Annotated in this window: 109 protein-coding genes, 1 pseudogene and 1 riboswitch (1 of these 111 running past the window's edge); of the genes and pseudogenes, 60 read left to right on the top strand and 50 right to left on the bottom strand. The window is 65.0% G+C overall.

The window, feature by feature from the left end; genetic code table 11:
* The 6 genes from CH295_RS00610 to CH295_RS00585 form a co-directional block, all read left to right on the top strand.
* Window positions 1-1,043: the 3' portion of a sensor histidine kinase gene (locus CH295_RS00610; RefSeq protein WP_094739597.1), read on the top strand. The gene continues 238 nt to the left of window position 1, outside the view; only the last 1,043 of its 1,281 coding nucleotides appear in the window; its start codon lies off the left edge, out of view; its stop codon occupies window positions 1,041-1,043.
* On the top strand, window positions 1,040-1,687 hold the full coding sequence (locus tag CH295_RS00605; protein WP_094739476.1) for a response regulator: 648 nt from the start codon (window positions 1,040-1,042) through the stop codon (window positions 1,685-1,687). The genes CH295_RS00610 and CH295_RS00605 overlap by 4 nt, the downstream gene beginning before the upstream one ends.
* 52 nt (window positions 1,688-1,739) lie before the next feature.
* Window positions 1,740-2,747, top strand: a complete 1,008-nt coding sequence (locus CH295_RS00600) for a DNA polymerase III subunit beta family protein (protein ID WP_094739475.1) — start codon at window positions 1,740-1,742, stop codon at window positions 2,745-2,747.
* Between the two features lie 88 nt (window positions 2,748-2,835).
* Window positions 2,836-3,537, top strand: coding sequence for a YqeB family protein (locus CH295_RS00595; protein WP_252341843.1), 702 nt, complete (start codon window positions 2,836-2,838; stop codon window positions 3,535-3,537).
* A 10-nt stretch (window positions 3,538-3,547) separates the two neighbouring features.
* Entirely contained in the window at window positions 3,548-4,681 is a 1,134-nt protein-coding gene (locus tag CH295_RS00590; protein ID WP_094633721.1) for a sensor histidine kinase, read from the top strand.
* Window positions 4,669-5,349 carry a response regulator gene (locus CH295_RS00585; protein ID WP_252341842.1) on the top strand — a complete coding sequence of 227 codons (681 nt, stop codon included), beginning with the start codon at window positions 4,669-4,671 and terminating at the stop codon, window positions 5,347-5,349. The genes CH295_RS00590 and CH295_RS00585 overlap by 13 nt, the downstream gene beginning before the upstream one ends.
* Before the next feature lie 8 nt (window positions 5,350-5,357).
* Here the strand turns inward: CH295_RS00585 and CH295_RS00580 are convergent, their stop codons facing one another.
* Window positions 5,358-6,581 (bottom strand): serine/threonine-protein kinase, encoded by a 1,224-nt coding sequence (locus CH295_RS00580; protein ID WP_252341841.1) that lies wholly within the window; start codon window positions 6,579-6,581, stop codon window positions 5,358-5,360.
* A gap of 205 nt (window positions 6,582-6,786) precedes the next feature.
* Here CH295_RS00580 and imuA' point away from each other — a divergent pair, with 205 nt between their 5' ends.
* Genes imuA' through CH295_RS00560 form a run of 4 tightly spaced genes read left to right on the top strand, consistent with a single transcriptional unit; the run spans window position 6,787 to window position 10,477 of the window.
* On the top strand, window positions 6,787-7,599 hold the full coding sequence (gene imuA' / locus CH295_RS00575; protein WP_170945693.1) for a DnaE2-dependent mutagenesis accessory factor ImuA': 813 nt from the start codon (window positions 6,787-6,789) through the stop codon (window positions 7,597-7,599).
* Window positions 7,596-9,170 (top strand): DNA polymerase Y family protein, encoded by a 1,575-nt coding sequence (locus CH295_RS00570; RefSeq protein ID WP_094739473.1) that lies wholly within the window; start codon window positions 7,596-7,598, stop codon window positions 9,168-9,170. The genes imuA' and CH295_RS00570 overlap by 4 nt, the downstream gene beginning before the upstream one ends.
* Window positions 9,171-9,192: 22 nt before the next feature.
* Window positions 9,193-9,957: an alpha/beta fold hydrolase gene (locus CH295_RS00565; RefSeq protein ID WP_373453611.1), complete on the top strand. Its 765-nt coding sequence runs from the start codon at window positions 9,193-9,195 to the stop codon at window positions 9,955-9,957.
* Window positions 9,958-9,967: 10 nt separating this feature from the next.
* Entirely contained in the window at window positions 9,968-10,477 is a 510-nt protein-coding gene (locus tag CH295_RS00560; protein WP_037188216.1) for a hypothetical protein, read from the top strand.
* A gap of 10 nt (window positions 10,478-10,487) precedes the next feature.
* Here the strand turns inward: CH295_RS00560 and CH295_RS00555 are convergent, their stop codons facing one another.
* Window positions 10,488-12,488, bottom strand: a complete 2,001-nt coding sequence (locus tag CH295_RS00555; protein WP_094739472.1) for an SDR family oxidoreductase — start codon at window positions 12,486-12,488, stop codon at window positions 10,488-10,490.
* Window positions 12,489-12,522: 34 nt separating this feature from the next.
* Window positions 12,523-14,652: an MMPL family transporter gene (locus CH295_RS00550; protein ID WP_037188211.1), complete on the bottom strand. Its 2,130-nt coding sequence runs from the start codon at window positions 14,650-14,652 to the stop codon at window positions 12,523-12,525.
* 139 nt (window positions 14,653-14,791) lie between these two features.
* Here CH295_RS00550 and CH295_RS00545 point away from each other — a divergent pair, with 139 nt between their 5' ends.
* Both CH295_RS00545 and CH295_RS00540 read left to right on the top strand, forming a co-directional pair.
* On the top strand, window positions 14,792-18,070 hold the full coding sequence (locus CH295_RS00545) for an error-prone DNA polymerase (RefSeq protein WP_094739471.1): 3,279 nt from the start codon (window positions 14,792-14,794) through the stop codon (window positions 18,068-18,070).
* Window positions 18,071-18,093: 23 nt separating this feature from the next.
* Window positions 18,094-18,594 (top strand): metallophosphoesterase family protein, encoded by a 501-nt coding sequence (locus CH295_RS00540; RefSeq protein WP_094739470.1) that lies wholly within the window; start codon window positions 18,094-18,096, stop codon window positions 18,592-18,594.
* A gap of 15 nt (window positions 18,595-18,609) precedes the next feature.
* Here CH295_RS00540 and CH295_RS00535 read toward each other — a convergent pair whose 3' ends face one another.
* Window positions 18,610-19,335, bottom strand: coding sequence for an SDR family NAD(P)-dependent oxidoreductase (locus tag CH295_RS00535; protein WP_037188205.1), 726 nt, complete (start codon window positions 19,333-19,335; stop codon window positions 18,610-18,612).
* Window positions 19,336-19,412: 77 nt separating this feature from the next.
* On the opposite strand from CH295_RS00535, the gene CH295_RS00530 reads away from it, so the two are divergent.
* Window positions 19,413-20,252: a helix-turn-helix transcriptional regulator gene (locus CH295_RS00530; protein WP_094633726.1), complete on the top strand. Its 840-nt coding sequence runs from the start codon at window positions 19,413-19,415 to the stop codon at window positions 20,250-20,252.
* A gap of 120 nt (window positions 20,253-20,372) precedes the next feature.
* The gene (locus CH295_RS00525) at window positions 20,373-21,302 is read left to right on the top strand and encodes an SDR family oxidoreductase (protein WP_094739469.1); all 930 of its coding nucleotides are present in this window, start codon (window positions 20,373-20,375) and stop codon (window positions 21,300-21,302) included.
* A gap of 46 nt (window positions 21,303-21,348) precedes the next feature.
* Here the strand turns inward: CH295_RS00525 and CH295_RS00520 are convergent, their stop codons facing one another.
* The 3 genes from CH295_RS00520 to CH295_RS00510 all read right to left on the bottom strand — a co-directional run bounded on the left by CH295_RS00520 (window position 21,349) and on the right by CH295_RS00510 (window position 25,532).
* Window positions 21,349-22,302 (bottom strand): HAMP domain-containing protein, encoded by a 954-nt coding sequence (locus CH295_RS00520; RefSeq protein ID WP_037188198.1) that lies wholly within the window; start codon window positions 22,300-22,302, stop codon window positions 21,349-21,351.
* Between the two features lie 168 nt (window positions 22,303-22,470).
* Window positions 22,471-24,588: an HNH endonuclease gene (locus CH295_RS00515; RefSeq protein ID WP_094739468.1), complete on the bottom strand. Its 2,118-nt coding sequence runs from the start codon at window positions 24,586-24,588 to the stop codon at window positions 22,471-22,473.
* Between the two features lie 389 nt (window positions 24,589-24,977).
* Window positions 24,978-25,532: a DUF6764 family protein gene (locus CH295_RS00510; RefSeq protein ID WP_037188193.1), complete on the bottom strand. Its 555-nt coding sequence runs from the start codon at window positions 25,530-25,532 to the stop codon at window positions 24,978-24,980.
* 406 nt (window positions 25,533-25,938) lie between these two features.
* Between CH295_RS00510 and CH295_RS28580 the strand changes: the two are divergent.
* Window positions 25,939-26,094 (top strand): annotated as a pseudogene (locus CH295_RS28580) (DUF4349 domain-containing protein); the annotation flags it as partial.
* A 68-nt stretch (window positions 26,095-26,162) separates the two neighbouring features.
* On the opposite strand, the gene CH295_RS00505 reads toward CH295_RS28580, so the two are convergent.
* The 3 genes from CH295_RS00505 to CH295_RS00495 are packed head-to-tail and all read right to left on the bottom strand — an operon-like array spanning window position 26,163 to window position 28,043.
* Window positions 26,163-26,630, bottom strand: a complete 468-nt coding sequence (locus CH295_RS00505) for a MerR family transcriptional regulator (protein ID WP_094739467.1) — start codon at window positions 26,628-26,630, stop codon at window positions 26,163-26,165.
* Between the two features lie 29 nt (window positions 26,631-26,659).
* On the bottom strand, window positions 26,660-27,535 hold the full coding sequence (locus CH295_RS00500) for an SDR family NAD(P)-dependent oxidoreductase (RefSeq protein ID WP_094739466.1): 876 nt from the start codon (window positions 27,533-27,535) through the stop codon (window positions 26,660-26,662).
* 43 nt (window positions 27,536-27,578) lie between these two features.
* Window positions 27,579-28,043: a tRNA (cytidine(34)-2'-O)-methyltransferase gene (locus CH295_RS00495; RefSeq protein WP_170945692.1), complete on the bottom strand. Its 465-nt coding sequence runs from the start codon at window positions 28,041-28,043 to the stop codon at window positions 27,579-27,581.
* A 33-nt stretch (window positions 28,044-28,076) separates the two neighbouring features.
* On the opposite strand from CH295_RS00495, the gene CH295_RS00490 reads away from it, so the two are divergent.
* Genes CH295_RS00490 through CH295_RS00480 form a run of 3 tightly spaced genes read left to right on the top strand, consistent with a single transcriptional unit; the run spans window position 28,077 to window position 29,927 of the window.
* Window positions 28,077-28,685, top strand: a complete 609-nt coding sequence (locus tag CH295_RS00490; RefSeq protein WP_094633732.1) for a pentapeptide repeat-containing protein — start codon at window positions 28,077-28,079, stop codon at window positions 28,683-28,685.
* A gap of 56 nt (window positions 28,686-28,741) precedes the next feature.
* Window positions 28,742-29,599: a bifunctional methylenetetrahydrofolate dehydrogenase/methenyltetrahydrofolate cyclohydrolase gene (locus CH295_RS00485; RefSeq protein ID WP_094739464.1), complete on the top strand. Its 858-nt coding sequence runs from the start codon at window positions 28,742-28,744 to the stop codon at window positions 29,597-29,599.
* Between the two features lie 10 nt (window positions 29,600-29,609).
* Window positions 29,610-29,927 carry a DUF3017 domain-containing protein gene (locus CH295_RS00480; RefSeq protein WP_052047433.1) on the top strand — a complete coding sequence of 106 codons (318 nt, stop codon included), beginning with the start codon at window positions 29,610-29,612 and terminating at the stop codon, window positions 29,925-29,927.
* Window positions 29,928-29,963: 36 nt separating this feature from the next.
* Here CH295_RS00480 and metX read toward each other — a convergent pair whose 3' ends face one another.
* Window positions 29,964-31,112, bottom strand: coding sequence for a homoserine O-acetyltransferase MetX (gene metX / locus CH295_RS00475; protein WP_371828423.1), 1,149 nt, complete (start codon window positions 31,110-31,112; stop codon window positions 29,964-29,966).
* Window positions 31,106-32,455 carry a bifunctional o-acetylhomoserine/o-acetylserine sulfhydrylase gene (locus tag CH295_RS00470; RefSeq protein ID WP_082323496.1) on the bottom strand — a complete coding sequence of 450 codons (1,350 nt, stop codon included), beginning with the start codon at window positions 32,453-32,455 and terminating at the stop codon, window positions 31,106-31,108. The genes metX and CH295_RS00470 overlap by 7 nt, the downstream gene beginning before the upstream one ends.
* Before the next feature lie 171 nt (window positions 32,456-32,626).
* Window positions 32,627-32,749, bottom strand: a riboswitch (SAM riboswitch).
* 356 nt (window positions 32,750-33,105) lie between these two features.
* On the opposite strand from CH295_RS00470, the gene CH295_RS00465 reads away from it, so the two are divergent.
* The gene (locus tag CH295_RS00465) at window positions 33,106-34,245 is read left to right on the top strand and encodes an MFS transporter (RefSeq protein WP_037188972.1); all 1,140 of its coding nucleotides are present in this window, start codon (window positions 33,106-33,108) and stop codon (window positions 34,243-34,245) included.
* 12 nt (window positions 34,246-34,257) lie between these two features.
* On the opposite strand, the gene CH295_RS00460 is transcribed toward CH295_RS00465, so the two are convergent.
* Window positions 34,258-35,301 (bottom strand): ABC transporter substrate-binding protein, encoded by a 1,044-nt coding sequence (locus CH295_RS00460; RefSeq protein WP_094739463.1) that lies wholly within the window; start codon window positions 35,299-35,301, stop codon window positions 34,258-34,260.
* A gap of 171 nt (window positions 35,302-35,472) precedes the next feature.
* Here CH295_RS00460 and CH295_RS00455 point away from each other — a divergent pair, with 171 nt between their 5' ends.
* From CH295_RS00455 to yhjD, 9 genes are all read left to right on the top strand, one after another.
* Entirely contained in the window at window positions 35,473-36,147 is a 675-nt protein-coding gene (locus CH295_RS00455) for a response regulator transcription factor (protein ID WP_094633735.1), read from the top strand.
* A complete protein-coding gene (locus CH295_RS00450) occupies window positions 36,144-37,118 on the top strand; it encodes a HAMP domain-containing sensor histidine kinase (protein WP_094633736.1) in 975 nt (324 codons plus the stop codon). Before CH295_RS00455 ends, CH295_RS00450 begins: the two co-directional genes overlap by 4 nt.
* Window positions 37,119-37,206: 88 nt before the next feature.
* Complete coding sequence (locus tag CH295_RS00445; protein WP_094739462.1) at window positions 37,207-38,637, top strand: DUF4153 domain-containing protein; 1,431 nt, start codon at window positions 37,207-37,209, stop codon at window positions 38,635-38,637.
* A 47-nt stretch (window positions 38,638-38,684) separates the two neighbouring features.
* Window positions 38,685-38,969 carry a DUF6412 domain-containing protein gene (locus CH295_RS00440; RefSeq protein ID WP_094739461.1) on the top strand — a complete coding sequence of 95 codons (285 nt, stop codon included), beginning with the start codon at window positions 38,685-38,687 and terminating at the stop codon, window positions 38,967-38,969.
* Window positions 38,970-39,031: 62 nt separating this feature from the next.
* Window positions 39,032-39,370 carry a DUF6412 domain-containing protein gene (locus CH295_RS00435; protein WP_094739460.1) on the top strand — a complete coding sequence of 113 codons (339 nt, stop codon included), beginning with the start codon at window positions 39,032-39,034 and terminating at the stop codon, window positions 39,368-39,370.
* A 63-nt stretch (window positions 39,371-39,433) separates the two neighbouring features.
* Window positions 39,434-40,336 carry a membrane protein insertase YidC gene (gene yidC / locus CH295_RS00430; RefSeq protein ID WP_094739459.1) on the top strand — a complete coding sequence of 301 codons (903 nt, stop codon included), beginning with the start codon at window positions 39,434-39,436 and terminating at the stop codon, window positions 40,334-40,336.
* A 74-nt stretch (window positions 40,337-40,410) separates the two neighbouring features.
* A complete protein-coding gene (locus CH295_RS00425) occupies window positions 40,411-41,217 on the top strand; it encodes an exodeoxyribonuclease III (RefSeq protein ID WP_094739594.1) in 807 nt (268 codons plus the stop codon).
* 94 nt (window positions 41,218-41,311) lie between these two features.
* On the top strand, window positions 41,312-42,352 hold the full coding sequence (gene trpS, locus CH295_RS00420; protein ID WP_032397468.1) for a tryptophan--tRNA ligase: 1,041 nt from the start codon (window positions 41,312-41,314) through the stop codon (window positions 42,350-42,352).
* Between the two features lie 114 nt (window positions 42,353-42,466).
* Window positions 42,467-43,486, top strand: a complete 1,020-nt coding sequence (gene yhjD / locus CH295_RS00415; protein WP_037188162.1) for an inner membrane protein YhjD — start codon at window positions 42,467-42,469, stop codon at window positions 43,484-43,486.
* Here yhjD and CH295_RS00410 read toward each other — a convergent pair whose 3' ends face one another.
* Entirely contained in the window at window positions 43,487-44,797 is a 1,311-nt protein-coding gene (locus CH295_RS00410; protein ID WP_094739458.1) for a D-alanyl-D-alanine carboxypeptidase family protein, read from the bottom strand.
* A gap of 254 nt (window positions 44,798-45,051) precedes the next feature.
* On the opposite strand from CH295_RS00410, the gene CH295_RS00405 reads away from it, so the two are divergent.
* Window positions 45,052-45,450: a hypothetical protein gene (locus CH295_RS00405; RefSeq protein WP_094739457.1), complete on the top strand. Its 399-nt coding sequence runs from the start codon at window positions 45,052-45,054 to the stop codon at window positions 45,448-45,450.
* Between the two features lie 36 nt (window positions 45,451-45,486).
* Here the strand turns inward: CH295_RS00405 and CH295_RS00400 are convergent, their stop codons facing one another.
* Genes CH295_RS00400 through CH295_RS00390 form a run of 3 tightly spaced genes read right to left on the bottom strand, consistent with a single transcriptional unit; the run spans window position 45,487 to window position 47,936 of the window.
* On the bottom strand, window positions 45,487-46,149 hold the full coding sequence (locus tag CH295_RS00400; RefSeq protein WP_094739456.1) for a response regulator transcription factor: 663 nt from the start codon (window positions 46,147-46,149) through the stop codon (window positions 45,487-45,489).
* Complete coding sequence (locus CH295_RS00395) at window positions 46,134-47,603, bottom strand: sensor histidine kinase (RefSeq protein ID WP_082323492.1); 1,470 nt, start codon at window positions 47,601-47,603, stop codon at window positions 46,134-46,136. Before CH295_RS00395 ends, CH295_RS00400 begins: the two co-directional genes overlap by 16 nt.
* Before the next feature lie 24 nt (window positions 47,604-47,627).
* Window positions 47,628-47,936: a hypothetical protein gene (locus CH295_RS00390; RefSeq protein ID WP_094739455.1), complete on the bottom strand. Its 309-nt coding sequence runs from the start codon at window positions 47,934-47,936 to the stop codon at window positions 47,628-47,630.
* Window positions 47,937-48,151: 215 nt separating this feature from the next.
* Here CH295_RS00390 and CH295_RS00385 point away from each other — a divergent pair, with 215 nt between their 5' ends.
* The 4 genes from CH295_RS00385 (at window position 48,152) to CH295_RS00370 (ending at window position 52,331) form a co-directional block, all read left to right on the top strand.
* Window positions 48,152-49,156, top strand: a complete 1,005-nt coding sequence (locus CH295_RS00385) for a substrate-binding domain-containing protein (protein ID WP_094633746.1) — start codon at window positions 48,152-48,154, stop codon at window positions 49,154-49,156.
* A gap of 29 nt (window positions 49,157-49,185) precedes the next feature.
* On the top strand, window positions 49,186-50,244 hold the full coding sequence (locus CH295_RS00380; protein ID WP_037188152.1) for an ABC transporter permease: 1,059 nt from the start codon (window positions 49,186-49,188) through the stop codon (window positions 50,242-50,244).
* 2 nt (window positions 50,245-50,246) lie between these two features.
* Window positions 50,247-51,029, top strand: a complete 783-nt coding sequence (locus tag CH295_RS00375) for an ATP-binding cassette domain-containing protein (RefSeq protein ID WP_037188966.1) — start codon at window positions 50,247-50,249, stop codon at window positions 51,027-51,029.
* Between the two features lie 96 nt (window positions 51,030-51,125).
* Window positions 51,126-52,331 carry an acyl-CoA dehydrogenase family protein gene (locus CH295_RS00370; RefSeq protein WP_094739454.1) on the top strand — a complete coding sequence of 402 codons (1,206 nt, stop codon included), beginning with the start codon at window positions 51,126-51,128 and terminating at the stop codon, window positions 52,329-52,331.
* Between the two features lie 64 nt (window positions 52,332-52,395).
* On the opposite strand, the gene CH295_RS00365 is transcribed toward CH295_RS00370, so the two are convergent.
* The 4 genes from CH295_RS00365 to sdhC are packed head-to-tail and all read right to left on the bottom strand — an operon-like array spanning window position 52,396 to window position 55,810.
* On the bottom strand, window positions 52,396-53,178 hold the full coding sequence (locus CH295_RS00365; protein ID WP_037188150.1) for a succinate dehydrogenase iron-sulfur subunit: 783 nt from the start codon (window positions 53,176-53,178) through the stop codon (window positions 52,396-52,398).
* A 1-nt stretch (window position 53,179) separates the two neighbouring features.
* Window positions 53,180-54,931, bottom strand: coding sequence for a succinate dehydrogenase flavoprotein subunit (gene sdhA, locus CH295_RS00360; RefSeq protein ID WP_037188148.1), 1,752 nt, complete (start codon window positions 54,929-54,931; stop codon window positions 53,180-53,182).
* Between the two features lie 16 nt (window positions 54,932-54,947).
* On the bottom strand, window positions 54,948-55,400 hold the full coding sequence (locus CH295_RS00355) for a succinate dehydrogenase hydrophobic membrane anchor subunit (protein WP_032397462.1): 453 nt from the start codon (window positions 55,398-55,400) through the stop codon (window positions 54,948-54,950).
* Window positions 55,400-55,810, bottom strand: coding sequence for a succinate dehydrogenase, cytochrome b556 subunit (sdhC, locus tag CH295_RS00350; RefSeq protein WP_082073728.1), 411 nt, complete (start codon window positions 55,808-55,810; stop codon window positions 55,400-55,402). The genes CH295_RS00355 and sdhC overlap by 1 nt, the downstream gene beginning before the upstream one ends.
* 265 nt (window positions 55,811-56,075) lie before the next feature.
* Here sdhC and CH295_RS00345 point away from each other — a divergent pair, with 265 nt between their 5' ends.
* Together CH295_RS00345 and CH295_RS00340 are read left to right on the top strand one after the other, a co-directional pair.
* Entirely contained in the window at window positions 56,076-56,489 is a 414-nt protein-coding gene (locus CH295_RS00345; protein ID WP_094739593.1) for a cytidine deaminase, read from the top strand.
* Entirely contained in the window at window positions 56,482-57,765 is a 1,284-nt protein-coding gene (locus CH295_RS00340; RefSeq protein WP_094633747.1) for a thymidine phosphorylase, read from the top strand. The genes CH295_RS00345 and CH295_RS00340 overlap by 8 nt, the downstream gene beginning before the upstream one ends.
* A 9-nt stretch (window positions 57,766-57,774) precedes the next feature.
* On the opposite strand, the gene CH295_RS00335 is transcribed toward CH295_RS00340, so the two are convergent.
* Window positions 57,775-59,142 (bottom strand): aspartate aminotransferase family protein, encoded by a 1,368-nt coding sequence (locus CH295_RS00335; protein WP_037188144.1) that lies wholly within the window; start codon window positions 59,140-59,142, stop codon window positions 57,775-57,777.
* Window positions 59,139-59,603: an Lrp/AsnC family transcriptional regulator gene (locus tag CH295_RS00330; RefSeq protein WP_037188142.1), complete on the bottom strand. Its 465-nt coding sequence runs from the start codon at window positions 59,601-59,603 to the stop codon at window positions 59,139-59,141. The genes CH295_RS00335 and CH295_RS00330 overlap by 4 nt, the downstream gene beginning before the upstream one ends.
* A gap of 143 nt (window positions 59,604-59,746) precedes the next feature.
* Here CH295_RS00330 and CH295_RS00325 point away from each other — a divergent pair, with 143 nt between their 5' ends.
* Both CH295_RS00325 and CH295_RS00320 read left to right on the top strand, forming a co-directional pair.
* Complete coding sequence (locus CH295_RS00325; RefSeq protein WP_094739453.1) at window positions 59,747-61,252, top strand: gamma-aminobutyraldehyde dehydrogenase; 1,506 nt, start codon at window positions 59,747-59,749, stop codon at window positions 61,250-61,252.
* Window positions 61,249-62,670, top strand: coding sequence for an NAD(P)/FAD-dependent oxidoreductase (locus CH295_RS00320; RefSeq protein ID WP_094633749.1), 1,422 nt, complete (start codon window positions 61,249-61,251; stop codon window positions 62,668-62,670). Before CH295_RS00325 ends, CH295_RS00320 begins: the two co-directional genes overlap by 4 nt.
* 65 nt (window positions 62,671-62,735) lie before the next feature.
* On the opposite strand, the gene CH295_RS00315 is transcribed toward CH295_RS00320, so the two are convergent.
* Window positions 62,736-63,590, bottom strand: coding sequence for a universal stress protein (locus tag CH295_RS00315; protein WP_094739452.1), 855 nt, complete (start codon window positions 63,588-63,590; stop codon window positions 62,736-62,738).
* Window positions 63,591-63,609: 19 nt separating this feature from the next.
* Window positions 63,610-65,112, bottom strand: coding sequence for an APC family permease (locus CH295_RS00310; protein ID WP_094739451.1), 1,503 nt, complete (start codon window positions 65,110-65,112; stop codon window positions 63,610-63,612).
* 244 nt (window positions 65,113-65,356) lie between these two features.
* Here CH295_RS00310 and CH295_RS00305 point away from each other — a divergent pair, with 244 nt between their 5' ends.
* Window positions 65,357-66,481, top strand: a complete 1,125-nt coding sequence (locus tag CH295_RS00305) for an adenosine deaminase (RefSeq protein WP_094739450.1) — start codon at window positions 65,357-65,359, stop codon at window positions 66,479-66,481.
* Window positions 66,482-66,502: 21 nt separating this feature from the next.
* Here the strand turns inward: CH295_RS00305 and CH295_RS00300 are convergent, their stop codons facing one another.
* The 5 genes from CH295_RS00300 to CH295_RS00285 are packed head-to-tail and all read right to left on the bottom strand — an operon-like array spanning window position 66,503 to window position 69,935.
* The gene (locus CH295_RS00300) at window positions 66,503-67,771 is read right to left on the bottom strand and encodes a SatS C-terminal domain-containing protein (protein WP_212556131.1); all 1,269 of its coding nucleotides are present in this window, start codon (window positions 67,769-67,771) and stop codon (window positions 66,503-66,505) included.
* A 15-nt stretch (window positions 67,772-67,786) separates the two neighbouring features.
* Entirely contained in the window at window positions 67,787-68,101 is a 315-nt protein-coding gene (locus CH295_RS28050) for a YbaB/EbfC family nucleoid-associated protein (protein ID WP_212556130.1), read from the bottom strand.
* Window positions 68,098-68,451, bottom strand: coding sequence for a hypothetical protein (locus tag CH295_RS00295; protein ID WP_094739449.1), 354 nt, complete (start codon window positions 68,449-68,451; stop codon window positions 68,098-68,100). Before CH295_RS00295 ends, CH295_RS28050 begins: the two co-directional genes overlap by 4 nt.
* On the bottom strand, window positions 68,448-69,572 hold the full coding sequence (locus CH295_RS00290; protein WP_094739448.1) for a C40 family peptidase: 1,125 nt from the start codon (window positions 69,570-69,572) through the stop codon (window positions 68,448-68,450). The genes CH295_RS00295 and CH295_RS00290 overlap by 4 nt, the downstream gene beginning before the upstream one ends.
* 6 nt (window positions 69,573-69,578) lie before the next feature.
* On the bottom strand, window positions 69,579-69,935 hold the full coding sequence (locus CH295_RS00285) for a type VII secretion target (RefSeq protein ID WP_141216920.1): 357 nt from the start codon (window positions 69,933-69,935) through the stop codon (window positions 69,579-69,581).
* Window positions 69,936-70,068: 133 nt separating this feature from the next.
* Between CH295_RS00285 and upp the strand changes: the two genes are divergently transcribed.
* From upp to CH295_RS00270, 3 genes are all read left to right on the top strand, one after another.
* Entirely contained in the window at window positions 70,069-70,692 is a 624-nt protein-coding gene (upp, locus tag CH295_RS00280) for a uracil phosphoribosyltransferase (RefSeq protein WP_037188128.1), read from the top strand.
* 80 nt (window positions 70,693-70,772) lie between these two features.
* Window positions 70,773-71,621, top strand: coding sequence for a DUF2797 domain-containing protein (locus tag CH295_RS00275; RefSeq protein ID WP_252341840.1), 849 nt, complete (start codon window positions 70,773-70,775; stop codon window positions 71,619-71,621).
* A 120-nt stretch (window positions 71,622-71,741) separates the two neighbouring features.
* A complete protein-coding gene (locus CH295_RS00270; protein ID WP_170945691.1) occupies window positions 71,742-72,032 on the top strand; it encodes a transposase in 291 nt (96 codons plus the stop codon).
* Window positions 72,033-72,260: 228 nt separating this feature from the next.
* On the opposite strand, the gene CH295_RS00260 is transcribed toward CH295_RS00270, so the two are convergent.
* Both CH295_RS00260 and CH295_RS00255 read right to left on the bottom strand, forming a co-directional pair.
* Entirely contained in the window at window positions 72,261-73,862 is a 1,602-nt protein-coding gene (locus CH295_RS00260; RefSeq protein WP_094739446.1) for a phospho-sugar mutase, read from the bottom strand.
* A complete protein-coding gene (locus CH295_RS00255) occupies window positions 73,859-74,761 on the bottom strand; it encodes a purine-nucleoside phosphorylase (protein WP_502694454.1) in 903 nt (300 codons plus the stop codon). The genes CH295_RS00260 and CH295_RS00255 overlap by 4 nt, the downstream gene beginning before the upstream one ends.
* Between CH295_RS00255 and CH295_RS00250 the strand changes: the two genes are divergently transcribed.
* From CH295_RS00250 to CH295_RS00235, 4 genes are all read left to right on the top strand, one after another.
* On the top strand, window positions 74,760-75,464 hold the full coding sequence (locus tag CH295_RS00250; protein WP_094739445.1) for an enoyl-CoA hydratase/isomerase family protein: 705 nt from the start codon (window positions 74,760-74,762) through the stop codon (window positions 75,462-75,464). The genes CH295_RS00255 and CH295_RS00250 overlap by 2 nt on opposite strands.
* Window positions 75,465-75,576: 112 nt before the next feature.
* Window positions 75,577-76,740 (top strand): M20 family metallopeptidase, encoded by a 1,164-nt coding sequence (locus CH295_RS00245; protein ID WP_094739589.1) that lies wholly within the window; start codon window positions 75,577-75,579, stop codon window positions 76,738-76,740.
* On the top strand, window positions 76,737-77,900 hold the full coding sequence (locus CH295_RS00240) for a M20 family metallopeptidase (protein ID WP_094633755.1): 1,164 nt from the start codon (window positions 76,737-76,739) through the stop codon (window positions 77,898-77,900). The genes CH295_RS00245 and CH295_RS00240 overlap by 4 nt, the downstream gene beginning before the upstream one ends.
* Before the next feature lie 14 nt (window positions 77,901-77,914).
* Window positions 77,915-78,379: an SAM-dependent methyltransferase gene (locus CH295_RS00235; protein WP_094739444.1), complete on the top strand. Its 465-nt coding sequence runs from the start codon at window positions 77,915-77,917 to the stop codon at window positions 78,377-78,379.
* 13 nt (window positions 78,380-78,392) lie between these two features.
* On the opposite strand, the gene CH295_RS00230 is transcribed toward CH295_RS00235, so the two are convergent.
* Window positions 78,393-78,857 (bottom strand): gamma-glutamylcyclotransferase family protein, encoded by a 465-nt coding sequence (locus CH295_RS00230; protein ID WP_037188123.1) that lies wholly within the window; start codon window positions 78,855-78,857, stop codon window positions 78,393-78,395.
* 181 nt (window positions 78,858-79,038) lie between these two features.
* Here CH295_RS00230 and CH295_RS00225 point away from each other — a divergent pair, with 181 nt between their 5' ends.
* From CH295_RS00225 to glpD, 3 genes are all read left to right on the top strand, one after another.
* Window positions 79,039-80,442: an NAD(P)H-quinone dehydrogenase gene (locus CH295_RS00225; RefSeq protein WP_037188122.1), complete on the top strand. Its 1,404-nt coding sequence runs from the start codon at window positions 79,039-79,041 to the stop codon at window positions 80,440-80,442.
* A gap of 140 nt (window positions 80,443-80,582) precedes the next feature.
* The gene (locus CH295_RS00220) at window positions 80,583-81,800 is read left to right on the top strand and encodes an aminotransferase-like domain-containing protein (protein WP_094739443.1); all 1,218 of its coding nucleotides are present in this window, start codon (window positions 80,583-80,585) and stop codon (window positions 81,798-81,800) included.
* Window positions 81,801-81,903: 103 nt separating this feature from the next.
* Window positions 81,904-83,634 carry a glycerol-3-phosphate dehydrogenase gene (gene glpD, locus CH295_RS00215; protein WP_037188117.1) on the top strand — a complete coding sequence of 577 codons (1,731 nt, stop codon included), beginning with the start codon at window positions 81,904-81,906 and terminating at the stop codon, window positions 83,632-83,634.
* 148 nt (window positions 83,635-83,782) lie between these two features.
* On the opposite strand, the gene CH295_RS00210 is transcribed toward glpD, so the two are convergent.
* The 4 genes from CH295_RS00210 to CH295_RS00195 all read right to left on the bottom strand — a co-directional run bounded on the left by CH295_RS00210 (window position 83,783) and on the right by CH295_RS00195 (window position 90,890).
* Entirely contained in the window at window positions 83,783-85,039 is a 1,257-nt protein-coding gene (locus CH295_RS00210) for an RNA polymerase sigma factor (RefSeq protein ID WP_094739442.1), read from the bottom strand.
* Window positions 85,036-85,386, bottom strand: coding sequence for a YciI family protein (locus CH295_RS00205; protein WP_037188115.1), 351 nt, complete (start codon window positions 85,384-85,386; stop codon window positions 85,036-85,038). Before CH295_RS00205 ends, CH295_RS00210 begins: the two co-directional genes overlap by 4 nt.
* A 108-nt stretch (window positions 85,387-85,494) precedes the next feature.
* Window positions 85,495-86,268 (bottom strand): DNA-formamidopyrimidine glycosylase family protein, encoded by a 774-nt coding sequence (locus tag CH295_RS00200; protein WP_094739441.1) that lies wholly within the window; start codon window positions 86,266-86,268, stop codon window positions 85,495-85,497.
* Window positions 86,269-86,312: 44 nt separating this feature from the next.
* A complete protein-coding gene (locus CH295_RS00195; RefSeq protein WP_502694453.1) occupies window positions 86,313-90,890 on the bottom strand; it encodes an ATP-dependent helicase in 4,578 nt (1,525 codons plus the stop codon).
* Between the two features lie 96 nt (window positions 90,891-90,986).
* Between CH295_RS00195 and CH295_RS00190 the strand changes: the two genes are divergently transcribed.
* Window positions 90,987-91,238: a hypothetical protein gene (locus tag CH295_RS00190; protein WP_037188110.1), complete on the top strand. Its 252-nt coding sequence runs from the start codon at window positions 90,987-90,989 to the stop codon at window positions 91,236-91,238.
* 186 nt (window positions 91,239-91,424) lie between these two features.
* A complete protein-coding gene (locus tag CH295_RS00185; RefSeq protein WP_037188109.1) occupies window positions 91,425-91,946 on the top strand; it encodes a DnaJ family domain-containing protein in 522 nt (173 codons plus the stop codon).
* On the opposite strand, the gene CH295_RS00180 is transcribed toward CH295_RS00185, so the two are convergent.
* Both CH295_RS00180 and CH295_RS00175 read right to left on the bottom strand, forming a co-directional pair.
* A complete protein-coding gene (locus CH295_RS00180; protein WP_094739440.1) occupies window positions 91,930-93,495 on the bottom strand; it encodes an NAD-dependent epimerase/dehydratase family protein in 1,566 nt (521 codons plus the stop codon). The genes CH295_RS00185 and CH295_RS00180 overlap by 17 nt on opposite strands.
* Window positions 93,492-94,721: an aminotransferase class I/II-fold pyridoxal phosphate-dependent enzyme gene (locus tag CH295_RS00175; RefSeq protein WP_094739439.1), complete on the bottom strand. Its 1,230-nt coding sequence runs from the start codon at window positions 94,719-94,721 to the stop codon at window positions 93,492-93,494. The genes CH295_RS00180 and CH295_RS00175 overlap by 4 nt, the downstream gene beginning before the upstream one ends.
* A gap of 365 nt (window positions 94,722-95,086) precedes the next feature.
* Here CH295_RS00175 and CH295_RS00170 point away from each other — a divergent pair, with 365 nt between their 5' ends.
* Window positions 95,087-96,205 carry an acyl-CoA dehydrogenase family protein gene (locus CH295_RS00170; RefSeq protein WP_037188101.1) on the top strand — a complete coding sequence of 373 codons (1,119 nt, stop codon included), beginning with the start codon at window positions 95,087-95,089 and terminating at the stop codon, window positions 96,203-96,205.
* 3 nt (window positions 96,206-96,208) lie between these two features.
* Here the strand turns inward: CH295_RS00170 and CH295_RS00165 are convergent, their stop codons facing one another.
* A complete protein-coding gene (locus CH295_RS00165; protein WP_037188097.1) occupies window positions 96,209-96,814 on the bottom strand; it encodes a hypothetical protein in 606 nt (201 codons plus the stop codon).
* Between the two features lie 54 nt (window positions 96,815-96,868).
* Here CH295_RS00165 and CH295_RS00160 point away from each other — a divergent pair, with 54 nt between their 5' ends.
* From CH295_RS00160 to CH295_RS00150, 3 genes are all read left to right on the top strand, one after another.
* On the top strand, window positions 96,869-98,053 hold the full coding sequence (locus CH295_RS00160; protein ID WP_094633765.1) for an NAD(P)H-binding protein: 1,185 nt from the start codon (window positions 96,869-96,871) through the stop codon (window positions 98,051-98,053).
* Window positions 98,053-98,763: a CPBP family intramembrane glutamic endopeptidase gene (locus tag CH295_RS00155; protein ID WP_037188095.1), complete on the top strand. Its 711-nt coding sequence runs from the start codon at window positions 98,053-98,055 to the stop codon at window positions 98,761-98,763. The genes CH295_RS00160 and CH295_RS00155 overlap by 1 nt, the downstream gene beginning before the upstream one ends.
* Window positions 98,764-98,861: 98 nt before the next feature.
* Window positions 98,862-99,299 (top strand): Lrp/AsnC family transcriptional regulator, encoded by a 438-nt coding sequence (locus CH295_RS00150; RefSeq protein ID WP_032376860.1) that lies wholly within the window; start codon window positions 98,862-98,864, stop codon window positions 99,297-99,299.
* Here the strand turns inward: CH295_RS00150 and CH295_RS00145 are convergent.
* Together CH295_RS00145 and CH295_RS00140 are read right to left on the bottom strand one after the other, a co-directional pair.
* The gene (locus tag CH295_RS00145) at window positions 99,271-101,985 is read right to left on the bottom strand and encodes a molybdopterin-dependent oxidoreductase (RefSeq protein WP_094739438.1); all 2,715 of its coding nucleotides are present in this window, start codon (window positions 101,983-101,985) and stop codon (window positions 99,271-99,273) included. The genes CH295_RS00150 and CH295_RS00145 overlap by 29 nt on opposite strands.
* Window positions 101,982-102,794, bottom strand: coding sequence for an FAD binding domain-containing protein (locus CH295_RS00140; RefSeq protein WP_094633767.1), 813 nt, complete (start codon window positions 102,792-102,794; stop codon window positions 101,982-101,984). The genes CH295_RS00145 and CH295_RS00140 overlap by 4 nt, the downstream gene beginning before the upstream one ends.
* Window positions 102,795-103,016: 222 nt before the next feature.
* On the opposite strand from CH295_RS00140, the gene CH295_RS00135 reads away from it, so the two are divergent.
* Both CH295_RS00135 and CH295_RS00130 read left to right on the top strand, forming a co-directional pair.
* Window positions 103,017-104,585 carry a PucR family transcriptional regulator gene (locus tag CH295_RS00135; RefSeq protein WP_094739437.1) on the top strand — a complete coding sequence of 523 codons (1,569 nt, stop codon included), beginning with the start codon at window positions 103,017-103,019 and terminating at the stop codon, window positions 104,583-104,585.
* Between the two features lie 9 nt (window positions 104,586-104,594).
* A complete protein-coding gene (locus CH295_RS00130) occupies window positions 104,595-105,227 on the top strand; it encodes a DUF2461 domain-containing protein (protein WP_094739436.1) in 633 nt (210 codons plus the stop codon).
* A gap of 10 nt (window positions 105,228-105,237) precedes the next feature.
* On the opposite strand, the gene pucL is transcribed toward CH295_RS00130, so the two are convergent.
* The 4 genes from pucL to uraD (CH295_RS00110) are packed head-to-tail and all read right to left on the bottom strand — an operon-like array spanning window position 105,238 to window position 108,901.
* Window positions 105,238-106,158, bottom strand: coding sequence for a factor-independent urate hydroxylase (pucL, locus tag CH295_RS00125; protein WP_037188086.1), 921 nt, complete (start codon window positions 106,156-106,158; stop codon window positions 105,238-105,240).
* Between the two features lies 1 nt (window position 106,159).
* A complete protein-coding gene (uraH, locus tag CH295_RS00120; protein WP_094739435.1) occupies window positions 106,160-106,486 on the bottom strand; it encodes a hydroxyisourate hydrolase in 327 nt (108 codons plus the stop codon).
* Window positions 106,483-106,986, bottom strand: coding sequence for a 2-oxo-4-hydroxy-4-carboxy-5-ureidoimidazoline decarboxylase (uraD, locus tag CH295_RS00115; protein ID WP_037188083.1), 504 nt, complete (start codon window positions 106,984-106,986; stop codon window positions 106,483-106,485). Before uraD (CH295_RS00115) ends, uraH begins: the two co-directional genes overlap by 4 nt.
* A gap of 10 nt (window positions 106,987-106,996) precedes the next feature.
* Complete coding sequence (gene uraD / locus CH295_RS00110) at window positions 106,997-108,901, bottom strand: 2-oxo-4-hydroxy-4-carboxy-5-ureidoimidazoline decarboxylase (RefSeq protein ID WP_094739434.1); 1,905 nt, start codon at window positions 108,899-108,901, stop codon at window positions 106,997-106,999.
* 178 nt (window positions 108,902-109,079) lie between these two features.
* On the opposite strand from uraD (CH295_RS00110), the gene CH295_RS00105 reads away from it, so the two are divergent.
* Entirely contained in the window at window positions 109,080-109,613 is a 534-nt protein-coding gene (locus tag CH295_RS00105) for a nucleotidyltransferase family protein (protein ID WP_094739587.1), read from the top strand.
* On the opposite strand, the gene CH295_RS00100 is transcribed toward CH295_RS00105, so the two are convergent.
* A complete protein-coding gene (locus CH295_RS00100; protein ID WP_094739433.1) occupies window positions 109,604-110,128 on the bottom strand; it encodes an alpha/beta fold hydrolase in 525 nt (174 codons plus the stop codon). The genes CH295_RS00105 and CH295_RS00100 overlap by 10 nt on opposite strands.
* Window positions 110,129-110,296: 168 nt before the next feature.
* On the opposite strand from CH295_RS00100, the gene CH295_RS00095 reads away from it, so the two are divergent.
* The 3 genes from CH295_RS00095 to CH295_RS00085 are packed head-to-tail and all read left to right on the top strand — an operon-like array spanning window position 110,297 to window position 111,867.
* Entirely contained in the window at window positions 110,297-110,698 is a 402-nt protein-coding gene (locus CH295_RS00095; protein WP_094739432.1) for a VOC family protein, read from the top strand.
* Between the two features lie 29 nt (window positions 110,699-110,727).
* Window positions 110,728-111,363, top strand: coding sequence for a class I SAM-dependent DNA methyltransferase (locus CH295_RS00090; protein WP_094739586.1), 636 nt, complete (start codon window positions 110,728-110,730; stop codon window positions 111,361-111,363).
* A 27-nt stretch (window positions 111,364-111,390) separates the two neighbouring features.
* Window positions 111,391-111,867, top strand: coding sequence for a DUF2306 domain-containing protein (locus tag CH295_RS00085; RefSeq protein ID WP_094739431.1), 477 nt, complete (start codon window positions 111,391-111,393; stop codon window positions 111,865-111,867).
* A 346-nt stretch (window positions 111,868-112,213) separates the two neighbouring features.
* On the opposite strand, the gene CH295_RS00075 is transcribed toward CH295_RS00085, so the two are convergent.
* The 3 genes from CH295_RS00075 to CH295_RS27410 form a co-directional block, all read right to left on the bottom strand.
* Entirely contained in the window at window positions 112,214-112,900 is a 687-nt protein-coding gene (locus CH295_RS00075; RefSeq protein ID WP_094739430.1) for a haloacid dehalogenase type II, read from the bottom strand.
* Complete coding sequence (locus tag CH295_RS00070) at window positions 112,897-113,319, bottom strand: DUF1707 SHOCT-like domain-containing protein (protein ID WP_094739429.1); 423 nt, start codon at window positions 113,317-113,319, stop codon at window positions 112,897-112,899. Before CH295_RS00070 ends, CH295_RS00075 begins: the two co-directional genes overlap by 4 nt.
* A gap of 7 nt (window positions 113,320-113,326) precedes the next feature.
* Window positions 113,327-113,429: biotin/lipoyl-containing protein (locus tag CH295_RS27410; RefSeq protein ID WP_141215328.1), on the bottom strand; the 103-nt coding region annotated here is incomplete at its 5' end.

Raw genomic sequence — 113,429 nt, 5'->3', positions numbered from 1 at the left:
CGAGTGCCGCCGAACGCCAGCGTGCGCTCGGGTTGGCTGCTATCGGTCTCGGCCTCGCCGTCGGGCTCGCTTGGCTGCTCAGCGGTACCGCTGCATCGGTCATCGTGCCGGTCATCGTCGTGGTGATCGGGGCGGCCCTGGTATGGCGCGAATTCGACTCCGAGGGACCGCGAACAGCTCTCGGTCTGCCCAAGCATCCGACCATGTTGAGCTGGGCGAGGGTCGTCGGCGGAGCGACGTTGATCGTGCTCGGCCTCGCCGTGGTGGTGCTCGCCCGCGTCGATCTGGCCGCGCTGCGCTCGTCCCTGCTGGCGGTGGTGGTCACTCTCGTCGGCGTCGGCCTGTTGACGGTACCCATCTGGTTGCGCACCTGGCGCGCGCTCGGTGCCGAGCGGTCCGCGCGTATCCGCAACGACGAACGCGAGGAAATCGCGTCGCACCTGCACGATTCGGTGCTCCAGACACTGGCCCTGATCCAGAAGCAGTCCGATCAGCCGCAGGAGGTGATGAGGTTGGCGCGCGGTCAGGAGCGGGAATTACGCAAATGGCTGTTCGACGGCGGAGACACCGACAACTCCAGCTTGGCCGACGCGCTCAAGACCATCTCCGGTGAGGTCGAGGATCAGCACGGCGTGACGGTTCGACCCATCACTGTCGGCGACGTGCACCTACTGCCCGACGACGTCGAGTCCGGCCTGTCCCGTGAGAGTTTCACCGCGCTGCTGGGTGCCACACGAGAGGCTCTCGTCAACGCGGCCAAGCATTCCGGTGAGACCAATATCGATCTGTTCGCCGAGACCGAACCGGAACAGGTCAGCGTTTTCGTCCGCGATCGCGGTACCGGGTTCGACGAATCCGAGGTACCCGAGGATCGACAGGGCCTGGCGAAGTCCATTCGGGGACGCATCGAGCGCCGCGGTGGCACTGTGCAGGTACGGTCGACCGTCGGCAAGGGAACCGAAGTGCGAATCTTCATGCCCCGCAACGGCACCGCCATGACCACCGAACCATCCGAATCCAGCCAGCAGGAGCAGCCGACGTGACCGAACCTTTCCGCGTTTTCCTGGTCGACGACCACGCGGTGTTCCGTTCCGGTGTGCGAGCCGAACTCGCTCGCGAGGCGGACATCGACGTCGTCGGGGAAGCCGGAGGCGTCGCCGAGGCGGTCTCGGGCATCGAATCGACGAAGCCGGACGTGGTGTTGCTCGACGTGCACATGCCCGACGGCGGCGGTGTGGCCGTGTTGAACCGCATCTCCGAGGGGCCGGTATGTCTCGCCCTGAGTGTGTCCGACGCCGCCGAGGACGTCATCGCCGTCATCCGTGCCGGGGCGAGGGGGTACGTCACCAAGACGATTTCCGGCTCGGAACTCGCCGACGGTGTTCGACGCGTCGCCGGTGGAGACGCGGTGTTCAGCCCCCGTCTGGCCGGATTCGTCCTCGATTCGTTCACCGGTCGCAGTGCCGGCCCGGAGCCCCCGTTGGATCCGGAACTCGATTCACTGACGCCCCGTGAACTCGAGGTGTTGCGGTTGCTTGCGCGCGGCTACACCTATCGCGAGATCGCCGAGGATCTGTTCATCTCGGTCAAGACCGTCGAGACGCATGCCTCGAATGTTCTCCGAAAGACTCAGCAGTCCAACCGGAATGCGCTCACCCGATGGGCGCACAAGCGTCGAATCGATTAGTCGTCGGGATCACGCTTGACCTTCGACCTACCCGAAGCCTCAGGATTTCACCATGACTGATTCGGACGAAGAATTCCTGACCATCGGTGCGTTCGCTCGCTTGAGCGGGCTGACCCCCAGCGCCCTACGGTTCTACGACGACTGTGCATTGCTGGTCCCGGCCCTCATCGACGCCAAGTCCGGCTATCGCTACTACACCCGAGCACAGGCGAAGCGGGCGAACATCATTCGCCAACTGCGCGAGATCGGCATGCCGCTCGACAAGGTGGCCTCCGCCCTCGACGGCGCCGGAGCTGCAGCGGTCGAGATCGTGGATCGGCACGTCGACGAGCTCGCCGCACGCGCACGGGCAGCAGTCGAGGCCGCAGTCTCCATCCGCCGGTTGTTCGACGAAAAGTACTGCACAGCAACGGTATCTGCCGCCGAGTTCGCGTCGGCGGTGAGACAGGTCGCGTCTGCGGCCGGAACGAGCGAGGAGTTTCCGGTGCTGCGGGGCGTGCTGATCGAGGTCGACGGCGGCACTGTCACCCTCACCGCAACGGATCGGTACCGACTCTCCACTCGCAGCCTCGTCGCACAGAGCTCGTCCGGTGCATCCTGGTCGCGTATTGCAGCGGTCGACTCGCTCGGGGCTCTACCTACGTCGGGGAACTGTGTGCTGACGGCAACCGACGACGCGATGATGCTCGAGTCCGAAGGCGTACAGCACACTGTGGATCTCGTCGACGGCGACTATCCCGACTGGCGGACGATCATCGACGGTCTGGCTCCGACCGCGACGAGGGTTGTGGTGCAACGAGATTTCGTTCCCCTCGACAGCGGCACGCTGCGGATCGATGCAGGCCCGGACGGCCTGACGGTCGAGGGTGTCGCCGTTCCCGCACGGGTCACCGGTTCCGAGACGACGGTGTTCTTCGACGCGGCCGTCCTGCAGGCTGCCGTCGCGTCGGCCGTCGGACCGGATCTGATGCTCGATATCGCCGCGCCGGACCAACCGATGCTGGTGCGGTCGGCAGTCGACGGCGCGCTGACGACACTGGTGATGCCCGTTCTCGGCTGATCGATGGTCGACGGCACCCGAAAGTCGGTGGAGAAGTGTCGACTTTCGATGACTGGGTACTTGCTTCCACACTCGATACCGTGGGGGTATGGACGACAAGATGCTCGGGGAGATCTCGCCGGCGGTGCTGTGGTTCTCCCGAGGCGACCGGTTCTTCCTGGTTGTCGGTGCCGTGATCGTCGGGGGCCTGCTGGGGTTCGCGCTGCCCTATGTGGCGTCCTGGGGAGCGTCGCTCACCTGGATACCGTTTCAGGGTCCGCTGGAGTTGATCGCCTCGTGGTCGCAGTGGTGGGTGAGGTACGTGTGTATCGGGGTGGGAGTACTGCTCGGGCTGGCTCTGGTGGCGGCCGCGTTCTACGACTCTGCACGGGTGGCGGTGTCGGAGGTGCAGGTACGCATCACCGAGAAGGGCGAAACCCTCACGGTGTCCAGGTCGCAGGTCGGGACGGTCTTCGTCGACGGCAAGGAACTGGTTCTGCTCGACGGTGCCTCGCGTCAGTTGGTGCGGGTGCCGATCGAGGAGAAGCGTGATGCCATCGAGGCGGCGTTCGTGGAGCGAGGTTACTCGGTCGCGACCGGCGATCCGTACGACGATCTGTATCACCTGTGGGTGCCCGAAACTCCTGGTTTGGCACCGGAAGTGAACGCGGTGCTCAAAGCTCGGGATATGGCGCTGAAGAAGAAAGCGGGTTCCGACGCACGCGAATTGCGTTCGGAGCTGGACAGACTCGGCGTGGTGGTGCGCGACAGAAAGACCAGCCAGTACTGGCGCCCCCTGGTTCGATCATGACGGCGCAGTCATGACGCTGCTGCGACGGCATCGAGAACGCGTATGGGATGTCGCCGCCATCGCGTTCGCACTGGTGTTGGTGTTGTCTGTGGCCGCAGGCACCGAGGGGATGACCACGACGCGCACGGTCGTGTCGATCGTCGTCGGTGTTCTCGGCTCTGTGTTGCTGTGGTGGCGGCGTCGATGGCCGATCGAGATCGCCGTAGCGCTGGCGGTGTGCACGATCCTGACCGATGCAGTGGGTGGTGCCGAGCTGGTCGCCATCTTCACGGTTGCGTCTCGACAGTCGTGGCGGGTCACCACCGCGGTGGTGGTTCTGCATCTCGCGGCGTCGATGATCTGGACGACTGTGTGGGCCGAACAGTCCGTCCTGTACATCGGGATCCTCAGTGTGGCTCTTCTCAGCATTCCCGCCGCGTGGGGCTCGGTCGTCAAGGCCCGCCGCGAGGTGATCGATTCTCTGCGTGAGCGGGCCGAGCGAGCGGAATCCGAATCGAATCTGCGTGCCGAGACCGTCCGGGGACTCGAACGGGAGCGGATCGCGCGAGAGATGCACGACGCTCTTGCACATCGGATTTCGTTGGTCAGCCTCCATGCCGGAGCGCTCGAGGTCCGGCCGGACGTCGGTGCAAAGGAAGTCGAGGCAATCGCGTCGACCATCAGACTCAATGCACACGGTGCCCTCGAGGATCTGCGGGAGATATTGGGAGTGCTTCGATCGGGTGTCGCGGCCTCGGCGCGTCCACAACCGGGTGTGGTGGACATCGGCGAACTGATCGAGGATTCGGAGAAGGCCGGTACTCGGGTGACGTTCGTCGACGAGATGCCCTCGGACACAACGCTGACGCCCTCTGTTTCCCGCACCGTTCATCGGGTGATTCAGGAAGGTCTGACCAACGCCAGAAAGCACGCGCCCGGCCTGCCGGTGCGCTGCGGAATTGCGCTGGTGGGTGGTGAGCTTAGAGTGTGGCTCGAAAACGGTCTCGCTACAGAGAGTTTCGCGGCAGTACCCGGTTCGCGGTCGGGAATGATCGGTCTGAGCGAACGTATCGAGTTGGCCGGTGGACGAATCGAGTACGGAATCGCGCGTCGCGGCGACGGAGTGGTCTACCGTCTGGAAGCGTGGTTGCCGTGCCCGAAATAACCGATGGTCCCGATGCGCTCACAGTGGTGCTGGTCGACGACGACGCGTTGGTCCGCGCAGGCCTGTCGCTGATCCTGAGCTCGGATCCCGGAATCAGGGTGATCGGTGAGGCGTCCGACGGTCGCAGTGGCATCGAGGTAGTGCGTGCGTCGACTCCCGACGTGGTTCTGATGGACGTGCGGATGCCGGTCATGGATGGGCTCGCGGCCACCGAAATGCTTCGCGCAGAGGGGTTCACGGCAGCCATCGTGGTGTTGACCACCTTCGATACCGACGAGTATCTGCTGCGGGCACTGCGGGTGGGCGCAAACGGATTCCTGCTCAAGGACACACCGCCGCGGGACATCGTCGACGCGGTGCATCGCGTCGGAACCGGGGAATCGATGTTGTCGCCGACGGCGGTCGGACGCTTGGTTGCCCACTGGCGTGAGCAGGACGCTCGATCGCACGACTCCACCACGGCGCGGGCACGAGCCCTGCTCGATTCTCTGACCGATCGCGAACGCGAGGTTGCGGGTGCCGTCGGGTCGGGGAAGTCCAATGCGGAGATCAGTGCCGAGTTGTACATGAGTGTGGCGACCGTGAAGACCTACGTCTCGCGAATCCTCACGAAACTGGAGTGCAGCAACAGAGTTCAGATCGCGATCATCGTGCACGAGTCGCGTTGAGGGCGCGACTACAGTAGAAGGGCGATCACCAGAACCAGAACGATCACGACGACGAGAACGAGGGCGGCGAGAATCGCGGTCGACGGAATCGACGTGCGGTCACCGATGACGTCCTCGATCCGCATCAGGACGTCGTCGATCGGGTTCTTCTTCTTTTTCGGCAGGTCGAACGGCGGTGGCGAGTACGTCGAAGGAACCGGATTGGCTTGGCTCTCACCGGGTTGCACGGCCGGTAGGCCCGCGATGGTTCTGCCGAACTCCCGCGACGGACGGCGAGATTCGGAGACCGGTGTCGAGCGCCTCGCCCATGCCGGGACCACGCCGTCCGCAGACGTCAGAGGCACCCCGCGCAGCTGAGCGATGGTGCCGCGCTTGCTGATCGCGGCGACGATGATCTCGTCGCGGGCCTGCGCCATGGTGGGGCGTCGGGCAGGATCGGGCTCGAGCATGTGCAGCAACGGGCCCGTGAGATCGCCGCTACGGGTGGGAGCGATGATCTGCCCCTTGGCAACTCGGTGCAGAAGTGCAATCGAATCGTGATCGATGTCGAACGGCGGTTTGCCTTCGATGGCCGTGTACAGCGTTGCGCCGAGGGAGAACACGTCGCTGGCTGCGGTGGGATCCTGTCCGCGCGCGACCTCGGGTGCGAAATATGCCGGGGTGCCGGTGATCACGCTGTCGTCGGCTTCTTCGACGTCTCCCTTGGCGCGGGAGATGCCGAAGTCGCTGATCTTGACGATGCCCAGGTCCTTGCCGCGATCGGCGATCAGAATGTTGCCCGGCTTGATGTCTCGGTGCACGATTCCGGCCTCGTGCGCCTCGGTCAGTGCGTCGGCGATCTGTGCGCCGATCTGAGCGACCTCGAACGGTGGTAGCGAGTCGGTGGTGCCGAGTGCCTGCGCGAGACTGCGCGAGGACAGGTATTCCATGACCAACCACGGCTCACCGTCGACGAGGGCGACGTCGTGCATCGCGATGGCGTGGGGGCTGGAGAGTCGGGCAGCGATCCGGCCCTCGCGCATGGCCCGGTTGCGTACTTCCACGGCCTGCTGTGGGCTCAACCGAGTGGTGGACGTGACCTGCTTGACGGCCACCTGACGGTGCAGAAGCGTGTCGGTGGCGAGCCATACCGCGCCCATGCCTCCACCGCCGAGTTTGCCGGCGAGGCGGTATCTGCCTGCCAAGAGGTAGTCGGGCCCGACGCCCCGTCCAACACGCTGCTGATCCGTCACGTCCACAGGTTAGTTGACGATGACGGGACGTGCCTGCAGCCGAGGAACGGAGGCATCTACCAGGGACTTCGCCATCACCTTGACGAGTTGCCGTCCGAGCGGCTTTACTGAGTGCAGATCGAAATTGTGTTCGAATACGCCACTTCCCGCGTTCGTCGAACACCGATGTTTCGGCTCGATTTTCTACGCCGCGAAGGGGAGTGACATGACTGTATCGGGAGCTTCCGTCACGCCGGATGCGCTCGACGGGTTGTCGCTGCCGGAGCGCGTGGCGTTGCTGCGTAGCCGGATGGCTGCCGTGCCTTCCCGGGGCGAAACGGCGTCGGTGCGCATCGAGAATTCCGACCCCGTCGAGCCCGTGCACCCGGAACCGTCGACGCAGCGTCCAACACGTCAGCGGCCCGTTCTTCCGGTGCCGTCTGCGCTGATCGAGGTGCTACCGCACGGTGGGCTGGTGCGTGGAACGGTGGCCTCGGTGTCCGGCGCAGGCTCGCTCCTGATCGGGTTGGTCGCTGCGGTGACCGGTGCCGGTGGCCATGTGGCCGTCATCGGGCAGCCTCGTTTCGGCATTCTGGCCGCGGTGGAGATGGGCGCACAGTTGAGCAAGCTGGCCCTGATTCCCGATCCTGGTCCCGACCCGGTGGAAGTGGCGGCCATTCTGCTCGACGGTGTCGACCTCGTCGTGCTCGGTCTCGGCGGTCTGTCGGTATCGCCCACTCGGGCCAGGGCCGTGGTGGCCAGAGCGCGTAGCAAGGGGTCGACGCTGCTGGTGACCGATGGGCACTGGGACGGCGCAGAGCTACGACTGGACGCATCGGTGCACGGATACGACGGCCTCGGCACGGGCCGGGAGCTCGGCCGCGGCCGACTGCGCGGCGTCCGGTTGTCGGTGTGCGCGCGCGGCAAGGCGATGCGGCCCCGCACCGTTCGACTCGACCTGCGTTCGGAGAACGGTCGCATCGAATGGCATGCCGAGAAGCTCGAACAGAATCCATTGTCGATCGCGGTCTCCACATGAGCATCGACCGTCCCAGCCGAGTTCTGGCGCTGTGGTGCCCCGATTGGCCTGCCGTTGCAGCCGCTGCCCAGGCCGATCTTCCTGCGACGCATCCGGTGGTCGTCACCTCCGCCAATCGGGTCGTCGCGTGCTCGGCGACGGCACGGGCATCGGGCATCAAGCGCGGCCTGCGCCGTCGGGAAGCGCAGGCGCGGTGCCCGGATGTGCATGTCGCTCTGGCCGATACCGATCGTGATGCGCGACTGTTCGAGCCCGTGGTCTCGGCCGTCGCCGCCATTGCACCGGGAGTCGAAGTGCTGCGACCTGGCCTGCTGGTTCTCTCTGCCCGCGGCGTCGGACGGTATTTCGGTACCGAGCATCGGGCCGCGGAACGGTTGATCGACGAAGCGTCGGCTGCCGGTGTGGAATGTCAGATCGGTATCGCCGACGAGCTGTCCACTGCGGTCGTCGCCGCGCGGTATACACAGGTGGTGCCGCGCGGCGGGGGTGCAGGATTTCTCGCGCCGTTGCCGGTGGCAGAACTCTCGGCTGAACCGAGCATGTCCGCTGCCGATCGCGGTGAGCTGGTGGATCTGTTGCGCCGCTTGGGTTTACGAACCATCGGCGATTTCGCTGCACTGTCTCCGGGTGATGTCGCCTCGCGGTTCGGTACCGATGCGGTGTTGGCGCATCGCAGTGCCAGGGGCGAGCCCGAACGTCCGCCGTCGGCCAGGGCTCTGCCGCCGGATCTGGATGTGGAGTACCTGTGCGATCCGCCGATCGATCGGGTCGACGCAGCTGCGTTCGCCGGGCGCGGGTTGGCCGAGCAGTTGCACACCAAGCTCGCTGCCGCTGCCGTTGCGTGCACTCGTCTGTTGGTGCATGCCAGTACCGGTAACGGCGAGAATCTGTCGAGGATCTGGCGGTGCGCGGAGCCGTTGACTCCGGAGGGGACAGCCGACCGCGTGCGGTGGCAACTGGACGGCTGGATCACCGGGCGCAGCGAGAACAAGCCGACGTCCGCGATCACCGTTCTGCGGCTCGAACCGATCGAAGTGGTGGCCGCAGGTGAGCTGCAACTTGGTTTGTGGGGCAGTGTCGGGGACGAGGACGAGAGGGCGCGTCGGGCGTTGGTGCGCGTGCAGGGTCTGCTCGGTGGGGAATCGGTGCTCGGTGGTGTGCTCAGCGGCGGCCGCGGGCCGGCCGAGCGGATTACGCTGCGTCCGCTGGGCGACGAGTTGGTGCCGATGTCCGATCCGTCGGATCCCTGGCCGGGACGTCTACCGGAGCCTGCTCCGGCGGCAGTGATCGAGACACGTCCGACGGTGACGCTGATGAATCGGGCGGGAACCGGAATCGGCGTCACCGATCGTGGGGTGTTCGATGCTCCGCCGTCGCGATTGCGCTGGGGAACCAAGGAATGGGGACTGACGGGTCTGGCCGGACCGTGGCCGGTGGACGAGCGATGGTGGGACAGTGGCCACGCGTCGACGGGTCCGACGGCGCGAGCCCAGGTGGTGCTCGACGACGAAAGGGCCTTGCTGCTGGTCTTCGACGAGGGTCGGTGGCGGGTGGAAGGAATCTACGAATAGCGGCACCGCTACCGTCGAAGGAATGCAGATGATGTCGGAGACGGTCGACCTCGATGGCGTCGATATCGCGTATCGCTCGTTCACCCCGCTGGGGCACGCGAACTCGAATGCGGCACCGGTGATGCTGGTGCACGGCATGGGCGGTGACAGCACAACCTGGGATCGGTTCACCCGTGCACTCACCGCGCAGGGCAGCCGGGTGATCACCGTCGATCTGCGCGGACACGGCAAGAGCGCGCACACGTCCACGTACGAGTTCGATTCCTTCGGGGCAGACCTGCTGGCGCTGATCGACCACCTCGGGCTGAACGAAGTCGATCTCGTCGGACATTCCCTCGGCGGATACGCGGTCTCGCTCGTTGCGCAACGTCGCCCGCAGCTCGTTCGTCGTCTGGTACTCGAAGAGCTGCCGATACCGATTCGGCCGGGGGACGCTCCGCCGACCCTGACCGGCAAGATGCCGTCGGTCACCGAACTCTGGCACGCAGCGACCAGCGTCGTTCTGCATCCCCGCGCGGTACTCGCCTTCGATCGCTCGATGACCTCCACTGCTCTCGAACAGTTCCGTCGTCCGAATCCGCAGTGGTGGGCGTCGTTGGCCGACATCACTGCTCCGACGCTGGTGCTTCGGGGAGGTCCGGGCGGCATGGTCGATCCGGTTCGGCTCGACGCGATGGTCTCCGAGATTTCGACCTGTCGCGTCGAGGCGTTTCGCACCGGACACAGCATCCATCGCGACGGATACTCGGCGTTCGAGGCCGCCGTTCTCCCGTTCCTGACGCATTAGGGTTTCGGACATGACTATCGGTGCGCTCGATCGCAGAATGCTGGGCTGGTCGGCACTGTTCGTCGTATCCCAGGCCAACATTGCCCGACTTCTCGGCCCCGCAGCTCCGAAAGTGCTTGCCGTGCAGACGGCGTGGTCCGCCGAGCGTTATCGACAGATCCTGGCGAGCATGGACGAGACCGAGATCGCCAGGTTCCGCAGCCACTATCTGCCCGACTTCGTGCATCCGGCGATCTACGCCGTCGCACTGCGTGCAGGCGCACGCAGCCTGGCAGCGAAAACCCCGCTGAGCCCTGCGGCGACGACGGCATTGGCCGTCGCACCGGTGGCCTCCGCTGCCGGTGACTACATCGAGAACATCGTCGGATTGATACTGGTCGACAACCGCGAACAGATCACCGACACCGTCGTCCGCGCCACCACCGTGGTCAGCACCGTCAAATGGGTTCTGGCGATCGGCACCCTGACATACCTGAGTCAGGGATTCCTGCGCGTGTGGGGGAGAGCTCTGCTGCGGTGAATTCTGCCGGTCACCAGCTCGTGCCGGGTACCAATCTTCCGACGCGTCGGATTACTTTGCCGATGCGTGCGCTCGGAGTCCTCGGATCGTATCGGCGAACTCGGTAGGGCACTTTCCCGTCTTCGATCGTGATCGGTGTTTCACCCTTGGCTGCAGCGGATTCGGGGAATTTGCGGTAGTGCTGGTGCATCGTGCGGTCTTTGCCCTTGGGGGCGAACATGGCACCGAACTGCCCGAGTGTTCCCAGCGGAGTATCGATTCGCTTCGGCTTGTCGCTCAGTGCACGAATCACGATCGCGGCGGCCTTCTCCGGTGAGAAGACCGGGCCGACGTTCTTGTCGCCCGTCGGGGTGATCATCGGGGTGTCCACCAGGGGCATGTGGATGGTGGTGTAGGTGATTCCGTCCGAGAGTGTCTCTGCGGCAGCCACATCGGTGAAGCCGTCCAGCGCCGCCTTGCTGGCCACATAGGCGGAGAAACGGGGAGGGTGGCCCAGAACGGCAGCGCTGGAGAGGTTGACGACGTGTCCGAAGCTGCGTTCGCGCATGTGTGGCAACAGTGCGAGCACCAGTCGTATGGCCCCGAAGTAGTTGACGGCCATGGTGCGCTCGTAGTCGTGCAACCGATCGGTGGATCGATAGAGTGCGCGGCGGATGGATCGACCGGCACTGTTGACCAGCATGTCGACGTGATCGTGTTCGCTCAGAACGGTTTTCACTGTCTGGTCGACCGATTCGCTGTCGGTGACGTCGCACGAGTAACCGTAGGCGGTGCCGCCCGACTCGCGGATGTGCTCGACCACCTCGTCGAGTTGGTCCTGACCGCGCGCGAGCAGAATGACCACCGCGCCCTTGCGGGCAGCTGCTTCTGCGCTGGCTCGGCCGATTCCGGACGAACCACCGGTGATGACGATGTGACGGCCGAACAGCGGACCGCGTGGGTCGTTTCGGCGGTTGCGCTTGGGATCGAAGTTCTCCCGCCAGTGCATCCACACGCGATCGGCGTAGGTCCGCAGTGGTGGCGGTGTGATCGAGCTGCCCTGCAACGCTTTCTGCGTCGATGCCGACTCGAACACGGTGGGCAGAGTCAGGTGTTCGAGCATCACCGGTGGCACACCGAAATCGCGGAGGGCGGCATCGCGCTGCTTGCGTACGGCTCTGGACTTGGGGGAGACGACCGGAGCGACCAGTGCCCCTGGCACGTCGACGATTCTGGCGCGAGATCCGGCCGCCGACGAGAATGCGGCGTAGACCTCTGCCATCGACTGCGGCTCCGGATTGACCAGATGGAACACGCTGCCGGGAGAGGTGTCTCTATGCACGAGCTCGACGATGGCGTCGGCGACGTAGTCGACCGGAACGAGGTTGGTAGCGCCCATCTTCGGCACCGTGATCGGTAAGACGGACGGCAGCTTGGCAAGTTCCGCGAAGAACGGGAAGAAGTAGTACGGGCCGTCCACTTTGTCGATGGCACCGGTCTCCGAGTGGCCGATGATCGCGGCGGGCCGGTAGACCCGCCAGTCCGCAGCGCTGTCGCGCACCAGCTTCTCGGACTCGAATTTGGTGCGGTGGTAGGCAGTCGGAAAACCTTGTCCGAGGTCGAAGTCGTTCTCGGAGAACGTTCCTCGATAGTCGCCCGCAACGGCGATCGACGAGATGTGGTGCAGGCGGGCGCCGGTCTTCTCGGCGAGGCCGATCACCGAGGCGGTTCCGGCGACGTTGGTCGGGGTCTGCTCGTCACCTGCGGTCAGGTCGTAGACGGCTCCGAGGTGGAGGATGTGATCGACGTCGGCAGGCACCTCCCGGAGTCCGAGCTCCGGCTCGGTGAGGTCGCCGACCAGCGGGTGAATTCGGTCGCCGCCGTCGAGGTGCTGTGCGAGTCGCTCGAGGCGGGCCACCGAATGCGGACGCACCAGCACGTGGATCGCAGCGAGCGCATCACGTTCGAGCAATCGGGGCAGGACGTTCTTCCCGAGAAACCCGGTACCGCCGGTTACGATGTAGTTCGCCATGCGAGCCGACCTTACTCCGAAGTAAGTTCCGGTGCTAGTGCCCGATACCGGCTTTTTCGTGCACTTTCTTCATCCAGGCAGGTGCCCACCAATTGGCCTCGCCCATGAGTTTGATCAAGGACGGAACCAGCAACATACGGATGATCGTCGCGTCGATGATCAGAGCCAGAATGACTCCGACGCCGAGGAACTTCATGATCGACAGACCCGAGATCGTGAAGGCTCCGGTGACGACGATCAGAATCAACGCCGCCGCAGTGACGATGCGTCCGGTGCGTTGAGCGCCGAAGATCACCGCTTCCTCGGTGCTCGCTCCAGCCGCGCGAGCCTCGACCATGCGCGACATCAGGAACACCTCGTAATCGGTCGACAAACCGAAGATGACCGCGAGAATGAGCACCACGAACGTCGACTCGAGCGGTCCGGGGGTGACGCCGAGCAGGTCGGCTCCGTGGCCTTCCTGGAACACCCACGTGAGTGCGCCGAAGGTGGCAGCCAAGCTCAGTCCGGCCATCAGGACCGCCTTGATCGGCAGCACGATCGATCCGAACGCGAGGAACAGCAACACCAGCGTCGAGACGACCATGATGGCGATCATCACCGGTAGCCACTTCGCGATCGCCGCATTGCCGTCGTCGACATTGGCTCGTCCGCCGCCCACGAGGATCTCGGTGCCGTCCGGGGGAGCGATCGAGCGCAGCGCCGCTACTGCGTCGGATTGGGATTCGGCCTCGCTCAGCCCATCGGTCGGTTCGCTGTAGGACGCCCGCAACGTCACGAAATCGTCCTTGGAGCCCAGGAATTCGGCTCGGGCGATACCGGGCGTGGATTCCACAGCGGAGGTGAGCGCTGCAATCGGTGCGCCCTGAGGCTTGACGCCGTCCAGGCCGCGCAGCACCACGGTTGCGCCCTCGCCGGTGGATTCGAAGTCGGAACCGAGAGTTTCGAATGCCATGCGCGCAGGGTTGTCCTTCGGCAGCGCCGTGTAGTCGACCTCTCCGAGTGAGACCTTCAGGATCGGGGTGGCGATGATCAGCAACCCGGCGACGATGACGGCAGCGACGATGCCCGGATGCTTCATGACGCGGGTGACGACGCCGCCCCAGAACTTGTGTGCGCGTGCATCACTGCGATCGGATGCAGTTCGTGACCATGTCCAGGAGTTGATGCGGGTGCCGAGAATGGCGAGCAGTGCCGGGACAGCGGTCAGTGACAGGACGGCCGCGCTCGCCACCGCCGCCATGGCTCCGAACCCGAGGGACCTGATCACCGCCTGCGGAAAGACGAGCATGCCGGCGAATGCGCAGATCAGGAGTAGTCCGGAGAAGACGACGGTCTTGCCCGCGGTGGATACCGTGCGGATGGTCGCGTCGATCGGCGTCAGTCCACCGCGCAATTCTTCGCGGAACCTACTGACGATGAACAGTCCGTAGTCGATGGCCAGGCCGAGTCCCAGCAACGACGCGACGTTGATGGAGAACGAGCTGACTTCGGTGAACTCGGTGAGCACCCGCAGGATCGCGAGCGAACTGAGCACGCTCAGAATGCCGACGAACACCGGAACCGCTGCAGCGACCACGCCGCCGAAGATGAAGATCAGTAGCAGCAACGTGATGGGAACAGCGATGATCTCGGAGCGGATCAGGTCGCGTTCGAGGGTTTCGCTGAGCGAGACTCCCACCACCGACGCGCCGGCGAACTGCGATTCGATTCCGGGCACTTCGAGCTGTGGAGGAAGTTCGCCGAAAGTATTGAACGTGACGCCCGAGTTCGCGCCGAGAGACACCGTGGCCAACGCCTTGGTTCGGTCCTTGGAGACCAGGAATTCCTTGCTGACCGGGTCTGCGCTCCAGTACGAACTGACGTTGCCGAGGGTGTATCGACTGCTGAACTCGTCGAGCGTCGCCTGCACCTGCGGTCCGATGTCGTCGATCGTCCTGCCCTCGGGGGCGGTGTAGATCGCGACGATGTCGGGGGTCGGTTGGCCGATGCCCTGCACCAGTCGCGCGACCTCGGACGATTCACTGCCTGCGTCGGCGTAACCGCCCTCGCTCAGTTTCGAGAAGACGCCGAGTCCGAAGATCCCGCCGACGGCGACGACGGCGACGACAACAGCGAGTGCCCATCGTTTGTGCGATACGACGAACGATGCCCAACGCGTCACGTCTGTGCTCCGGCTCTGTGAAAGGGATTCGGTGAAAAGGGTCGATGGCGATTCGACTCTAGTTGATCCGTGTCGGACCCTCGTGTTCTCATTAGAACAAGTGTTCGATGAGACGGCAGTGTGAAGGTGGGTGGGCTCGATGGGATGGAACGACGGACCACCCACGTGGTCGGAGATGGAACGAGTTCTGTCCGGGCGTCCCAAGCCTGCGGCCGAGGGTGATGGTGGCGACAGCCCGGCCTGGTCCCGGAAACGAGAAGCCTACGAGGGGCCTCGCCACCGCGAGCCGGTGCGCCCGGCAACGCCGTACGCGGAATTGCATGCGCACTCGGCGTTCAGCTTTCTCGACGGTGCCTCGCAGCCCGAGGAGATGGTCGAGGAGGCGGTACGCCTTGGCCTCGAGTCCATCGCCATCACCGATCACGACGGTTTCTACGGAGTCGTGCGCTTTGCCGAGGCGGCCAGAGCTCTCGGCATCGGAACCGTGTTCGGTGCCGAACTCTCGCTGGACACACATCGATCCCGAGCCGGGGAGACCGATCCCGACGGCACTCATCTACTGGTGCTCGCTCGCGGCCAGGAGGGGTATCGCCGGCTCTCACGTCGGATCGCAGCTGCACACCTGGCAGGTGGGGTCAAAGGTAAGCCGCAGTACGACATCGACGAACTCACCGAATCGGCGGGCGGTCACTGGCAGATTCTCACCGGTTGCCGAAAGGGACATGTCCGGCAGGCGCTCTCGCGTGGTGGTCCGGAGGCGGCAGAGGCCGCGCTGCGCGCTCTCGTCGACCGGTTCGGATCCGATCGTGTCACCGTCGAACTCACCCGGCACGGCGTCGCGGACGACGACGAGCGCAACGACGCTCTCGCGACGCTGGCTCGGCGGTACGGCCTTCCGACGATCGCCACCACGGCCGCGCACTACGCCAGTCCTCGCAGCAGGAGATTGGCCATGGCGATGGCCGCTGTGCGCGCACGGAGCAGCTTGGACGAGGCTGCCGGTTGGTTGGCACCGACCGGCGGCGGACATCTACGTTCCGGGGCGGAGATGTCGGAGCTGTTCCAGCACTATCCGGGCGCGGTGCGCGGTGCCGTCGAGCTCGGTCGTGAGTGTTCGTTCGATCTGACGTTGATCGCGCCGCGCCTGCCGCCGTTCGATGTGCCCGACGGATACACCGAGATCAGCTATCTTCGTCGACTCACGTTCGAGGGGGCCGCACGCCGGTACGGCTCGCAGTCGGCGAACCCGGCGGCCTATTCGCAGCTCGAGTACGAGCTCGACATCATCGAGAGGCTCGAATTCCCCGGCTACTTCCTGGTGGTCCACGACATCGTCCACTTCTGCAAGACACACGACATCCTCTGTCAGGGAAGAGGTTCGGCGGCAAACTCGGCTGTCTGTTTCGCGATCGGCATCACCAACGTCGATCCGGTGGCGAACAAGCTGCTGTTCGAGCGGTTCCTCGCACCCGAGCGTGATGGACCCCCCGACATCGACATCGACATCGAATCCGATCGACGCGAAGAAGCGATCCAGCACGTCTACGCCAAGTACGGCCGCACTCATGCCGCTCAGGTGGCCAACGTCATCACCTATCGCGGCAAGTCCTCGGTGCGAGACATGGCCCGTGCGCTCGGCTTTTCGCAGGGGCAGCAGGACGCATGGAGCAAGCAGATCACCCGTTGGTCGGGAATCGGAGATCAGGAGGGCGACGGTATCCCCGAGTCCGTTCTCGAACTCGCGCGGCAGATCGAGGGCTTCCCTCGCCACCTCGGTATTCACTCCGGTGGCATGGTGATCTGCGATCGGCCGATCGCCGACGTCTGCCCGGTGGAATGGGCGACGATGGAGAACCGCAGTGTGCTTCAGTGGGACAAGGACGATTGTGCCGCAGTGGGTTTGGTGAAGTTCGACATGCTCGGGCTCGGCATGCTCTCGGCGCTGCACTACATGATGGACCTGATCGCCGAGCACAAGAGCATCGATATCGAACTCGCCTCGATCGACCTGTCCGAGCCCGAGGTGTACGAGATGCTGCAGCGAGCCGATTCGGTGGGGGTGTTCCAGGTCGAGTCCCGCGCGCAGATGGCCACTCTGCCGCGGCTCAAGCCGCGGAACTTCTACGATCTGGTGGTCGAGGTGGCGCTGATCCGTCCCGGTCCGATCCAGGGTGGTTCGGTGCACCCGTACATCAAGCGCCGCAACGGACTCGAGCCGGTGATCTTCGAGCATCCGTCGCTCAAGAAGGCGCTCGATCGAACTCTGGGCGTTCCGCTGTTCCAGGAACAGCTGATGCAGATGGCGATCGACGTCGCCGGTTTCAGTGCCGCCGACGCCGATCAACTGCGCCGCGCCATGGGATCGAAACGGTCACCGGAGAAGATGGAACTGCTGCGGGGGCGGTTCTACGACGGGATGCGCGATCTTCACGGCATCACCGGCGCGGCGGCGGACCGAATCTACGAAAAGCTGTCGGCTTTCGCCAATTTCGGCTTCCCCGAGAGCCATTCGCAGAGCTTCGCCTCACTGGTGTTCTACTCGTCGTGGTTCAAGTTGCACCATCCGGCGGCGTTTTGTGCAGGTTTGCTGCGCGCCCAACCGATGGGTTTCTACTCACCGCAATCTTTGGTCGCCGATGCCAGGCGGCACGGTGTGCTCGTCCACGGTGCAGACGTGAACGCCAGTCTCGGCCATGCGAATCTCGAGGGAGACGGCCTCGAGATTCGTATGGGGTTGGCGGATGTGAAGTTCATCGGGACCGCAGTGGCCCAGAAGATCGTCGACGCGCGAGAGACACACGGGCCGTACACCTCGTTCCTGGACCTGACGGGACGCGTCGAACTGTCGGTTGCACAGGCGGAAGCACTGGCCACGGCAGGCGCACTCGGGTGCTTCGGCATCACACGTCGAGAGGCGCTGTGGGCTGCGGGCGCGGCAGCGGGGGAGCGTCCGGGCCTGCTTCCTGGCATCGGAGCATCGACGAAAGCGCCTGCGCTACCGGGAATGTCGGATCTCGATCTGGCCTCGGCCGACGTCTGGGCAACCGGTGTGTCACCGGATTCCTATCCCACGCAGTTCTTTCGCGATCGGCTCGATTCATTCGGCGTGATTCCCGCGAACCGGCTGCTGCAGATTCCGGATGGCGACCGAGTGCTCGTCGGCGGAGCGGTGACGCATCGCCAACGGCCGGCCACTGCCGGAGGCGTCACGTTCATCAACCTCGAGGACGAGACCGGCATGGTCAACGTGGTGTGCTCGGTCGGATTGTGGGCCAAGTACCGCAAGTTGGCGATCACGGCTCCGGCGTTGCTGATTCGAGGCAAAGTACAGAACGCCGAGGGGGCGGTGACCGTGGTGGCCGATCATCTGCAACTGATGGATCTGCGAGTCGCATCCAGATCCAGGGACTTCCGATGAGGCACGAAGTGCACAATCGAGGGGTGAAGCTACTGCTGATTGCCGACACTCATCTCCCGAAACGGGCTCGCGCATTGCCCGACGAGGTGTGGACCGCTGTGGACGACGCCGATGTGGTGATCCATGCAGGCGACTGGGTGAACCTGGCTGCGTACGAGGAACTCTCGCAGCGGTCACGTCGACTGATCGCGTGCTGGGGCAACAACGACGGCGAGGAGCTGCGAGCTCTGATGCCCGAACGCGCCGACGTCGTACTCGGCGGGGTGCGGTTCACCGTGATCCATGAGACCGGTGCCGCGACGGGACGGGAACGACGTATGGCAGCGGCATACCCGGACACGGACGTGCTCGTATTCGGGCACAGTCACATACCGTGGGACACGGTCGCAGACAACGGTCTACGGCTGCTGAACCCGGGATCGCCGACGGATCGGCGTCGGCAACCGTTCTGTACGTACATGACGGCCACAGCCGAAGACGGTGCGCTCACTGACGTGGAGCTGCACCGCATCGCCCCTCGATAGAGGTGACCGAAGTACTCACATTCCGCCGGCCACCCTGATGACGGTTCCGGTCGCGTATCGCGCATCCTCGGACAACAACCACGACACCGCACCGGCGATCTCGTTCGGCACACCGGGACGGCCGAGGGGAATGCTCGACGCCATCTTCTGTGGCCGTTCACGATCGCGGTGGAAGTCGGTCTCGATGATGCCGGGTGCCACTGCATTGACGCGAATATTCTGCGCAGCAACTTCTTTCGACAGTCCGACCGTCAGAGTATCGACAGCCGCCTTGGCCGCCGCGTAGTGGACGTACATTCCAGGACTGCCCAGGGTCGCGGCAGCGGAGGAGATGTTGACGATCGAGCCACCCGATCCGGTCATCGCCGCGATCGCGTACTTGCAGCAGGTGAGTACCCCGACGAGATTCACGTCGAGGTCCGCTCTGATGGTCTCGATGTCGTTGTCCACCAGCGCCCCCACAGCCCGTGCCGAACCGGCGTTGTTCACGAGACCGGTGACTGCGCCGATCTCGGCGGCTGCGGTGAAGAGATCGATCACCGCCTGCTCGTCGGTGGTGTCGGCGCGTACGGCGATCACCGTTCGGCCGTCGGTCGACAATTCGGCGGCCAACGCTTCCGCGGCAGTGGCGTCGGAGCGATAGCCGATCACCACATCGTGCCCGTCGGACACCAACCGCCTGGACACCGCAGCACCGATTCCACGGCTTCCGCCGGTGACGACGGTCAGGGCAGGACTCATCTCTCGACAATAGCCACCGCGCAGCAGGCACAATTCATGCAGGCGCGATGCGCACGCACGGGAAAGAGGGAACCGACGTGATCGATCGACCGGAATTGGCAGCGTTTCTACGGCAGCGACGGCAGTCGCTGCAGCCGGAGGACGTCGGGCTGCCACGGGGGCAGCGCAGACGCACACAGGGCCTCCGCCGTGAGGAGGTCGCTGAGCTGTGCCACATGTCTACCGACTACTACGCACGACTCGAACGAGCTACCGGGCCCGCCCCGTCGGCGCAGATGATCGCCTCCATCGCACAGGGATTGCACCTGTCACTCGGCGAGCGTGATCACGTGTTCCGACTCGCCGGGCACAATCCTCCCGTCCGCGGGTCGTCGAGCGACCACATCAGCCCGGGAATGCTACGAATTCTGGACCGCCTGAACGACACGCCCGCCGAGATCGTGTCCGAAATCGGAGAGACGCTCCGTCAGACACCGCTGGGCGCGGCACTGACAGGTGATGCCTCGCAGCGCACCGGCCCCGAGCGAAGTCTGGGGTATCGCTGGTTCACCGACCCCGAGGCCCGGCAGTCGTATCCGCCCGAAGAGCGTGCAGTGCTGTCTCGGGTGTACGCGTCGGGGCTGCGCGAGATCGTCACTCTTCGCGGACCCGACTCGAGAGCTGCGCACCTGTCCACAGAGCTGCTCGAGGTCAGCGAGGAATTCCGAACCCTGTGGGCGAAACGCGAAGTGGGCGTTCACCCACCCGAGTCCAAACGATTTCTGCACCCGACGGTCGGCCTGCTGCAACTGAACTGCCAGACCCTTCTCGACCCCGAACAAGAGCATCGTCTGCTGGTGTACACGGCCGTCCCCGGCAGTGAAAGCTACGCCAAATTGGAGCTGCTCGCGGTGGTGGGAACTCAGGTTCTGTCCTGACGCGATCCACGGTGTCGGCCGTATCAGTGGATCGGGAAGTCCTGGATGAGCTCGTGGTAATCGTCGAACATGGGTTCTGCAGATCGAATCCGCAGATCGACACCAGCACAGGAGCTTGTCATGGGCCGCACAGCACACACATCCCTTCCCGATCTGACGGGGAAGATTGCCGTCGTCACGGGAGCAAGCGACGGGATCGGAACGGTCATCGCCACGCAGCTCGCTCGCTCCGGTGCCGAGGTCGTCATGCCGGTGCGCTCGGCCACCAAGGGGGAGCGGGCAGCCGAATCGATCCGAGTCGCGGTGCCGGGAGCGAAGGTCACCACTCGGGCGCTGGATCTGTCGTCCTTGGAATCCGTTTCCGCCCTGGTGGACGACTTGTCATCCGATGGCCGGGCGATCGACATACTCGTCAACAATGCAGGTGTCATGCAGCCACCTGCGCGTCAGGTCACCGAGGATGGATTCGAGCTGCAGTTCGGTACCAATCACCTCGGCCACTTCGCGCTCACCCTCGGTCTGCTGCCGCTGCTGCGGAAAGGTAATGCGCGGGTCACCCATCAGACGAGCATTGCGGCACGGTCGGGGACCATCAATTGGGACGACCTCAACTGGGAGCGTTCCTACGACGTCATGAAGGCCTACAGTCAATCGAAGCTCGCGGTGGCTCTGTTCGCACGCGAACTCGAGGCTCGTAGTAGTGCAGGCGGCTGGGGAATCACCAGCAACATCGCTCACCCGGGAATTTCGCCGACCAACTTGCTTGCGGCACAACCGGGATTGGGGCGACCGAAGGATTCGGCCGGCAGACGATTGATCGGCGTTCTTGCCCGCGTCGGCATTGCGGGCACTGTGGACAGCGCAGCGCAGCCAGGACTGATTGCGGCCGCGGGTAGCGACGCGCGTGGGGATCAGTTCTTCGGTCCTAAGCGAATCATCGGCGGGCCACCGACCGAGGTCGGCATGTGGAAGCCCATGCGCAGGATGGACGATGCACATCGCTTGTGGGATGCCTCGGAACAACTGACCGGTGTGCGACTCTCGTCCTGAACGGCACTGGTTTCGAACGGCACTGGTCCTGAACGGTTCTCGGCCGTCACTGCGGGGTGGGCGCGGGCTCCCGGGCATGGTCGACCAGGTCGTGCACCAGCCCGTTGATGACGTCCATCTGAGTGATGACTTCGACGCGCAATCGGTCCTGCTCGTCCTCCGGCATGTCCGGGGTGTCCGGCCGGTCGAGGGACATCAATAGATCGATGTTGGTGCGCAATGCTGTCAGCGGCTCCATCAGTTCCGCGCCGGCATCGATGATCAGCTGACCCTGCCGTGCTCGCGAACGAGACAGGGAGGCCAACATCTCGTTGAAGCTGTTGGCCAGTGATGCCAGTTCGTCGTCTCCGTTGACGTCGATGGGCTCGAAATCTCCTGTGCGGGCGACGCGTTCGGTAGCGGCCCGCAGTCGCCTGACCGGTCGGAGTCCGGTGCGTGCGACGGCGGCACCGGCTACGCCTGCCAATGCGACGAGAAACGCCCCGACGAGGACCAGGGCGAGCGTGAGCTTGCCAAGAAGAGGTGACGCTCCGCTGAGAGCCTCGGCCACCAGGATCGTTTCGCCGGAGTCGGTGCGCTTGGCGGAAATGTAATAGCCCCGTACCTCGCGCAAGGATTGATCGACGTCACCGTCGATGACCGATATTTCTGCATCGTCCAGAACGCCGTCGGAATTGGTGAACGGCTCGGAGCCGTTCGTGGACGTCACCAAAGTTCCGTCGCTCATCGCGAAGGCGACCTTCACTGCGGTTCCCTCGGTGTCTTCGATGCCGAAGCCGAAGATATCGGCCGGAACGCCTGATGCTGCGCTGGCAATGATGGCGTCGCTGTTGCGTTCGACGCGGTCGATGATCTGTGAGCGGAGGGCCTGCTCTGCGACGAGATAGATCGCAAGAGCGCTGACTGCGACTGCCAGGGCTGCCACGCTCATCGTCAACACTCGGATGCGGCCGTGCAACGACAGTGCTCGCGGGCGAGCGGTTGCACGTGAATTGCTCATTTCTCGAGTATGCCGGTCGACGAGTGACGACCATTCTGCAGGCCACGCGGACCGACGTGGACAGTCGGCGAAGGTCGACGGTCCATCGAGTTCGTGCACCTGGGTTCGGCTTGCCGACCTTGGCGCGAGCGCCGGCACGGTCCGCCGTCCTCAGTGGAAGCCCGATCTTCAGAAGGGCGGGGTGTCGGTGTCTTCGGCTGTTGGTTCTGTTTCGGGGTCCTGGTTGTCGGGTGGGTTGGGGTAGGCGATGATGCCGGATCGTGTCGGTCGGGTGGGGATGTGTGGTGTGAGGTCGTTGCCGAGGATGGGGACAGCTGTGCCGTTGGTGGGCAGGGTGATTCGGGTGGTCTCGGATATGGATGTCCAGAGGATGGCTCCGCCGGGGAGCATGGTGGCGGTCCAGTAGCCGGCGGTTTTGACGCTGTGGTGGTATTCGCAGAGGCATTGGAGGTTGTTGATGGTGGTCCATCCTCCGCCGAGTGGGTTGGTGTGGTCGAAGGGGGTGATGTGGTCGAGTTGGCAGCGTGCGGCGGGGCGGTGGCAGCCGGGGAATCGGCAGTGTTTGTCGCGTAGTCGGACGGCTGCGGTGGTGAGGGTGTCGGGTCGGTAGATCAGGGCGCGGTCGGTGAGCGGGTCGCGTGCGACGGGTTTGCCGAGGGTGGGATCGGCTGCGATAGCAGCTTCGAGTGCAGCGGCGAGCGATGCGTTGCCGAGGTAGATGCCACTGGCTGTACAGCTACCGCGGTTGCCCGAACGCCCGAGTCCCGACTGGTTCAAGGCGGCGTGGTTCAGGGCGGCGCGGTTCAGTGTCGGGAGATCGAGGGCAGAGCTGAGCCGTGTGCCCCGGCCGACGGGGGTGTGGGTGCAGAACAGGGCTGCGGCGGAGGTCAGCGATTGGGTCCGTCGTGGCCTGTCCTCGTCTCCGCTGAAGTCGGGTGGAGCTGGATCTGCCGCTGGATGGGCAGGGGTGTCCTCGGTCTGACCCTCCAGCGGAGCCGGTGAGGTTGTCGTCCCCGGCGGCGGCGCAGGTGCTTGTGCTGGATCGGGTGTCGAACTCGATGTGTCGACCGGACCTCGGGCCGATGTTGCAGGCGATGATGCTGGACCGGAGCCGCGGTCGGGTTCTGTTTCCTGACGGGAAGCAGATGATCCTTCCGCTGCAGGCGCTGGCGCTGGAGTGGTGCTCGCATCGGTGTCGGTTGTCTCGGTCGTGTTTGTCGACGAAGCCCTGTTCGGCGCCGATGGTGATGCTGCGGTCGACTTCGTTACTGACTTCGCGTCGGGCTTTGCTTCCGCCTTCGTAGTCGCTGTATCCGACGCTGAGTCCGACTCCTGCTGCTGGTCTGTCGGTGTTCGTTCCCATTCCCCTGTCTCCGGGTTCTGGTGTGCGAGGCCGAGGGATTCGGCGAGGGTGACTGCTTCGGTGAGCAGGATCTGCCAGTGGCTGTTGCGTGCCAGCTCCTGCGCGAGGTCGGGGTCGATGGAACCGTGTCCGGCGAGGTAGGCGGGGTTGGCGAGCAGTCCGATGAGGGTGGCGATGTCGACGGTGATCATCGTCAACGGCACCCGCCGATCCGGCAACACGGTGTCTTTCTTCGGGCAATCCTCGCGGTGGCACAGGCATGCCAGTCGGGGTTCGCCGTGCATGCGGGCCATGAACGCATCGCAGAGGCGTTCTTTCTTCCCGCGCGGGTCTTTGGGGCAGAGGGTGTCGGCCATCTCTTCGAGGAGTTGCCATGCGGCGGCGGCTTCGGGTGCGGTCAATTCGGCTCGGATGCGGGCGAGTTCGCCGCCGGGACTGTAGGTGACGGTGCGGAATTTCTTCGCGAACTCCCGCAGCGCTGCTGCTTCCTCGGGTGCGACGCGCAGCAGGATGTCCCAGATCGCCTGCTCGAGCGGGCCCGGGGACGACCTCCGCGCCGCCTCGACGACCTCTTTCTCGACCGACCTGACGATGGCGTCGGAGAGGTTGTCGAGGATCCGGCATGCGGTCCGCACGCGGGGGAGGTCGATCTCCCCTGTCTCGAATGCTGCTCGTAGCAGTGGGAGTCGGGTGTGCAGGGCTACTCCGATGGATACATACGATTCGGCGACGGTCGCCGAGCAGCCCAACGCGACAGCCATTTCGGTGCGTCCGTATCGGCTGTAGTGCTTGTGTTCGGTGTCGCGGGTGATCCAGTCGCAGTGCACGCGATAGCAGGCGGTGATCTTGCGGGCCGCGTGCCGATTCTCTTCACGCGCGGCAGCGGTCAACGCCTCCAGTGACACAGTCGGTATTGCACCCATTTTTTCACCCCCCGGTGAGCATCAATTCAGAACGTGCGTTCGAACTGAAAGAAGACTATCTCGGCCCACCGACAAGAACGGAAAGGCACTTCGGGGGGACTGGCTCGGCTGGTCAGGGGCGGTGATCAGCCGCGGGTGTGCCCTCGTTCCAGTGTCCCGTCCATAGCCGGAGCGGTTCGAGTGCCGGCTCCAACTCATCGCCAGTTCGGAGAGGCAATAGGTGCCGGCGAAGTCCTCGAGCAAACGGAGCGGGCGGCTCCCCGAGGGATGTGCGGAGCGGCCCAGGAAGTCCGGTCACACCGTGTATGCAAGAGGAGCCGACTACCTCGACGAGTTCGTGTCGGGGTAGTCGGCTCCGTTGGACTGGATTTTTCTCTGCAACCGGGCGATCAGCTCCCGAGGACGCAGAACTGGCCGCTGGTGAGGTTCAGTGCCAGTGACAGGGGGCCGACGCAATCGACGCCCTGAGCCTCCGAGGTGGCACCGGATCCCCACCCGGCGACTGCGAGGGTCGTCTGTCCGGCGTCGGCCCACGAGTGAGCGATTCCGCCGCCGAGTGCCAGTGCGTAGGCCGTCCCTGCATTCTTGCTCGCTCCGAGGGCGACGCCGTATCCGTTGGCGTAGGTGGCCGTCGAGCCGGGGCCGTCGTTGACGCTGACTGCGGTGCCGCTGTCGGCAGCACCTGCGGTGGCCTGTCCGGTGCCGTTGGAGGTGGCTCCGCAGCTCGCGGTGTCGTCGACCTGGATGTCGTTGGCCGACGGCGGGGACACGCAGTTGACGGGGGCTGCCGACGCGGTGGCCGTGCCCGACAGGGCTGCGACCGTCAATCCCGAGCCCATGGCGAATATTGCTGCGGTGCGGGCAATTCGACTACCGAACCGACTGGACGTGCGCGCGGAGGAGGAGTTGGAGGACGAGCGACGGGGCAGGGAAACAGAGAACAAAAGAAAGCTCCTTCACGAGCGAAACGGGCCGGTGCGGCACACGGTACCCCGCCCCGCGAGTCCATGGCAGCAAGCCGGTCAGGTTTGTGTAACGGTGCCGCTGGCATCCGGGGATGAATCGTCGTAGAAGTCCGGTTTCGCGCACCCTGACTGCAGCGGTCGTGGTACCCAGATGCGCGTTCGGGTTGCTGTTGTGCTCTAGCGCCGATCCATCGAAATCGTTTCTGCCACTTGCTGGTTCGGTTTCTACGCCAAGGTTGGTGATGGTGCTCGAGATGGCAGGCGGCTCCGCACGGCAGCACGCTCCGGCACCGGTCGAACGCAAGGAAATCGTTACCGGGTACCTCCCGACGATCCGGCCGCGGCCGCGTCGAACACTGCCGATCTCGTCGAGGTGTAATCGGCACTGCCGAGCCGGCAGGGCGAACTCGACAGTTCGGTGTCACAGAAGTACTACCTCTCGGACCGGATCGATTTGTCGACGCTCACAATCAGTTTCACCTCCTGCGTCGAAGACACGCCGGCGAACCCGGACAACTTCTGGGACGCGATCGTGTCCGGGCGGCACTGGCCGACCGGCTGTCTACGGACCCATCGGGCTTCGTCGCGGCCGAGAACCCGACCCCCATGTCACGGACCGGTGGCACCGCCGTACGTCGCGATCTTGTATTCGGTTGCCACGAGCGATAGTTGCAGTTCTCGGATACGTCGTCGGACGGTATCTCGATGCTCGACGAGCATGTCGAGTCGTTCCGGAACGGTGTCTTCTCCGTCGTCGACGAGTTCGACATAGCGCTGCAGGTCGCGCATCGGCATCCCCGACAACCGCATACGGGTGAGGAACACGATCCGTCTGACGGCCGCGTAGTCGTACCGTCGATGGTCGAGTCCGTCGCGAGCAACCTCGATCAGGCCGCACCGCTCGTAGTACCGCAGGGTGTGCGCGGAGATATCGAGGAGCTCGGCGACCTCTGCGATGCCGAGTGGTTCGGCGAGCTCTCCGGGTTCGACGAGATCGTGCACCAGTTCGACGGTCAGCGATGCCTGCGAATCTGCCACGGCCGCCAGAGCCCTGTTCATCAAATCCGTCGTCGCCATGAGTACAGAAGATAGTCCGGGCGGTGCCGTCAGACCGGGCGGACGGATTCGGGTACACCCGGGAAGTCCGCGCTCGAGGACAGTTCGGCGTGGGCCTCGAGTGAGGCCAGTTCGCGGCGGTACGACTCGCGCAGCCGTCGGACGGCCTCGCGGCCGAGAGGAATGCGCAGGGGAGCGGACTCGGCCCCGACCAACTGACGGATGACGAGAGCGGCTCGGTGCGGGTCGCCTTCCTGTCGACCGTCGGCCGCGAGCATGTCGGCCCTGACATCGCCGAGGATGTCGGCGTACACATCCACGGGGGCTGCGCGTTCGAGTACGTCGGCGCTGTTGAAGCCGGTCCGAAATCTGCTGGGCTCGACGATCAGAACTCGGATACCGAACGATGCGACCTCGCCGGCAAGCGCTTCGGACCAGCCTTCCAGGGCGAATTTGCCGGCCGAGTAGGACCCTGCTCCCGGAAAAGAGATCCGGCCGCCCTGGCTGCTCATCTGCACGATCGTTCCGGTGCCCCGCGCCCGCATTCCCGGCAACACGGCGCGGGTGAGAGCGGCGGGACCGACCACATGCTGGTCGAGCATGTCTCGCAGCCGGGCATCGTCGACCTCCTCGGCGGAACCGATCTGCCCGACGCCACCGTTGTTGACGAGTACGTCGACGCGTCCGAACCGGTCGATCGCCGCCTCGACCACGGCGGGGGCCGACTCGGTGTCTCGAACATCGAAGGCGATCGGGAGCAGTGGCTCTGCGTGCTCGTCGAGCAGGTCGTCGATGCGTTCGGGGCGACGCATCACCGCGACCACGGTGTCGCCCGCTGCCAAGGCGGTCTCGGTCAGAGCGCGCCCCAGACCGGAGGACGCCCCGGTGACGAGCCACGTGCGTTGTGGAGTGATTGTTCGAGTCATGAAAGGCAAGCTAGGGCTTCGAGCGCGCTCGAACGCAAACCCGTCAGACGCTGCCTTCGTACCCGTGTTGCCGCCATGCCTCGTACATCGTCACTGCCGCCGCGTTCGCCAGGTTCAAGGATCGACGGCCCGGAATCATCGGGATTCGCAGTCGATCGGTCACGTGTGGGTCGTCCAGGACGTCGTCGGGCAATCCAGTCGGTTCCGGTCCGAACAGGAGGACGTCGCCCGGTTCGTACGCGACGTCGGCGTAGGACCGGTCCGCGTGGGCGGTGTAAGCGAACACGCGAGTCGGTGCCAGCGCAGCCCAGGCCGAGGGGAGATCGGTGTGCACCGTCACCGACGCCAGATCGTGGTAGTCCAAGCCTGCCCGCTTGAGCTTCGGCTCGGACATGTCGAAGCCCAGCGGGCCCACCAGGTGCAGTTCGCAGCCGGTCCCGGCGGCCAGGCGAATTGCGTTGCCGGTGTTCTGTGGGATGCGGGGTTCGAAGAACATGAGTCGAAACACCCGGTTCACTCTGCCATCACGAGCCCGGGAAGTATGGGGCAGGTGGACGACGAACAGACGATCGGTGAGGACTTTTCCGACACGCGACTGGACGGGCAGGAGTGGACCGGCAGGCAGTTCGTTCGGTGCACATTTCGCGACGCGGACATGAGCGGCGTCCGAACCGACTCGGTGGTGTTCACCGAATGCGACTTCACCGGCACCGACCTGACCGAATCGATTCACACGAACTCCGCATTTCGATCGTGCACCTTCACTCGGACCAATTTGCAGCACAGCACCTTTCGTCATTCGACCATGATGGGATCGACGTTCGTCGACAGTCGCATGCGTCCGGCGACGTACGACGAGGTCGACTTCACCCTCGCGTCACTGGGCAACGCGGACCTTCGCGGCCTCGATCTGACGGGGTGCCGGATGCGGGAAGCGAACCTCGTGTCCGCAGACTTCAGGAAGGCCACTGCGCGCTCGGTCGATTTCGCAGGTGCCCGTACCGTCGACGCCAAGTTCGACGAGGCGGATCTGCGCGGAGCCGTCGCCGACGCATCGCTGTGGGTCAGCGCGAGCGTGCGCGGCGCGAAGATCGAGCTGATGCAGGCCGTGGCGTACGCGGCAGCGCACGGGCTCGTCGTCGAGGGCTGACGGTGGGGATCGGACCGGTGCGCCGCTACTGACGCCGAACCTGGAACAATGACCGGGTGACTGCAACGATTCTCGATGGCAAAGCGACCCGTGACGAGATATTCGTCGATCTCACCGCCCGCGTGGCAACGCTGCGTGAGCAGGGCATCACCCCAGGTCTTGCGACCGTGTTGGTGGGCGACGATCCGGGTTCGGCCGCGTACGTCCGGGGCAAGCACAACGACTGCGCCAAAGTAGGCATCACCTCGATTCGTCGTGACCTCCCCGCGGACATCACCCAGGCGGATCTCGAGGCCGTCATCGACGAACTCAATGCCAACCCCGAATGCACCGGCTACATCGTTCAGTTGCCGTTGCCGAAGCATCTCGACGAGAACGCTGCGCTCGAGCGAATCGGTCCGGACAAGGACGCCGACGGTCTGCACCCGATCAACCTCGGCCGTCTGGTGCTCGGCAAGGATGCCGCACTGCCGTGTACACCTCGCGGGATCGTGCACCTGCTGCGCCGCTACGACGTTGCTCTCGACGGTGCGCACGCGGTGGTCATCGGCCGCGGAGTGACGGTCGGGCGACCCATCGGTCTGCTGCTCACGAGGCGTTCGGAGAACTCGACAGTCACGTTGTGTCACACCGGAACTCGTGATCTGGCCGCCGAGGTCTCGCGCGCGGACATCGTCATCGCCGCTGCCGGAGTGCCCGGATTGATCACCGCGGACATGGTCAAGCCGGGTGCTGCTGTGCTCGACGTCGGGGTGACCCGCACCGAGGACGGACTGCGCGGCGATGTCGCCGACGGTGTGGCGGAGGTGGCCGGATTCCTCTCGCCCAACCCCGGCGGCGTCGGACCGCTGACGCGGGCCTTCCTGCTCACCAATGTCGTCGAGCGCGCCGAACGCGTCGCCGCCGAGAGCTGAGCGAACCGACGTGAACGACGCAGAGGATGCGCGAAGCGAGCCCGACGCGGGATTTCGCGCGGCAGTCGCGCGCAACCTACCGATCGTCGCAGTCTCGGTCGTCGTCCTCGCCGCGCTCGTTCTGGTGCTGGCCGATCGCTGGCGGCGCGGCGCGTTCATCTTCGGATGCGCAGCGCTGCTGGCGGCCGTCCTGCGGCTGTGCCTGCCCGAAACTCGTGTCGGCACACTGCAAGTGCGCAGTCGCGTGTTCGATGTGCTGGCGCTGGGCTGCGTAGGCGGAGCAATCGTCTTTCTGTCGCTGTCGATCGATCCGCTGGGAACCGACTGACGTCAGGGCGCAAGAGCCCGGTCGACGAGAGCGGTGTCAGCGCCGACCGAGGCGGGCCAGCTCCATCGTCTCGGCGAGCAGTTTCGCCACCGAATCGGCCTCGGTCAGAAAGCCGTCGTGTCCGTCACGCGACTGGATCACTTCGAGTCCGCGGCACTGGGGGAGTTCACGAGCGATCTCCTTCTGCAGTCGCAACGGATACAGACGATCGGAGTCGACGCCGCCGACGATGGTCGGAACCTCTGTGGACGCAAGAGCTTCGGCCACTCCGCCGCGGCCACGGCCGATATCGTGACGGTTCATCGCTTCGCTGAGCAGGACGTACGTCGCCGCGTCGAACCGGTTGACGAGCTTCGCAGCCTGATGCTCCAGATAGCTCTGTGCGGAGTATCTACCACCGGCCCACGGGTCCTCGTCGTTCTGCGGTGAGTTTCCGAACCTGATGTCGAGTTCGCTCTCGGTCCGGTACGTCAGGTGCGCGATGCGCCGCGCGATGCCGAGTCCGGCCGTCGGCGAGGTGCCGGTGTCGTGATAGTTGCCGCCGAGCCATCCTGGATCGGCCTTGATCGCGGCGATCTGTGTTGTCTGGGTACCGATCTGGTCGGCAGTTGCTCTGGCACCGACCGCGAGGACCAACGCGGCCGCCACTCGGTCGGGATGGCCCACGATCCATTCGAGGGTGCGCATCCCGCCCATCGAACCGCCGACGACGGCAGCGAACCGCTCGATTCCGAGTACGTCGGCCACGGCCGCCTCGGCGGCGACCTGATCGCGGATGGAGATGTCGGGGAAGCGAGACCCGTAGGGCGTGCCGTCGGGAGAGAGGCTGCTCGGTCCCGTGGTCCCGCCGCAGCCGCCGAGCACGTTGGTCGCCACGACGCACCACTCGTCGGTGTCGATGGGGCAACCGGGACCGACCATTCCGTTCCACCAACCGGGCAGAGCGTGATCGGCGTCCGGCGGACCCGACACATGCGAGTCCCCGGTCAGGGCGTGTTCGACGAGTACCACGTTGCTGCGGTCGGTGGCGAGCTCGCCCCACCGCTGCACCGCGACGGTCACCTGGGGGATTCGAGCGCCGTTCTCGAGATCGAGACCACCGATGTCGATGGTGCCCAACCGCCCGTCCGGAGACGGAAGAACCGCCTCCGGACGAACGCCTGTGTCGCAGCTGTGACTCAAGATGCCGCCGCGCTGAATCCGACCTCGAGATCGGCGATGATGTCGTCGATTCCTTCGATGCCCACGGCGAGACGCACCAGGCCGGGAGTGACGCCCGAGGCCAGCTGCTCTTCCGGAGTCAGCTGGGAATGCGTGGTGGATGCGGGATGGATGACGAGTGAGCGCACGTCTCCGATGTTAGCGACGTGGCTGTGGAGAGTGAGTGCGTTGACGAACTTCTTGCCCGCGTCCACACCACCCTTCAGCTCGAACGCGATGATCGCGCCCTGCCCCTTCGGCAACAATTCCTGCCCGCGCTGGTACCACGGCGACGACTCGAGTCCCGCGTAGTTGATCGAGACGACGTCGTCGCGACCGGCGAGGAAGGCGGCAACCTTCTGTGCGTTCGCCACGTGCCGCTCGATCCGAAGGCTCAACGTTTCCAGACCCTGGCTGATGAGGAAGGCGTTGAACGGCGAGACTGCAGCACCGATGTCACGCAACAGCTGAACGCGTGCCTTCAGTGCGAACGCGGGCGCGCCCAGATCGGCGAACACGACGCCGTGGTAGCTCGGATCCGCGGTGGTGAAGTTGGGATGACGGCCCTGCGTCCAATCGAAGGTGCCGCCGTCGACGATGACGCCCGCGATGGCCGTTCCGTGTCCGCCGAGGTACTTCGTCGCGGAGTGCACCACGATGTCGGCACCGTGCTTCAACGGCTGCAGCAGGTACGGCGTCGCCACGGTGTTGTCGACGATCAGTGGAATGCCGTTCTCGTGGGCCACGGCCGAGATCCCTGGGATGTCGAGAATGTCGTTCTTCGGGTTCGAGATCGACTCGCCGTAGAACGCCTTGGTCGACGGAGTGATCGCGGCGCGCCACTGCTCGAGGTCGTCGGGATCGTCGACGAACGAGACGGTGATGCCCAGCTTGGGGAGCGTGTAATGGAACAGGTTGTACGTGCCGCCGTAGAGCCGCGGGCTCGACACGATGTGGTCGCCCGCCTCCGCGAGGTTGAGAATTGCGAACGTCTCTGCGGCCTGACCCGATGCGAGCAGCAACGCCGCGACTCCACCTTCGAGGGCGGCGATGCGCTGCTCGACGACATCCTGGGTCGGGTTGATGATGCGGGTGTAGATGTTGCCGGGCTCGGCCAGTCCGAACAGCGCGGCTGCGTGGTCGGTGTTGTCGAACGTGTACGAGGTGGTCTGGTAGATCGGCAACGCACGAGCCCTGGTGGTGCCGTCCGGGGTCTGACCCGAGTGGATCTGCTTGGTCTCGAAACTCCAGTCGGCCGCGGGATCGGTGAACGGATCCTCGGTGGGAGCTCCGGTGGCGTCGACGACGTCGGGGGTGGAATCGGTCATGGCTGGTGATACTCCGTTTTCTGAGACGAGTCTGTTCGAGACGAATCGAATGTCGAATGAAGCTCGAGAAGTCGAGCACTACGGGGCGTATCGGTACAGCAACACATGAGAGAACCTCCTGACAGGCTTCGGCCCCTGGGGACCGAAGGTTCAGTGGGTCCGCTTCCTGCGGACCCGCGCTTGTCGATACGGCACTCGCATGCCGGATCGGCCTGGTCGTTCACCCGGGGCACCCCACCGCGGTTGGAGGGTTGCCGGCCAGCAAGCCGGGGCTCGATGCTGGCACTCATGACCTGGCGAAGATCCTAGCCGGTGATGGCCCTCCACCGGAACGAGGGCACGCGCACCGCGCTCGGGTGGAGCTCGAGCAGATGCTCGGGTGAGGACAATCACCGCTCATCGACGCGAAACGAGCTGCCTCGGGGAAGACAATTGATCGGAGCGACGTTGCCTTCTGGGTCGGACCCGGTCGGTCTCCGATCGCAGGCTCGAATCCCGGCCGCTTCTTCTGCCCCCTATTTGCACACGAAGGTTGTACTGCTGTGACTGTCACCGATTCCGCTCTTGCCCGAGTCAGCGCTGTGCGCGGCAAGGTGTCGAGTGGTCTGAGTGTCAGTCATCGACCGCACTCGACCCGCCGCAAGCTCGCGATGTTGGCACTGTCCATCGGCGGCTTCGGGATCGGCACCACGGAGTTCGCGTCGATGGGCTTGCTGCCGGACATCGCGACGACGATGGGGATCTCCGAGCCCTCGGCCGGCCACATGATCTCCGCGTATGCGCTCGGCGTTGTGGTCGGTGCGCCGACCATCGCGGCACTGGCTGCTCGCGTCCCCCGGCGGATGTTGCTGCTGGCGCTGATGGTGGCCTTCACGCTCGGCAACCTCGGCACGGTGTTCGCGCCCAGCTTCAACGAGCTCGTTGCCTCGCGCTTCGTCGCGGGTCTGCCACACGGTGCGTACTTCGGAGTGGCCGCGCTGGTGGCTGCCCACCTCGCCGAACCGGGTAAGCGAGCCAAGGCCGTCGCGATGGTCATGATGGGACTCTCGGTCGCAAACGTCGTCGGCGTCCCGGTGGCGACGTGGATCGGGCAGGCGCTGGGATGGCGTAGTGCATTCACACTCGTGGCCGTCATCGGTGCCCTCACCGTCGCCGCCCTCGTCCTCTGGATGCCACGACTCGACGCGATGCCGACCACCAGCCCCATCACCGAACTGGGCGCACTGCGCCGCAGCCAGGTGTGGATGACCCTGTTCGTGGGCATCGTCGGATTCGGTGGCATGTTCGCGGTGTACACCTACATCGCGTCGACGCTGACCGACGTCGCCGGTCTCGCCCGCGCGCTCGTTCCGGTCGCCCTGATGATCTACGGACTCGGAATGGTCGTCGGAAACTATGCCGGCGGATGGCTCGCCGACCGCTACCAGCTCAAGGGCACCTTCGTCGGTCTGGCCGCGACGGCCGTGTTCCTTGCCGTGTTCGTCGTGGCCGCACACAATCCGATCACCGCGCTTCTGGTGGTGTTCCTCATCGGCGCGTCCGGCTCCTCGGTGGTGCCGGGCCTGCAGACGAGGTTGATGGACGTGGCCGAGGACGCCCAGACGCTCGCCGCATCGCTCAACCATGCCGCGTTCAATCTGGCCAACGCCATCGGAGCGGCAGTCGGTGGAGCCGTGATCGCCGCGGGCTTCGGCTACACGGCACCCGCCGCCGTCGGCTCGGGCCTGGCGGTGGCCGGTCTCGGTGTACTGGCCACCGCCATGTGGATGGACAAGCGTTCCGCGGCGTAGGAGCGCCCGGGATCAGCCGGTGATCGTTGCCGGCGATCCACCGAGAGCGTCGTCCAGAGCCGGAACCAGCTTGTCGATCACGTACGGCAGGCTCAGCACGCTGGTGAAGTAGATCGCGCCGGCCGTCACGCCGTCGGTGAAGACCAGGTTGCCGTCCTTCACCGGCTCGAGTGCGTCGTACATCGCCTCCTTCTCCAATTCCGTGCGGTCGCCGGGCTCCTCGGTTCCCCAGATCAGCACGTCGGCGGCGTTGAGGACCGACAGGTTCTCGAGCGGGATGCTCGCCTGCGCGCTGCCGTCGGCCGGAACGTAGGCGTCGATGTCGTCGGGAATGACGAAGCCCAATTCGGTCAGGAAGTCGGTGCTCAACCCGTCCTGGTACGCGATCGCCTTGCCCTCGTAGAACGCGTTCTGCAAGAAGATCGCCTTCGTGCCGGCAAACTCCGGGTGTGCGGCCGCAGCGTCGGCGAACTTCTGATTGACGCCGTCGATCAGGGCATCGACCTCGGTCTTCTTACCGAGCGCACGTCCGATCTTCTGCGCCTGGACGTCCCAGGGCTCGAAATAGGCGGTCGACGCGTCCGACTGGGCGAGCGTCGGCGCAATGTCGCTGAGCGTGTCGTACGTGTCAGCGGTCAAGCCGGCATTGGTGGCGATGATCAGATCGGGCTCGAGTGCGGCGATTTTCTCCGTCTCGAATCCATCGTCGTTCGAGAGCACTTCGGGCTGAGCGTCGCCCAGAGCTGCCTGCGCCCAGGGCCAGGTTGCGTAGGGCTGTTCGCCGTACCACTCCGTGACGCCGACGGGTATCACGCCGAGCGCCAAGACGGTGTCCTGCTCGGTGTAACCGGCCACCACGATACGAGTCGGTTCTTCGGGCACAACGGTCTCACCGAACGCGTGCTCGATCGTGACCGGGAAGGCGGCCGAATCGGAGGACGCACCGACCGTCGGTGCCGGCTCGTCGGTGGAGTTCGAGCAGGCAGTCAGCAGTCCCACGGTGGTCAGCGCAATGGCGCACACCGCCCAGGTTCGGTGAAGTGGTCGGATGTGCATCGATACGCCTTTCGTAAGGGTTGGCTAACATCGGGAAGGGTAGCCCACCCTAATTTCAGCGTGTCGGTGAGTCCGTCGGTCGCCGCGCCGTCGAACGCCTGGCTCAACCTTCACCGAACCTCCACATTTCCCGACGGACTCCTCCACGTGCGCCCTCTAGGGTCAGTTCTCATGAGCCGCACAGTTCTCGTCGTCGACGACGAGCCCACGATCTCCGAGGCCGTTGCCGCTCGGCTGCGCGGCGAAGGGTACGAGGTCGTCACTGCCGCCGACGGCCCGTCTGCCGTCGACGCGTGCGCCCGGATCGATCCCGACGTGGTGGTGCTCGATCTGATGCTGCCCGGGTTCGACGGGCTCGAAGTGTGCCGCCGTATCCAGGCGTCCCGTCCGGTCCCGGTGTTGATGTTGACGGCCAAGTCCGACGAGACGGACATGCTCGTCGGCCTGGGCGTCGGCGCGGACGACTACCTGGGAAAGCCGTTCAGCATGCGCGAGTTGGTCGCTCGCGTGCACGCCCTGGTCCGGCGTGCCGAGCGTACGGTGGCCGCCGAACCCCAGGCGGTTCGAGTCGGTGACGTACAGATCGATCACCGGGAACGGCGGGTGACCACTCCCTCCGGTGACATCCACTTGACCAGAACGGAATTCGACATCCTCGCCTTTCTGGCTGCTCGGCCGCGCAGTGCCGTGTCGCGGGAGACCCTACTGTCGGAACTGTGGGGCTGGGATGATTCGGCCAGCAGCAGGACGGTCGATTCTCACGTGAAAGCGTTGCGTCGCAAACTCGGTGGCGATCTCATTCGGACCGTCCACGGCGTGGGCTATGCCGTGGAGTCGCCGCGATGACCCGCATGCTGCCGCGCCCGTTGGATCCGTTGCGGTCGTTCAAGCTCAAGGTCTCGCTCGTCGTGGGCATAGTCCTGGTGCTCGCGAGCGTCGTCTTCTGGATCGGAGCGGGCTGGCAATTCCGCTACACCCTCCTCGCAGCGCTCGTCGTGTCCTTGGCCGCAACACAATTCGTCGCCCACGGTATGACATCACCGCTGCGCGAGATGACCTCGGCCGCCAAAGCGATGGCGCGAGGCGATTATTCGACGCGAGTGCGGGCAACATCGAAGGACGAGGTGGGCGAGCTCGCCACGGCGTTCAACACCATGGCAAGTGATCTCGAAGCCGCGGAGAAGTACCGCCGCGAACTCATCGGCAACGTTTCGCACGAGCTGAAGACGCCCATCGCTGCCCTGCGTGCCGTGCTCGAGAACATGGTCGACGGGGTGACCGACGCGAATCCCGCAACGCTGTCGGTGGCGCTGCGCCAAACCGAGAGACTCGGAGATCTGGTCAGCGAACTGCTCGATCTGTCGCGGGTGGAGGGCGGTGTGCTCACCATTGCCCCGGAGGAGTTCGAGGTCCGGCAATTCCTCGAGGACGCCACCTCCGTTCACAGAGAACGAGTGTCGATCGTCGTCTCGCCCGGCGATGCGACCGTCCTGGCCGACCGGTCGCGTATGACGCAGGTGATCACCAACCTCGTCGACAACGCCGTGCGGCATTCTCCTCATTCGAGCACCGTGACGCTACGCGCCCATCGAATCGGCGGGGCGTACGCATTCGACGTCGTCGACCAGGGACCGGGCATCGCGCCCGCCGACCGCCTTGCCGTGTTCGACCGATTCACTCGCGGCGGATCCACCGACGGCGGAACAGGTCTCGGCCTCGGCATCGCCCGCTGGGCCACCGAACTGCACGGCGGAACCATCGACGTTCTCGACAGCGAATTCGGCTGCCACATCAGAGTGGCCATCCCCGAGCACTGAATTCATCGATCCATCCGAACCGCGACTGCTCGTCCCCGGACTGCGGCCGCCGACCTGTCATGCCCGAAACACAGAAGAGGGAAGAGTCATGAGCACGATCGACATTCCGATTCATCCGGCAGCGAAGCACAGGCGCTCTCCCTGGGGGCCGCGCACCTGGCCGGTGCTGCGGTATTCGCAGCCACCTCGTGCGGCGCTGCTCGGGTCCGCCTTTGCCGGACTGATCGGTGCAGTGACGCTGATGGACAACACGTTCGGCGTGCTGATCACCGCCCTGGCCTTCGTGGGTGTTGTGCTCGCAGCCCGCAGTGGCAGGCTCTCGCGGTGGGAGTGGGCCGGCGTGGCAGGAGTGCTGGCATTGGCGAGCGTGTCTGCGCTGCGCGCGGCCGAGTGGATCGTGACGATGTCGACGACGCTCGCCATCGTGGTCGGAGTGGTTGTGCTCTCCCGCGCCTGGACGTGGACGGGAATTGCACTCGGCGCTCTCCTGCCGGTGTTGCTGCCGGTGCGGGTGGCACGGTGGACTCGACGCGGAGCCGGTTCGATCGATCTGGAGGGGCCTCGGCCGGTGCGTATCGGCATGGTGGCCGTCGTGACCGTGGCGCTCTTCGTCGTGTTCGCGGCGTTGTTCGGTGCGGCCGACAAGCGTTTCTCGGATGCCCTGGGCGCGGTGACGCCCGAGTTCGATGCCGCATCGATTCTCGGACGCACCCTCGTCTTCGTGCTCACCGCAGGTGGTGCGCTCGCTGTCTGTTACGTCGCGCTGCATCCGCCTCGGTTCGATCGCCTCGCGCCGTCGCCGCGTCGATCGGTGCAGTTGTGGGAGTGGATGGTTCCCCTCGGGGCGGTGGTGGCCCTGTTCGTCGTGTTCGTCGGGTTCCAGGTGCCGACGCTGTTCGGCGGGCAAGGGCACGTGGTGACCACGGAGGGTCTGACCAATGCCGAATACGCCCGGCAGGGCTTCTGGCAATTGCTCGCAGTGACGGTACTGACACTGCTCGTCATCGCGGTCACGGTGGCGAAGGCTCGACGCGAGGATCGCCGTGATCGAAGTGCATTGCGGGCCCTGCTCGGTGGGCTGTGCCTGCTGTCGTTGGTGATCGTTGCGTCGGCCCTGCATCGAATGTCGTTGTACGAGCAGCAATACGGCTACACCACCCTCAGGTTGTTCGTCACGGCCGTCGAGTGGTGGCTGGGTTCGGTCTTCGTTCTGCTTCTGGTCTCGGGCGTGCGGATGTCGGGGCGCCGGCTTCCACGAGCAGTAGGCGTCGGTGCGGTTCTGACCGTGCTCACGCTGGCGGCTCTGAACCCGGATGCGTACATCGCACGGCACAACGTCGATCGCTTCGAGCAGACCGGACGTATCGATACGTCCTACGTGGGTGGGTTGTCGGCCGACGCCGACGCCGAGCTCGAGCGACTGCCCAGCTACGTGCGTCCCTGTGTTCAGGCTCGCGGGCCGGTGTTCGTCGGCGATACCTGGCACCTGTGCACGGACCCCTCGGTATCTGTACCCTGAGCAACGACTCGAATCATCGGGTAGGCGTCGGAACGGGGAGGTGCGCGATGAGATACCAGAGCATGGTCGTCACCTCGCTGCTCCTCGTGGCGCTGTACCTGACGATGCCGACCGCAACCGCGGACGTGGCCCTGATCCTCGTCGCGGCGCTGGCAACGCTGATGCTGCTCGCACACCGTGTCGATGTGCCGGCACTGCTGCGCCTGCTGCCGAATGCCGGCCCCGCCGCAGAGGAACGCCACCTTCGAGGGTCGTTCCGGCGTCAACATCGCCCGGATGCTCCGGGCCGCCCACAGCCACGTGCACCCGGTGCACTGGTGGGGGCACTGTAGCTCGAAAGTTCCCCCACGCCATCGCAACCCGTTGTCCGCGAGGCTGTCCCAAGGAACCGAAGATGCTCGATTCTCGAACCCCTCACCTGGCGATTCGACGCTACGCCGGGACACTGGTCGGCGTTCTCGCCGTCCTGCTGGTCGTCTTCACCGTCGTCGACGCCCAACCCGCCGCACAGATAGCGATGTTCGGTGCGTTGGTCGCGGCGTCCCTTGTCGTCCTCGGTGCGCCGTCCGATCTGGCAGTGATCGCACCGCTGTCGTCGGATTCCGCAGGCGCGGACGGGCGGCGGCTTCGGGGATCGTTCCGCAGGCAACAGCAACCCGATGCGCCCGGTCGCCCCATGCCCAGAGCACCCGGTCCGGTCCCTGGACCGGACCGGTGGCTCCAGTTGATCTGAGCCACTGCGAGATCCGGTCGAGACGCCGACCGACCGACTTCTCTCACAGTGAGGTGCTCCACCATGCTCGATTTCGTCTACTATCCCGTCTCCGCGGTGCTGTGGTTTTGGCACAGAGTCTTCGGGTCCGTGCTCGGCCCCGACAACGGCTTCGCCTGGGCCTTGGCGGTGATATTCCTGGTCTTCACACTGCGTGCGCTGCTGATCAAGCCGTTCGTCGGCCAGATTCGTTCCCAGCTCGCCATGAAGAAACTGAAGCCCCAGCTCGAGGCCGTACAGAGGAAGTACTCCGGGGACCGTGCTCGGCAAGCAACCGAAATGCGGAAGTTGCAGCAGGAACACGGTTTCAACCCCTTGATGGGGTGCCTGCCCCTGCTGGCGCAGGGCCCGGTCTTCATCGGTCTGCTGCACGTGCTGCGCTCGTTCAACCGAACCGGTACCGGATTCGGTCATCTCGGTATGACTGCGCAGGAAAATGCGAACACCGCGAACTACGTCTTCAGCGCTGTCGATGTGCAGTCCTTCCTCGACGCACGACTCTTCGGTGCGCCGATCTCCGCTGCCGTCAACAGCTCTCGGGAGGTGCTCGAGGCATTCGGTCCGTTCGGGGGAGTGCCGTCGGTGTGGAGCATCGCGTTCGTTGCGGTTCCGTTGATGATCGTTGCGGCGGTGGCGACTCATCTGAACTCGCGGGCGTCCGTCGCCCGGCAGGACGCAGCGGCGCTCGCAAACCCGCAGACCGCGATCATGAACAAGCTCGTGCTCTGGGTGTTCCCGGCAGGCGTGCTCGTCGGCGGCCCGGTGTTGCCGGTCGCGGTGTTGCTGTACTGGGTGAGCAACAACATGTGGACCTACGTCCAACAGCACATCGTCTACCGACGCATCGATCGTGAACCGGTGGTGGTGCCGGAGGTGACATCGGTGGTCACCGCGCCGAAACCCGGGGCGAAGCCGAGGCGTCGATAGCAGGCCGGGCAGGAATGAACCCAGGTAAGCAGCCCGTCCGCGCTCTGTCGGTGGGCTCCGCTACCGTCGTCGGCGTGCCGATCACTGTTTCCACTGTCAACGTCAACGGAATTCGCGCAGCTGTTCGCAAGGGCATGCTGCCGTGGCTCGAGGCCACCGATGCCGACGTCATCTGCCTGCAGGAAACCCGCGCCAACGACGGGGAGCTGACCAAGGCGCTGGCCCCGGCCCTCGATGCGGGCTGGCACCTGGCCTCGGCCGAGCCGTCCGCGAAGGGACGCAACGGGGTGGCCTTGCTGTCGAAGGCGGCTCCCGATGCGATTCGTACCGGCATCGGGGCCGTCGAGTTCGCCGATGCAGGTCGGTACATCGAGGGCGATTTCGGCGATATCACCGTCGCGAGCCTGTATCTGCCATCGGGCGAGGTGGGTACCGAGCGGCAGGACGAGAAGGAACGCTTCATGGCGGCGTTCGCGAAGTATCTGGCCAAGACGGCCAAGGCCGCGACGTCCGACGATCGGGACGTGGTGGTGTGCGGCGATTGGAACATCGCCCATACCGAGGCCGATCTCAAGGCATGGAAGACCAACCGCAAGAACTCCGGCTTCCTGCCCGAGGAACGCGAGTGGGTGACGCGGTTGCTCGCCGAGAAGGCTCCCTGGACCGACGTCGTACGTGCACTGCACCCGGGCGTCGAAGGTCCGTACAGCTGGTGGTCGTACCGCGGCAAGGCCTTCGACAACGACGCCGGCTGGCGAATCGACTATCAGCTGGCCACGAGTGATCTGGCCGAGCGCGCCAAGGAAGCGAGCACCGAGCGGGCCGAGGCGTACGACCAGCGATGGTCCGATCACGCGCCGGTGACTGTGCGCTACCGCTAGAGCGGAGCCTGCGGAGTGACCCGTGTTCCGGTGCGGAGTGACCATCTCGGCAGGCAGGGAGTTGGCGTCGATGGGGTCGTGAAAAGATTGCGGTATGTCTTCTTCCGACTCCATCGACACTCCGCAGGGTCCGCGTCGGCGGGTGCTCTCCGGCATCCAACCGACTGCCGATTCGTTCCATCTCGGTAACTACCTGGGTGCGGTGCGGAACTGGGTGGAGTTGCAGGACGAGTTCGACGCGTTCTATTTCATCCCGGACCTGCATGCGATCACCGTTCCACAGGACCCGAAGGAACTGCGCCGCCGCACCCGAGTGGCCGCTGCGCAGTTGCTCGCGGTGGGAATCGATCCGGAGAAGTCGACGCTGTTCGTTCAGAGTCAGGTACCCGAGCATGCGCAGTTGGCGTGGGTTCTGAACTGCATCACCGGATTCGGCGAAGCGGCGCGGATGACTCAGTTCAAGGACAAGTCGGCCAAGCAGGGACGCGATCACACCAGCGTCGGACTGTTCACCTACCCGATTCTGCAGGCCGCCGACATCTTGCTCTATCGGCCGAATCTGGTTCCCGTGGGCGAGGATCAGCGGCAACACCTGGAGTTGACTCGTGATCTGGCGCAGCGTTTCAACACGCGGTTCAAGAAGACGTTCGTCGTGCCCGATGCGCACATCATCAAGGGCACCGCGAAGATCTTCGATCTGCAGGATCCCACCGCGAAGATGAGCAAGTCCTCGTCGAATCCGGCGGGCATCGTCAACATTCTCGACGATCCGAAGGTGTCGGCGAAGAAGATTCGTTCGGCAGTGACGGACAACGAACGCGACATCGTGTTCGATCCGGAGAACAAGGCGGGCGTCAGCAATCTTCTGGTGATTCAGTCCGCGCTGTCGGGCGCGAGTATCGACGATCTCGTTGCCGGCTACGCGGGTAAGGGATACGGCGACCTCAAGTCCGACACGGCCGACGTTCTGACCGAGTTCGTCGTTCCACTGCGGGAGCGGATGGACGGGTTCATGGCCGATGTGGCCGAACTCGACCGCATCCTCGCGGCCGGTGCGGATCGAGCCAGGGAAGTGGCGAGTCGAACGCTCGCTCAGGTCTACGACAGGGTGGGTTTCCTGCCGCCGGGTGCATAGCATCTACGGCACACCGAGTTTGGGCGTGCTGCATTTCGGCAAAGAGTAGTTCGAGGCGCAGCACCGTGGCGACACGATCCGACAGCAGGCGACGACAGCGAGAAGGTGAGTGCCATGCCCGATTTCAAGGCGATCCTCGACGACCGGCGCGAACGGTGGCCGTGGCTCGATCACACTGTTGTTGCTGCGCAGCGGTATCAGGGTCAGAAGGGCGACTACTACGCCGCAGGCATGACGTACTTCAGTGTGCTGGCCCTGTTCCCGCTGCTGATGGTCGCGTTCGCGATCGCCGGGTTCGTGCTGGTGAATCAGCCCGAGTGGCTTGCCGAGATCCAGTCGCAGATTGCCGAGAACGTGCCCGGCAGCTTCGGTGAGACCATCAATTCGCTGATTCAGACGGCCATCGAGTCTCGGACGAGCGTCGGCATCATCGGTCTGCTCGGCGCCCTGTATGCCGGTCTCGGTTGGATCGCGAACCTACGCGAGGCACTGACCGCCATGTGGGAGAGCCAGCACGAGCAGGGTGGTTTTCTGGCCACCAAGGCCAAGGATTTCGCCGCGCTGCTCGGGCTGGGGACCGCGCTGGTGCTGTCGTTGGCGTTGTCGGCGCTGGCCGGAGGTGACCTGATGCGCAGCATTCTGGAGTGGGCCAATCTCGATTCCATCCCAGGAGTGGGCGTCGCGCTGCGCGTCTTCTCGATTCTCCTCGCGCTTGCGGGCACCTGGGCATTGTTCACCTGGGTGATCTCGCGGCTGCCGCGCGAGCCGGTGTCGTGGCGCAGCGCAGCGAAAGGTGCACTGCTCGCTGCCGTCGGGTTCGAGATCTTCAAGCAGCTCGGTGCCCTCTACCTGGCATCGGTGACGAGCGGGCCCGCGGGCGTGGTCTTCGGTCCCATCATCGGCCTGCTGGTGTTCGTGTTCACGACGTCACGGCTGGTGCTGTTCTCCACGTCGTTCGCTGCGACGACACGCGAAAGCTTGGCCGAAGCGCATGTTCCGGCGCCGGAGCCGGCAGTGATCAACACGAGGGTCGAGGTCAGCGAAGGACCTGGCGTGACGGGCGGTCTGGCGCTGGTGGGTGCCGGTGCCCTCGCAGCTCTCGGCGTCGCGGGATTGCGCAACCGGCGTCGCTGATCAGCGGTTGCGCGAAAGCCGCCGAGCTCCCCACAGCAGCCCGATCACCACGATCGCACCGATGACACCTATCGCGATGCGAACGACGGTGTCGCCCTGTGCCTGCATCTCGGACTGGCGGGAGCTCGACCCCGACGCCGATGCGGGTGGCTGGGCGAGAGTCGGCGTGGCCTCGGGCGCACGTGTGCTCGTCACCGCGGACGTCGACTGCGGCTCCACGAGTTCGCCTATGCCGCGGCTCGAATCGAGAGCGAACCCGTAGTCCAACAGGCGCGCCGCTTGCTCCCAGGGCCGGATCGGCAGCACATCGCCCTTCATGATCGTCACGACGAGACGTCGACCGCCCCGCTCTGCTCCTGCGACGAATGTCTGGCGAGCATCGTCGGTGTACCCGGTCTTGCCTCCGAGTGCGCCCTCGTAGTTGTAGAGCAGCTGATTGTCGTTGGAGAGGGTGAACCCGGGCCGGTCCTGGTCGTCCGGGATCGTGGGGTCCTTCGGGTAGCCGGGAAACTGAACGTTCTCGGTCGAAATCAGTTGTGCGAAGGTCGGATCACGCATGGCCTCGCGGTAGATCAACGCCAAGTCGTAGGCAGAGCTCGCCATGCCAGGACCGTCGAGACCCGACGGCGTGGCGGTGCGCGTATCGAGCGCACCCAGTTCTGCGGCCTTGGCATTCATCTTGTCCACGGTGGCCGCGTCGCCGCCCAACTGCCTGGACAACGCATGCGCTGCATCGTTTCCCGACGCCATCACCAGGCCCTGCATCAATTGGAGATTGGTGTAGACACCGTTCTCTCCGATGCCGACGGCACTGCCCTCTGCATCGGCGTCCTCTGCGGTCGCGGTGATCCGGTCGTTCAAGTTCAGCTCGTCGAGGGCGACGATCGCAAGCAGCACCTTGATCGTGCTCGCCGGCCGATGCCGCCCGTGCGGATCCTTGGCGGCCAGAACGGAGCCGGAGTCCATGTCGGCCACCACGAACCCGGTCGCCGAGATATCCGCAGGCAACGGGGGAGCCCCGTCCGGCAGCACCGCTCCACACTCGGCGAGCCGATTCCCGCCGACGGCCTCGGCGGGAATCGGGAGTGGTTGCGGGGCAGTGCTTCCAGGTTCCGGTACCTCGGACAGGTCGATCGCCGGGGGAGGAGACGCGGCGTACGGGCAGCTGTCGGTGTCGGGCGTCGTGAACGGCGGTGTCGTCGTCACCGCCGGTGGCTCGCCGGCGGGTTGCGCCAGAGCCGGTCCACAACCCATGCCGACGAGAACCATCGACACTGCCGACACGGCCACACACACTCGAATCCTTTTCATCGCGAATCACCATAGGCGCTCAGGGGTCGGGTGACGTGGCGACCCACCGGCGAGGGTCGCCCGAACGACCGCTCCGGATCTTGTCCCGACACCGTCACCGACAACGGCCGAATGTCGATCTCGCGTCGCCGCACTTGCCCGTCGCCAGTATGAGAACTCGCTCATGTTGTGCTCCTTCGCTTCTCACGTTCGACAGCGATCGTTGAGTCATCACCGAAACGGTGGCCCACAGAACCCGGATCGAAGGAGCAGCCATGAGAATGCCAGGAAAGTTCATGATCGTCGGTGCAGCAGCCGTTGTCGTCACCCTCGGAAGCGTCGGCGCACTCGCTATCGCCGACGACGGCCCCACCCAGCAGCGGCCGTCCTCGATCTCGGTGGAACAGCCTCTGTCGGAGTCGGATTCGGCTCCGACCCCGCCGGCAGCTCCCCAACAGCCCGCACCGACCCAGATCCCGAACGACCGCTACGACGACGACTGGGATGATCGCAACGACGACGACCGGTACGACCGCAACGACGATCTCAACGATCTCGACGACCGCGACGACGACTGGGACGATCTGGACGACCGCGACGACGACTGGGACGATCTGGACGACGACCGGGACGATCTGGACGACGACAACGACGATCACGACTGGGACGACTGACACTCCAGCAGTGGCGTCGGCACCGGCCGACGCCACTCATGTCTCGGCGAGTCGGTATCCCATTCCGCGGACGGTCTCGATTCGGGCGGCACCGAATTTCGCCCGAAGGTATCGGACGTAGACGTCGACGACATTGGAGCCCGGGTCGAAGTCGTATCCCCACACCTGCGACAGGAGTTGCTCTCGCGAGAGGACCTGGCCGGGGTGGCGCATGAAGGTCTCGGCCAGGGCGAACTCTCGTGCCGACAGGTCGACGGTGCGGTCTCCCACCACAGCTCGCCGGGTACGCAGGTCGAGGGTGAGGTCGGCGACCGCGAGCTGTGTGGTGTCGACGGTTCGTTTGGTGCCCAGGCGAACTCGGATGCGCGCCAGCAGTTCCTCGAAGCGGAACGGCTTGGCCATGTAGTCGTCGGCACCGATTTCGAGACCGGACACCACGTCCTGGACGCTGTCGCGTGCGGTCAACACGATCACCGGTATCTCGCACTGTTCTCCGCGCAGTCGCTGCAGTACCTCGAAGCCGTCCATGATCGGCAACCCGATGTCGAGTACCACCAGATCGAAGTCGCCGCTGCGCGCGTGTTCGTACGCGGATCTGCCGTCGGAGACGGTCGTCGTGCTGAAACCGCTCGCTCGCAGTCCCTTGTGCACGAACGAGGCGATGCGAGGTTCGTCTTCGGCGATCAGGATGCGGGCCATGGTCGATCCTTCTGCGGGGGAGGGGAATCGGTCAGTGGAATCGTGATGGTGAACGTGGCCCCGTGTCCCGGTGCGCTGCCGACACTGACCCGTCCACGGTGGGCCTGTGCGATGGCGGTGACGATGGACAAGCCGAGACCTGCGCCCTCGGTGCGTCTGGTTCCGTTGCGACCGCGGGCGAAGCGCTCGAAGATTCGTTCCTGTTCGTCGCGCTCGATTCCAGGGCCCGAGTCGGTGACCCAGAACCGGATGTCACCGTCGGACAGTTGCGATCCGATGCCGACGCGACTGCCGGGCGTCGTGTGGTGAGTTGCGTTGTCCGCCAGTGCCAGCAACGCCTGAGTCAGTCGTTGTGCGTCGAGCGGTGCGTGGACGGTTGCGCTCGCCTCGAGCACCCACTCCCGGTCGGCGAGGGTGGTCACCTTGTCGAACACGCTTCGGGTGAGCGCGTCGACGTCGGTGACCACAGGGGTGACGAAGCTCGTCTGGTCGGCCCGGGTGAGCAGCAACAGGTCGGCTACGAGCCGGTTCATCCGATCGAGTTCGTCGTCGACCAGCGCAACGGTATCGCGAACGTCGGCGGGGTCGTCGTGGTCGAGCACATCGAGATGACCTCGGACGATGGTGATGGGAGTGCGGAGCTCGTGGCCTGCGTCGTCGAGGAATCTGCGCTGACTGGCCGCACCCGACTCGATTCGGTCGAGCATCGAGTTCAGTGTGTCGATCAGGGCTCCGATGTCGTCGCCTCGACCCGTTGTTCTGGCATCGGTGATTCGGCCGGACAGGTCGGTCTCGGTGATCGTTCTGGCGGTGGCGGTGATGTGTCTGATCGGAGACATGATGCGGCCCGCGACCAACCACGCCCCGACCGCCGCCAGCACCGAGGTGACGCCGCCGACGACGAGCATCAGGGTCGCGGTCTCGTCGGCGGAGGCGCGTTCCTGGTCGGCGAAGTAGGCGGCGACCACGACCCCGGTCACCGGGTCGCCCGCCAGGGAGACCGGCACCGCGAGGTACACCACTTCACCTGCCGCGCTCGAATACGAACCCTCGACGGGCGCGGTGACGGTACCCACCTCGGCGGTGAAGCCGTTGTCGTCGGACAGTCGCACCGGTGCCTGCTGCCTGCTCTGCACGGCGAACGCACCGTCCACGTAGCCCAGGAACTTCTCGTTGGGGCGGGCGAGGTTGTAGGTGATCACCACGCGGAGCACGTCGTTGATGTCGTCGAACGGTGCGCCGGTTCCAGGATCGACGCCCGCGTCGGTGAGGGTGGTGAACTCGGCGATTTCGGTGCGCAGCGATTCGCGCATGCGATTGTCGGTCGCGCGAATCATGAGCAGCCAGGTGGTGACGGTGACAGCCGCCAGCGATGCCAGCACCAGCAGGAGCACCCACGAGAAGATGCGGCTCCTGGCGCTCGTCGGGCGTAGGGCGAGCAGTCGCGTCCGCATCACGTGGTCGGTCTCGCAGCAAGGTCAGTCGTCGTCATCGTCATCCCAGTCGTCGTCGAAGTCATCGTCCCAGTCGGCAGGCGGTAGCGGAGGCGGGGGCACGAATCCGTCCGGTGCCACCGGTTGTGGCGCGGGAGTGGGCGTGGGTTCACTCGGTCCAGGTAGAGGGGGAACGGGTTGTGGGGTACCCGGGGCGGATTGCACAGGTGCGGCGGGTGCAACGATGGGTGCGGGCAACGGGGTCTGCTCGCCCGTCGATCGAGTCGTCAGCAATGCCGTGACGAGCACGGCGAGCGTGAGCAGTCCCAGGGCCGAGACGATGATGGTTCGCACACGGCCGAGTCTGACGACGGTGGATTGTGGCTACGTGAATCGGAGATGAGAGTTCTCTCATGTCGTCCGAGGTTCGGTGGTGCACACCCCGGTTCTGTTGTGTGACGAATAATCGTCGAAGATGCGTGACGGGTACCAATCGTTTCTTACAGTGATCAGGTCGGCGGCTCGGATTCGTCGGTGTTCGAGAGCCGGTTGTTGGAAAGGGAAGTGCAATGAGGTTTCGGCAAAGACGCGGGCCGATCGCGGTCGGCGCGGTCTGTGCGGTCGCAGCACTGACTGTCGCGGCCTGTTCGAGCACCGGTGGGGCTCCTCGATCGTCCGACGACGGAAGCAACGCGGGAGTCGCCGACACTCCGTCGGCGACGATCGCGATGATCACGCACGAGGTTCCCGGCGATACCTTCTGGGATCTGGTTCGCAAGGGTGCCGAGGCCGCCGCGGCCAAGGACAACATCGAACTGCGCTACTCCGCAGATCCCGAGGCACCCAACCAGGCCAACCTCGTCCAGAGTGCGATCGACTCGAAGGTCGACGGAATCGCGGTCACTCTGGCCAAGCCCGACGCGATGGCCTCCGCAGTCGAGACGGCAAGCGCCGCAGGCATTCCGGTCGTCGCGTTCAATTCCGGCTACGACTCCTGGAAGGACATGGGAGTCCAGCAGTACTTCGGCCAGGACGAGACCATCGCCGGACAGGCTGCTGGAGCGCGCCTCACCGAGGACGGTGCTCGCAAGACGCTGTGCATCATCCAGGAGCAGGGCGCGGTGGCACTCGAGGCGCGATGTGCAGGCGTCAGGCAAGGCTTCACCGGAGGCACCACCGAGATCCTCAACGTCAACAGCAAGGACATGCCGTCCGTGGAGTCGACCATCACGGCCAAGCTGCAGCAGGATCCGACGATCGACCACGTCATCGCCCTCGCCGCTCCGATCGCTCTGACTGCGGTGCAGTCCAAGACCAATGCGGGCAGCGACGCCACGATCGTCACGTTCGACACCAACGCAGCACTCGTCGATGCGATCGAGTCCGGCGACGTGGCGTGGGCCATCGATCAGCAGCCGTATCTGCAGGGTTACCTGGCCATCGACTCGTTGTGGCTCTACCTCAACAACGGCAACACGATCGGTGGAGGTACACCGGTGCTGACCGGGCCCGCGTTCATCGATTCGACCAACATCGACGCGGTCGCCGAATACGCCCGTAACGGCACGCGCTGAGTGCGTCGCTCCGGCGCGGAAGGAAATTCATGTCCACACAGGCCGATCCGGCTCTGTCCGAACACACCGTGATCGCAGACGAGCGGGTCAAGAAGCAGAAACCGTTGCAGCGATTGCTGATTCGACCGGAGGTCGGTGCCCTGTTCGGCGCGGTCGCCATCTTCGTCTTCTTCTGCATCGTGGCACCGCCGTTTCGATCGCCCGAGGCTCTGGCCACTGTGCTGTACGCATCCTCGACCATCGGCATCATGGCGATCGGTGTCTCCCTGTTGATGATCGGCGGAGAATTCGACCTCTCCACCGGGGTTGCGGTGACGTTCTCCTCGATCATGGCCTCCATGCTGGCCTACAACCTGCACCTGAACGTCTGGGCGGGCTCTGCATTGGCGCTGGTGTTGGCACTTGCGGTCGGTTTCCTCAACGGATACCTGGTGATGACGACGAAGATTCCGTCGTTCCTGATCACGTTGGCGTCGTTCCTGATGCTCACCGGCATCAATCTCGCCGTCACCAAGCTCGTCACCGGCCAGGTCGCCACCCCGTCCATCTCGGACATGGAGGGATTCGACTCGGCCAAGGCCTTCTTCTCGTCCTCGTTCTCGCTGCTGGGTGTCTCGGTCCGCATCACCGTCGTGTGGTGGATCGTGTTCACGCTCGCCGCGACCTGGGTGCTGATGAAGACCCGGACCGGCAACTGGATCTTCGCAGTCGGCGGAAACCAGGAATCGGCGCGTGCGGTCGGCGTCCCGGTCACCCGGGTCAAGATCGGCCTGTTCATGTTCGTCGGCTTCTGCGCCTGGTTCGTCGGCATGCATCTGCTGTTCGCGTTCGACACCGTCCAGTCCGGCCAGGGCGTGGGCAACGAGTTCCTCTACATCATCGCCGCCGTCATCGGTGGATGCCTGCTGACCGGTGGATACGGTACGGCTGTCGGTGCTTTCATCGGAGCGTTCATCTTCGGCATGACCAACCAGGGCATCGTCTATGCCGGCTGGAACCCGGACTGGTTCAAGTTCTTCCTCGGCGCGATGCTGCTGTTCGCAGTGATCGCGAACAGTTCCTTCCGCAACTACGCGGCGAAAAGGTGACCATGACGTCCTCTGCGAACACGCCCCTCATCGAGCTGAAAGGCGTCGGCAAGAGCTACGGCAACATCATCGCGCTGCACGGGATAGACCTCCGCGTCGGTGCCGGTGAGGTCACCTGCGTTCTCGGTGACAACGGCGCAGGCAAGTCCACTCTGATCAAGATCATGTCCGGTCTGCATCGGCAGTCGGAGGGGGAACTGCTCGTCGATGGCAAGGCGACGACGTTCGGTTCGCCGAAGCAGGCGGTGGAACAGGGTATCTCCACGGTCTACCAGGACCTCGCGGTCGTCTCCCTGATGCCGGTGTGGCGCAACTTCTTCCTCGGCCAGGAACTGCGCAAGGGCACGATCTTCAAGACCCTCGACACCCATGCCATGCGCGCGACGACGATCGACGAACTCCGCAAGATGGGTATCGATCTCCCGGACGTCGATGCCCCCATCGGCTCCCTGTCCGGTGGCCAACGTCAGTGCGTGGCCATCGCTCGCGCCATCTTCTTCGGTGCCCGGGTGCTCATTCTCGACGAGCCGACCGCCGCTCTCGGCGTCAAGCAGTCCGGCATGGTTCTCCGGTACATCTCGGCGGCCAGGGAGAAGGGCTTCGGCGTCGTGTTCATCACCCACAATCCGCATCACGCGTACATGGTCGGAGATCACTTCGTTCTCCTCGATCGTGGACGTCAGACGTTGGACTGTGCGCACCACGAGATCTCGCTCGACGACCTCACCAAGGAAATGGCGGGCGGCGACGAACTGGCGACCCTCTCCGACGAACTGCGCCGCTGACCGGCGAAGGCCGCGGTGCATGCGTGAGAATCGGGCGCGGCGGGTAGAAGATCGGTAGCGGTGCCCGATGAGAGGTGCCAGACGAAGGAGCCGAACATGAGCGAGCACGAGCCCCTCGGACCACTGTCGCCGGACTTTCTCGAATCCGATTTCTACGGGTATCAGAGCATGCTCGACGAGGCCGAGACCGAGGTGGTCCTGCGTACCCGCCGGTTCCTGCAGGAGGAGGTCGCGCCGCGGGCGAACGAATTCTGGGAGAAGGCCACCTCGCCGGTGCACCTGATGCCGAAAATCGCCCAGCTCGAGATCGCTGGTCTCGGCTACGCGTTCGACGATCGCAAGGCCTCCCGCAAGCTGCTCACCGGCTGGCTCGAGATGGAGTTCGCGCGGGTCGATCCGTCCACCGGAACGATGTTCAGCGTGCACAGTTCGCTGGCGATGAGCAGTATCTCCATTCTCGGCTCCGAGGAGCAGCGCCAGCGGTGGTTGCCCGCCATGCGCCGGATGGAGACGATCGGCGCGTTCGGACTGTCCGAACCGCACGGTGGCTCCGACGTCGCAGGCGGACTCGAGACCACCGCTCGACTCGACGGAGATCACTGGATCCTCAACGGCAGCAAGCGCTGGATCGGCAACGCTACCTTCGCAGACCTGACCATCGTGTTCGCCAAGGACGAGGCCGATGGCGAGGTCAAGGGCTTTGTGGTCGAAAAGCATTTCGAGGGATTCCGGGCCGAGAAGATCGAGGGCAAGTACTCGCTCCGCGCGGTGGAGAATGCGGACGTCCACCTCGAGAACTGCCGAGTCCCGGTCGCCAACAAGCTCGCCGACGCCAACTCGTTCGCCGATACCGCGAAGGTGCTCCGCTTGACCCGTGGGGGAGTGGCGTTTCAGGCCGTGGGCGTGATGATGGGCGCGTACGAGCGGGCCGTGACGTACGCGCGCGAACGCGAACAGTTCGGATCTCCTATCGCGTCGTTCCAGCTCATCTCCGACCTGATCGCACGCATGACCGCGAACATCACCGCCTCGCTCGGCATGGCGATTCGGGTCTCTCAGCTGCAGGACAACGGCGTCCACTACGACGAGCATGCGGCGCTCGCGAAGACGTTCTGTACGACGCGGTTGCGCGAAGTGGTGAGTTGGGCCCGAGAAATTATGGGCGGCAACGGAATTCTGATCGAGCACGACGTCATCAGGTTCTTCGCCGACGCCGAGGCGCTGTATTCCTACGAGGGCACCGCGCAGATCAACAACCTGATCGTCGGCCGTGGTGTGACCGGCTTCAGCGCGTTCGTCTGAGACCGGAAACGGAAAGCGCCCCTTCGCGTATGCGAAGGGGCGCTTTCCGTTGTGGATGTGCCTGCTAGCGAGCGAAGAGCAACGCGCGCTTGACTTCCTGAATCGCCTTGGTCACCTGGATGCCGCGGGGGCATGCGTCGGTGCAGTTGAAGGTGGTGCGGCAACGCCACACACCCTCGACGTCGTTGAGGATGTCCAGGCGTTCGGTTGCACCCTCGTCACGGCTGTCGAAGATGAACCGGTGTGCGTTCACGATCGCAGCGGGGCCGAAGTAGCTGCCGTCGCTCCAGAACACGGGGCACGAGGTGGTGCAGCACGCGCACAGGATGCACTTGGTGGTGTCGTCGAACCGGGCGCGGTCCGCTGCGGACTGGATCCGCTCGCGGGTCGGCTCGTTGCCCGTCGTCATGAGGAACGGCTTCACGGCGCGGAACGCGTCGAAGAAGGGCTCCATGTCGACGATGAGGTCCTTCTCCACCGGCAGACCCTTGATGGGCTCGATGGTGATGTTCAGCGTCTTCGACGAGTCCTTGGGGAGCATGTCGCGCATGAGCACCTTGCAGGCGAGACGGTTGACACCGTTGATGCGCATCGCGTCGCTGCCACATACACCGTGTGCGCACGAGCGGCGGAACGTCAGTGTGCCGTCCAGGTAGCCCTTCACGTACAGCAGGAGGTTGAGCAGACGGTCGGTGGCCAGGGTGGGGACCTGGAAGGTGTCCCAGCGCTGACCGTCACCGTTCTCGGGGTTGAAGCGCGCGATCTTGAGGTTGACCATCACCGCGCCCTCGGGGACGGGCGGCAGATCGGACTCGTTGGACTTCTTGTCCAGTGTTGGTGCGCTCATATCAGTACTTCCGCTCCATCGGCTCGTAGCGGGTTTGGATTACCGGCTTGTAATCCAAGCGGATATCGGTCAGCAGACCTTCGCCCTCTTTGTAGGCCATGGTGTGCTTCATGTACTCGGCGTCGTTGCGCTCGGGGTAGTCCTCGCGAGCGTGTCCGCCGCGCGATTCCTTCCGGTTGAGTGCGCCGACGACCGTGACCTCCGCCATTTCGAGCAGGAAGCCGAGTTCGATGGCCTCGAGCAGGTCGCTGTTGTAGCGCTTGCCCTTGTCCTCGACGGTGATCTTGTTGTAGCGCTCCTTGAGGGCGCGAACATCCTTGAGCGCCGTCTCGAGACGTTCCTCCGTACGGAACACCGATGCGTTGTTGTCCATCGACTGCTGCATCTCGGTACGGATATCGGCTGCGCGCTCGTGACCGTGGTCGGACAGGATCAACTCCAGCCAGTCCTGCACCATCTTCGCCGGCTCCTCGGGGAGCGGGGTGAAGTCGACCGAGTTCGCGTACTCGGCCGCCGCGATGCCGGCACGACGTCCGAAGACATTGATGTCGAGCAGCGAGTTGGTGCCGAGACGGTTGGCTCCGTGCACGGAGACACAGGCACATTCGCCGGCCGCGTACAGGCCGGGGACGATGTCCTCGTTGTTGCGCAGAACCTCGCCACGGATCTTGGTGGGGATACCGCCCATCACGTAGTGGCACGTCGGGTAGACGGGCACCGGTTCCTTGACGGGGTCGACGCCGAGGTACGTGCGGGAGAACTCCATGATGTCCGGGAGCTTCTCGTCCAGAACTTCCTCGGGAATGTGCGTGACGTCGATGTAGACGTAGTCCTTGTTCGGGCCGCCACCGCGTCCTTCGAGCACCTCGAGCACCATCGAGCGCGCGACGATGTCGCGGGGCGCGAGGTCCTTGATGGTCGGTGCGTAGCGCTCCATGAAGCGTTCACCCGACTCGTTGCGCAGGATGCCGCCCTCGCCACGCACGGCCTCGGAGATGAGGATGCCGAGGCCTGCGAGACCTGTCGGGTGGAACTGGTGGAACTCCATGTCCTCCAAGGGAAGACCCTTGCGGAACACGATGCTCATGCCGTCACCGGTGAGGGTGTGGGCATTTGAGGTGGTCTTGTAGATCCGGCCCGAGCCTCCGGTGGCGAAGATGATCGACTTCGCGTGGAAGATGTGCAGCTCGCCGGTGGACAGCTCGTAGGCGATGATTCCGGTCGCGACAGGACCGTCGTCGGTCTCGGTCAGACACAGATCCAGTGCGTAGAACTCGTTGTAGAACTCGACGTCGTGCTTGACGCAGTTCTGGTAGAGCGTCTGCAGGATCATGTGGCCGGTGCGGTCGGCCGCGTAGCACGCACGACGCACAGGAGCTTTGCCGTGATCGCGGGTGTGGCCGCCGAAGCGCCGCTGATCGATCTTGCCCTCGGGCGTCCGGTTGAACGGAAGACCCATCTTCTCGAGGTCGAGAACTGCGTCGATGGCTTCCTTGGCCATGATCTCCACGGCGTCCTGGTCGGCGAGGTAGTCGCCGCCCTTGACGGTGTCGAACGTGTGCCACTCCCAGTTGTCTTCCTCGACGTTGGCCAAAGCGGCACACATGCCGCCCTGAGCCGCGCCCGTGTGCGAGCGCGTGGGGTAGAGCTTGGTCAGTACGGCTGTGCGAGCACGGGGTCCGGCCTCGATCGCAGCACGCATACCGGCACCGCCTGCGCCGACGATCAGTACGTCGTAACGATGTTCCTGCATGTAAGCGTCAGTGTCCTTAGCTCGCCGTGATGTTGGGATCGAACGTGAAGATGACGTAGGTGCCGACGCCCATGATGAGGATCATCGACAGCACCAGCAGCGTGGTCAGCCAGAATCGCGTCGAGTCCTTGCGGGAGTAGTCCGCGATGATCGTCCGCAGGCCGTTGCCGCCGTGCAGCTGCGCCAGCCACAGCATCGTCAGGTCCCAGAACTGCCAGAACGGGCTGGCCCAGCGGCCGGCGACGAATGCGAAGTTGATGCGGTGCACACCGTCGTCGAGCATCAGCATGATGAACATGTGGCCCAGGACGAGCACGACGAGTGCCAGGCCGGAGAAGCGCATGAACAGCCATGCGTAGAGCTCGAAGTTGCCCTTGCTCTGGCGCCGCGGTGAACGCGGGTTGGCCAAGCTGGCCGGACGGTCGTAGTTCGTGCCGAGGACCTTCGCCTCGGGACCCTGCGTCGACATCAGTGACCACCCGCCGTGAACATGTTGTAGAAGATTCGTCCCGCGCCGGGGATCATGACGACGAGCCAGACGACTGCGATCGCCCACAGCATCGGCTTCTGGTACTGCGGTCCCTTGGACCAGAAATCGATCAGCATCACGCGGATGCCGTTCAACGCGTGGTACAGCACTGCCGCGACGAGACCGATTTCCATCAGACCGACGAGCGGGGTCTTGTAGGTCTCGATGATGGCGTCGTACGTCTCGGGGTTGACCCGGACCATCGCCGTGTCGAGGACGTGGACGAACAAGAAGAAGAACGTCAACACACCAGTGATGCGGTGCAGAACCCAGGACCACATGCCCGGATCCCCGCGGTACAGGGACCGCTTGCGCTCCTTGACCGGAGCGACTTCCGTCGTGCTACTCATCGAGTGCAATGCCTCCAACGTCGTTGGTGGACGCATCGAGCCCCGGTGGTCGGTCTTGCCTGGCTCGATTTGTCGCGATTCGGCCCTAGTGCTGGTTGTACTAGCCGCTTACTCGAAACTGTAAACCCATTCGAAACACGGAACTAATTCGACTCGAGGTTCGTACGGTGCCGAAATCCGGTGTTAGGTTTGCCTTCCCAATTGATGCACGCACTTTCGGGCGGATCTCTGCATCAATTCAGACGCCGTGATTGGATGGTTCACCATGGACGAAATCGACTGGAAGACGTTGCGCGACAATGCTCATGAGGCCATGGGTCGTGCCTATGCCCCGTACTCGAACTTTCCGGTCGGTGCAGCAGCTCTGGTGGACGACAATCGGATAGTCACCGGGTGCAATGTGGAAAATGTCTCATACGGTTTGGGGCTGTGCGCGGAGTGCGGGTTGGTGTCGAACTTGCACTCGACCGGCGGCGGCAGACTCGTGGCCTTTTCGTGCTGCGATTCCAGGCGTGAAATTCTGATGCCGTGCGGGCGATGCCGACAGCTGCTGTACGAGTTCGGCGGCCCGGATCTGCTCGTCGACACCGTCTCGGGACCGGCTCGACTGGCAGAGTTGCTCCCGAACGCTTTCGGCCCCGACAACCTCGACGAAGGACGCGTGAACAACCATGCCTGACGCCGTATCCATCATCAGTGCCAAGCGCGACGGACGCGTTCTCGACGACGAGCAGATCGAATGGGTGATCGCGGAGTTCACCCGCGGATCCGTCGCGCCGGAACAGATGTCGGCTCTCGCGATGGCCGTTCTGTGGCGCGGATTGTCGCGTCGCGAGCTCGGTACGTGGACGAACGCGATGATCGCGTCGGGCACACGAATGGACTTCTCGGCGCTGCCGCTGCCCACCGTCGACAAGCACTCGACCGGTGGTGTCGGAGACAAGATCACGCTGCCGCTGGCTCCGCTCGTCGCCGCCTGCGGGGCCGCTGTGCCGCAGCTGTCGGGTCGAGGACTCGGGCACACCGGCGGAACACTCGACAAGCTCGAGTCCATCCCCGGATGGCGAGCGGATCTGAGCGGCGAGGAGATGCATCGCATTCTGGCCGATCCGGCGATCGGTGCCGTCGTATGTGCTGCCGGTGCCGATCTGGCTCCGGCCGACAAGAAGCTCTATGCACTGCGCGACGTGACCGGAACGGTCGAGTCGATACCGCTGATCGCCAGCTCGATCATGAGCAAGAAGATCGCCGAGGGCACCGGGGCACTCGTGTTGGATGTGAAGGTCGGTGCCGGTGCGTTCATGAAGAACGTCGACGACGCACGTGAACTGGCCACCGCGATGGTCGAACTCGGAACCGATGCGGGCGTACGCACTCTGGCGGTCCTCACTGCGATGGACACCCCCCTCGGGCTGACCGCAGGCAACGCGCTGGAGGTTCAGGAATCGGTCGAGGTCCTTGCCGGAGGTGGCCCGGCCGACATCGTCGAGCTGACGATCACGCTTGCGCGCACGATGCTCGCCGCTGCCGGGATCGAGGGGATCGATCCGGCCGACAAGCTCGCCGACGGTTCGGCCATGGATCGGTGGCGAACGATGATCGCCGCGCAGGGCGGCGATCCCGATGCCGCACTACCCGTCGCCCGCGAGAGCCAGGAATTCACTGCTACGCACGACGGCGTCGTGACCGGACTGGACGCGATGGGCGTCGGACTGGCGGCGTGGCGGCTGGGGGCAGGCCGAGAACGTCAGGGTGAGCCGGTGCAGAGCGCAGCCGGGGTGCGGCTGCACGCCAAGCCCGGTGATCGGGTGCGGGCCGGGGATCGGCTCGCAACCCTGTACACCGACACCCCCGAGCGTTTCGAGTACGCGCAACAGGCACTCGAATCCAGCTGGGAGATAGGGGCCACGGCCACGCAGCCGAGGCCCCTCGTGATCGACCGCATCGGGCTGTAGCGAGACCGGTCAGATCAGGTTGCCCGCCTCGGTCAGCACGCTGCGCAGGATCTGCTCCATCTCGTCGAACTCCTTCTGACCGCAGATCAGCGGCGGAGCCAGCTGCACCACCGGGTCACCACGGTCGTCGGCGCGGCAGTACAGGCCTGCGTCGAACAGGGCCGTGGACAGGAAGCCGCGAAGGATGCGTTCGGCTTCGGCGTCGCTGAACGTCTCCTTCGTGGTCTTGTCCTTGACCAACTCGATGCCGTAGAAGAATCCCTCGCCGCGCACGTCTCCGACGATCGGCAGGTCGTGCAACTTCTCGAGCGTTGCACGGAACGCCGGTGCGTTGTCTGCGACGTGCGCGTTGATGCCCTCGCGCTCGAAGATGTCGAGATTGGCCATGGCAACGGCGGCGGAGACGGGGTGGCCACCGAAGGTGTATCCGTGCGCGAAGCTCGAGGTGCCGTCGTCGAACGGCTCGAAGAGCTTGTCGGAGGCGATCATTGCGCCGATGGGCGAGTAGCCCGAGGTCATTCCCTTCGCGCAGGTGATGATGTCGGGTACGTAGCCGAAGTCGCTGCAGGCGAACATCGACCCGATGCGGCCGAAAGCGCAGATGACTTCGTCGGACACGAGCAGAACGTCGTAGCGGTCGCAGATCTCGCGGACGCGCTCGAAGTATCCGGGCGGGGGAGGAAAGCACCCGCCGGCATTCTGAACCGGCTCGAGGAACACCGCGGCAACCGTGTCGGGGCCTTCGAACTCGATGGCCTCGGCGATGCGATCCGCAGCCCAGATCCCGAACGCCTTCGGATCGGTGTCCAGGGGAGCAGGGGCGCGGTAGATGTTGGTGTTCGGCACCCGGAACGCACCCGGCGTCAGCGGCTCGAACGGTTCCTTGAGCGCCGGGATTCCGGTGATGGCGAGCGCGCCCTGCGGGGTGCCGTGGTAGGCGATGGACCGCGAGATCACCTTGTGCTTGCCGGGCTTGCCGACCTTCTTGAAGTACTGCTTGGCGAGCTTCCATGCGCTCTCGACGGCCTCGCCGCCGCCGGTGGTGAAGAAGACGCGATTGAGATCGCCCGGGGCGTACCCGGCGAGCCGCTCGGCGAGCTCGATCGCAGGTTCGGTGACGTACGACCACAGGGGGAAGAACGCCAACTCCTTGGCCTGCTTGGCGGCGGCCTCGGCCAGTTCCTCGCGTCCGTGGCCCACCTGCACCACGAACAGCCCCGAGAGACCGTCTATGTAGCTCTTGCCGTTCGAGTCCCAGATGGTCGAGCCCTCACCGCGGGTGATGATCGGGGGTGTGACCCCTGCGCCGTGGCGGGTGAAGTGGCCCCACAGATGCTTGGCTGCGGAAGCGTCGAGTTCGGATGTCGTTCGCGTCATCGTGTTCCCCAATTGTATTGCTGCTTGACGAGTTTGAGATAGACCAGCGTTTCGGTGCTGGTGACACCGTCCAGGCTGCGGATCTGTTTGTTCAGGATCTGCAGGAGTTGTTCGTCGTCCTCGCACACCACTTCCACGACGACGTCGAACGACCCCGCGGTGAGGACGACGTAGTCGATCGCATCGATCGCCGACAGTTCCTCGGACAGTGCATGACTGTCACCGGTGCATTTGATGCCGATCATGGCCTGCCGCTTGAACCCGACCTGCACCGGATCGGTCACCGCGACGATCTGCATGACGCCGGAGTCCGTCAGGCGCTGAACTCGTTGACGCACAGCCGCTTCCGAGAGTCCGACGGCTTTGCCGATGGCAGCGTACGAGCGACGCCCGTCCTCCTGGAGTTGCTCGATGATCGCCTTGGAGACGTCGTCGAGTGCGATGGGTGGTTGCTCGGGCATGGATCGATCTTGTCACTGTCGTGGCCGTGAACACAACCCGTCGACGATGAAAAACGTGTCAATTGTGGATTCAGACGACAGAATCAGTTGTCGAAAGGCTGGAAACAGAGAGAATCCGTGGGTCCGACGGTACTGTCGCAGGCATGGCGAACATTCCTGGTTGTTGGATCGACGGACGCGCGGTCGACGGTAGTGGTGATCGGTACGAGGTCGACGATCCCGCGACCGGAGCTGTCGTCGCCGAGGTCGGTCTGGCGACCGCCGAAGACGTCGATTCGGCTCTCGCGCATGCCCGATCGGCCTTTCCCTCGTGGTCCAGCGCCACCCCCGCACACCGCAGCGCTGTGTTGCTGGAACTGGCGCGTCTCGTTGCGGCCGACGCGGAGAACTTCGTGTCCGAGGAAGTGGCGCAGACCGGTAAATCGACAAGGTTGGCAACGGAATTCGACGTTCCGGGGAGCGTGGACAACATCGAGTTCTTCGCCGGAGCTGCGCGGCACCTGGACGGTAAGGCTGCTGCGGAGTACTCGGGTGAGCACACCTCCGCCATTCGGCGTGACGCTGTCGGAGTGGTCGGTTCGATCACGCCGTGGAACTATCCGCTGCAGATGGCGGTATGGAAGGCGATACCGGCGTTGGCGGCCGGGTGTTCCATCGTGCTCAAGCCCAGTGAACTCACGCCACTGACCACGTTGCGGTTGGCGCGGTTGGCCACCGAGGCAGGCGTGCCCGACGGGGTGTTCAACGTCGTCACCGGAACCGGTCTCGACGCCGGAGTCGCGCTGTCCTCCCATGCAGGACTGGACCTGATGACCTTCACCGGCTCCACTCCCGTCGGCAGGCGCGTCATGGCGCAGGCCGCCGCGCACGGAACTCGGGTGCAGCTCGAGCTCGGCGGCAAGGCACCGCTGGTGGTCTTCGACGACGCGGATCTCGATGCCGCTGTGCACGGTGCCGTCGCCGGATCGTTGATCAACGGCGGTCAGGACTGCACGGCAGCCACGCGCGCCATCGTCGCCGAATCCCTGTACGAGGACTTCGTCGCCGGAGTCGCCGAGTTGATGGGTCGCGTCGTCGTGGGAGACCCGACGGATCCGGCAACCGACATGGGTTCGTTGATCTCCGTCGCGCATCGAGATCGGGTGGCGGCGATGGTGGATCGGGCTCGCGACGCGGGGGCCAGGGTGGTGACCGGAGGCCGTGTCCCGGAGGGCCGGGGTGCGTTCTATCCGCCGACCCTGATCGCCGATGTCGGTGAGCAGGACGAGATCTATCGCGACGAGGTGTTCGGTCCGGTGCTCACGGTGTCCAAGCATCACGGCGACGACGATGCGATCCGGCGCGCCAACGACACTGCGTTCGGACTCGCCGCATCCGCGTGGACCCGAGACCTGTACCGCGCGGGCCGAGCGACGCGGGAGATCGCCGCCGGCTGTGTGTGGATCAACGACCACATCCCGATCATCAGCGAGATGCCACACGGCGGATTCGGGGCCTCGGGCTTCGGAAAGGACATGTCCAGCTACTCGCTCGACGAGTACCTCACTGTCAAGCACGTCATGACCGACATCACCGGTGTGGCTCGAAAGGCTTGGCATCGAACGGTGTTCGCGGCGGCCGATCCCGAAGCGCAGGAGGACGCCCGATGAGCGCATCATGGGCAACCGAGCCCACCGACCGCGGCGTGGCGATGGTGGCGGGCGCGGCACCGGAGTCCTACTGGCTCGATCGGCCCGAACGCCCGGCACCGCGGACACGGCACACCGGTTCGGCTGCAGCGGATCTGGTGATCATCGGCGGCGGATTCACCGGACTGTGGGCGGCTCTGCAGGCGGCAGAAGAGAACCCGAACCGATCGATTGTGCTGCTCGAAGGCGACCGCATCGCCGAGGGCGCAACCGGACGCAACGGCGGCTTCTGTGCGGCCAGCCTGACGCACGGCCTGGGCAACGGACTCGACCGCTACGCCGACGAACTACCCGAGCTGCTGCGGATGGGCACCGAGACGCTCGACGCGATCTGCGCGACTGCGGAGAAGTACGGGATCGACGCCGACATCGAGCGCACCGGCGAGCTCGACATCGCCAATTTCGACTGGCAGGTGAACGACCTGCGGGAGCTCGGTGACGAGGGTGCGCGCCTGTCGCAGCCGATGGAATACCTCGACGCCGCTGCAGTGCAGTCCAGGATCACCTCACCGATGGCGCGCGGTGCACTGTTCGACCCCGATGTCGCGATGATCGACCCCGCGAAACTCGCCTGGGGCCTGGCCGACGCGGCCGAATCGCTCGGCGTTCGCATTCACGAGAACACTCGGGCGCTGTCGATCGACAAGTCCGGCAACGGTATTCGAGTGAAGACGGGCTACGGCACCATCGAGGCCGGCAAGGTGCTGCTGGCCACGTCGGCGTCGAAATCGTTGCGCCGCAAACTCCGTCACTGGATCGTCCCGGTGTGGGACTACGTGATCATGACCGAACCACTGACGTCGGCGCAGCTCGCCGACATCGGCTGGTCCGGCCGCGAAGGATTGGCCGACTCCGGCAACCGATTCCACTACTTCCGGTTGACGGCGGACAACCGCATCCTGTTCGGCGGGTGGGATGCGCACTACTTCTACGGTAGCGACACCGACCCACGCCGAACCCAACACCCCGAAGAGTTCGCATTGCTCGCCGAACACCTGCTGCAGATGTTCCCGAGCCTCGAAGGAATTCGCGCCACCCATGCCTGGGGCGGATCGATCGACACGTGCTCGCGGTTCAGCGCCTTCTGGGATCTCGGAATGAACGGACGGGTGGCCTCGGTGGCCGGGTTCACCGGACTCGGCGTCGGCGCGTCGCACTTCGGGGCCCGCACCGCGCTCGATCTTCTCGACGGCAAGGACACCGAACGAACACGCCTGAAGATGGTGCGCAGCATGCCGCTGCCGTTCCCGCCCGAGCCCCTCAAGTCGATCGGAATCAACATCACCCGCGCGGCATTCGCCCGAGCCGACCGCAACGGCGGAAAACGCGGCCTGTGGCTCAAGGGCATGGACGCGCTCGGTCTCGGCTTCGACAGCTGAGGTGCCAAAGGCAGTGGTGCGGTCGAGTGCTACTCGGGGCACTCGACCGCACCACTGCCTCGGCACTAATCGTGCGGAACGACGACCACCGGCACCGGGGCAGCACGCAGAATCTTGGCCGCGCTCGAACCGAGGAACACCCGCTTCGGAGTCGCCAATCGACTCGAGCCGAGGAACAGCACATCGCCCGGCTTCCAGTCGAGGTTGCCCATCGCCTCGTCGAGCGTCGACCCGTCGGCGACGACCGACTCCAGACCGTCGATGTCGGGGAGTGTGCGCACCGCGTGGTCGAGATTGTCCTGCGCGGCAGCGACCTGTCGTCGACGGGTGTCCAGTGACGTCTCGTCGCTCGGTGCCCCGGTCGGCTCGAGCGAGACCAGTGACACCAATCGGACCGGAACGTGCGCCGCGCTGGCAATGGTGATCGCGAAGGGCAGCGGATTCGGGGCCGATGCCCGGGTGGGGACGGCGACGGTCAGGTCGGTGATCGGTGCGTTCGAGAGCCGATAGCCCCGAGGGGCAAGTGCCAGCGGCACTTCCGAGGCATGCAGCAGTTGACTGGCGACCGACCCGATCGAGTGCCGGTTCAGCAGGCCGTCACCCGCACCGCCGACGACGATCATGTCGGCATCGGTGTTCACCGCGAAGTCGATCAACGCGCGGGCGAACGACTCGTGGGAGAGAACGTGTGTGGTCACCTCGATGCCCGACGGCACCTGAGCGGCCGCGTCGTCCACCCAGCCGCGCGCCTTGGCCTCGAGAACTTTGCGATACGGTCCGCTGCCTTCCATGACCGGTTCGTCGACGGCCATGACCAGCACGATGTCCATGGACGCGTCGAGGGCGCGGGCGAGGGCGGTGGCCAGGGCTACGCCGTCGTCGCCGCTGGGGGTGGCGAGGTAGCCGACGGTGATCTTCATGAGTTTCGGTCCTTCTCTTCTAGTAAGTGTCCGGAACCTTGACTTCGGTGGACGCGGTGAGTGTCTTGCCCTGGAAGAAGTCCCTGTTGCCCACGAAGCACAGCAGCATGAGCGGGATTCCGAGTACCAGCATGCCGACGCCGAGGACGAACACACCGCCGATCGGACCGTAGACGGTGTAACCGTAGTCGGGCTTGATCATGTCGATTGCGCTCTGCACGAACGCCCACGTCATCGACAATCCACCGAGGAACGGGAAGATGCCGCGCATGAACAGGTTTCGCACGGACGTCAGCAGCGTCCGGCGGAAGTACCACGTGCACGCATACGCGGTGATGCCGTAGTAGAACGCGACCGCGAGCCCGAGCGAGGCCACCGAATCCTGCAGCGCGTTGGCGCTGACGAAGGTGAGCACCAGGTAGAACAGCAGGGCCGCGGCACCCATCACGAGCGTGCCGAAGCCGGGCGTCATGTACTTGGGGTGCACGCTGGCGAACCGCTTGGGGATTGCCTCGTACACGGCCATCGACAGTGTTCCGCGGGCCGTGGGCAGGATGGTCGTCTGCGTCGAGGACAGCGCCGAGATGGAGACCGTCAGCAACAGCAAGGACGCGACGATCGACCCGGCGACCGGATCGCCGAGAATGGTGAGCACATCGTCGACGTTGTCCGGGTTGTTCAAGCCGATGCCGGTATCGCCGAAACCGGCGAACGACTGCACGGCGTATCCGACGAGAACATACGTAGCAACGAGGATCAGCGTCGTGATCACTGCGGCGCGTCCCGGCGTCTTCTCCGAGTCCTTCGTTTCTTCGCCGACGGCAAGGCAGGCATCCCATCCCCAGTAGATGAAGATGCACAGGATGATGGCCTGGGCCGCGTCGGACATCGTCACTCCGGTGGGCACCAACCAACTCCACTGGGGCGTGATGGCCTGCGGTCCTGCGGTTCCGGTACCCACCTTGACCAGTGCTGTCACCGAGACTCCGATGAGCACTCCGAACTGCACGACCAGCAGCACGTTCTGCATGCGTTCGCTGATGAGGATGCCGCGGAAGCTGATGTAGGTCATCGAGACGATGAAGAACGAACCGAGAGCGACCTTGGCCGCGGTCGACTCCGCCAACCCCGACAGGCCCAGGAACTCGAACAGATAGATGGCTGCGATCTCGGCGACGTTGGCCAGCACGATGATCGCCGACACGGCCAGCCCCCACCCGGCCATCCAACCGACCCAGGGTCCGAAGGCCTTGGTGCCCCAGGTGAACGAGGTTCCGCAGTCCGGTGTGTCGCGACCGAGTTCGCGGTATGCGAAGGCAGTGAGCAGCATCGGAACGAAGGCGATGAGAAACATGGAGGGCGCTTTGTCGCCGACGGCCAGAACCACGTAACCGAGGGTGGCGGCGAGGCTGTAGGCCGGGGCTACCGCCGACAAGCCGATGACGATGTTGCCGACCAGCCCGAGAGCGCCGGTGTTGAGCCCTTTACCCGGAATGGTGTTCGGCGGTTCCACAGTGGACATAGGTCTCTCCGAGGTTCGAGTCGACCGAGGACGTCGGAGGGGACCCGACGGAATCGGCTGCGCGTGTGTGCTGAACACTACGATTTCCGTCGCCGATCCGCTGTGTATCGACGGAATTGTTTTCATTGGAGTAACAATGCAACGAAATGGGTCGCGGAAGGGGCGGACGTCGGGGGAATCCGCGGACTCGCCGAGTGGCGATGACAGGCGCGCGTGCGCGGGAGCCGCACGCTACCGTCGACACATGAGCACCGCGGAGAACACTCAGTCCTCGATCGGTGGCAGTGCGCCACTCGATCTCGCGTCGATCAGGACAGCTCCCAAGGCATTGCTGCACGATCACCTCGACGGCGGACTCCGCCCGCAGACCGTGTTGGAGCTGGCCGACGAATGCGGCTACGGCGATCTTCCGGCCACCGACGGCGCGGCGCTGGGCGAGTGGTTCCGCGACGCCGCGGACAGTGGCTCGCTCGTGCGGTACCTCGAGACGTTCGCGCACACCGTCGCCGTGATGCAGACCCCCGAAGGGCTGTTCCGAGTGGCGCGCGAATGCGCCGAGGATCTGGCCGACGACGGCGTCGTGTACGCCGAGGTGCGCTTCGCACCGGAACAGCACCTCGAACGCGGACTGACCCTCGACGAGGTCGTCACCCATACGCTCGCCGGCTTCGAAGCGGGGATCTCCGCGGCCAAGGTGCGGGGCAAGAACATCACGATCGGCACCTTGCTCACCGCGATGCGGCACGCGGCGCGTTCGCGGGAGATCGCCGAACTGACGGTCCGGTTCCGCGACCGTGGCGTCGTGGGCTTCGACATCGCCGGTGCCGAAGCGGGCTTTCCTCCCAGTCGCCACCTCGACGCCTTCGAGTACATGCGAGCGAGCAACGCGCACTTCACCATTCACGCGGGAGAGGCGTTCGGTCTGCCGTCGATCCAGGAAGCGGTGGCATTCTGCGGCACCGACAGGCTCGGTCACGGGGTCCGGATCACCGACGACATCACCGTCGGTGCCGATGGCACGCCCGAACTCGGTCTGCTCGCCGCGTACGTCCGCGACACGAGAATGCCCCTCGAACTGTGCCCGAGCTCCAACGTCCAGACCGGAGCCGTCGAATCCTTGGCCACGCACCCGTTCGATCTGCTCGCCCGATTGCGATTCCGAGTCACCGTCAACACCGACAACCGGTTGATGAGCGATACCTCGATGAGTCGCGAGATGGCCAAGCTCGTCGAGACCTTCGGCTACGGCTGGAGCGATCTCGAGCGCTTCACCATCAACGCGATGAAGTCGGCGTTCCTGCCGTTCGACGAGCGGCTGGCGCTCATCGACGACGTCATCAAGCCCGGTTACGCAGTTCTGATCGGCTGATCGACCAGACCCGGCGGCCTGCTACTTCTTGCGCAGTCGGCTCTCGAACTCACGCTCGAGGGCGCGCCATGCTTCGGCCTCGACGTCGAACGGTGCGCTCGGAGCGAGCCGATCGGGACTGGGCTCGAGGGCGTACGAGACGTACCAACCCAGCGGGGTGGACGTGGCGAGAGCCTCGTCGACCGAATCGTCACCGGCGAAATCGGCGGCGTCGGTGAACAATTCGACGGCCAGGTCGAGTTGTTCGACGTCGACTGCGGTTGGCCCGTCGGCGAGGTCGTCGGCGAGGCCGGGCAGCACGTACACGTTGTCGTCGGTGATCGTGATGTCGAGGGAGCCGTCGATGGCCGCGGTCTGAACATCGGAGTAGGTACTGACCTGCGCCAGATCGTGATCGTGATCGTCGGCCAGATACCGGGCCAACGAACGCTCGGAACCGAAGACGCTGATGGCACCGCCGCGGCCGAGGAACACCGGCTTGTCGCCGAGGTAGCACCGCAGGGTGTAGAGCGTGTCGTCCGAGGTGATGATGCGAATCGGGTCGATGCCGACCGTGGTCCAGAACGTTTCTTCGGCTGCGGCCGCGGCGATCGGATCGCGGTCCACCTCGGCGGAGTCGTCTTCGTCTTCGTCGTCGTCCGAATCGGAGTCGATGTCGTCGGTGACGTCATCGGCGTCGACGGCGTTCTCGGCGGCTGCGGTGATCTCGGCTTCGGCGACGGCTACGGCTGCGGAGTCGACAGCGGGGGAGGTGACGATGGAGTCGACTGCGTCGAGCACGTCGTCCCAGTGTTTGGCGACCGCTGCACCGATGCGGTCCCACAGTTCACCACCCTCGCGACCGAGGAAGTTCTCCACGCCTCCGCCGACGGCACCGACGAAAGGGTTGGAGCCGAAAAAGCTTGTGACAGGTCGCAATTCGCAGACATCGCCGATGGAGGAAACGATGTCGAAGGTAGCTTGCAGTTCGGCGAGAACGTCGGCCTCGGGATCGGAGGCCACCAACTCCGGCACCGCCACCAGATCGAAGCGGTGCAGATCATCGGGCTCGAGCTCGTGTGCGGCGAGTGCGGAGACCACCGTCCACGACGGATGATCGACGAGATCGTTGTCGTCGTCGGATCTGACGAATGCCGCGAGCTCTGCGACGGTCGAGAATCCGTACAGGTCTTCCTCGTGTCCGAGGAATGCCTCCCACTCGTCGTCGCCTTCTCGCCACTCCGGTGCCCACAGTGTCGAGAAGTCACCGGCGGTGAGACCGAGTTCGATCGGGATGATGTCTCCAGCCATGGCGCGAAGCCTATCTCAGGAGTCTGTGAACGAACCCTGCAGACTTTGCAGGATCGCCTCGCGCTGGTCGAGCGCCGCACGTGCAGCGTCGGCAGCCACTGCGGTGATCGTCGACGCGAGTGCGTGAGCGGCAATCGATCCGAGGTTCTCGGCTAGTTCGAGCTCGACCAGGGCTCCTGATCCATCGGCGACGGCGGTCACCAGGTTGTCCGGCGAGGTGAGTCGAATTCTGATGCGGTCCAGTCGCTCGTGCGTTTCGCGGAGTGCATCCAGCCGGTGCTGGGCGCTGCCGACCAGAGCGTCGAGTTCGGTGGTGTGGGCGTGGGTCATACCTGCTTCAACCAACTCTTGGGTGCGGGGTCCTCTGCGAGATCGGCGTTCGCTTCGGCGGCGACTCGGGCACGGGTGGGCAAGCCGAGACGATCGAGAACCTCGGTGGGAACGCCCTCCTCGGCGAGGAGGGTGCGGCGCTGGGCTCGTGCTGCGGCACTCGCCCGTACACAGTGCTCGAGAATTGCCGACGCCAATGCGCCTCCGCCGTAACGCAGTTCGCGTTCGTCGATCGCGATCCCGATCGGCAGTCCGTGTTCGGTGGCGCGCACGGTCACCGATCCCGATCGCGTACCCGATACCGCGCTGACGACGGTGATGTCCGAGTCCGTCACTGGCCGGCCCTTCATTCGGTCGGACGGTAGAAGCCCTTGAAGCCCATACCGCTGTTGGTCGTTCTGATCGGTCCCACCTGTACGGGGTCGCCTGCCTCGACGAGCTGACCGTTGCCGATGACCATGGCCACGTGCCCGTCCCAGACTGCGAGGTCACCGGGCATCACCTCACCCGGTGCCACGGCGGAGCCGATGTCCTGTTCCTGTGCCAGACGCGGGATCTCGACGCCCTGCTGTGCGTACGCCCACTGGGTCAGCCCGCTGCAGTCGAGCCCGCTGCCCGGCGTGGTGCCGCCCCACGCGTAGGGCACACCCTGCTGGGTCAGCGCGCTGCGGACGGCACCCGCGGCCTCGGGATTGGGTGCGGTGACGGTGCTGCCGTCGGGTAGTCGTATCTCGACTCCCCGGCCGGTGCTGTCCGGGGTCAGGGAGGGATCGGCGCCCGGATTGCCCAGGTAGTTCTGTGCGCCGCCGATGCTCGGCGACTCGGCTCCGGCGGCAGGGGAGGAGACGGACTGCGCGAACGTCTTCGCCAGCTTCTCGCCTGCCTCGATCACCTGTGATGTCGCGGACGAGGTCATGAGATTCGAGGGGGAGCCGGGGGTCGGTGTCGGTCCGCCGCCCACGGGGGCGGGAACTGTCGGGGGAGCAGCCAGTTCACCGACTTTCGCGGTGTGGACGGCCAATTCGCCCCGAACGCGCGCCACCACCACGAGAGCTCGCTCGAGGTGTTCGATGGCCGCCGTGATCAGCATGGTCTGGCCGGCCGGGGTGGCGATGATCGGCCCGGCAGACAGTGCGATTCCTACGAACGATCGGACGATCGACTGCAGTTCCAGGAAGCCTTGATAGGTGTCGCGGCAGGCCTGATCGACGACGGCAGCGATGTCGTCGGCGTGGTCGGCGAGGGCGATGGCGCTCCTATGAGCGTTCTCGGCGTACCGAATGGCCGCGTCGGCGGCGTCACCGTTCCAGTTCGCAGCGAGCTCGGTGATCGCGACCCTGCCGATTCCCTGCGCCGCCTCGATCGCAGCCGAGGACACACGCAGCACGTCGGCCGGACCGCCGGTGGGGAGCTCACCGTTGCCGAAGGCTCCGAGCAGATCGACGATGGGACGGGCCAGCAGATCGATCATCGGCGTTTACCTCGCGTCCTGCGCGACACCGGCGGCCGAGGCCACGGTGGTATCAGCGGCCGAGGCCGCAAGGGTTGCGCCGGTGCCTGCATCGGTGAGGGCGTACGACACCGCGGATGCGGCGGCCGCGGAACCGATGCTCGCCACCGTGCCCGCCAGGCGCACCACGGCGTCGGTGTGCGCCAGATGGGTGCCGGTGACCGCACCGAGAAATTCTTGTCCGATCAGACCGAAGACCGGAGCCAACACAGCGGGGCCGCATGCGGCGGCAGCAGCACCTGCCGCGGCGATCTGTTCGGCCATGGTCGACGCCACCGCACCGTATGCGAGGACCCCCTCGGTTTCGACGACGAGCTCGGCCATCGGTGCCCCCTGAGAATGCGATCGATCGACGGTCGCCGAGTGCGACGCCCAACTGGTTCGACGCGGGTACTTGCCATTCGGTTCCCCCGAGTTGCCGTTCGCGTCCTGCCACCGAAGTCCTATCCTTGTCGGCATGGAAACACACGTGGTCGATCACCCACTGGCCGCAGCCCTGCTCACCACGATGCGGGACGAGCGCAGCGACAACGCCACGTTCCGGTCGGCTCTGCGCCAGCTCACCCACATGCTGGTCTACGAGGCCACCCGCGATGCTGCGATCGACACCTTCGAGGTACGTACACCCGTCGCAGTCACCGAGGGCACCAGGCTGGCACGACCGCCGTTGCTGGTCCCGGTCCTGCGCGCAGGCCTCGGCATGGTCGAGAAGGCCAGCAGCCTCATCCCGCAGTCTCGCGTCGGTTTCGTCGGAATGGCCCGAGACGAAGAAACTCACCAGCCCGTGCCGTACATGGAATCTCTGCCCGACGACCTGTCGCAGACGCCCGTCTACGTACTGGACCCGATGCTCGCCACCGGCGGATCCATGGTCCACACCATCGAACTGCTCGTTGGCCGTGGCGCGGCGGACGTGACCGCCATCTGCGTCGTTGCCGCTCCCGAAGGAGTTGCCGCGCTCGAAGCCTCGGGTCTGCCGGTGCGACTGGTGGCAGCGAGCATCGACGACGGTCTCAACGACAACGCCTTCATCGTTCCCGGCCTCGGTGACGCGGGCGATCGCCAGTTCGGTCCGCGCTGACTCCCTCTGTCGCAGGTCGATTGGTTCTCGGCGTCTCCTGGCCCTCGGAGGCAGCACCTGCACCGCGCCCGAGATTGCGGGTGCTCGACGTCGACACCGAGCAGATCGAGTTCCACGAACTGGTCGGCTGCAGGCTCGGCTTCCGTGCGCCGGGTGCGTCGACCGATCGGTACTGCACCGGGCGCATGGCATTTCGGGCCGACGGCCCGCCGCGCTACGTGCCGTGCCCCGGCCGGGAGCGGGCCGTCGCGTCGGGGCAGTGCGCGACGTGCGCCGACAAGGACAGCTTTCGATTCGTGCACACCGTGCATCGCAGCGGATTCGTCTCGCGTGATCTGGAAAAGCATGTCATGCAACCGCATTGGCTGTATCTGGCGGCGTTCGCCAACGGCACCTTCAAGATCGGGACAGCGGCGGACACGCGCAAATGGGGTCGGCTCGCCGAGCAAGGTGCCATCTGCGCGCAGTACGTCGCCCATGCCGACGACGGAAAGGCCGTCCGGGTTGCCGAGGATCTCGTGACCGAATCGATGGGGCTACGGCAGGCGGTGAGGTCCGCGGCGAAAGCCGCCTCGCTGTGTCTGCCGATCGACGTGGACAGGCTCGATGCCGCCACCGCTGCCCGGGCCCAGCAGGTCCGCGAGATGCTGACCGAGGCAGGCATTGCCGGATGCACCCCGATCGACGAGCCATGGGCTCCGCCCGCAGGCCGGGAGGCGTTGAGCGAGAACGTCAGCCGCGTCGCCTACCCCGCCGATGTCGCAACCGGCTCGCACGGACTCGAGATCAGGACATGCGTCGGGCAGGCGGTGATCGCGATGGTCGACGACGAGACCTACGTCGTGGATCTCGCGGCACTGAAGGGTCGGCGAATAGAACTCGGGGCCTTCACGTCCGACCTGCCCGCGGTGCAGTCGGCGCTGTTCTGAGGGTTCGTGGTCGCCTAGGGCGTGTCTCCTAGATGCGAGTGTGGTTGTGCTCGAGAATGTTTCTCGTGTCGAGATTGCAGAGGGTTCACCGATGAGTAGTGCGTTCTGATCGAACCGTTGTTGCCCTCGTCCGATGATCACGGTATCGGCCGCTCTCGCGGTGGATTGGGCACCAAGATTCATCTCACCGATGGGAACGGTTTGCCGTTGGTGGTGCTCGTCGGTGCTGGGCGAGCGGGTGGCAGTCCGATGTTCCCGATTTTGCTCTCGCACTTGCGGATCGAGCGCGAGGGGTCGGTACCGGCGCGTACTCGTCCGGACGCGGTGCTCGGCGACAAGGCGTATTCCTCGCGTGCGATCCGAGCGTTGCTGCGGTCGCGGCGGATCGAGGCGGTGATCTCGGAACCATGAGATCAGCAGGGCCACCGGCGTAATCGGGGCAGCGGTGGTTGTCGGCCACCAAAGTTCGATGCGCAGAAATACAAAGGCCGCAATCTCGTCGAGCGCTCTTTCGACGCCGTCAAACAGTGGCGAGGGCTTGCCACCCGGTACGACACACTGGCGTTCAAGTATCGGGCGGGTGCGGTTCTACATGCGGTTTTCCTCTGGTGCGTCGCATCACACTCTAGGCGACACGGCCTAGAGGTGCTGGGCGAAGTCGGTCAGTTCGGCCAGGATCTCGGCTGCTGCCGCCCGCGCTCTCGGCAGGTCCTCGGGGCCGTCGACCGGCTCGATCACCTCGAGGTAGGCCTTGAGTTTGGGTTCGGTGCCGGAGGGCCGCACGATCACCCGCAGGCCCGATCCGCTGATCTCGACTGCGTCGGTCCGTAATTCGTCGTCGCGCTGGGCGTAGTCGAGCACGGTGACGGCCCGCCCGGCCAGTTCCGTCGGCGATGCGCTGCGCAACCGGTGCATCATGTTCCCGATCTCGGCGAGGTCCTCGACCCGCCGCGAGACCTGCGCACCCAGGTGGACCCCGAATTCGACCGCGAGGTCGTCGAGCACGTCGAGCAGGGTGCGACGATCCTGCTTCAGGTCGGCGGCGAGATCTGCGAGCACCACCGCGGCCGAGATACCGTCCTTGTCTCGCACCACGTTCGGATCGACGCAGTGCCCGATGGCTTCCTCGTAGGCGTACACGAGGCCCTCGCCCGCGCGGACGAGCCATTTGAATCCGGTCAGGGTGCGGGCATAGCGAGCGCCGCGCGCCGGAGCGAGCGCCGAAAGCAGTTGCGACGAGACGATAGTGTTGGCCACCAGTGAGTCGGCGGGCGCATCGGCGAGGAGATGGTTCGCGAGCAGGGCCCCGGTCTCGTCGCCGGTCAGCATGCGCCACCCGCTGTCCGTGGGCACCCCGACTGCACAGCGATCGGCATCGGGGTCGAGGGCAATCGCGATATCGGCGTCGATGTCCGCCGCCAACGCGAGCACGGCGTCGGCAGCTCCGGGCTCCTCGGGGTTGGGAAACGTGACGGTCGGAAACGCTGGATCGGGCTCGAACTGCTCCTCGACCACCTGGATATCGCGGAACCCCGCACCGCGCAGTGCTGCCATCGCGAGCTCACCGCCGACGCCGTGCAGTGGGGTGAGTGCGATTCGGATGTCTCGACGCGTCGAATGTGGCAGTGCAACAACCGAATCGAGATATCGAGCCGCGATGTCGGAGCCGCCGGGCTGGACGATCGCACGCGGAACCTCGATCGCGTCGGGAGTGGCCGCGATGAGCGCTTCGATCTGGGCGTCGCTCGGCGGGATCAGTTGCGAGCCGCCGCGGAGATACACCTTGTACCCGTTGTCCGCGGCGGGATTGTGCGACGCGGTGATCTGCACGCCGAGCTCGGCATCGAGTGCCCGTACCGCGAAGGCGACGACGGGGGTCGGCAGCGGCCGAGGCAGCATCACCACGGAAAAGCCCTGGGCGGAGAAGGTTTCGGCGGCCGCGAATGCGAACTGTTCGGAGCCGTTCCTGGCGTCGCGACCGACCACGACCGTGGACCCGCCCAGACCGTTCTCGATCAACCAGGCCGCGATGCCGGCCGAGGTCTTCGTCACCACCGCCACGTTCATTCCGTTGGGTCCCGCGCGCACCGGGCCACGAAGACCTGCGGTACCGAACGTCAGGGGACCGCTGAACCTGTCGGCGAGTTCGGCATCGGGCAGACCGTCGAGTTCCTCGCGAGCAGCGGGGTCGGGATCGCCTGCGATCCATCGTTGTACTCGCTCGGTGAGATCCTCGGTCACAGGCGGGAGACCAATTCGTGCAGGAGCGATCCCATGCGGGCAGCGGACTCCTTGCCTGCAGCGAGTACTTCGGTGTGGTTCAGGTGCTCTCCGGTCATGCCGGCCGCGAGATTGGTCACCAGCGAGATGCCCAGGACGCCTGCGCCTTTCGCTCGTGCGGCAATCGTCTCGTGCACCGTCGACATACCCACGAGGTCTGCGCCGAGCGTGCGCAGCATCCTGATCTCGGCGGGCGTCTCGTAGTGCGGACCGGGCAGGCCTGCATAGACGCCGTCCTCGAGCGACGGATCGATCTCGGCCGCAAGGGCCCGGAGTTCGGGGGAGTACGCGTCGACCAGATCGACGAACTCGGCCCCGACGAGGGGCGAGCGAGCCGTCAGGTTGAGGTGGTCCGAGATCAGCACGGGCTGTCCGACGCTCATGCCGTCTCGGATACCGCCTGCAGCGTTGGTGAGCACGACGGTCGTGGCACCTGCCGCGATCGCGGTACGCACGGGATGCACGACGCGTCGCAGGTCGTGCCCCTCGTAGGCATGCGTGCGTCCCTGCAGCAGCAGGGTGTGGGTGCCGCCGACGTCCACCGAGGTGATGGTGCCGGAGTGGCCGGACGCCGACGGTGGCGCGAAACCGGGCAGGTCGGCCATGCGCACGGTTGCGGTGGGGGAGCCGAAGACGTCGGCCGCCGCCTGCCATCCGGAACCGAGAACGATGGCCACGGTGTGGGTGTCGACTCCGGTTGCCGCGGCGAGTGCGTCGGCGGCGGTGCGCGCAGCACCCTCGGGATCGGTCACGGGGTCGGTCGCATGTGCGTCGGTTGTTGCCACGATGAACAACAGTAGGAGATCGACGCCACGGATGTGCGACCGGCGGAAGTTACCGTTGGGTAGTATCCGCTGCATGCCTTATCTCGAACGCGACGGCGACGTCCACATCCTGTTCCTCGGTGCCCAGAACGGGGCGGACAATCCCGAGAATCGGTTCCATCCGGACTGGATCGACGCCACCCATGCGTTGCTCGACGAGGTCGAGGCCTCGACCGGTCCGGCCGCGCTTGTCACCACGTCGGCGGGCAAGTTCTACAGCAACGGCCTCGACACCGACTGGCTGTTCGCCAACCTGGACAAGATCACCTGGTACCTCGACCGCGTGCACACTCTCTACACCCGGCTCCTGGCGTTTCCGATGGCCACCGTCGCCGCGGTGCAGGGGCACGCATTCGGCGCGGGCGCGATGTTCGCCACCTCCCACGACTTCCGCATCCAGCGCGTCGATCGCGGCTTCTACTGCTTGCCCGAGGTGAACCTGAACATGCCGTTCACCGTCGGAATGTCTGCTCTGATCAACTCCCGGCTGCCCAAGCAGACCGCCGTCGAGGCCATGACGACCGGTCGCCGTTACGGCGGTGCCGACGCCGTGGCCGCCGGAATCGTCGAGGCAACGGCATCGGGGGAGTCGCTGGTGTCCGACGCGGTCGCGAAGGCGGCGGCATTGACGAGCACCCGAGGTGCGAACCTGGCCGGGATCAAGAGCCGTATGCACGTGGATCTGCTCGCCGCGCTGAACACCGCGACCGACGACAGCAACTTCAGCTTCGGGAAGTAGCAGGACCGACTTCACCCACGACTGAAGCACAGCTGTTCCGACACTCGGTCGCGCTAGTGACACACTGTCTCTCGTGATCGACGAATCGAACAGTGCTGCCGTGGGCGAGGCGATGGGCCGCGCCCTGGCCACCGCCACCGACGAAGTGGTCGCGCTCTCGCACTCGATCCACGCGGAACCGGAGCTGGCGTTCGCCGAACATCGCAGCGTCGCCAAGATCCTCGATACGCTCCGAGCCCACGATTTCGAGGTCGAGACGGCCGTCGCAGACATGGACACCGCGTTCACCGCGTCGTTCGGCAGCGGCGATCTGGTGATCGGTATCTGCGCGGAGTACGACGCTCTGCCCGAGATCGGTCATGCGTGCGGGCACAACATCATCGCGGCCTCGGCTGTGGGTGCCGCGCTCGCGCTCGCGCCGGTCGCCGACGCTCTCGGCATCACCGTGCGAGTGCTCGGTACCCCGGCCGAGGAGACCGGCGGCGGCAAGGTGTTGATGCTAGAGCGAGGAGTGTTCGACGGCGTCGGCGCGGCGTTGATGGTCCATCCCGGCCCCTTCGACATCGTGGGTGCGACCTCGCTGGCGCTGGCGGACATCGCCGTGAAGTTCACCGGCCGTGCCGCGCACGCCTCGGCAGCTCCCGAATGGGGAATCAACGCGGGTGATGCGGTGACCATCAGTCAGGTGGCACTCGGGCTGCTGCGGCAGCACCTCTCGCCGGGTCAGCAGTTGCACGGCATCGTCAGCGACGGGGGTGTGGCACCGAACATCGTGCCCGGCCACGCCGAGTTGCTCTACTACCTGCGTGCGAACACCACCGAATCGCTGCACGCTCTGACGGCGAAGACGTACGCGTGTTTCGAGGCAGGAGCGATCGCCACGGGGTGCACTCACGAGATCCGCACGGTGTCGCCCACCTATGCGGCGTTGACACCCGATTCGTGGCTGGTCGCAGCTTTTCGGCAGGAGATCGAAGCGTTGGGCCGGTCGCCCCTGGCTCCGGATTTGGAAGGATTTCGCCCGTTGGGCAGCACAGACATGGGAAACGTGACGAATGTTCTACCCGGTATTCATCCCGTCGTCGGACTCGATGCAGGAGGGGCGGTGACGCATCAGCCGGAGTTCGCCGCGGCGTGTGTCACCGAGTCGGCCGATCGAGCGTTGCTCGACGGAGCTCTCGGTCTCGCCAGAACTGCTGCGCGTGCCGCAGCCGATCCCGGTACTCGCGCCCGTCTGCTCGACGGCGTGATCGCTCGCTCGGCGGCGCAGTCGTGAGTACCCGCGAAGACGCGATCGATCGGTGGATCAACGCGCATACTTCCGATCTGTCTCAGTGGCGTCGGCACATTCACGCCAATCCGGAGCTCGCTCGACGCGAATTCGCCACCACTGCGTTCGTGATGGAGCATCTCGAAGCAGCGGGTCTGTCGCCCAAGCCGCTCCCCGGCGGAACGGGGTTGATCTGCGATATCGGACCCGACGGTCCCCGGGTGGCGTTGCGGGCGGACATGGACGCCCTGCCGCTGCAGGAGAACACCGGCGCGGTGTACTCGTCGACCGTGCCGGGGGTATCCCACGCCTGTGGGCACGACGCGCACACCACGGTGCTGCTCGCGACCGGGCTGGCGCTGGCGTCATTGCCGGACCTGCAGTACGGGGTGCGCCTGATCTTTCAGCCCGCCGAGGAGGTCATGCCTGGCGGTGCCCTCGACGCGGTGGCTGCGGGCGCGCTCGACGGCGTCACCAAGATCTTTGCGCTGCACTGTGATCCGCGACTCGAGGTGGGGCAGGTCGGCCTGCGCCTCGGTGCGATCACCTCTGCGGCCGATACCGTCGAGCTTCGGCTGGATTCACCCGGCGGACACACCTCTCGGCCGCACCTGACCACCGATCTCATCTACGCACTGGGCACCGTCATCACCGGTCTGCCCGGGATGTTGAGCAGGCGAATCGACCCGCGGACCAGCACGGTCATGGTGTGGGGAGCGGTGGTCGCGGGCCAGGCCCCCAATGCCATACCGCAGACCGGCATGCTGACCGGTACCGTCCGCACCGGCGACCACGAGACCTGGGCATTGCTGGAACCGTTGGTCCGCGAGATCGTCACCGGCTTGCTGGCACCCACCGGGGTGCAGTTCGAGTTGCACTACCGTCGCGGCGTGCCTCCCGTGGTGAACGATGCGGCCTCCACGCACACGTTCGAGAAGGCGATCGGCCGGGTCGGACCCGACGCGTTGGCCGACACCGCGCAGTCCGGCGGTGGCGAGGATTTCTCGTGGTACCTCGAACGAGTACCGGGCGCGATGGCTCGACTAGGTGTGTGGCCGGGCACCGGACCGCAACTCGACATCCACCAACCCACCTTCGATCTCGACGAACGAGCACTGGCCGTGGGCGTGAAGGTGATGACCGGAATCGCGCTGGATCCGACCTAGAGGCAGGAGACGAGATGGCATTCGACGTGTCGCCGATCGGAATCGTTCGATCGGACCGTGCCGAGGTGGTGGACGACAACTGGGGATCGGTCGAGTCCGTCATCGAACTCCACGACGCTGTCCTCGACGCCGACGCGACCCTCGGTCTCGCTGAGTTCTCCCACCTCGAAGTGGTCTACGGCTTCCACCTGTGCGATCCGGCCGCGACGACGACCGGTTCGCGGCACCCCCGCGGTGACACGACGCTTCCTCGGGTGGGCGTCCTCGCTCAACGGGTCAAGGACCGGCCCAATCATCTCGGGGTGTCGCGGTGCGAGATCGTCGACGTGGACGGACTTCGCATCCGAGTCCGAGGTCTCGACGCGATCGACGGCACACCGGTGTTCGATGTCAAGCCGTTCCTGCAGTCGATGGTTCCCGAGCGTGAGGACGTGAAGGAACCGACGTGGGTGGCGTCGGTCATGAAGAACTACTTCTGATCCGTCTCTCGAGCTACGAGGCGGTACCGGGACCGACGTTGCGGCTGTTGCGGGTTCGTAGGTCTCGTACGTATTCGGCTGGGGCACCGGCAATTTCGGCTGCCTCTGCCATGACGCCGAGGTAGCGCGCCGACGGCAGGCCGCCCTCGTAGGCGTCGAGTACGTACATCCAGGCGAGCACCGGCTCCCGGCCGGTCTCGATGCGCAGCCGGATCTTCCGGTGAATACCGAGTTCCGAGCCCTCCCAGCGATCCAGGCTCTCCTCGTCCTCCTCGGATACGTCGTAGAGCACGACGAAGACCTGGGAGTCGGGATCCTCCACGACCGTGGCCAGTGCGCCTTCCCAACCGATGTCGCCACCGCCGAAGGTCAACCGCCATCCGTGCAGCCACCCGGTTCCCGACAGGGGCGAGTGAGGGCATCGCTGCAACATCTGCTCCGGATGCATGTTGGATCCGTAGGCGGCATAAATTGGCACGTCGGCCAGCCTAAACCGTATCGGTACCCACTGACGCCTCGTGGTCGTGTTTCGGTGCGTCGCCCCAGGTCCGCCCTCCTGCGGGGCGAGGCAGGCCGGCCCTGAAGACGCGGGAGGGCAGCCTCTGGAATACCGTTGACGCGACACGACGAGAGATTTCGAGCATGCGAGAAGAGGATCAATGACCCGGATTGTGATCATCGGTGGTGGTCCGGCAGGGTACGAAGCAGCGTTGGTTGCCGCACAGCACGGCGGAGAGGTGACGCTCGTCGATTCCGACGGTATCGGCGGTGCCTGCGTTCTCTGGGACTGCGTGCCGTCGAAGACGTTCATCGCCTCGACCGGCATTCGCACCGAGATGCGTCGAGCCAGCGACCTGGGCATTTCGCTCGATCCATCGCAGGCCGCCGTCGCGTTGCCGAAGATTCACGACCGCGTGAAGAGCCTCGCGCAGGCGCAGTCCTCCGACATCGCCCACCGCGTCACCTCCGTCGGCGTGCAACTGCTGGCCGGACGCGCCGAGATGATCGACACCCATGTCGGGATGGCCTCGCACCAGATCAAGGCAGTGCTCGCCGACGGCGAAGAGCGCATCCTCGACGCCGATGTGGTGCTCATCGCGACCGGAGCCCGCCCCCGCGTGGTCAAGGGAGCCGAACCCGACGGCGAACGAATCCTCAACTGGCGTCAGCTCTACGACCTCGAGGCCCTCCCCGAGCACCTGGTGGTCGTCGGATCCGGTGTGACCGGTGCCGAGTTCGTCTCCGCCTACACCGAGATGGGCGTCAAGGTCACCGCGGTCTCGAGCCGCGACCGCGTCCTTCCGCACGAGGACGAGGATGCCGCGCTGGTGCTCGAGGACGCGTTCAACGAACGTGGCGTCACCCTCGTCAAGCACGCCCGCGCCGATTCCGTGGTCCGCACCGACAACGGTGTTCTCGTGACGCTCTCGGACGGCCGCACCGTCGAGGGCAGTCACGCGCTGATGACCGTCGGATCGGTGCCCAACACCTCCGGTCTGGGACTCGAGAACGTCGGCATCGAACTCGACAAGGGCGGGTACCTGCGGGTGGATCGCGTCTCGCGTACTGCCGTCGCGGGCATCTATGCAGCCGGTGACTGCACCGGTCTGCTGCCGCTGGCCTCGGTCGCGGCGATGCAGGGACGCATTGCGATGTATCACGCACTGGGACAGGCCGTCAGCCCGATCAAGCTCAAGACCGTGGCCTCGGCGGTGTTCACTCGGCCCGAGATCGCGTCGGTCGGCGTCGCGCAGTCCAAGATCGACGCCGGTGAAGTACCGGCGCGCGTGGTGATGCTGCCACTGACCACAAATCCGCGAGCGAAGATGAGTGGACTCAAGCGTGGTTTCGTGAAGATCTTCTGCCGCCCGGCCACCGGCGTCGTCATCGGTGGCGTCGTGGTCGCCCCGAGTGCGTCGGAGCTGATTCTGCCGATCGCGATGGCCGTGCAGAACAATCTCTCGGTCAACGACCTGGCCAACACCTTCTCGGTGTACCCGTCGCTGTCCGGTTCGGTCATCGAGGCCGCGCGTCAGCTGATGGCGCACGACGATCTGGACTGATCTCATAATGTGAGAACTGCGTTTCATATTTCGGTAGCACGTGAGACAGTCGGAAGGAGCGGACACACCCGTCCGCTCCTTCTTCGACTCAGCGGATCCGCGGGCCGTTCTCCCATTCCTGCTGCCCCGGAGTTCCTCTCATGTCCACTACGTACCGTTCCGCCGGCCTGGCCAGGCGTACCGATTCACTCACCAGCTCGGCCATCCGTGATCTTCTCGCTCTCACTGCACGCGACGATGTGATCGGCCTCGCCGGTGGTCTACCCGCCACCGATCTGATTCCGGTCGACCGCATCGCCGCAGCAGCGGAGGCTGTGCTTCGCCGCCCCGACGCAGTGCAGTACTGCGAGACATCCGGCCACCGCAGTCTGCGTGGCGTCATTGCGGCCAGGGAATCGCTCGTGCGCGGGGGAGCGCCAGTTCCGGTCGAGTCCGTCATCGTGACACACGGTTCGCAACAGGCCCTGACGTTGCTCGCGCAGGCCCTGATCGACCCGGGTGCTGTCGTCGTGGTCGACGAACCCGCGTATACCGGTGCGCTGCAGGTCTTCTCGATCGCCGAGGCGAGCATCGAGTCCATCCCCATCACCGATACTGGAATGGATACCGACGAACTCGAACGCAGACTGACGGCGGGGCTGCGTCCCGTGGTGGTCCATACCGTCGCCAACTTTCACAATCCTCGCGGAGTCACGATGAGCGAGCAGCGTCGACGCCACCTCGCGGCGCTCGCGGATCGCTACGGATTCTGGGTGATCGAGGACGACCCGTACGGTGAGATATATTTCGACACAACGGAATTCGGAATCGGCGCTCCGCCGCCGATCGCGTGTCACAGCGACCGCGTCATTCGACTCTCGAGCGCGTCGAAGATCCTGGCTCCGACGCTTCGTGTCGGCTGGTTCGTCGCCCCGCCCAGCGTCTGTGGGGCGGTGGAGCTGCTCAAGCAGGGCGCAGATCTGTGTGGATCCTCGATGACGCAGTCGATGGCAGCGGAGATGCTCGCCGACACTCCGTGGCTCGATGCGCATCTGGACGTTCTGCGGCGCGAGTACGCCTGCCGTGCAACGGCATTGACTTCTGCTCTCGTCGCCGAGTTCGGTGATCGCCTCAGCGTCTCGCGCCCTGCGGGTGGGATGTTCGCCTGGGCCACCTTCCTGGACGGAACCGACACCGGCGAGTTGCTCGACGCGGCTCTCGATCACGGAGTTGCCTTCGTGCCGGGCACGGCGTTCGCTACGGGTGCGCAGTACCGGCACTCGCTCCGGTTGAGTTTCGCCGGATCGACACCGACCGTGCTGGCAGAAGCAGTGCGGCGATTGGGTAGCGCGCACTCGGCGTCGACCCGAGCGACCTGACCCGAGTGCCCCCACCACGGCAGGTTCTGCGCTCGAAGGACCTGGGGCGGTAGCCTGACGTGCAAGCAATGCGGGGATTTTCGATGGAGAGGGAGCGTTCGAGATGAGCAACCGATCGAATACGAAGTTCCTCGGACCCGACCAGCGGGTGGAGGCGTGGGACCAGCTCGGAACCGAGCAGTTCGACGTGGTGGTGATCGGCGGTGGCGTCGTCGGCTCCGGAGCCGCACTCGACGCGGCGACGCGGGGACTGAAGGTGGCCCTGGTCGAGGCGCGAGATTACGCGTCGGGAACGTCGTCTCGCTCGTCCAAGATGTTCCACGGCGGGCTTCGATACCTCGAGCAGCTCGAGTTCGGGCTGGTGCGTGAGGCCCTGCACGAACGCGAACTCTCCCTGTCGACGCTCGCACCGCACTTGGTCAAGCCGCTGAAGTTCCTCTTCCCGCTCACACATCGGTTGTGGGAGCGTCCGTACATCGCCGCGGGTATCTTTCTGTACGACCGTATGGGTGGGGCCAAATCGGTGCCGCAGCAGAAGCACCTGACTCGATCCGGTGCGCTGCGTATGTCGCCCGGTATCAAACGCAAGTCGTTGATCGGCGGGATTCGGTACTACGACACGGTCGTGGACGACGCCCGGCACACCATGACCGTCGCCAGGACGGCCGCTCATTACGGCGCAGTGGTGCGAACCTCCACGCAGGTCGTCGGTTTCCTGCGTGAGGCCGACCGGGTATCCGGTGTGCGCGTGCGTGATTCGGAGACCGGTGCCACCACCGAGGTGCGTGCACACGTGGTGATCAATGCCACCGGCGTCTGGACCGACGAGATCCAGTCGCTGTCCAACATGCGCGGACGGTTCCGGGTACGCGCCTCGAAGGGCGTGCACATCGTGGTGCCGCGCGATCGAATCGTCAGCGAGGCCGCGATCATTCTGCGCACCGAGAAGTCGGTGCTGTTCATCATTCCGTGGGGTGCGCACTGGATCATCGGTACCACCGACACCGACTGGAACCTCGATCTGGCACACCCGGCCGCCACCAAAGCCGACATCGACTACATCCTGGGCGAGGTCAACTCGGTGCTCGTCACGCCACTCACCCACGAGGACATCGACGGTGTCTACGCGGGCTTGCGGCCTCTTCTCGCCGGCGAGAGCGACGAAACCTCCAAGCTGTCCCGGGAACACGCGGTTGCCCGGGTTGCACCCGGACTCGTTGCGATCGCGGGCGGCAAGTACACGACCTACCGCGTGATGGCCGAGGACGCAGTCGATCTGGCGGCCGAGGACATCCCGGTGCGAGTGGCGTCCTCGATCACCGAGAAGGTGCCTCTCGTCGGTGCCGACGGTTACTTCGCCCTGGTCAATCAGGCACCGCATCTGGGCGAAATGTACAACTTGCATCCACATCGGGTGACGCACCTGCTGGACCGATACGGCTCGCTGATCGACGAGGTGTTGGCGATGGCGGACGGCAAACCCGAACTGCTGCAACCACTCACCGATGCGCCGGCATACCTTCAGGTGGAGGTGGTGTACGCCGCGGCAGCGGAAGGCGCACTGCATCTGGAGGACGTGCTCTCGCGTCGCACCCGAATCTCGATCGAGTACTCGCATCGCGGAATGAACTGCGCGGGTCAGGTTGCGGCGTTGATCGCACCGGTCCTGGGTTGGGACGAGGCCACGGTCGACCGTGAGGTCGAGACGTACCGCGCCCGAGTGGAGGCCGAGATCGAGTCGCAGCGTCAGCCCGACGACGCATCGGCGGACGCCCTACGAGTCGTCGCTCCCGAGGCTCGCCAGGAAATACTCGAACCCGTTCGCACGATCTAGCGCAATCGGACCAGCGTCCGGGGTGCGCGCGCCGCCATCGCGCCGGAAACGGCCATGATCAGCAGGGTGAACATCGCAAGTGTCAGCATGCGATCCATGGTGATCGGCGAAGCTGTGAACAGCCTTGGTCGCACCTGACAGGGAGCTTTCAGAGTTCTTCGTGTCGTCGCCGAGCAGGGTGGGAAGACGACGCGAGTTGCGATCGGAGGAACGCCCTCTCGGCCGGCGACGGGGCGAGAGCGAGCGCAGTCGTTCGTGCACTTCTGGCCTCCTCCGCGCGGTCCAGGCGATCGAGCATCACAGCTCGACAGGCATGCCACAGGTAGTGGCCGCTGAGAGAATCGATCGCGTCGAGTGCATCGAGCCCGGCGGCAGGCCCCTGGCTTTCTCCCACGGCGACACCACGGTTGAGTGCCACGATCGGTGTGTTCTCCACAACCACGAGCGCGTCGTACAACATGACGATCCGCGACCAATCGGTGTCGGCGTACGTCGCTGCGCCGGCGTGACATGCTGCGATGGCGGCCTGGATGGTGTACCGACTGTGCCGAGAGTCGCTGCGACGCAGTGCACTGTTCATCGATCGAGCACCCTCCTCGATCGCCTCTCGATCCCATCGAGATCTGTCCTGATCCTCCAGCCTGACCAGGCCGCCCGATTGGTCGGTCCTGGTCGCCCGGCGCGAGTCGGTGAACAGCATGAGGGCCAGTAGCCCCTGAAGTGACGGCTCGTCCGGCATGAGGTCGATCAGCAAGCGGGCCAACCGAATTGCCTCGTCACACAGTCGAGGACGCACCAGCGTGTCGCCGCCGTGATGGCCGGCGGTGAACATCAGATACACCGTGGTGGCCACCGCGTCGAGTCGTTGCGGTAGCTCCGCCGACTCCGGTACTCGGTACGCAATGTTGGCTGCGGCGATCTTCTTCTTCGCGCGTGTGAGCCGTTTGGCCATGGTTGCCTCCGGCACGAGCATCAGATGAGCAACATCGGCAATGGCCAGCCCGCAGAGGGTGCGCAGACTCAGCGCCACCTGCGCCTCGACGGAGAGCGCCGGGTGGCAGCAGGTGAAGACCAACCGCAACAGATCGTCGGCGATCGCGGACTCATCACCCTCGGTCCAATTCCGATTCAGCAGGGCGAGATCGGCCGCCTCTCGTTCCTTCGCGGAGCGCCCGGCCTCTCGTCTGATGATGTCGAGCGCCTTGTTGCGAGCCACGGTCGTGAGCCAGGCACGCGGATTGTCGGGCACACCCGATCTGGGCCAGTGAGCAAGTGCGGTCACCACAGCCTCGGAGACTGCGTCCTCGGCGACGGCAAAACTGCCGGTAGTGCGAACGAGGGTCGCCAGGACCCGGCGACCCTCGTCACGGACCACGGCCGACAGGTGCTCGGCCGGCGTATTCATCGAGTCATCGGAATGACCGGCCGGACTTCGATTGCTCCGTTCCACGCCGCTGGGATCTGTGCGGCCAGTGCGATCGCGGCGTCGAGGTCCTGCGCCTCGAGGAGGAAGAACCCCGCAAGCACCTCTGTGGCCTCGGCGAAGGGACCGTCCGTTGTCAGGACGTCACCTCCCTTCCCTCCCGACACGCGCACCGTGGTGGCGGTCGAGGTGGGGTGGAGGACCGCTCCGCCGGTGATCGCGGATCCTGCCGCGGCACTGAATGCACCGTATTCGGCCATCTCGTCCGCAACTTCGGGCGAGGTCCAGTCGGCGTCGTGGGTGTAGACGATGGCTGCGTACGTGGTCATGAAGGCTCCTTCGAATCGTCGTGGTCGGCGCCGTTCGTCGACCTACACACGAAGGACGAACAGGGTTCGTCGAAAAGGACACCATGGACCGGACGATCTCGCCAGATCTCAGTTCTGACAGTGCGGGCAGTGGTAGATCTGCCGTTCCTCGAGTGGGTTGTCACCGATGAGCCCGAATTCGATGGTTGTTCCGCACCGTCGGCACGGCTTGTTCTCGCGCCCGTACACCCAGAAGTGTCGGCCCGGGCGCCGATCCCCGGTAGTGACGCGTTGGTTGCGATCCTTGTTGGCCATGATCAATCGATAGGACAGGTCGATCGTCTTCTTCAGGTCACCGGCTTCGGCGACCGGCGTGCGCGGGTCGATGCCACGGAGAAAGCAGATCTCGTTTCGATAGACGTTGCCGAGCCCGGCGATGTTGCGCTGATCGAGTAGAGCGAGTCCGACGGGACGAGCCGGATCCGACTCCAGATTGGTCAGGGCGGCTTTCGGGTCCCAGTCGGGACCCAGCAGATCCGGTCCGAGATAGCCGACGACCTCGTCCTCGTCCTCGACGATGTCGAGGACTCCGAGCTCGAAACCGATCGCCTGCGCGTTCGCGGTGTTCAAGATGATCCGCGCCTGGAAGGCCGGGCGACGCCACCTCGCACCGGGTGCATAGACGTGCCAGGTGCCCTCCATCTTCAGATGCGAATGAATGACGTGGCCGCCGACTCGAATCAGCAGATGCTTACCGCGTGAGGCGACGGAATCGACGGTCTCTCCGGTGAAGTCGACTGTGGCGTAACGGGGTACGCGAATGTCGCAGGTGGTGAGCTGCCTGCCCTCGAGTGCTGCGCGCAGGGTGTTGGCGGCGCGCCAGACGGTATCGCCCTCGGGCATCGATGTCGGTGTCCTCTCTGGTGGTCTCGCAGGTCGTGGGTAATTCAGCGACGCAGGCGAAGGCCGCGTGGGGTGGCCGAGAAACCTGCTTCGGTCAAGGTCTTGGCGAAGTCGGTGCCATGAATGTCGTGACCGTTGATCCGCTCGACGAGTAGCTTGTCGACACCGCCGCGTCGAACGGTGGCCGCCAATGCGGTTGCTGCAGCGCCGATGTCCTCGGTGTTCTCACCGAACGTCAGCACCGACTTCCCGCCACGTTCGACGAACATCGTCAATTCGCCCCGGACGAGGACGACCAGTGCACCGGCCTTGCGACCCGGCCGATGCTTCGTCGTCTCGTCCGGCTTCTCCCCGACACCGGCCTCGCCGCTGCCGGCTTTCGGCCAGGGCAGTGCTCCGCCGTAGGGGTTGGCCGGATCGCAGGACGCGAGCACGACGGCGGTGGCGTTCTTCTTCGGTTCGTCGTAGCTGCGCAACCGGTCCACCACGTCGGAGGTGGAGAACTGCGCTCCGCCGAGTGAGTCGACGAAGTAGCCGCGACGGCAGCGACCGGAATCCTCGAATCCGGTGAGCACCTTGTACATCGTGGCGAATCCGCCGGGCACGCCCTCGTTCATCACCGAACCGCGGGTGACCACCCCGTAGCGCTCGAGCAGCACGTCGGCGGTCGCATGGGCGCGGACGGTCAGATCGGGCTCGAGCTCGGGCAACCTCGACCACCGTCCACCCGCTGTCGGTGGACCGGTGCGAGTCGGAAGAGCGGGGCGTTCGAACTGCCGGTACGAGCGCAACCGCGGTGTGCGACGTGGTGCTCGGTGACTCGGGGCCGAGCGGGTGGTCGTGGAGTTCAACAGGGCGCGCAGCGGGGCGAACGTGTCGTTGCTCAGACGGCCCGCCCACACCAGCTCCCACAGAGCAGCCTGCAGTGCGGTGTCGTCGGTACTGCCGACGGTGTCGGAGAGTTGGCGGAAGAAGTACGCGCCGCCGCCCGCGACAGCGTCCTGAATGCGAATCTGCAACTCCGACAGGTCGGATTCGGCCGCAGCCACGAGGGTCAGCGGAGCGGTATCGGCCATGTGCAGGCTCACCCAGCCGTCCTTCGACGAGATCGCGCCGTGCCCCGCCCACAACACCTCGCCGGTGGAGGTGAGCTCGTCGAGCATCGCCGGGCTGTAATCCGTCACCCGCGACGAGAGCACGAGAGATTCCCAGGCCGAGGCCGGAACAGGAACGCCTGCAAGCTGTTCGATGACGGTCGCGACGCCGTCGATTCCGCTCAGGCGTCGGCTGTCCACGTGCTGCCACGCCGGCAGGAAGCGGCCGAGGGTGGCGGTGGAGACGGGTTCGACTTCCTGCCGGGCCGCAGCGAGCGACCGCCGCCGCAAACGCCGGAGGACCTCGGCCTCGCACCATTCGCTGCCTGTGGCACCGGGGCGAAATTCGCCCTCGACGACGCGCTTGTCGACGGCGAGTCTGCGCAGAACGTCGCGTACCACGGCGGTACCGACCCCGAAGCGCGCTGCCGCGTCGTCGAGGGTGAACGGTCCGTGGGTCCGGGCGTACCTGCTGATCAGGTCGACCAGCGGGTCGTCGACGGGTTCGATGAAGGCAGCCGGAGTTCCGATGGGAAGAGGGACGCCCAATGCGTCGCGCAGCCGAGCGGCGTCCTCGATCGCCGTCCACCAGTTCTTGCCGGCGAACGAGACCTCCATCGCCCGCTTGGCATCGGCGAGCTCGGCGAGCCACTGCGGGTACTCGTCGCCGTCGGTTCGAAGACCGACTTCCTCGACGGTCAGCGGACCGAGCAGCCGCAGCAGGTCCGCGACGCCTTCGATGTCCTTGGCGTGGCGGTCCTCGGGGAGGCGCTGCAGTTCGAGTTCGGTGGTGGTGATGACGCTGTCGTCGAGTAGCTCTCGCAGTTCGACGCGTCCGAGCAGTTCGGCGAGGAGCGCCGAGTCGAGTGACAGTGCGGCGGCTCGGCGTTCGGCCAACGGGCTGTCGCCCTCGTACATGAATGCGCCGACGTAGTTGAACAGCAGCGAATTGGCGAACGGGGACGGTGACGGCGTCTCGACGTCGACGATTCTGATCTGGCGTCGGCCGATTCTGGCCAGGATGTCCTCGAGGGCGGGTAGGTCGTAGACGTCCTGGAGGCACTCGCGAACGGTCTCGAGCAGGATCGGGAACGTCGGGTACTTGCGTGCGACGTCGAGCAGCTGAGCCGAACGCTGGCGCTGCTGCCACAGCGGCGCACGCTTGCCCGGATTTCGGCGGGGGAGAAGCAGTGCGCGAGCGGCACATTCGCGGAATCTCGATGCGAACAGAGCCGATCCGCCGACCTGCTCGGTGACGATGTCGGCGATCTCGTCGCGCTCGAACACGAACAGTTCTGCGCCCGGTGGCTGGTCGTCGGTGTCGGGAAGCCGGACGATGATGCCGTCGTCGGATGCCGTGGGGGCGGCGTCGATGCCGTATCGCTCGATCAGCCTCGCGCCGACTGCGAGCGCCCACGGCGCGTGCACCTGCTGACCGTAGGTGGAATGCAGGACCAGCCGCCAGTCGCCCAGTTCGTCGCGGAACCGCTCGACGATCATCGTCTTGTCGGTGGGGAGTTGGCCGGTGGCCTCGAGTTGCTCGTCGAGCAACGCAATGAGGTTGTTGACCGCGTTGGCGTCGAGACCGTCGGAGCTCAGTCGCTCGGCCAAGTGGCTGCGATCGGTGGTGCTACGCAGGAACTCGCCCAGGGCCTGGCCCAGCTCGGCGGGCCGACCCAGGCCGTCGCCGTGCCAGAAGGGGAGTCGACCGGGTTGGCCGTACGCCGGGCTGACGAGCACCCGATCGTGGGTGATCTCCTCGATGCGCCAGCTGGTGGCACCGAGGGCGAACACGTCACCGACTCGCGATTCGTAGACCATCTCCTCGTCGAGTTCGCCTACCCTGGACTGCTTTTCGCCCACCATGTACACGGTGAACAGGCCGCGGTCCGGGATGGTGCCACCGGAGGTGACTGCCAGTCGCTGCGACCCGGGGCGGCCGGTGAGAGTGTTGGCGTCGCGGTCCCACACGAGCCGTGGCCGTAGTTCGGCGAACTCGTCCGAGGGGTAGCGGCCAGAGAGCAGGTCGAGAGTCGACTCGTAGGCAGATCTGGGCAGGGTGGCGAAACTGCCTGTGCGACGGACCGAATCGAACCAGTCCTCGGCGTCGATCGGTTCGAGAGCGCAGGCCGCCACGGTCTGCTGTGCCAGCACGTCGAGTGGGTTGGCGGGAACGAACAACGCCTCGATCTTGCCCGACGTCATGCGTTCGACGGTGACGGCGCAGTGGATCAGGTCGGTGCGGTGCTTGGGGAACAGCACACCCTTGGAGATCTCGCCGACCTGGTGACCCGCGCGTCCGACGCGTTGCAACCCGCTCGCCACCGAGGGCGGCGCTTCGACCTGGACCACCAGATCGACTGCGCCCATGTCGATTCCGAGTTCGAGGCTGCTGGTGGCGACGACGCAGCGCAGCCTGCCGGTCTTGAGATCGTCTTCGATCAGCGCGCGCTGATCCTTGCTGACACTGCCGTGGTGGGCTCGGGCCAACAACGGATCGGCACCGTGATTCACGTCGTTGGGGGTGCCGACCTGCGAGGGCGGTTTGTGCTGTGTCTCCACGCCGTCGCCGATCCGTTCGGCATACACCTCGTTGAGCCGCGCGGTGAGTCGTTCCGCGAGCCGTCGCGAGTTGGCGAAGACGATGCACGATTTGTGCTCGAGGATGAGATCGACCATCTTCTCCTCGACGTGCGGCCAGATCGATCCCTGAGCCGGGGGAGCGGCGGAGGTGTCCGCATTCGGGTCGGTGACGCCCAGTTCGGTCATGTCCTCCACGGGCACCTGAACCGTCAGGTCGAAGGTCTTCGGGGCGGGTGGAGCGACGATCTCGATGGGAGCGGCACCGGCGAGGAACCGGCCCACTTCTTCGTGGGGTCGCACCGTCGCGGACAGGCCGATGCGTTGCGCGGGCTTGTCCAGCATCGCGTCGAGTCGTTCGAGAGACACCGCGAGGTGCGCGCCACGTTTGGTGCCTGCGACGGCGTGCACCTCGTCGACGATCACGGTGTCGACCTCGGCGAGGATGTCTCGCGCGGCGGAGGTGAGCATAAGGAACAGCGATTCCGGGGTGGTGATCAGAATGTCCGGCGGCGTCTTGATCATGTTCCTGCGGTCGGCGGCGCTGGTGTCGCCGGATCGCACGCCGACCGAGATCTCCGGCGGGTTCAGGCCGAGTCGCTTGGCGGTCTGGGTGATGCCGACCAGCGGTGCGCGCAGGTTGCGCTCGACGTCGACGGCGAGGGCCTTGAGCGGCGAGATGTAGAGGACCTTGGTCTTGCGGGTGCTGTCCGCACCCAGTTGCGCCAGCTCGTCCAAGGCCCAGAGAAAGGCCGAGAGCGTCTTGCCCGAGCCCGTCGGAGCAACCACCAGGGTGTGCGAACCACTCGAGATCGACGACCATGCGCCCAACTGTGCGGACGTGGGAGCAGGAAAAGCGCCGGTGAACCATTCACGGGTCGGCCGCGACAACTTCTCCATCACCGACAGCTCGCTCGCTGTCTCGGTGCCCGTACTGTGCCTGGCCATCCCATCATCATGCCCCCGGGCGCCGACAGATAATCCTCACGCAGTTCCCCGATCGCGCGGCGGTGTCGATTCGAGCGTTTCGGGTACACCGCTTCCATGACCGACGACCTAGAGACCATGCAGAAGATTTCCGCGAAACTCGACGCTCTGCTCGGCAGCAAGACCAACGGCCTGCAGAACGAGGTGCCGCCGGGTGCGAGCATCCAATCGGACGAGGACGATGCCGAGCACGGACCACTCGGTCGCGACTATCACCTGGCGAGCAAGTACGCGCAGGCTCTGGCCATCAACGAGCCCCAGGTCATCGACCGCGAAGAATTCGATCGCCTGGTCGCCGAGTACGGCTGACCAGCACCGCTGTGTGACACCAGCCCCGGCCCGCTATCGGGTCGGGGCTTCGTCGTGTTCGCCGGCCGCACCCGACCGTTCACGATCGAGCAGAACCGGCAGAATCCCGCGCTCGGCGTCCGATGGTGAACGCTCCGGTGCGGAAGACGTGGCGCGGAGCCCGGCTCCGGATCTACAGTCGACGGGGTGACCGAACGCAAGAAACCAGGAGTCACGTTCGAGTCCTGGGTGGACAAGCAGATTCGTGAGGCGCAGGACAACGGTGCGTTCGAGGGGCTCGAGGGCACCGGTAAGCCGATTCCGGTCGGCGATCCCGGCGACGAGCTGTGGTGGGTGCGCGGCTACCTGAAACGGGAGAACCTGCCCGCCGATGCGTTGCTGCCCACCGCATTGCAGTTGCGCAAGGAGATCGAGCGGTTGCCGTCGACACTGATCGGCATTCGGCGTGAGGATTCGGCGCGAGACGTGTTGGACGAGTTGAACGCTCGCATCGTCGACTGGATCCGGTTCCCGACGCCTCCGGTCGTGCCGCTGGCACCGGTCGACGTCGAGACCTGGATGGAGAGCTGGCGAACCAACCGAGCCGAGGTGGACCGACTCGAGCGCGAGCATCGCTCCCAGTCGGCCGAACCCCCGACTGCAGGACTCGATACAGCGGGAGCGTCGTGGTGGACGCGCGTCCGTCGGACATTCACCCGGCGACGCTGAGCCCCGTCGTCGCTGTGCACTGGGCCAACGCATCGGCGGCCGTCGACACGAACCGAATGCCGGCTGTTCCGTCGACCCGGATCTTCGACGGCAGCAGCGCGTCGGGCCGGGTCGGTTCTTCCATCGTCTTCCAGCCGGTGGCCCGCCTGAGAATGCCGCCGACCAGAGTGTCCGCCGCATGACGGGTTCCGCTACGTACAGCGATCGGCGCGGTATCGAGTTCGATTCGAGCGAATCGTAGTGCTGCATCCACGGCCTCGGTGGTCTGCGCTGCCGACGATCGCCCGCGCGGACCGGTGCTCAAGCCGTGCCCGGGTAGATCGAGCACCACAGTGTGTGCGCCCCCGGCGGCGATGTCCGAGGCCAACGACGTGAGATAGCGCGCATGCCTACCGGCGTCGGCGACGAGTACCACCGACTGTCCGGATCCGACGGATGCTCGATGGATCTCCACGTGCACGCTTCCGTGGCCGGTGTCGAGCTGCCGATGTTCGACCCGCAGTGCTGCGACATCCTCGCGGCTCAGCGCAACGGCCTCCGATGCCGGGCGCAGCGCCGCCTCGCAGGCGATGCCGCGAGCCAGGGCGTCGCCGCGTCGCACGAGCGACTTGCCTTGCAGCAGAATCATCACCGCCGCGCTCTCGTGTGCCGTGAGCGTCGGTGCCCAGCCGGTGGCTCGGCCGAGAGCAGAGGAATCGACGATGGGTTCCCCTGGTGTGACCCACTGCCCGGAGAAGGGTGTCAAGCCGAGTCTGAACGCGACGTTCGCGACGCGGGTTGCGGCCTTCTGCGGTACGTCGAACATCAACTGGCCCTGCATCGCAGCGAGTTCGCGAACACCGACCCAGTCCACCGGACCCAGGTTGTACGGGCCGATCAGGTCGGTCTTGACCGCGCGGTGGAAGGCGTCGGCCATGTCGTCCTGGTACAGGAATTGGTACGACGCCCGATCCGCCTCCGGGAATGCACCGATCGGCCCGGTGAACTGGTCGATTCCGTCGTTGGCGAAGTCGGGTCCGATGATGTACGTGCACCGCAACATGGAGATGGTCATCTCGCCGGGGTGCCTACGGAGCCACCACTCCGCGTAGTGCTCCACCTCGGCCTTGTCGTAGAAGTAGTAGCGGTTGGGATCGCCTGCGGGATAACTGTTCTCGGTGAGCGGCTCGGGAGCGATGTCGGCACCGTATGCGTTGATGCTCGACGCGATCACCACTCGCGCCACGCCCGCTCGATATGCCGAATCGATGACGTTGCGTGAGCCGCGGAGGTTGATGTCGTGAGTCTCGGCCTTGTCTTTGAGCTCCTCGACCACGAACGCGAGATGCATGACGACGTCGCAACCGGTGAAGATGTCCTCGAGGTCCGGTGACCTGATATCGGACCGGAGCGAGGCGAACTTGGGGTGTTCGAGTCGAGCTGGGCGACGAGAGATACCGACTACCGAATCCACCTCGGGATCATCGAACAACCGCGGCAGTATCGCGGCCGCGAAATCGCTCGTTGCCCCGGTGACCGCAATGCGCAGGCCACGAGTGTGCTCACTCATTCGGGCAGCCCTGCCACGGCCTCGATGATCTGCTCCGTGGCGGTCGCCAGCTGCTGTTCGGTGTGGGTGGCCATCGCGCACAGGCGAAGAATCGCACCGGACTTCGGCACGGCGGGATGCAGTGCGGCGCTGGTGAAGATGCCACGGTCGTACAGGTTCTTCCACAGATTCATGGCTACGAGATCGTCGCCGACGTGGAGAGAGACGATGGGGGAGGCGGTATCTCCGTGCGGGGTGGCGGAGCGGCCTGCCACGTCGAGCCCAGCCGATTGCAATCCGCCGCGAAGGATCTCGGCATTGTCGAGTACGCGCCGAGCTCGATCCTTACCCTCGTCGCTTCGGATCAGACGGACGGATGCCAACGCGGCACCCACTGCAGCAGGCACGCCGGAGGTCGTGAACAGGAAGGCGCGGGCCTTGACTCGGAGGGTGTCGATCAAATCGCTCGAACCAGTGACGAACCCGCCGGTGGAGCTGGGGCTCTTCGACAGCGATGCCATCGTGACGTCGACGTCCTTGGTGATGCCGAAGAGTTCGGCGGCTCCGGTGAGTTCCGGCCCGTAGATGCCGAGGCTGTGTGCTTCGTCGACCATCAGTGCCGAGTGATAGCGGATACACAGCTCGGACACCACATCGAGCGGTGCAAGGTCGCCCTCCATGGAATAGAGGCCGTCGACGATGACCAGCACGGCTCCGTCGTCGACGACGGGCTGTTGAAGTTTGGCTTCGAGATCGACCATGTCGTTGTGCTTGAACTTGACCACCGAAGCGCCGGAGAGAGTGCTGCCGTCGCGAATGGATGCATGTGCCGCCGAGTCGACGATGATGGTGTCGCCGGGTCCGACGATCGCACTGATGGTTCCGAGGTTGGTCTGATATCCGGTGGTGAAGACCAGCGCGTCGTCGGTTCCGTGCCACTGGGCAATTTCGTTCTCCAGCTCGAGATGCAGATCCATCGTTCCGTTGAGCAGCCGGCTACCGGTCACCGCGCTTCCGAAGGTGTCCAACGCATGCTGAGCTCCCTCGACGACCTTGGGGTGGTCTGCGATCCCGAGGTAATTGTTCGAGCCGAGCATGAGCTTGTCTTTGCCCTCGACTCGGACGACCGGCGCCACGGCGGACTCCATCCTGCGAAAGTACGGAGCCACGTCTGCTTCCCGAACGGCGCGCAGCAAGTCCACACGCTCGTCACCGCCGAGTCTTTTCATCAATCTGTTGACAGCCATTATCGACCAGAACTCCTCACAGAGTCGGATTTGGTTTTGTCTTCAATCTGTCGCGAATTCATCAGTCATTCGGCGCGGTCGACAAACGCGATGGGTTTACGGGCGAAGAATAATCATCGAATGTTTCGGTCGAACAAATCAGGAAGCGCTGTCAGGAAAATTCCTCGAAAAGTGATCGAAGTATCTTTTCGGCTCAGGCGATTCTCAGAAAAAGGGTGTTTGTATCCGCAGGTCGAGGGGTATCGTCGACGATCAGCGCGAATTCGACTTCTGCATTTCTTCATCCGCCAATTTGTATCCGTGACCGTTATGTCGCGATCAAACTATGGCACAACCGTAACAATCGATGACACAGGAGATTAGCTATGACCGGCCTGATGGTGCGCGAAAGAGAAACTCTCGAAAAGTACATTCCGGGTTTGTTGGCATATCTGGACGAGGCACCGCTTGCACAATTGGAAGCGCGCGATTCCAACGCTGTCGACAAATTTCGCGAATTCGGCGGCACCGGTTTGGTGGTCCCGGCCGAACTGGGCGGTCTCGGCGCTCCGGCCATCGACGCGGTCCGGGCACAGAGGGCCATCGGGTCTCGCTCGCCCTCGCTGGGCGCGGGAACCACGATGCACCATCTCTCGCTGGCCTCACTGACGGAGTTCGCTCGCGGTGCCACCGAGGACGACCGCGCGTTGATCAAGGGATTGGTCGAGCAGAAGGCGATCGTCGCGTCCGGATTCTCCGAGGGCGTCACCGGTGGCAGTGTGTTCATTCCGACGATGACAGCCGTGAAGAAGGGTGACAACTACATAGTCAACGGAAGCAAGAAGCCCTGCAGCCTGGCTCGTTCGATGGATCTGCTGACCTGCAGTGTCGAGATCGACTCCGGCGATCGCGCCGTCGCTCTGATTCCGGCAAGCCTTCCCGGTATCAGCGTGAAGCCGTTCTGGACCACCGACATCCTGGCCGGCGCGCAGAGCGAGGAAGTCGTGCTCGACGACGTCGAAGTGCCCGCGAGCCTGGTCCTACCCAACAAGGACGACGATCCCGATGGCGTGCACGAGATGACCGGTTACCTCTGGTTCGGCATGTTGATCTCGGCGAACTACATCGGTGCAGCGACATCACTGCTGGAACGCATGATCGAGCAGGACAAGGGCGACCACGAGGGCTACGTTCGCGCAGCGGCCGAACTCGAGACATCGATGGCGGCCATCGAGAACGTGGCTCGCGCCTTCGACGAAGGCGAACGCGGACAGGACATCTCGGTGAGGTTGTTGTTCAACCGCATCGCAATTCGCGACGCTCTGGTGCGGAGCAGTTCGGCTGCGATCGAATCGCTCGGCGGAATCGGCTTCATCAAGTCTCCCGAAATCGCGTACGTCGCAGCGGCATTGCACGCCTTCGCATTTCATCCGCCGTCACGGCGGTCCATCTCGGAGACCCTGGCCCGCTTCCACGCCGGAGACGAGTTCGCATTCGTGAAGTAGGGACTACCGCTCTTCGTCTCGCAACTCGTCGTTGAGCTTGTCCTCGCCGCGATTGCGGAAGAACTTGAACCCTGGAATGCCGATGACCGCGCGTCGAACGTCCTTGGTGACTCCGAGGAGCTCGTGAATCTCGGGGGACACCGTGTCGAGCGTGGCGAGAATGGGAAGCAACGCTTCCATGTGATCGAGGAGCCCGGGCAGTTGATCGACCATGGCGATCGCGGCGTCGACTTCCTCCTCGGAGAGGTTGTCGACGAACTTTCGCGCCATGGGTTCGGATTTCTTGGCGATGGGATCGAACAACTCGATCAGCTCCAGCGCGGTGTGCGAGGCGACCGACGCCGACGCGACCACCTCGTCCGCGGCACCGGTTGTCCGCTGCACGCTGGCGACCACGGCGTCGGCGGAGTCGATCACGTGATCGATGCGTGTCATCAACATCTCAATACGCGTCAACAGTGCTTCGATTCGGCCGGGCAGGGTAAGCGCGAAAGCGGTCGTGGTGAGCATCCAGCCCGCACCGGCCCGAGCGACCGCGACTCCTCGTCGGAGCACCGTTTCGGTACCGAGGGGATCGGGGAGAACCACACCTGCCAAGACCAGAGCCATAGGAGCGACAATGCCACACCGACACAACGCCTCGAGTGCCGTTAGCCTCGAAGCATGAGAGCTCTCGTCACCGGTGCCAGCGGGTACATCGGGTCGCGGTTGGTGGCAGCTCTGTTGGCCGACGAGGCCGAGGTCGTGGTCGGCTCCCGAACGCCGGACAACCTGCGGACCTTCGACTTCTTCGACTCCGTCACCGCAGTATCGCTCGATGTGACCGACGACCGGTCCTGCGCTGCCGCGTTCGCGGAATCCGGCGACATCGATGTGGCCTATTACCTCGTGCACGCGATCGGCGAGTCCGATTACCGCGCGCAGGACCGACGTTCCGCCGAGCAGTTCGCCGCAGCGGCCGCGCGGGCGGGAGTACGCCGAATCGTCTACCTCGGCGGTTTCGTACCCGACGACGACCAGCTGTCGGAGCACCTCGCCAGCCGGGCGGACGTCGGCGAGGCTCTGACGGTGGACGGTGTCGAGCTGGTCTGGCTCAGAGCGGCCATCGTTCTGGGTGCAGGTTCGACGTCGTACGAGATGTTGCGCTACCTCGCCGACCGCTTGCCGGTGCTTCCGCTGCCCAGTTGGCTCGCCGAGCCCGTGCAGCCCATCGCCGTCGACGACGTGCTGCACTACCTGGTGGCATCCGCCGACGCCGAGGCAGTTCCCGCGGGTTCCTACGACATCGGTGGGCCGGATGTGGTGCCGTATCGAGATCTGGTGTTCGCGTACGTCGAAGCTGCAGGTCTCCAGCGCATCGGCGTTCCGGTGCCGCTGGTGCCGACCTCGCTCGCAGGCAAGGTCATCGGAAAGATCATTCCGGTTCCCGCCGGACTCGCCGAGGATCTCGTCGGGTCGCTGCACAACACGATGACGACGTCGGAGAGCCGGATTCGTGAGCTCGTTCCCGACCCTCCCCGAGGTCTGACCACGATTGCCGACGCCATGGCCCGTAGTGTGCGGGGAATGGTCGGTGACCCTCCCGGTGTGTGTGCGCTGAAGGATCCGCTTCGGCTCGCGAGCACCGATGCGGCGTGGAGCGGCGGTGACGCTCTGGGGATCAGGCGTCGGGGTGTCGCGGCGTCCTCGGACCGCACCTGGGGGTTGATCGAAGCTCTCGGTGGGCGACGGTTGCTGTACTCGAAGCCCGTTGCGGCAGCGGTGCGTACCAATCTCGACGTGATGGCCGACGTGAATCGACGCGCGAGGTCGGCCGTACGCCGACTGACCGATACCGAGGAGGCGTGATGGGAACGTGGTCCACGACCGCGCTCAACGTGATGAAGTCCGCTCTGGTCGACCCGGTCGAGCGCGATCACAAGGAGTCCGACGCGGCGTTCCGCAAGCGGCGGATCATCGTGCTGATCACACTGGTGATCGGTGCCACCGTGCTCTACTTCTCGCTCAAGGTCGAGCCGGGTGATCCGGCGTTCTACGCACTGACCCTGGTATTGGCGGCAGTGTGGACGGTCGGTGGATTCCTGTCGGGCCCACTGCATCTCGGACGCATTCAGGTCGGGGGATCGATCAGGCGACCGATCGTCACGCCCATCCTGATCGGTCTCGCCGTCGGCGGGGTGTTCATGCTCGGCGGTCTCGTGGTGCGGCAGATTCCGCCGCTCGCCGATTTCACCGAGAACGTATTGGCTCACGCCCGGGTGGGTTCGCTGGTGCTCATCGTGTTCATCGCGCTGCTCAACGGCGTGGCGGAGGAGATCTTCTTCCGAGGAGCGCTGTACTCGGCCATCGGCGTCAAGCATCCGGTGATCATCTCGACGGTCGTCTACGCGATAGCCACCCTCGCGTCGGGCAACCCGATGCTCGGCTTCGCCGCAGTGCTTCTGGGATACGTGATGGGCCTGCAGCGGCGCGCGTCCGGCGGAATACTGGCACCGATCCTCACGCACGTCAGTTGGTCGGCGGTCATGGTTCTCGCCCTACCGCCGCTCTTCGTGTGATCTCTGCCGGTCGAGCAGAAAGAGGCACAAGCACCGATTCGACCAGCAGAAACTGATGTGGGCGCTGATTCGTCTCGGATCTGGGCTACATTGCGCAGGTGAGTGAAAATCTCGATCGCGTCGATCGCTTGATCATCGACGAGCTTGTCTCCGATGGCCGCGCCACTTTGGCGACGTTGGCGGAGAAAGCTTCCCTGTCCGTCTCGGCCGTTCAATCCAGAGTTCGGCGGCTGGAGTCCCGACGTGTCATCCGTGGGTACACGGCGCAGGTCGACCCGGAGGCCCTCGGCAGGCCGCTGTCGGCGTTCGTGGCCATCACTCCGATCGATCCGGCGCAACCGGACGATGCCCCCGCCAGGTTGAAGCATCTGTCGGCCATCGAGTCGTGCCACTCGGTTGCCGGTGAGGAGAGCTACGTTCTACTCGTGCGGGTCGAGTCGCCGAGGGCGCTCGAGCGCTTGCTGCAGGAGATCCGCGCCACCGCCAACGTGCAGACGCGCAGCACGATCATTCTGCAGACGTTCTACGACCGCTGACCGCCCGCCACACCCGGTCCGACGACATGGGTAGGTCGTACAGTCGAGCGCCGACGGCGTCACGAATCGCGTTGGCCAGGGCCGGTGCCACGGGATTGTACGGAGACTCGCTCATCGACTTCGCACCGAACGGGCCCAGACGGTCATAGGTGTCGGCGAACAGAACTTCGGTGCGAGGTATGTCCGCGAGCTGCGGAACGTGGTAGCTACGAATCGAATCGGTGGTGACGAGACCGGCACCGTCGGTGCGGATCTGCTCGTACAGCGCGCTTCCGATCGCCTGGGCGACGCCGCCCTCGACCTGCCCACGGCACTGCTGCGGGTTCATCACGGTTCCGGCGTCGGCGCTCTGTACCGACTGCAGTATTTTCACGGTCCCGGTGTCCTCCTGGACCGCCACCCGGAACGCGTGCACGTTGAACGCCAGCGAACGCGGCAGCCCGCCACTGTTGCCCTCGGTGACGAGGGAGCCTCCCGCCATCGCCAGAATGTCGTCGAGGGTGACGAAGCGATCTCCGCAGCGCACGCCCTCCGGTCCGAGTGTGCAGTCCGAATTTCGGTGTCCGGTCGCGGTGGCGGCCAGATCCAAGATGCGAGCCGACATCGCGCGAACCGCCGCATACAGGGCCTTGCCTGCCACCACGGTGCCCGCCGATCCGAAGGCACCCGTGTCGTACGTGACCGAGTCGGTATCGGATTGATCGACTTCGATGCGGTCGACGGACGTGCCGAGTTCACTCGCCGCGATCTGAGTGTGGACAGTGGTGGTTCCGTTGCCGAATTCCGCAGTCCCGACTCGTATCTCGTACCGACCCTCGGGCAACAGTGCGACCGAGGTCTCGGCTCGGTGACCACGCGGCGGAATGGTCGCGATCATGGCCACCGCCATTCCTTCGCCGACCTTCCAGCCCGCCGGGGCGTGCTCGCCGTTGCCCCGCCGCAGAGCGGCTTCGGCCAGGTCGATGCACTGATCGAGGCCGTAGCTGCCGAACTGCAGGTCGTCTCCTTCGTGATGGGCGGCCACGATGTCGTCGCCGGGGACGATCACGTTGCGTCTGCGGAACTCGAACGGATCGACGTCGATCTTTCGCGCCAGATCGTCCATCGCCGATTCGATCGCGAACATCACCTGTCCCAATCCGTAGCCCCGGAACGCTCCGGACGGAATGTTGTTGGTGTACACGGTTTTTGCGTCGACTCGTTTGTTGGCGCACCGGTAGATCGCCACCGATTCGCCGCAACCGTGGAACATCACGCCGGCACTGTGGTTCCCGTAGGCACCGGCGTCGGTGAGAACGTCGATCGACAGGGCGGTCAGCGTACCGTCGGCGCTCGCGGCGGCCGTGACGTCGACGCGGAACGGATGGCGGCACGGCGACACGGTGAACTCGTCCGTGCGCGTGAACTCGAACTGCACCGGTCGACCGGTACGCAGTACCGCCAGCGCCACCACGTCTTCGGTGAGCAACTCCTGCTTGCCGCCGAAGCCGCCGCCGACGCGCGCAGTGAACACGCGGACGCGGTCGCGTGCCAAACCGAAGATCTCGCAGATCTCGTCGCGGACCAGAAACGGAACCTGAGTGCTGGTGCGTAGATTCAGTTTTCCGGTCTCGTCCAACCAGCCGATGGTGCCGTGGGTTTCCAGGTGTACGTGCTGAATCCGTTGAGTGGTCCAGCGGCCGGTGACCACCGCCGCTGCGCTGCGAACGGCAGCGTCGACGTCCCCGGTACTGCCGTGCAGCTCGGCCACCAGATTGCGAGACGGATCCGCGATCCGAGCCGTGGCGTCCTTGTCGCCGTGGATCTTCGGCGCATCCGGTGCGAGCGAGGATTCCGGATCGAACACTGCGGGCAGCACGTCGTACTCGACGACAAGAGCGCGACACCCCTCCTCGGCCGCTGCAACCGATTCTGCGACCACGATCGCCACTCGCTGGCCGATGAAGCGCACGACGGTGTCGAGAACATGGGTGTCGTCCGGATCGTCGACGCGGCGGTCGTGGCGGGCCGTCGAGAAGGCGGTCGACGGGCTGTCTTTCGCAGTCAGGATCAGGTGCACCCCCGGTACCTGCTCCGCTGCGGTGGTATCGACGGAGACGATCCGGGCATGCGCGTGTGGACTTCCGAGAACACTTGCGTGCAGCAACCCGGGAGGGGTGTGGTCGAGTGTGTAGGGCTCGGTTCCGGTGACGATGCGCGTGCTGGCGGGTGCCGCGAGGGATCGTCCACACGCCGGGCCGTCGACGGACTTCTCGGTGTTGACCACCCCGCAGACGGCGTCGGACACGGCGCGATACCCGGTGCAGCGACACAGGTTTCCCTTCAGCCGTTCGGGAAGCTCGTCCAGATCTTCCTCGGTCAGCGTCGAGGCGGTGACGACCATTCCGGCAGTGCAGAACCCGCACTGGAAACCGGCCGCGTCGACGAATCGCCTCTGCATCGGATGGAGGTCGTCCGGTGTACCGAGCCCCGCGACGGTGGTGACGGACCGGTTGGCGGCACGGAACGCGGGAAAGATGCACGAGTGCACCGGTTCGCCGTCGACGAGCACCGAGCATGCGCCGCAGTCGCCCGCGTCGCATCCTTTCTTCACCTCGAAGTGGTCGTGTTCACGGAGCATGGTGCGCAGGCACTGACCGGGCCGCGGAGTGACATCGGTCGGTACACCGTTGATGTCTACGATCATGACAACTCCTCGCGAATCTGCTGCGCTGCAGTGCAACTGATGTGACGGCGCCAGTCCGGAGCCCCGTGGGGGTCGTCGTACCAGTGCTGGGGACCGATGGTGGCGGCGAGCGCGTCGTCGAGTTCGCCCGCCGTCGGCAGGCTCGGGAAGCGCAGAACGAACGGACGGACGGTCGACGCGCTGACGGTCAGAACGAATTCGCCGCCGTCGTCGACTCGCCCGATCACCACGGCGGCCGATCGCCCGAGCGGTGACAGTGCGAGCTTGCGCATCGCCGTTCTGGACCGGAGCGCGTGCAGTGGAATATCGATGCTGCGCAGCACGTCTCCCGATCGAAGTGCGTTGGCGTGCGGGCCCGTGACCAGATCAGCGATCGCGATGCGGTAGTCGTGATCGGGCCCATCACCCGACCACACCTGCCCGACACCGTCGAGGGCGGCGGTCAACGAGATCATCGCTCCGGCAGGCAGGGCCAGCGCGATGTTGCCGCCGACGGTGGCGGTCTTCCAGATCTTGAACGAGGCCAACAACGCTGCTGCGCAGCGGGGAAACAATGCGGTGGCCGGCCACGGAGAGGCGTAGTTCGCCAAAGTCTCGATGGTGCAGGTCGCAGCGATCTCGAGCCCGGTCTCGGTGACGGTCAACGGCTCCCAGCCCAGGGCAGTGACATCGACGAGGGTGGCCAAGTGGTCCTGCTTCTCCGAGAACAGCCAGGTACCGCCGGCAAGGACCGCGGTGTCCGCGCGTCCGGGCGGAAGGTCCGCGCGGGAGCCGGGAAGCAGAATGTCGTCGACAGTGCCGAGATCCATGGCCTTCGTTCACCTCGTTCTCGCCGGCAGATCCACCACGCCGGCAGATCGACCACCCGATGTGTCATCTGGAACTGTAGTGAGTATCTGTTACCGATCTTCGGTCGTCCGGCGATACGCCCGAAACTCGGAGGAAACAACCCACACATACTGTTTCTTCCTACGAGCTCAGCTGTTTCGAGCACGCTCAGCGAGGGCCGGGGCCGGGGGAGGAACAGCACAGTGCAGGTCAAGGACTTGCTCGACGCCACGCAGCTCGGCATTCGATTGCTCACCTCCGATCCGGACGCCCTGGGTCGCACGCTGCGATGGACGTACACGACCGACCTGCCGGACCCGTCGCGCTACATCGCGGGTGGCGAACTGGTGATCACCGGCCTCGTGTGGCATCGGACGGCCGCAGACAGCGAGGTGTTCGTCCGGGCCGTCACCGAATCAGGGGCCTCGGCACTGGCCGCCGGTGAAGGGCTGCTCGGTCACATTCCACCGGACCTGGTCGACGCATGCGAGCGGCACGGACTACCCCTGCTCGCGGTACCCGACACCGTCTCGTTCGGTGAGGTGACCGAGTTTCTCGTCGGCCGTGTCACCGGAGATCGCATCGCCTCGCTGAACACCTCGCTCGTCCGGCAACGCCAGCTGCTCACCGCGATCGCGGACGGCAGAGCCCTCGACGAGTTGGCGCTGCACACCTCGAGGGAAACCGGGATGGCGTGTCTGATCTTCACGGCGACCGGACGTCGGCTCGTGGCCGAGGTCTCGGCGTTCTCCGACGCCGACGTGGACACGCTGACCCACGCTGCGCTGTCCTCCGAAAGACTGCCCACGACAACCACTCTCAGTGACGGCGGCGTGTACAGTATCTTCGGCATCGGGCCGTCGCTCGTGCAGCGGACCACGCGATGGTTTCTCGCGGTCGCCGGAGACATGGCGACGTTCCCACCCGCCATCGCCGATGCGTTCGGCCAGCTCGCCGCCATCGCCGCGCTCGATCGTGCTCGACGCGAGGAGGGACGGCTGGTCCGACGCGAAATCGCCGACCAGGCAGTGGCGTTGATCGAAGCCGACAGCACCAGACCCGAAGCCCTGACGCGGCTGCGCCAGGCAGGAGTCGACCCGGACCGCTCGCTGGTCGTCGTCAGGGTCGTCCACAGCGGACGGATCGACCTGCGCGAGATGCTGCGAACGGTTCTCAGCGACACACTGACCTCCTTCGGTGGGGGTTGTGTCGGGTGCAGCACGCACGGGGACATCGTCGCTGTCGTGAACACCGACGATCCGAACTTCACACAGACACTGCGAACCCGATTGACTCGCTTGGGTTCCGGCATCGGGCACAGCCGGCTGCTGGCGGGGGTCAGTTCCGAAGCGACCGGGATCACCATCGACGGCGCGCTGCGATCGGCCCGTCACGCACTCGAAGTCAGCAGGCAAGGGTCCAGCCCGGTGACCGTCACCGCGGGGGCCCAGCTGACATCGGCTGTGTCGATGCTCTCGGCTCTGCCGGACGACGTGCGTCGGTCCTTCGTCGAACACGTTCTCGCTCCGTTGCTCGACTACGACCGGCGCACCGATGCCGGACTCACCGACACCCTCCGCGAGTTCCTGGCCACCGGTGGATCGTGGAATCGCACAGCCGAGACGTTGCACGTCCACCTCAACACCGTGCGGTACCGAATCAAGCGCGTCGAGGAATTGCTGGGCCGCGATCTGAGTTCCACCTCGGACCGGCTCGATGTCTACCTCGCGCTTCAATCCATCCCGCGTTCGTCGGCCACCGGGGCCGCATAGGATCGAACGATGACTGGCTTCACCGGAATACCCTTCGCGGCCCTGGACTTCTACGAGGACCTCGAAGCCGACAACAGCAAGCTCTGGTGGAGCGAGCACAAGGATGTCTACGATAATTCGGTCAAGGGACCGATGACCGCGTTGCTCGCGACACTCGAACCGGAGTTCGGTACTGCCAAGGTCTTCCGCCCGTACCGTGACGTTCGCTTCTCGAAGGACAAAACCCCGTACAAGACCCATCAGGGCGGATTCGTCGCTCGCGGCGACAGCCTGGGCTACTACGTCCAGATCGACCCCGCCGGATTGTTCGTCGCAGGCGGCTTCTACAACTCCTCGACCGACGGCGTTGCCCGCTACCGCCGCACCGTCGACGACGACGTCCGCGGAGCCGAACTCGAGCGGATTTTGGCGACGTTGACCAAGGCCGGATACGAGATCGGCGGCGACAAGCTCAAGACCAAGCCGCGGGGATACGAGCTCGACCACCCGCGCATCGACCTCTTGCGCCACAAGTCACTCACCGCGGGCAAGCATTTCGGCTCACCCGCGTGGCTCGAGACACCCAAGGCCGCGACGAAGGTGCGCGATGCCTGGCGAGTTCTCGCACCGTTGGTGGAGTGGACTGCGACACTGCACACGTGAGCTCAGCGCACTATCCGACGACAGAGTATGTCCGCCAAGCACTTCCAGCGTCCGGGGCATCCTCGCGTTCGACGGTTGCCTGAATCAGACCGTACGGCCGATCGTCCGCGTTGAACACCTCGAGATTGTTCTCGATGCCGAACTTGCCCAGGTCGTAGACGAAGTGATGCTTGTTCGGTGCGGACATGGTGATCTCGGCGATGAACGGATACTTCTCCAGCACCGCCTCGCCCATGGCGTAGAGGGTCTGCTGGAGGGCCAGCGACTGTAGATTGGCGAACCGCTCGATCATGGCCGCCTTCACGCCCGCATAGACGGCGTCCCACTCGACGTCGGTGGTGGTGTACCGCCACTGCGCTGTCAGCGATGTCGCCATCACCCGGTCGGTCGTGGGCTCGAGAATCGTCAGGTCGTCCTCGAGGAATCCGTGGAACTCCGAGCCCGTGGACTTGAGGATCACCATCTCCTTGAAGCCGCTGATCACCCACGTCTGCTGCGCGTCGCCCTTGCCCTCGACGGTCACCGCCGACGTACGGATCTCCTCACCCTTGCGTGTCCACGTGTGATCGTGCTCGACGCCGTCGATCACCGCCCGAGCCCAGGCGTATTCCTCGAGTTCGATGCGGGCACCGTCGACGGGCTCCACGTCGTCGACGTAGTGACGAGCCAGATCGAGGCCGTAACTCTCCAGGTGCAGTAGGCCCTTGGTCTTGGCGTACGCGTAGGCGGTCTGCTTCTGGGTGTCGGTGGGAAGCACATTGGACTGATCGCCCACCAGATGCGCGGGAGAGAAATCGCCACGCAGAGCGCTCGACACGTTGATGTCATGGATCTCGTGCCGGGGCGAGTCCCGATAGATCCGCACCACGCGGTTCTCCGCCTTGCCGTACTGATTGGATCCGAGGACGATCTTTCCGGTCAGGTCGGTCATGTCAGCTCCCGCGATAGGTCGAATAAGCGAAGGGGGACAACAGCAATGGGACGTGATAGTGAGCATCGGGATCGGTGACGGTGAACGAGATCGACACCTCGGGGTAGAAGCTCGGTGTCTTCGTCGCCTCGAAATAGTCGCCGGTGTCGAAGGAGAGTCGGTATATGCCCGGATCGATCGGCCCCGGTACGACTTCCCCGATGCGTCCGTCCCCGTCCGTGGTGGCGGTGGAGATCTCGCCCTTCTCGGGGTGGAACAGCCGCACCCGCATTCCCACCGCGGGTGTTCCCGAGGTGGCGTCGAGTACGTGCGTCGACAGCCCGGTCACTGCTCCGGACCCAGCATGCGGCCGAGGCGAATTCGATTGATCTTGGCCAGTTCCACGCGGAGCACCCGTCTTTCGGTTTCGGCATCGTTGTCGAGCCTCTCCTCGAGGATAGCGAGCAGGTCCTCCGCGGATCTGCCGGTGGCGCACACCAGGTAGACGTGCCCGAACTTCTCCTCGTACGCACGGTTTCCCGCCGCCAACTTCTCGCGTACCTCGGTACCCGCAGTCGTCACCGCAGCCTGCTCACGTTTCGAAGACGGGTTGTCGGCCTTACCTCCGATCCGTGGATGGCCGTCGAGCGCGTGGTCGATCTCCGCCTCGGGTAGCTCGGCGAGCACTCGATCTGCTCTGTCCAACAGCAGGTCTCGACTGTCGAAGGGGCGACCCTGGGCCACTCGACGGGCCCAGATCGACGATGCGCAGCACTCGTAGAGTGCATGCATCGCCTGCCGATCACTGAGTCGATTGAACCCGTCGAGCCCTATCCATTCGTGCAGCACATCTCGCTCGCTATCTGAAGTCGTTGATGCGCCCGAACCGCGCGGCGGCGATCGGGTTGGCATCGGCCACGAGATCGTCGAATCGGTAGTTCGCGATCTTGGCAATCTCGATCATCGCGAACGACCGCTCCGCCGACGGTGCGTTCTCGACGCGCGACCACCCGTTGGCCAGGACTCGATCGTAACGCTCCGTCTCCCGTGCACAGATCACCAGCGGGAAGCCGAAGTGCTCGCGGTATTCGGCGGCGAGTTGGACGATGTTGTCGTGCTCGTCCTCCTCCAGGTTGGACAGGCCGACGTGGTCCGCTGCGTTGAGGGTGCCGGTGGCGTCCTCGCTACCGAGATCGGGGTAGCTGTTGATCAGCTCGATCTGTTCCTCGGTGGTGCCGGCCAACAGTGCCTCCTGGAACGCCTCGCGCAGACCGTGCGCATCGGCGAAAGGCCGCTGCTGGTAGGCGCGTTCGACCACCCACGGCGTGCCCTGCACCAAGCCCCCGAACGTGGCAGCGAAGTCCTCGGAGGACATCTCGTTGACCTTGTCGAGGGTGATGCCCTTACCCGGACCACCGGCGACGGCCTGCCCACGATTGCCGATGTGGAAGAACAAGACGTTGAGCACGATTGCCGAGACCGCGCCGAGAACGATGCCACTGCCGAACAACATTTCGAGCCAGGCGGGCACACCCTCGGAGACCGTCGGTTGAATGGTCACGAGCATCGCGAGACCGAGGCTCGTGGCGACGATGATCAGGTTGCGGTGATCGGTGAAGTCCACCTTCGACAGGGTCTGGATTCCGACCACGGCGACGGTCGCGAACAGGGCGAGCGCGGCTCCGCCGAGCACCGGCGGCGGAATGGATGCCACGACGGCTGCCGTCTTGGGTAGCAGGCCCAGGAGAATCATGATGCCGCCTGCCGTGGCCACCACCCAACGGCTGCGCACACCGGTCAGGCGCACCAGGCCGACGTTCTCGGAGAAGGCCGTGTACGGGAACGAGTTGAACGTACCGCCGATGACGGTGGCCACTCCGTCCGCGCGCAGGGTTGCTGCGATGTCGTCCTTCTTGATGCGCTTGCCGACGATCTCACCCGTCGCGTACACACTGCCGGTGGTTTCCACGGCGATGATCAGCATGACGACGATCATCGAAATGATGGCGATGACACTGAATTTGGGCACACCGAACAGGAAGGGCTGCGTGAAGCCGATCCAGGACGCGTCGGAGGTGCCGTCGAAGTTCATGTCTCCCAACGCGAATGCGACGGCGCTGCCGATCACCAGGCCCAGAAGCACGGCGATGGTGGCCATGAAGCCCTTGAAGAATCGTTGGATCAGCACGATGATCAGCAGCGTGCCGATCGCGTACGCCATCCACCGTCCGTTGGTCGGATCCTGTTCGTGAGTAGCAGGATTGGTCACCGCATCGTTGACGGCCACCGGGAGCAACGCCACACCGATGATCGTGATGACGGTGCCGGTCACCACCGGTGGGAAGAAGCGCAGCAGCCTACTGAAGTACGGTGCCATGAAGAACGTGACGAGCCCGGCGACTATGACAGCGCCGTAGACGTACAGCAACCCCTCGGTGCCGCCGCCGTTCGCCATCGCGATCGCGATCACCGGAGAGACACCGGCGAACGTCACGCCCTGCAGGAGCGGCAGACGGACACCGATCTTCCAGAATCCGACCGATTGAATGATCGACGCGATGCCGCAGGTGAACAGATCCGCGTTGATCAGGTGAATCAACTGCTCGTTGGTCAGTCCGATCGCGCTGCCGATGATGATCGGCACCAAGACCGCGCCTGCGTAGAACGCGACGACATGTTGAAACCCGTAGGCGGCAAGTTTCGGAACGGGGAGCACTTCGTCGACAGGATGGACAAGTTTGCGTGTGGTGGGCTTGACGGACATGGGTGGGCACCTCGCGGAAGCAACAGGGCAGGATTCCTGCGACGCTGCAGGAGAAGTGCACTAAGAATCAGCCATCACGCCTATCCTCGCTAGTCGAGCGAGCACAAACTTCGGGTCGTACTCGACGTGGACGTTGTGCGAACATCCAAGACTGCACCCACCTGTGAAAGGAGCGACCGTGTCGGACCTTGCCGTCGGAGTGCTACTCGCCGCCGGTGCCGGAACGCGATACGGATCGCCCAAAGTGCTCGCCCACGACGGGCTGTGGCTGAGGACGGCGGTGCAGGCATTGCGCGACGGCGGCTGTGATCGCGTGTTCGTGGTGCTGGGCGCGGCGGATGCGCCCGTGCCCGACGGCGTGATCGCGGTGCACACACCCGACTGGCACCAGGGCATGAGCGTCTCCTTCATCACCGGGCTGTCGGCGGCGTCGGACGCGGACTACGCGGTGGTGCACGTGGTCGATACGCCGGACGTGGGACCCGAGGTGGTGCAGGCAGTACTCGCCGCAGCGGGGGAAACAGGTCTTGCCAGGGCCGTGTTCGACGGCCGTCCCGGGCATCCGGTCGTTCTGGCGCGTCGACACGTCGACGCAGCCGTGGCATCGGCGTCGGGAGACGCCGGTGCCCGGGACTTCCTGCGGGGAAGAGACGACGTGATTGCCGTCGAATGTTCGCAATGGGCAACGGGAATCGACCACGACTATCGGTGAGCGGCCGGTCCGAGAATTCGGGCGGCAACGGCGTCGATCATGCCGTCGAACTGGTGACCACCGGTCGGGAACTCGATCACTGTCGCCGACGGGAGAGCCGTCGAGTTCAGCGCGAGGTGAGAAATGGGAACCACGTCGTCGTCCCGGCAGTGGACGAGTGTCAGGTCGGTCTCGGGTTCCGGGTCGGTGAACGCGTAGTCGGCAACGTCCCACCCACACGGAGTCCAGTCCGGCATCGCCAGCAGAGTGGCCTGCAGGGGCCATCGGCGTCGATGTTCTGCCAGGACCCTGACGAGGATCGATGCGCCGAAGGAATGCGCCACCACCGAATCGTCCGGTCCGAGCCGGTCCAGGTGTTGCCGAACCGGTTCGGCCCAGTCCTCGAAACCCATGGCGGTGTCGGACAGCTCCGGCATCCGAACGTCGAGACGCAGAGCCCTGGCCAGCCCGTGTGCCAGCTCCGCGTCGTCGACGAATCCGCCGGCACCGTGAACGAACAGAAGTCGACCGACCATGCTGGGGTCCTTTCCTCGGCAGTGTTGTCATCGAAGATGACCGAACTGCGGTCGTGAATTCACCGGTTGACTCGGATTCGGGGTCCGTGCGAGAATCGGCGGCAGCGTCGCGTGTCGATGACGGACTGCGTCAGACATGGAGGCGTCGTACTGCCCAGGAGGCAGCGCATGTCCATTTCGTTCGATCACACCATCATCGTTGCGAAGAACAGTTCCGACTCTGCGGCGTTCTTTCGCACGCTGTTCGCTCTGCCGGAGGCACCGTCGTGGGGGCCGTTCGTCAACGTGCAACTCACCGACGGCACGCTCGTTCAATTCGCCGAGCCTCCCTTCGACGATATTCAGTTTCAGCACTATGCCTTTCGGGTCAGCGACGATTTGTTCGACGCGGCCTACGCCAGGCTTGTCGACCAGGGCGTCGAGCACTGGGCCGACCCTCGGATGACCGAACCCGGCACCGTCAACACCGACCACGGAGGCCGCGGAGGGTATTTCCGCGACCCGACCGGGCACTTCTTCGAGATGCTGACGCACTCGTACTTGCCGATGCCGGGTGAGCCGGTACCGTAGCCACTGTGGCCGAGCAACAGCATGTTTCGATGACGAGAGCCGCCTACGACACCGTTGCCGAGAGCTACGCAGACATCGTTCGCGACGAACTCGACGGCCGACATCTCGAGCACGGATTGTTGGCTACGTTCGCAGCTCGGGTTACGAGCGGACAGGTGCTGGAGGTGGGGTGTGGATCAGGCCGCATCACCGAGCAGCTGTACCGCCTCGGCCTCGACGTAGCGGGGATGGATCTGTCGCCCAACATGATCGAGGTTGCTCGGCGCGAACATCCGCACCTGCGATTCGGTGTCGGGTCGATGGAGGCGTTGGACGCGGGGGACGGTTCCGTTGCCGGGATCGTCGCCTGGTACTCGATCATCCACACTCCTCCCACGCAGCTGCCTGCGGTGTTCGCCGAACTGCATCGAGTGCTGACGCCCAACGGGCCTCTGCTACTGGCGTTTCAATCCGGCAACGAGCGAGTGCGACTCGAACATGTTTATGGACACTCGGTCTCGTACGACGCGTACCGACTCGACCCCGACGCGGTCGCGGGCATGCTCGTCGAGGCCGACTTCGAGGTGGACGTGCGCGTGCATCGTGCTCCGATGGGATACGAGTCGACATCGCAGGCATTTCTGATAGCACGTAAAAGGAACACCGTCGGACCCGACGACCGGTAGCGTCGGTCGGGCGAAAGGTGGCTGTCGATGTCGATCACGGTGATCCACACGTCGGCCGCAGTGCTGTCCGTTCTGGTCGGAGCAGTGGTTCTGTTTGCCCGCAAAGGCACCGTTTTTCATCGGGCGTGCGGACGCACGTACGTCGTAGCGATTCTGGTGATGATCGTGGCGTCCTTCTTCGTCACCGAGATCGGTGACGGATGGAGCGTGTTCCACGCTGTGTCGATCCTGACAGCCGCGCTGGTGCTGTTCGGCTGGTGCCAGCCCGTGTTCGGGCGCTCTCGTACGGGTTGGGTGCGGCGGCACATGCTGTCGATGCAACTGTCCTATCTGGTGCTGATCGTGACCGGAACGGCCCAGTTCTTCGACCGTCTGCCTCTTCCGAACGACGCACTCAACGCCATCGTCTTTCTGCAGTTGCCCCTGATGGTCGGGATCGTGGCTATCGTCCGTCGTAGTCGACGACCGATCGGCTTCCACGATTCGCTACCGTCGTCTCCGTGATTCCCGGACCGGACGCAGCCTTGCCACATCGCCGCGTGCGGATCTGCTCTTGTGGCTCGACTTGCCACGTCGGACAGTCATGCGGCAGGTGATGTTTCGGACGCTACGCCGCAGGCTCGGTGGGCGCGAGCTGTGGAACGGCAACTTCGAACCGTCACTGCATCGCATCTTCTTCGACCGCGACCACGTCGTTCGATGGGCATGGAACACGTACCGGTCGACTGCCGAGCGAGTGCAGCGACTGAGTGTGTGCCGCCCGGAGCTGACGATTGTTCGCTTCCGTTCGCATCGGGACGTGGACGCGTGGATTGCGCACCAGCTGATTCCTCTGACCCGATAACTGTCGTCAGCAGCCCAATTGCGTTGCGAGAGAATCGATCGAGTCGGCGCTGTGAGTCCAGTCGGATTCCGCGGCGAGGTCGGTGGTCTGACTCGGTCCGTGTTCGAGCGGACGGGCGATGAATGCCGTTGCAAAGCCGCAGTCGGCAGCGGCAGCGAGGTCACTGTTGTGTGCGGCGACCATCATGCACTCGCTCGGCTGAAGACCCAGAATGTCCGCGGTGCGGAGATACGCGTCGGGCATGGGCTTGTACGTCTGTACCGGTTCTGCGCCGAGGATCGCGTCCCATGGCAGTCCGGCATTCTTGGCCATGTCCAACAGCAACGAGATGTTGCCGTTGGAGAGCGGGGCGATGATGAAATCGGTACGCAGTCGCGTGAGCCCTGGCACCGAGTCCGGCCACGGATCCAATCGATGCCACGCGTGATTCAAGGATGCGACATCACTGTCGTCGAGCCGAATATCGAACTCCGACAGTACGACTCGAAGCGACTCGAGATGGAGTACATCGAGCCGGGTGAACGGTCGACTGCCCGATCGAACCTGTTCCATCGCCGGTTGATACAGGCTGCGCCAGCGGTCGGCGAATGCATGACTGTCGACGTCGGGACCACACACGGATTCGACCTCGCGGGCCACGCTGGTGCGCCAATCGACCACCGTGCCGAACACATCGAACAGAAGCGCCTTCAACGATCCCTCTTCTTTTTCTTCTTCTCGTCCTTGGAATGGCCACCTGCCGACAGCAGCGCACCCGCCAATGGAATGAGAAGGAAGAAGAGCCACTTCTGATCGAAGTCGGTGAGGAAGAACGATGCCAGTGAACCGAAGATGACCAGGGGCATCACCACTGCGCGCCAATCGATCCCGGCACCGCCCTCGGTCGGTGCCGGAGACTTCCCGAGCTGGGCGGGTGTGTGCGACGTCGAAGCAGCGGGGAGATCGACGAATACCGTGTCGATCTCCCCACGCGTCGTCGCCGAAGCAACGACGGCGCTGCGCTCGTCGAATTCGGGCACAGTCAGCCGACCCTCACTGAAGTGCAGACTCAGTGCCTCGAGGGCCTTCTCCCGATCGGCCGTACCGATCCGAATTTCCGGAAGCTCGGACATCGCTACGTCATTTGATCTCTGCGAGGACGGTGCCTTGGGTGATGGCGTCGCCTGCGGTGACGGTCAGGCCGGTGATGGTGCCTGCTTTGTGGGCGTTGACGGGGTTTTCC

The organism is Rhodococcus sp. 14-2483-1-2 (genome assembly GCF_002259405.1).
Lineage (GTDB): Bacteria > Actinomycetota > Actinomycetes > Mycobacteriales > Mycobacteriaceae > Rhodococcoides.
Note: the sequence above shows the minus strand (reverse complement) of the source record. Positions and strands in the feature narration are given on the sequence as shown.

Excerpts from the sequence above, each read along its gene's own strand:
- CH295_RS00600 (WP_094739475.1), top strand. The coding sequence starts at position 1,740 with ATGACTGATTCGGACGAAGAATTCCTGACCATCGGTGCGTTCGCTCGC.
- CH295_RS00595 (WP_252341843.1), top strand. The coding sequence starts at position 2,836 with ATGGACGACAAGATGCTCGGGGAGATCTCGCCGGCGGTGCTGTGGTTC.
- CH295_RS00590 (WP_094633721.1), top strand. The coding sequence starts at position 3,548 with ATGACGCTGCTGCGACGGCATCGAGAACGCGTATGGGATGTCGCCGCC.
- imuA' (WP_170945693.1), top strand. The coding sequence starts at position 6,787 with ATGACTGTATCGGGAGCTTCCGTCACGCCGGATGCGCTCGACGGGTTG.
- CH295_RS00570 (WP_094739473.1), top strand. The coding sequence starts at position 7,596 with ATGAGCATCGACCGTCCCAGCCGAGTTCTGGCGCTGTGGTGCCCCGAT.
- CH295_RS00565 (WP_373453611.1), top strand. The coding sequence starts at position 9,193 with ATGCAGATGATGTCGGAGACGGTCGACCTCGATGGCGTCGATATCGCG.
- CH295_RS00560 (WP_037188216.1), top strand. The coding sequence starts at position 9,968 with ATGACTATCGGTGCGCTCGATCGCAGAATGCTGGGCTGGTCGGCACTG.
- CH295_RS00555 (WP_094739472.1), bottom strand. The coding sequence starts at position 12,488 with ATGGCGAACTACATCGTAACCGGCGGTACCGGGTTTCTCGGGAAGAAC.
- CH295_RS00545 (WP_094739471.1), top strand. The coding sequence starts at position 14,792 with ATGGGATGGAACGACGGACCACCCACGTGGTCGGAGATGGAACGAGTT.
- CH295_RS00535 (WP_037188205.1), bottom strand. The coding sequence starts at position 19,335 with ATGAGTCCTGCCCTGACCGTCGTCACCGGCGGAAGCCGTGGAATCGGT.
- CH295_RS00525 (WP_094739469.1), top strand. The coding sequence starts at position 20,373 with ATGGGCCGCACAGCACACACATCCCTTCCCGATCTGACGGGGAAGATT.
- CH295_RS00520 (WP_037188198.1), bottom strand. The coding sequence starts at position 22,302 with ATGAGCAATTCACGTGCAACCGCTCGCCCGCGAGCACTGTCGTTGCAC.
- CH295_RS00515 (WP_094739468.1), bottom strand. The coding sequence starts at position 24,588 with ATGGGTGCAATACCGACTGTGTCACTGGAGGCGTTGACCGCTGCCGCG.
- CH295_RS00505 (WP_094739467.1), bottom strand. The coding sequence starts at position 26,630 with ATGGCGACGACGGATTTGATGAACAGGGCTCTGGCGGCCGTGGCAGAT.
- CH295_RS00500 (WP_094739466.1), bottom strand. The coding sequence starts at position 27,535 with ATGACTCGAACAATCACTCCACAACGCACGTGGCTCGTCACCGGGGCG.
- CH295_RS00490 (WP_094633732.1), top strand. The coding sequence starts at position 28,077 with ATGGGGCAGGTGGACGACGAACAGACGATCGGTGAGGACTTTTCCGAC.
- CH295_RS00470 (WP_082323496.1), bottom strand. The coding sequence starts at position 32,455 with ATGACCGATTCCACCCCCGACGTCGTCGACGCCACCGGAGCTCCCACC.
- CH295_RS00465 (WP_037188972.1), top strand. The coding sequence starts at position 33,106 with ATGTTGGCACTGTCCATCGGCGGCTTCGGGATCGGCACCACGGAGTTC.
- CH295_RS00460 (WP_094739463.1), bottom strand. The coding sequence starts at position 35,301 with ATGCACATCCGACCACTTCACCGAACCTGGGCGGTGTGCGCCATTGCG.
- CH295_RS00455 (WP_094633735.1), top strand. The coding sequence starts at position 35,473 with ATGAGCCGCACAGTTCTCGTCGTCGACGACGAGCCCACGATCTCCGAG.
- CH295_RS00450 (WP_094633736.1), top strand. The coding sequence starts at position 36,144 with ATGACCCGCATGCTGCCGCGCCCGTTGGATCCGTTGCGGTCGTTCAAG.
- CH295_RS00445 (WP_094739462.1), top strand. The coding sequence starts at position 37,207 with ATGAGCACGATCGACATTCCGATTCATCCGGCAGCGAAGCACAGGCGC.
- CH295_RS00440 (WP_094739461.1), top strand. The coding sequence starts at position 38,685 with ATGAGATACCAGAGCATGGTCGTCACCTCGCTGCTCCTCGTGGCGCTG.
- CH295_RS00435 (WP_094739460.1), top strand. The coding sequence starts at position 39,032 with ATGCTCGATTCTCGAACCCCTCACCTGGCGATTCGACGCTACGCCGGG.
- yidC (WP_094739459.1), top strand. The coding sequence starts at position 39,434 with ATGCTCGATTTCGTCTACTATCCCGTCTCCGCGGTGCTGTGGTTTTGG.
- trpS (WP_032397468.1), top strand. The coding sequence starts at position 41,312 with ATGTCTTCTTCCGACTCCATCGACACTCCGCAGGGTCCGCGTCGGCGG.
- yhjD (WP_037188162.1), top strand. The coding sequence starts at position 42,467 with ATGCCCGATTTCAAGGCGATCCTCGACGACCGGCGCGAACGGTGGCCG.
- CH295_RS00410 (WP_094739458.1), bottom strand. The coding sequence starts at position 44,797 with ATGAAAAGGATTCGAGTGTGTGTGGCCGTGTCGGCAGTGTCGATGGTT.
- CH295_RS00405 (WP_094739457.1), top strand. The coding sequence starts at position 45,052 with ATGAGAATGCCAGGAAAGTTCATGATCGTCGGTGCAGCAGCCGTTGTC.
- CH295_RS00400 (WP_094739456.1), bottom strand. The coding sequence starts at position 46,149 with ATGGCCCGCATCCTGATCGCCGAAGACGAACCTCGCATCGCCTCGTTC.
- CH295_RS00395 (WP_082323492.1), bottom strand. The coding sequence starts at position 47,603 with ATGCGGACGCGACTGCTCGCCCTACGCCCGACGAGCGCCAGGAGCCGC.
- CH295_RS00385 (WP_094633746.1), top strand. The coding sequence starts at position 48,152 with ATGAGGTTTCGGCAAAGACGCGGGCCGATCGCGGTCGGCGCGGTCTGT.
- CH295_RS00380 (WP_037188152.1), top strand. The coding sequence starts at position 49,186 with ATGTCCACACAGGCCGATCCGGCTCTGTCCGAACACACCGTGATCGCA.
- CH295_RS00375 (WP_037188966.1), top strand. The coding sequence starts at position 50,247 with ATGACGTCCTCTGCGAACACGCCCCTCATCGAGCTGAAAGGCGTCGGC.
- CH295_RS00370 (WP_094739454.1), top strand. The coding sequence starts at position 51,126 with ATGAGCGAGCACGAGCCCCTCGGACCACTGTCGCCGGACTTTCTCGAA.
- CH295_RS00365 (WP_037188150.1), bottom strand. The coding sequence starts at position 53,178 with ATGAGCGCACCAACACTGGACAAGAAGTCCAACGAGTCCGATCTGCCG.
- sdhA (WP_037188148.1), bottom strand. The coding sequence starts at position 54,931 with ATGCAGGAACATCGTTACGACGTACTGATCGTCGGCGCAGGCGGTGCC.
- CH295_RS00355 (WP_032397462.1), bottom strand. The coding sequence starts at position 55,400 with ATGTCGACGCAGGGTCCCGAGGCGAAGGTCCTCGGCACGAACTACGAC.
- sdhC (WP_082073728.1), bottom strand. The coding sequence starts at position 55,810 with ATGAGTAGCACGACGGAAGTCGCTCCGGTCAAGGAGCGCAAGCGGTCC.
- CH295_RS00345 (WP_094739593.1), top strand. The coding sequence starts at position 56,076 with ATGGACGAAATCGACTGGAAGACGTTGCGCGACAATGCTCATGAGGCC.
- CH295_RS00340 (WP_094633747.1), top strand. The coding sequence starts at position 56,482 with ATGCCTGACGCCGTATCCATCATCAGTGCCAAGCGCGACGGACGCGTT.
- CH295_RS00335 (WP_037188144.1), bottom strand. The coding sequence starts at position 59,142 with ATGACGCGAACGACATCCGAACTCGACGCTTCCGCAGCCAAGCATCTG.
- CH295_RS00330 (WP_037188142.1), bottom strand. The coding sequence starts at position 59,603 with ATGCCCGAGCAACCACCCATCGCACTCGACGACGTCTCCAAGGCGATC.
- CH295_RS00325 (WP_094739453.1), top strand. The coding sequence starts at position 59,747 with ATGGCGAACATTCCTGGTTGTTGGATCGACGGACGCGCGGTCGACGGT.
- CH295_RS00320 (WP_094633749.1), top strand. The coding sequence starts at position 61,249 with ATGAGCGCATCATGGGCAACCGAGCCCACCGACCGCGGCGTGGCGATG.
- CH295_RS00315 (WP_094739452.1), bottom strand. The coding sequence starts at position 63,590 with ATGAAGATCACCGTCGGCTACCTCGCCACCCCCAGCGGCGACGACGGC.
- CH295_RS00310 (WP_094739451.1), bottom strand. The coding sequence starts at position 65,112 with ATGTCCACTGTGGAACCGCCGAACACCATTCCGGGTAAAGGGCTCAAC.
- CH295_RS00305 (WP_094739450.1), top strand. The coding sequence starts at position 65,357 with ATGAGCACCGCGGAGAACACTCAGTCCTCGATCGGTGGCAGTGCGCCA.
- CH295_RS00300 (WP_212556131.1), bottom strand. The coding sequence starts at position 67,771 with ATGGCTGGAGACATCATCCCGATCGAACTCGGTCTCACCGCCGGTGAC.
- CH295_RS28050 (WP_212556130.1), bottom strand. The coding sequence starts at position 68,101 with ATGACCCACGCCCACACCACCGAACTCGACGCTCTGGTCGGCAGCGCC.
- CH295_RS00295 (WP_094739449.1), bottom strand. The coding sequence starts at position 68,451 with ATGAAGGGCCGGCCAGTGACGGACTCGGACATCACCGTCGTCAGCGCG.
- CH295_RS00290 (WP_094739448.1), bottom strand. The coding sequence starts at position 69,572 with ATGATCGATCTGCTGGCCCGTCCCATCGTCGATCTGCTCGGAGCCTTC.
- CH295_RS00285 (WP_141216920.1), bottom strand. The coding sequence starts at position 69,935 with ATGGCCGAGCTCGTCGTCGAAACCGAGGGGGTCCTCGCATACGGTGCG.
- upp (WP_037188128.1), top strand. The coding sequence starts at position 70,069 with ATGGAAACACACGTGGTCGATCACCCACTGGCCGCAGCCCTGCTCACC.
- CH295_RS00250 (WP_094739445.1), top strand. The coding sequence starts at position 74,760 with ATGCCTTATCTCGAACGCGACGGCGACGTCCACATCCTGTTCCTCGGT.
- CH295_RS00255 (WP_502694454.1), bottom strand. The coding sequence starts at position 74,761 with ATGCAGCGGATACTACCCAACGGTAACTTCCGCCGGTCGCACATCCGT.
- CH295_RS00245 (WP_094739589.1), top strand. The coding sequence starts at position 75,577 with ATGGGCCGCGCCCTGGCCACCGCCACCGACGAAGTGGTCGCGCTCTCG.
- CH295_RS00235 (WP_094739444.1), top strand. The coding sequence starts at position 77,915 with ATGGCATTCGACGTGTCGCCGATCGGAATCGTTCGATCGGACCGTGCC.
- CH295_RS00225 (WP_037188122.1), top strand. The coding sequence starts at position 79,039 with ATGACCCGGATTGTGATCATCGGTGGTGGTCCGGCAGGGTACGAAGCA.
- CH295_RS00220 (WP_094739443.1), top strand. The coding sequence starts at position 80,583 with ATGTCCACTACGTACCGTTCCGCCGGCCTGGCCAGGCGTACCGATTCA.
- glpD (WP_037188117.1), top strand. The coding sequence starts at position 81,904 with ATGAGCAACCGATCGAATACGAAGTTCCTCGGACCCGACCAGCGGGTG.
- CH295_RS00210 (WP_094739442.1), bottom strand. The coding sequence starts at position 85,039 with ATGAATACGCCGGCCGAGCACCTGTCGGCCGTGGTCCGTGACGAGGGT.
- CH295_RS00205 (WP_037188115.1), bottom strand. The coding sequence starts at position 85,386 with ATGACCACGTACGCAGCCATCGTCTACACCCACGACGCCGACTGGACC.
- CH295_RS00200 (WP_094739441.1), bottom strand. The coding sequence starts at position 86,268 with ATGCCCGAGGGCGATACCGTCTGGCGCGCCGCCAACACCCTGCGCGCA.
- CH295_RS00195 (WP_502694453.1), bottom strand. The coding sequence starts at position 90,890 with ATGGCCAGGCACAGTACGGGCACCGAGACAGCGAGCGAGCTGTCGGTG.
- CH295_RS00190 (WP_037188110.1), top strand. The coding sequence starts at position 90,987 with ATGACCGACGACCTAGAGACCATGCAGAAGATTTCCGCGAAACTCGAC.
- CH295_RS00180 (WP_094739440.1), bottom strand. The coding sequence starts at position 93,495 with ATGAGTGAGCACACTCGTGGCCTGCGCATTGCGGTCACCGGGGCAACG.
- CH295_RS00175 (WP_094739439.1), bottom strand. The coding sequence starts at position 94,721 with ATGGCTGTCAACAGATTGATGAAAAGACTCGGCGGTGACGAGCGTGTG.
- CH295_RS00170 (WP_037188101.1), top strand. The coding sequence starts at position 95,087 with ATGACCGGCCTGATGGTGCGCGAAAGAGAAACTCTCGAAAAGTACATT.
- CH295_RS00165 (WP_037188097.1), bottom strand. The coding sequence starts at position 96,814 with ATGGCTCTGGTCTTGGCAGGTGTGGTTCTCCCCGATCCCCTCGGTACC.
- CH295_RS00160 (WP_094633765.1), top strand. The coding sequence starts at position 96,869 with ATGAGAGCTCTCGTCACCGGTGCCAGCGGGTACATCGGGTCGCGGTTG.
- CH295_RS00155 (WP_037188095.1), top strand. The coding sequence starts at position 98,053 with ATGGGAACGTGGTCCACGACCGCGCTCAACGTGATGAAGTCCGCTCTG.
- CH295_RS00145 (WP_094739438.1), bottom strand. The coding sequence starts at position 101,985 with ATGATCGTAGACATCAACGGTGTACCGACCGATGTCACTCCGCGGCCC.
- CH295_RS00140 (WP_094633767.1), bottom strand. The coding sequence starts at position 102,794 with ATGGATCTCGGCACTGTCGACGACATTCTGCTTCCCGGCTCCCGCGCG.
- CH295_RS00130 (WP_094739436.1), top strand. The coding sequence starts at position 104,595 with ATGACTGGCTTCACCGGAATACCCTTCGCGGCCCTGGACTTCTACGAG.
- pucL (WP_037188086.1), bottom strand. The coding sequence starts at position 106,158 with ATGACCGACCTGACCGGAAAGATCGTCCTCGGATCCAATCAGTACGGC.
- uraD (WP_094739434.1), bottom strand. The coding sequence starts at position 108,901 with ATGTCCGTCAAGCCCACCACACGCAAACTTGTCCATCCTGTCGACGAA.
- CH295_RS00100 (WP_094739433.1), bottom strand. The coding sequence starts at position 110,128 with ATGGTCGGTCGACTTCTGTTCGTTCACGGTGCCGGCGGATTCGTCGAC.
- CH295_RS00095 (WP_094739432.1), top strand. The coding sequence starts at position 110,297 with ATGTCCATTTCGTTCGATCACACCATCATCGTTGCGAAGAACAGTTCC.
- CH295_RS00090 (WP_094739586.1), top strand. The coding sequence starts at position 110,728 with ATGACGAGAGCCGCCTACGACACCGTTGCCGAGAGCTACGCAGACATC.
- CH295_RS00085 (WP_094739431.1), top strand. The coding sequence starts at position 111,391 with ATGTCGATCACGGTGATCCACACGTCGGCCGCAGTGCTGTCCGTTCTG.
- CH295_RS00070 (WP_094739429.1), bottom strand. The coding sequence starts at position 113,319 with ATGTCCGAGCTTCCGGAAATTCGGATCGGTACGGCCGATCGGGAGAAG.